The sequence below is a fragment of the Enterobacter sp. JBIWA003 genome (assembly GCF_019968825.1).
In the GTDB taxonomy this organism is placed as follows: Bacteria; Pseudomonadota; Gammaproteobacteria; order Enterobacterales; family Enterobacteriaceae; genus Enterobacter; species Enterobacter quasiroggenkampii.
The window spans coordinates 2,741,402-2,854,163 of the sequence record NZ_CP074170.1 but is presented as its reverse complement, the minus strand read 5'-3'; the positions used below and the strand labels follow the sequence as shown (position 1 = coordinate 2,854,163).

Here is a 112,762-nt window from a genome sequence, read left to right as displayed (position 1 = left end):
TGCCGAAGGTTCGATAAAGGTTTACATCAACAACTTTCCCGCCTCTCGCACTGGCGATAAGCTGACATGCAGCGCTGAGATTAGCCAGGGATCGCGAAATGTTATTATCGGTGGAAGCAAGGTTCAGACCGATGAAATAAGTCCTGAAATACCGGAATGGGTGAACTGGACGATGCTCGCCGTTGGTGCCGGAGCCATGGCGGTGCTGGCCAGTCCGGCAATCGCACTTCTGAGTACCCTCGGTGCGATGGGCGGTGGGACTATTGGTGGCTACGCGGGTGGAATGCTGTGTGGCGAAGGTAGCGACGGTCAGAAATGGGGGATGCTGATCGGCTCGGTTATTGGCGGCGGGGCTGGCATGAAAGGCGGGGCAAGGTTTGATGCGTGGCGGGCTGGTAAATCAATGCCGCGCGTTAGTGCGGAACCTGCTACAGCTTCAGCTTCGCCAAGGATGAGCTTAAGCGAAGCCGTGGGGAAACAACGAGCCGAAAAATGGATTACTCGTGGCAGAGAATTGGCGGATAATCGAGATCCTGCTCTGTCTGCTTTACTCAGTGATGAGCAAGTAGGTGCATTGTATGGTTATACTACCGATCCAGGCTACCAAATGGTAAACCCAGCGTTACGAGGTATGAAACCAATGACTAAAGAAATGGAAGCATTTACTCAACATATAAATGATGGCTTAGACCAGCTTCCTACTTTTAGTGGCGAGACATACCGCGGGATGAACAGCCTACCTTCGCACATATTGGAAGGATATACTCCGGGCAAAACAGTTATCGATCCCGCCTTTCTTAGTACTGATGTTAATCGAGGCTTCAGCGGTCCTATCCAAATGCGTATTGAAGGTTTTTCCGGTAGGAAAATTGACTTCCTTTCAGAGTTCAATGCAACAGAGACTGAAGTGCTGTTTAAGCCGAATACATCGTTTGAGGTTATCAGCAGGTCAGATGAACTTGGGATAACGAATATAGAATTAAAGGAAATACCATGATCGACCTTCATTCCGAAGACTCAGTAATCAATCATTATGCTGATCGCTATCATACATACATGCCAGTTAATGTCCGTAAGGCAATAAGGAGCAACAGTATTGATAATTTGAGTTCTTCACAAGCCTGGGATGCAACTTTACCTTTAATTACGACTGAAGATGTTTCACGTGATAAAGCGCTTGGGGCGTTTGTGGGATTGGCTGTTGGGGACGCCGTCGGCACCACTCTTGAGTTTAAGAAAAGAGACAGTGAACATGTAGCAGATATGATTGGTGGCGGGCCTTTTCAATTAAAACCTGGTGAATGGACAGATGATACGTCCATGGCATTATGTCTGGCAGAGACTTATCTTTCAGAAAACAGAATGCACACCGATGTGCTTAGAAAATATCTCCTGAAATGGTATCTTGACGGAGATAATAGCAGTAATGGTCGGTGCTTCGATATCGGGAATACGACGCGGTTCGCGCTTGAACAGTATATGCGTGTCGGACCTTCCTGGTATGGTAATACAGAGAAACACACTGCTGGTAATGCTGGGGTTATTCGTCAAGCACCGGTGTCTATCTTTCGTCGAAAATCGCTGCGTGCGATTTACTTCGAATCACAGGCTCAGAGTCGAGCAACGCATGGCGCGGTAGAATCAATTAACGCATGCCAATTTCTCGGATTGGTATTGCACTATTTAATCAACGGTTATCAAAAAGAAGAAGCTTTTTCGCCTCATGTTTTCCCACTGTGCGCGCGTGTAATGATCATAAACGCGGGTGAGTATAAGCAAAAAACTCGCGACCAGATCCGTTCAAGTGGTTACGTTATTGATACGCTTGAGGCCGCGATGTGGTCCGTATGGAATACGGATAATTTCCGCGATGCCATTCTACTGGCAGCTAACCTTGCCGATGATGCTGACAGCGTTGCAGCGACGGCGGGACAAATCGCGGGGGCATTATATGGTTATTCCGGTATTCCGCAGGAGTGGAAAAACAAACTCGTACAGCACGAACGTATCGCCAAAATGGCAGGTGAACTGTTCGATAGAGCTCCAGAGGATAATTTCTTATAATTATATTAGTCATATGGCACGGGTATTGTACCGTGCCTCTTTCTTTGTCTGTCCCTAATGGTTTGTTAGTTAAAAGCGTCCCGGCGTGTCAAAAATTGGACAATACAGATTCTTCGAGAAGAGAAGATGTGGTGACCATGGTTTGTGGATAAAGAAAATTATATTGAGTTGGGTTGAATTAATGGCGTCACTGATATAGTCAATCAGCGGTTCGGGCCAATATTTCGCCTGGTAGCAAAATCTATCGCCGCGTTAAGCTGTATCTTGTTGTTATATGGTATTTGGTTTGGAAAAGGAGTGTGATGCGAAGTGAGATGACGACACGACAATGCCTGGAGAACAACATGTATAAATGTGGTACGTTATGATTCAATGGCTTTTCTTTATTCTCTTTATGATCTGGACACTAGCGCTTATCTGGAATGGAAAAGACTTATTCAGTAAAAAACAATGGCTCCTTGCTGGGTTGATGTTCGTTCTGGTGCTAGTGGCTACGGTTGTTATTGGTTTTACGTTGAAATGGCTCGCTCAGTCAATGTCATTATTCTCCGTCGCAACGGCGAAACAATATTCGATTATCTTTTCCATGTCTTTCCTGTGCGTATGGGGACTAAAAGTTACCGTTGTGCTGCTCTGCACGATCTTTTCCGGGATTACAGGAGGGCACAAAAAATACAATGCTGAAAATTATGAAGCAATATCGTCTATAACACGCGTCGTTGCGCCTTGCTTACTTATCGTTGCTAAAAGCGTAGTTTCCCTGGGTAGCGTCCTTATGTTTTCAGGTTTATGGCTTAAATAAGCACGATTTAGAAAATATCTCAACGAACACCGAGATTAGTCCATAGTGGAATAAAGATTATGCTCAACCGAATTACCGTTCAGCTCCCGGTGGAGGGGCTTCTGTTCTGGAAACTGACGGGCCGCGAGGCGATGTCCGAGTCGTTCGCGCTGACGCTGACCGTGCTCGGCACGGACGCACGCATTGACCGCAGTAAGCTGCTGGGCCAGCCGGTCACGGTGACCATCCCGACGCAGAGCCTGCTGACGTCCCGCTACATTAACGGCAAGATTACCCGCGTGGCGGTCAGCGCCGTTGAGCTGACGGGCACCCGTTATGCGGTGTACCAGCTGACGGTGGAGCCGGACCTGTGGCCGATGAAGCGCGACCGTAACCTGCGTATCTTCCAGGGCCAGACGGTGCCGCAGATTGTGAAAACGCTGCTGGGTGAGCATCAGGTCAACGTTGAGGACAAACTCACCGGCAGCTACCGGGTGTGGGACTACTGCGTGCAGTATCAGGAGTCGAGCCTGGACTTCATCAGCCGCCTGATGGAGCTGGAGGGGATTGCGTATCACTTCCGCCATGAGGCGGACAAGCACACCCTGGTGCTCACCGACGCCGCCACGCAGTACCAGCCCTTCAGCGGCTATGAGGTCATTCCGTACCACCAGACGCCGTCGGGCGGCAGTACGGACGAAGAGGGCATCAGCCAGTGGGCGCTGGAGGACAGCGTGACGCCGGGGATTTACAGCCTCGACGACTATGACTTCCGCAAGCCGAACGCATGGCTGTTTCAGGCCCAGCAGAACCCGGCGTCGCCGAAGCCGGGCAGCATCGACGTGTACGACTGGCCGGGTCGCTTTGTGGACAAGGGGCACGGGGAGTTCTATGCCCGCATCCGTCAGGAGCGCTGGCAGGTGGAGCATCAGCAGATTCAGGCCACCGCGACGGCGGCGGGGATTGCGCCCGGGCACACCTTCACCTTAACCAACGCGCCGTTCTTCAGCGACAACGGTGAGTATCTGGTGACGGCGGCGGGTTACCACCTCGAAGAGAACCGCTATGCCAGCGGCGAGGGGGAGACCATTCACCGGACCGATTTCACGGTCATTCCTGCGTCGGTGGCCTACCGTCCGGCGCAGAGCACGGCGTGGCCGCGCACCTACGGCCCGCAGACGGCGAAAGTGGTGGGGCCGAAGGGCGAGAGTATCTGGACGGACAAATACGGCCGGGTGAAGGTGAAGTTCCACTGGGACCGTCTGGCGAAGGGCGATGACACCAGCTCCTGCTGGGTGCGCGTGTCGAGCGCGTGGGCGGGCCAGGGCTACGGCGGGGTGCAGATCCCGCGCGTCGGCGATGAGGTGGTGGTGGACTTTATCAACGGCGACCCGGACCGTCCGATTATCACCGGTCGCGTGTACAACGACGCGAGCATGCCGCCGTGGGCGCTGCCGGCTGCGGCGACGCAGATGGGCTTTATGAGCCGCACGAAAGACGGTTCCGTGGACAACGCCAACGCCCTGCGGTTTGAGGATAAAGCGGGCGCAGAACAGGTATGGATCCAGGCCGAGCGTAACATGGACACCAGCGTTAAAAATGATGAAACGCACAGCGTCGGCGGCGAGCGCAGCCATTACGTGAAGAAAAATGAACTGCATCGCGTGGAAGCGAATCAGACTCAGGCCGTGAAAGGTGGCACCGAGATCCTGACGGGGAAAGGCAAGCTGGATGCGGCGGTGGAGCAGTATGTTATCGCTTCCGGGACGAAGCTGCGGCTGGTCTCAGGGGAAAGCGCCATTGAGCTGAATGCTAACGGCAAGATTAACCTCATCGGCAAAGAGTTTAACTTCTTCGTGGAAGGGGATGGGTATATCACCACGGGCGGTAAGCTGCATCTGAATACCTCGGGAACCAAGCCGGGCACGACGGCACCGGGATCGGGGCATAAGGGGGATATTGATGCGGCGGTGCAGGCGAAATTTACGGCCAAAGATGAGTAAAGCAGGTGCGGTACTTATCGCGTTACTAACGACGGGAATGGCTGGAGGAGATGCGCAGAAAAAGGATCTCTGGATGTTTATTTCCGGGATGAGTGCATCGCTTAAGACGTTATCCGTTACAACCCTTAGTAACGCGCCGTTACCGTTTAAGATGACCAGGCAAAATGAATATATCAATTTCTACAATGCCGACGATATCAAACTCGCTGATGGAACGAACATAACCGCAATTGGGTTACGTTTAAGCAAAGATAACGACGGCATGGCGCCTTTACTGAATTTTTCACCCTCCTCAGGTCAATGCATAACGCTGGATACCGTTAAAAAGCATTATCCGCAGCTGACGTTAACTGATTATCCACGAGGCCGCTCGGAGAACGAAGTGACCAGCCATACAGCCCGAAAAGATATGAATGGACAAAAGGTGAGCTTCAGTTTCACCGTGAAAAATCCTCACTGTCTGGGTTCAGTCGTCATTAGCGCAGACTAAGAAATACTGCACTCATGTCCTGGCGGTTTCTTCAGGGTGATAATTGCAATACACATTCAATAAATGACGATTAACGTGAAAAAACACACGCCGATATTTCTTTGTTCCATCCTGATGTTTACCTGTCTCGGAAGCAATGTGGTTTTGGCTCAGGTAATGCCTCCCGTTCTGACAAAACGGGATTTTTCTGTGCAGATCAAAGACCAGCCTGTCTCATTGGGCGACCGATGGTCTCCTGATAGTGCCGGTAAAATTGATGTGCCGTTGGAAGGCAACTTTGTCGGTGAGGTTCCTTTTGACGGAACGAACTATAAATTCTACCAGCATCAAAGGGCTGGGTTAGAAATATTCAGTTCCAATCTCTGGTGGGATAAAGCTGAACGAAGCGTTGATGATTATATCGTGTCGCAGATTACGCTGACTGCCGAAGACTTCGCAACGCCGCGTGGTGTCCATGTGGGTTCAACGAGAAAGGAACTGAACAGCGCATACGGTACCGGTCAGGTCGACAATGATGCGGGGGAGCAGTGGATTACCTACGAATTGGATAAAAAAGTGCTTTCTTTTGAGATAAAAGGCGGGAACGTTATAAAAATAACGATGAATTACAACAATGATTCTCAAGAATAATTTATGACCAAAAAATATCTGGCAGTCGTATTGTTCACGGCTTTATTGACAGGCGTCGTTGAAACGTCATCGGCACTTGAATTATCGCAATACAATAAGCTCGATACGGTAAGTCGCATCCTTAACGACAGTGAAGTGACAGACAATCTCAGGACGCTGTTAGGAAATCATTACCAAACCTTTATTGATAACTTTGACGTCTTCGGCGAACCGCACACCACCGCAGGTGGAGGACTGTTTGTTGAAGGCTGGCTAAAAGATCTTTATCTGGAGAACGCGTCAGCGCTGGTTATCAATCCTGACGGCAAAATCTTTGCGGCCTGGGTGGTTCCGGAGTCGGACGTAATCCATTACCAATCCTCTGATAATAGCCCGGGTATTAATGCTGATATCCAGCAATGGGCCGCCAGATTCCATACGATGCAGTTTGCAACGAACAGCCAATCGAGACCTGCGTTTGACGGGGTTTGGGCAGGCGGGGTTGGCAACGACTCGACGTTAACCCTGCAGTTAGCTGAATCAGGCAACCGTGTCACCGGGTCTTATTGCTATATCTCCCAGAGAGGGAATCGCATCGACTGCCCGGAAGAAGATGAGCGAAATCTTAGCGGTACGATCGCGGGAAACCGTGCGAACGTAGAGTTCAACTCATCGTTTGGCGGCGCAGGCGGAAGGGCTGTTCTGGAAATAAAGGGGAGTGAAATGGAATGGCGTCTGGTAACACCTCCACAAAAAGGAAATGATTATACTCCGCTGCGTTATACGTTACGTAAAACCGCTTCGGTTCATCACGCTGAAACCAGAAAACTGGACACCGAAAAGTTCACTATCTCTCTGATAAACAAGTGCGGGCGTTTCGAGGGTGAATGTGACCAGATGGTTTATCTCGGCGTGCGCAAAAGCGATAACAGTACGATCTCCTTAAAGGGAAAAACGTTACACGACTCCGCAGGTAAAATAATCGGCTCAACGTACAAGAATGGCGAGATCGTTTACACCGTGACGTATGCGCCTGTGAAATTGGTTGTCAGTAAAGGCAGCCATGTTTTAGTCGAACAATCAGGTCAATGGCGTAAATAATAAAACAGCCAGCCAAAGGGCCAACATGGATTGGCCTTCTTGTTTCTCTCAATATTAATCATCCCGAGTTCACTTATGAAATACACCCTCCAGGAAGGTTCATTTTCCCTTTTTCCTGCTGCCTGGCAGGATAACAGCATGAACATCATTCGCGATGACGAAAGCGGGCTGTCCGTGGTGGTCAGCCGCGGCGTGATTCCCGATGGCAGCGACTACGAACAAGAGTTTCACCGCCAGTGGGATGTGTTGCGTCCTCAGATGGGTGAGATCGCCCAGAGCGAATTCCGGAACGTAAACGCCGGGCCTGACGGCAAAATCACCGGGCTGGAAGTTGAGACCACCTTTGACCGTAACGGGCAACGCCTGTGGCAAAAACAGCTGGCCGTGCAGACGCCGGGCAAACCGGTATTGATGATTTTTACCCTCTCGGCATTAAGAGCCTTTACCGAAGAGGACGAGGTGCGCTGGAGCGCGCTTAAGCAGAGTCTGACGCTAAACGACAACCGGAATGTGTAAGGCATGAGCGATAACAACGCGGCCCGTAAGGGCGACGAGATTATTCACTCCAGCATTTTTGCTGACATCACCAGCATCGTAGCGGAAGGTGCCGCCTACGCGGTGATCGGCGCGGCGGTGGGCGCAGCAGCAACCGTAGCGGCGCCATTGCTGGGGGCCGGGGCGGCCGCAGCGGGCGTGGCGGCGATTGGATCCAGCTCTGTGTTAAGCGGGATTATCGGTGGCGTGCTGGCGAACGTGGCGGGGATCACCGACGACATCAGCAACGCCGCGGAAGGGTTAGGCAATGCGCTTTTCCCGCCGTCGCCTGCGGGTAAAATTACCACCGGTTCGAACAACGTACTGACCAACGCAATCCCCGCCGCCCGCGCGGCAGGGACGTTGACGCCCGCCGATACACCGTCCCCTGAGCCGCAGTCACCGGGCAGCTTTGCCGATTACGCGGGCATGTTGCTTTCCGCCGCCGGACAGTTCGGCAGCGAAATGTGGCAGCCGAGCGTGGCCTCTGCCGCCGCGGGGACCTCGCCGCTGGAAGAGGACAAGGTGGCGTGTGAAAAGCACTCCGGGCCGCAGTATCTGGCGGAAGGCTCTAAAAGCGTCTTTATCAACGGGCAGCCCGCGGTGCGTGCGAAAGATCGCACCACCTGCGAAGGCACCGTTTCCGACGACGTCTCCCCGAACGTGATCATCGGCGGGGACACGCTCACGGTCCGCGATATCAAAAGCGGTAAAACGCCGGGTCTGGCGCTGGGGATGATTGCGCTCTCCCTGCTGCGCGGGCGTCCGGGCAAGATCCTGAAAAACATGCCCTGCGCGCTGGCCGCGGCCGGCGGCGGGATGCTGGCGGATATGGCGGTCAACGCCGTGTTTGGCTCCTCGCACCCGGTCCACGCCGCCACTGGCGTGAAGGTGCTGAACGACGACGATGAGCTCGACTTCTCGCTGCCGGGGCGCTTCCCGCTTCGCTGGCAGCGCAGCTACAACAGCCTGACCACCCGCGAAGGGCTGTTTGGTCTGGGCTGGGCAACGACCTTTGACAGCTATCTGGCGCTGGAAGATAACCATGCGACCTGGTTCGATGAAACCGGGCGCGAGCTGAGCTTTGAACTGCCGCCTGTCGACCGCGCGTTTTACAGCATCAGCGAAGGCATCATTATCCGCCGCAATGAGAGCGGCGACGTGGCGATTGCCGACGATGACGGCGCGGTGTGGCGTCTGTATAAACCGACCCGCGGGAATCCCTCCATCCTGCGTCTGGCCTCGCTCAGCAACGAATACGGCAATGCGCTGCTGACGGCGTGGGACGAGCACGGCAGGCTGGTTGGTCTTCACGACGAGCCGCGGGCGATAGACGTCACCCTGCGCTATGAAGATGAACGATTCCCCCATCGCGTGACCGCTGCCAGCCATTTCGACGGCAACCAAACCTGGCCGCTGATGCAGTGGGGCTACGATGCGCGCGGCCAGCTGGCGAGCGCGACGGACGCCTCCGGCGTGGTGACGCGTGAATACCGTTACAACGACCACGGCCTGATGGTCTGGCACCTGATGCCGGGCGGGCTGGAGAGCGAATACCGCTGGCAAAAATTCGACCACTGGCGCGTGGTGGAAAACCGCACCAGCACCGGCGACGGCTGCCGCTTTAGCTATGATTTAGCCGCCGGGCTGACGACCGTCGAGCACTACGATGGTCAGACGCGCCGCCACTACTGGAACGCGCAAAATCTGATTGTCCGCTACGTAGACGAGCGCGGTGAAAACTGGCGCTACGAGTGGGATGATAACGAGCTTCTCACGCGTCGCATCGATCCGCTCGGCAACGCCGTCACCTTCGTCTACGACGAGATGGGCAACCGGGTGCAGGAGACCGATGCCGACGGCAATACCCGCACCACCACCTGGCTGGAGCACCGCGCGCTTCCCGCGGCCATTATCGAAGCCGACGGCAGCGCTACCCGGTTCTGGTACGACGAACATCACGGGCTGAAGCGCGTGGTGGACCCGATGGGGCAGACGACGCAACTGCGCCGGGACGAGTTTGGCCAGGTCGTGGAAGAGGTCGATGCCGCTGGCAACAGCCGCTACCAGGAGTACAACGAGGCCGGGCAGATTGTCCGTTCGACGGACTGTTCCGGGCGTATTACCCGCTATCGCTATCATCCGCTGGGCTGGCTGGTGGCTGAGACTGGTGCCGACGGTGAAGAGACGCGCTACCGCTACGACGCCGCAGGGCGTCCGGTGCAGCTCGATCGCCCGGAAGGCTGGACGGAATCGCTCAAATGGAACGAACGCGGTCTGCCGGTGAAGCATGCGGGCGCCGACGGGAAAGAAAGTGAGTTCAGATACGACGAGGCGGGGCGCTTAACCGCCACCCGTAATACGCAGGGTGAAGAAGTGCGACGCCGCTGGGACAGCCGCGGGCGTCTGATTGCCCTGGAAAACGAGAACGGCGAAGCGTATCAGTTCCGCTGGGGGCCAGATTCGCTGCTGCTGGAAGAGGTGGGGCTCGATGGCGTAGCCTCGCAGTATCGCTATGATGCCTGCGGGCGCACGATTGCGCGCACCTTTGCCGCCGGTCATCCGGAGGCTATCACCCACGCCTTCGCCTGGAGCGCGAGCGGCCAGTTGGTCGCCCGCACCACACCGGAAGGGCAGACCCGCTACCATTACACGCCGTCCGGGCTATTAAGCCGGATTGGTCTGCATCCTGCGCTTTCACCCGACGCGTGGACCACCGAGGCAGAGCAGGAGCTTGCCTTTGAGTATGACGCGCTCGGTCGCGTCACGCGCGAAGCGGGCGAGCACGGTGAGCTGGCGTGGGAGTATGACGCGCTAGGCAACCGCACCTCCGTCACGCTGCCCGATGGTCGCGAGCTGAAGCAGTTCTACTACGGCAGCGGGCATTTGCTCAGCATTGCTCTCGATAAGCTGTCGGTCTCCGATTTTACTCGCGACGAACTCCACCGTGAGACCAGCCGCACCCAGGGGCTGTTGACCACCCGCAGCGAGTACGACCGCCTCGGCCGACTGCACCGCCGGGACGTCTTTACCGGCAATGCGCAACGCCCGTCGCCGCGCCGCTGGTCCCGCCGCTGGGATTACGACTACCGCAATAATCTGGTGCGCGAAGAGCGGGACGATAACCCGTTCAGCTGGTACCGCTGGCAGTACGACAGCGCCGGACGCCTGCTCGTTCAGGACGGCACGCTGCCGGGTCAGGAGCAGTGGCGCTGGGATGCAGCCGGTAACCCGCTGGAAGGTTCTGCTGAGAAGGTCACGCACAACCGCCTGACGCAGCTGAACGGCATTCGCTGGCGTTATGACATCCACGGCCGCACCGTGGAGAAGGATAACGGCCAGACCCGCTGGCACTACCGCTACGACGGCGAGCATCGCCTGACGGAAGTCATCAGCCAGCCGCGGGATCGCAACAAACCGCAGACGCAGGTCAGCTTCCGCTACGATCCGCTCGGTCGCCGCATCAGCAAAACGCGCCGCCAGATGCTGGGCGGACAGCCAACCGGCAAGCCGGTCACCACCCGGTTTGTCTGGGAAGGGTTCCGACTGCTGCAGGAAGTGCACGGGGATGTGCCGCTGACCTACGTTTACAGCGATCAGAACAGTTACGACCCGCTGGCGCGTATTGACGGCGTTGATGCTCCGGAGATTTTCTGGTTCCACTGCCAGCCCAACGGCACGCCGGAGCGGATGACGGATATCGAAGGGCAGGTGCGCTGGGAAGGGGTAAACAGCGCCTGGGGCAAGCTGCTGCGGGAAAGCGAGACGCAGATATCAGGATATTCTCAGAACCTGCGCATGCAGGGGCAATACCTGGACCGTGAGACAGGGCTGCACTACAATCTGTTCCGGTATTATGACCCGGACTGCGGGCGGTTTACACAGCAGGACCCGATAGGGCTGGCGGGGGGAATAAACCTTTACCAGTATGCGCCGAATGCGCTTACTTGGGTCGATCCTTTAGGGCTCGCGAGCACAAATAATCCTGGTGTATATGATGTTTATGGTGAGTCATATTTACCTAAAGACATGTTTAGAATGAGTGACGGAAAACACTTCCAGGAAGCGAACAGACAATTATATTATAAAATGAATAATGACCCATTATATAAAGCTGCCCTAGAGGAAAAATTCCCGGGTATATTTGAAAAGGTTTCTCCAGGTAAGCGTGGCGCGTTCCCAAGAACAGCTCCAACAGGTTCTGGTTGGGAAACAACTTGGCACCATCATGAGCGAGTTGGTGGGTTGTTACAATTGGTTGATGGGCCAGATCATAACTCAAGGCATCTGGATTATCACCCGAAAGGATATGGTGGAAGAAAAACTTGGGGTGGTGGTTCTCGATGCAGATAATTGTGAGGGTACAATGAATACATATACATCTATAGATGAATTAATAGAAAATCTTTCTCAGTTAGAGCCTGGGGAATGGATTTATGCTAATATAAACACTTGGGAAGCACGGCCAGAAGATACTCAGTTCTATTATATTCCTTGGGATTATATCCAAAGTTTGGAGGATGACGAAATATACCTTGATGAAGAGGATTTAGAAATGCCGTTAGCAGTAGAAAATTTTTCTTTGAAAGGGTGGATGTTAGTCAGTTCTTTAAACTATATTGTGAAGAACAAAAGTAGTGGAGGTCATGGGAATAAATGGTTTATCGATGAGGTGAATTATTATAGGGAAAATGACACATATAGAACATGATTTTAATAATGATGGGGCAGTTCGCTTAATTAAGCAATCAGTTCGAAACACGTTGATAAAAACCCACATTTTACGTGGGTTTTTCGTTGTCACCCTAAACCTCCTACTAGGGCGGTGGTGATTGATCCTGTAAGGATATAACCTGAAGAATACCCGTGTCGGCATATCTCATATTACTCACTTCTAATTTGTTTGATGGCAATTTTTTGCATATCGTATTAGCTGAGGGGGAAAGTCAGCCTGCTAGATATAAAGTTATATTGCTAGGGTTTGCATTAACTGACAGCAATTAACACTTTTCAGGGAAATAGCATGGTAATGCAGGTTTATTACCGTCCACTATTGCTGATAAATTACAAGACCGGGAAGTTAAATCCTTTGATGATTTTAGAGAGAACTTCTGTATAGGGGAACCTGCGCATGCAGGGGCAATACCTGGACCGTGAGACAGGGCTGCAGTACAATCTGTTCCGTTATTACGACCCGGACTGCGGGCGGTTTACGCAGCAGGACCCGATAGGGTTAAATGGCGGGTTAAATCTTTACAGCTATGCTCCTAATCCTATAGTTTGGACAGATCCTTTAGGTCTTATACCTTGTAAGGGGTTACCATCCACTCGAAGGGCTGGAGGCACAGGCAAACATTATGATCCCGTAAATGGTCAAGGGTTGTATGTGCTACACGATGCAAAGAATATTATCTCTGTAGGACGTGGGGATGCTCCAGCACGTTTGAATAGCCATGCGAATACACCGGGTAAATCACATTTGGAACAGTTGACCATATTTAATAATAATTTGACAAAGCGGAAGCTAAATTCTTGGAACAAAAGATTATGGATCTTAATGGTGTAGCTAATTCAACAAACTCTTTAACAAATCTCCTCAATAAAATCAGGTCATATAGCCCTAATAACCCAAACGCTAGCAAATATGATATTGCAGGCCATAGCAGTGATTGGGGGGGAAGTATTGAAAGATGCGTTATCAATTCTGAAAGTGAATGGCTGATGAAAGTAAAATATAAAGAGGGTGACATCTTTGTCATTCCGATGAGTAATGGGAAGTATGCGTTTTGCCAAGTTGTTTTTGCTCCAAAGCAAAAGTTTAAGCAAGCATTAGGTTTCTGTATTTTATCAATACAGGATACGGAGAGGGTTAAAGAGAACAGTTCACTAACACCCCTATCGTTTGAAAAATTTGGCAAAGAGATGAAGGTTCTGTTCACTGGCAACCAAAATATTAGTAAAGGCATTTGGAAAATTATTGGTCATGCTGATCTCACAGAAGAAAAAAAACAATTAAAAATATTTAATTATGCTGGTGGCTTATATGATGGGGAGGAGGAAATCAGGCGTTTGTCTGTTGCTGAATACCCTAATTACACAACTATGGGAGTTTCAGGCTTTGAGCTTGTCGACAATGTTCTAATAAATATTTGATCATCAGGGGAAGGGGCTTCCCCAGCTAGTTTTCATGCAACAGCAGCTCATTGAAAGCTTTAATAAATTCACAAGTTTTTATGAGTGTCTGGCCAAATAATATTGCAACAATGCATGCTGGAGAAGAATAGCCACAAGTTTGTCACGCAGATCTGGATATTAATATTCATACCTTCTCCCGTAGCGGGAGAGGACAGTCGGTCGTCTGCACTACGGTGGAAGGGCTGACCCGCTACCACTACATCCCGTCAGGTCTGCACAACAATTTGTTATGGTATTATGCATTCCAGATCAAAGGAGCAGATAAATTAAACCCAATTGATCCTTTGGATAAATCATGGAGTGATGGACGTCTAAGAGCTGAGTTTGATACTCTTCAATTATATGTAAATGGTGTTCCGCAAGTGCGAACCCCGAGAATGTTCGGCGATAGACCAAGAGCGCTACTTGAACCGTTTACTAAGACATACCCTGAATACGGTCAAGATAATGTTCAACAGCTGCATGCTAAAAATAGAGTTATTAATTTCGACAAGATTGATATTCTTCCAGAGAAACCATGATAAATTTACAATCTTATGATGAAGTATTGGATTTCTTAGAGCTGTTTTTTCAAAAAAATATTCTTGATTCTAATTATTTTCAGGATATGCAGTCTATTTTAGCTGAATGTCGCAAAGAACAAACGGTAGCTATTCGAGCTATAGACTCATGTTTTATGGAATATAGACGAAAGACTCAGGATTTTAGAGTTTCTACTATTGAGGAACAGGAAATATGGAAGCAGTTGTTCAATGTATGGCAATAAAATATTAAATCAACAACTGGCAAAGATTTTTTGTTTCCTGGTTGTAAGACGTTGGGAGGCATCATTGAAATTGTCATAGGTTAAACACCTGTCGGTGATGGATTGATTTCATCAATTACAAATAAATAGAGATATGAAAAATGAATGAGGCTATTTTTACAGGTTTTGGAATTTTCATAATTAAAAGAGAGGGTGAATATTTTATCCGATATGACAATGGAACTATTGCTATGATTGAAAAGGAATCAAAAATTACATCAGAAGAAGCATTGAAAGCACAAAAAAGTGAAAGAGATGCTTATGATGTTATTATAGCCACTCAGACTAGAGAAGGAAAAAACAAGCCTTGCTTTTCACAAAAATAATATATTCTTATAGTGTGCGGCAAGTTAATGAATTTAATATGAAACAATGCTCTTTCATTTAAATTTGAACTTTTCTAGATTTTCATATTTGAAAAAAGTCATCGTTTTATTTAGTGCGGTAACTATTATTATAGGGTTGATTTCTTTGTAAATCTAGGGTTTATAGTTATCAAGTAATTTGAGGTTTAACTATGATTGAAAATCTCAATTGTATAAAAGAAAATAACTTGCTCGAATGGATATGCGGTGAAAGAATCTTACTAATTAATGTGCCATTTTTAGACTGTGCAATTGTCGATTCAATACGTGAATTAATATTTGTATTGAGTAAACCAAAGCTATTACCAACCGCTTTAACCATCTTCAATGCTCAGGGCGAAAAATTATTTTGGACTGCTCCTCCTGAAGGTGCAACTTTCTATTACTTAACATTAAATTTGTCAAAGGAAGTGGTCGTTGTCTGTAGCTATACAGCAAAACAAAATGGTTGGCATGATTGGTTTTATTCCTATGATATGAAGCGTAACGAGTTGTCTCGATCAGGCCCTGCTTATTGAGTTCTAATGTGTACCAAAAAAAACATAACGATACCCAGTGGCAAAAGCAGGAGTGCATAAGCATTCCAACAAACGACTAAAAAAAGCTGAGAGGCAAAAGATGACCACGGTTTACATTGTTATCTTGACCTATATAAAACCACTCGAAGAAATCGACGAAGCGATACCTGCTCATGTGGAGTGGCTTAAAAAGGGGTACGCAGAGGGGATTTTCCTGACATCCGGTAGACGGATCCCAAGAAATGGTGGGGTCATTCTCGCGAAATGTGAGAGCCTTGCCTCTCTTGAAGAGCGCTTACGCGAGGATCCTTTTCAGAGGTTAAAGCTTGCGACTGTTGAGATCATTCCATTTGAACCCAGCATGAAAACAGAACTCCTGGAAAATGTGTTTTAACCCCGGAATAAAAAAATCCACGCCAAAGCGTGGATTTTTTTCATTCAAAACCAATCAAACGTTAAACAGGAAGTTCATCACATCGCCATCTTTAACGATGTAATCTTTCCCTTCCGCACGCATCTTGCCTGCTTCTTTCGCGCCTTGCTCACCCTTGTAGGTGATGAAGTCTTCAAACGCGATAGTCTGCGCACGAATAAAGCCTTTCTCGAAGTCGGTGTGGATCTTACCGGCCGCCTGAGGCGCAGTCGCACCCACTGGGATGGTCCACGCACGCACTTCCTTCACGCCAGCGGTGAAGTAGGTCTGCAGGTTCAGCAGCTCATAGCCTGCGCGGATCACACGGTTCAGGCCCGGCTCTTCCAGACCCAGCTCGGCCATGAACTCTTCACGGTCGGCGTCGTCCAGCTCGGCGATGTCGGATTCAACGGCCGCGCAAACCGCCACAACCACAGAACCTTCCGCCGCGGCGATTTCACGCACTTTGTCCAGGTACGGGTTGTTCTCGAAACCGTCTTCGTTAACGTTGGCGATGTACATGGTTGGCTTCAGGGTCAGGAAGCTCAGGTATTTGATCGCCGCTTTGTCTTCGTCAGTCAGGTTTTTCAGCGCGCGCAGCATGCCGGCGTTTTCCAGCTGTGGCAGGCATTTTTCCAGCGCAGCCAGTTCCGCTTTCGCGTCCTTGTCGCCGCCTTTAGCTTTCTTCTGCACGCGGTGAATCGCGCGTTCGCAGGTGTCGAGGTCAGAGAGCGCCAGCTCGGTGTTGATAACGTCGATGTCGTCAGCCGGATCCACTTTGTTGTTAACGTGGATGATGTTGTCGTTCTCGAAGCAGCGCACAACGTGGCCGATCGCTTCGGTTTCACGGATGTTGGTCAGGAACTGGTTACCCAGACCTTCGCCTTTGGATGCGCCTTTTACCAGGCCCGCGATGTCCACGAATTCCATGGTGGTTGGCAGAATGCGCTGCGGCTTAACGATTTCCGCGAGCTGGTCCAGACGCGGATCAGGCATTGGCACAACGCCGGTGTTAGGTTCGATGGTACAGAACGGGAAGTTCGCCGCTTCGATACCCGCTTTGGTAAGCGCGTTAAACAGGGTGGATTTGCCCACGTTTGGCAGACCGACGATACCGCATTTGAATCCCATTTCTAAATCACCTTAATATCTTGATAATCAATCCGTTAACGATAACCGATTGATGAAAAGTAAATAACTACGCCTATTATACACGTAACCCGCATGACGCGCGGTAAAAAAGCCGTATCGGGCGGATTATTGCGCTTTGAAAGCATGTAAGCGGTTTGTCGCTTTGGTTAAGCCGTCTTTCAGCCAGATTTCCGTGCAGCGTGCCGCTTCGTCTACCGCCTCGTCAATCAGTTTCTGCTCAGAAACCGGTGGCTTACCGAGCACGAAACCGACAACTTTGTTTTTATCGCCCGGATGGCCGATTCCCACGCGCAAACGGTGGAAATTCGGGTTATTGCCCAGCTTGCTGATGATGTCTTTTAGGCCGTTGTGGCCGCCGTGCCCGCCGCCCAGCTTGAATTTTGCCACGCCTGGGGGAAGATCCAGCTCATCGTGGGCGACCAGAATTTCATCCGGATTAATGCGATAAAACGTTGCCATCGCCGCTACGGCTTTACCGCTCAGGTTCATAAAGGTGGTAGGCACCAGTAAGCGAACGTCCGCGCCAGCAAGGTTGATACGTGAGGTATACCCGAAGAATTTAGGTTCTTCACGCAGGGGAGCACGTAACCGCTCGGCCAGCAGATCGACGTACCATGCCCCGGCATTGTGGCGGGTGGCCGCATATTCTGCGCCCGGGTTGGCGAGGCCGACAATCAGTTTAATCGTCACGATTCAATTCCTAATGGGTTCCAGATCTGGCGCGTAGTTTACTGTCTGGCGCGCCGCTTGACAAAATTCTGCGATCGTCGCAGCGAAATAAGAATAATTACTTATCTGAACAATTAGAATTTCAAGCTGTTCAACGTGTTATTTGTAAACTTTTGTTTGGGAGTTATCTGTAATTGTGATCATTCACGCAACTCATAAAAGGGGCGTTGTCTATACTTTACACACAAGGATTAGGGGCTTTTCCCCTGACAACCCAAAGTTCCGGAGGTGACACATGAAACGCAAAAACGCTTCGTTACTCGGTAACGTGCTCATGGGGTTGGGGCTGTTCGTGATGGTAGCCGGCGTGGGTTATTCAATTTTAAACCAGTTGCCGCAGCTTGATCTCCCGCAATACTTTGCGCATGGTGCGATATTGAGCATCTTCATTGGTGCAGTGTTGTGGCTGGCGGGAGCACGCGTGAGCGGCCATGAGGAAGTGTGTGACAAATACTGGTGGGTGCGCCACTACGACAAACGTTGTCGTCGCGATCAGCATAAGCACAGCTGACGCTACGTTAAAGAATACCGAAACGGCTCCTCAGGGAGTCGTTTTTTTTGCATCAAGGGTTGACCCTCACGTAACGTAAGGCTCCAGAGTAGCGGCACTGGCAAAGTAAAAGGAGCAGTTATGTTGATTCAGGTGGGTGAGCTGGCGAAACGGGCCGGGATCACCGTACGCACATTGCATCACTATGAGCAAACAGGGTTGTTGCTGCCTTCTGCCAGAAGAGCGGCAGGTTACCGGCTCTACAACCTGGCGGATGTTCAGCGTCTGCACATGATCCAGGCGCTGGCAAAAGCGGGGCTGGAACTTGCTGAAATCAGGGATTTCCTGGAACAGGAGTCGCTGTCGTTAACCGAGTTACTCGATGCGCAAATCACGCTGCTGGATAAACAGCTGCGCAGCATACATACGCTGCGCGACCGGCTGGTCGAACTGCGCACCGGGCTGCTCAACGATGCGACGCTGGATCTGGAATCCTGGCTACAGACTCTGGAGTTAATGAATATGTACGATCGCTGGTTTAGCAAAGAAGAGTTACAGCAGCTGCCGTTTGCGGTGCAGAAGGATGCGCTGACGGCTATCTGGTCAGGGCTTGTTGCGGAAGCAAACACGCTGTTGAAACAGCACATACCCGTCACGGACCCGCGGGCGATGGACCTGGCGACGCGCTGGATGGAACGCCTGGAGCAGGACACGGCGGGCAAGCCGGAGTTTCTCACCCGGCTGAATGAGATGCACAGCGTGGAGCCACAGATGCAGGTGCAGACCGGCATCACGCCGGAAATGACCGATTACATTACGCGGGCGTTCGCCGAGTCGAAGCTGATTATCTGGGAAAAATATCTTTCCGCCGAGGAGATGGCCTTTACCCGGAAGCACTACTTTGACCGCATGATGGAGTGGCCGCCGCTGGTGGCAAAACTGCATCACGCGCAGCGGGAGAATATCGATCCTGCCTCGGAGGAGGCGCAAAAGCTGGCTGAAAACTGGCTGGCGTTATTCCAGTCGTACGCGGGCACCCGTCCGGAGACCCAGCAAAAGTTTCGCACGGCCATGCAGCAGGAGCCGCATCTGATGAAGGGAACATGGATGACGCCTGCCGTGCTTGGGTGGCTTCAGCAGGCGATTGGGGTGATGATGCAGAGACGTTCCTCTGCATCAGGCAATTCACAGATCCGCTAAAGCGGCTTCACGGTTAGGATAAAAGGCAAGGCGGCCAGGGATCGGCTGCACGCCCGCGCGCGCCATGGTGCGCAGGGGCTGGAATTCGAGGTTACTCACCCGCAGCTCGCAGCCTTCCGGCAGACGTTTCACAAAGCGCTGGAAGGCGTCCAGTCCGCCCGCATCCAGCACCGGCACGGCATCCCATTTCAGCACCACAATCCGCTTGCCCGCGATGCGGGATTCCAGATCGCTGAACAGACCTTCCGCCGCGGCGAAGAACAGCGGGCCAATCACGCGCAGAACCAGCACATCGTCAGGCACCTCTACGTTGACCGGGGAGAGGCGCGTCATCTGCGCGATACGGCGCATAAACAGCAGGGACGCCAGCACGATCCCGACGCTGATGGCGATGACCATATCGAACAGCACGGTCAGCGACATACAGATCAGCATCACAATGATGTCGTCTTTCGGCGCACGACGCAGCAGGTTTACCACCTTGTGCGCCTCACTCATGTTCCAGGCCACCATCAGCAGCAGGGCGGCCATGGCGGAAAGCGGTAGCCAGGAGAGCAGCGGGGCGAGGATCAGCAGGGCGAGGATCACCAGTACGGAATGGATAACTGCCGAAACGGGTGACGTTGCCCCCGCACGCACGTTGGCCGCGGAACGGGCGATGGCTGCCGTTGCGGTAATACCGCCAAAGAACGGCGCGACGAGGTTCCCCAGTCCCTGACCGACCAGTTCGCTGTTAGCTTTGTGCTTGGTGCCGGTCATCCCGTCCAGAACGACGGCGCAGAGCAGGGATTCAATCGCCCCCAGCATCGCCATCGAGAACGCGGCGGGAAGCAGGGCGCGCAGGGAGTCCCAGCTTAAGGTAAAGCTGGAGCCGGGCATATCCCACGGCAGCACCAGCTGCGGCAACAGTTGCGGAATGCCGCTGCCCTGTGAACCGTCCGCCAGAACATAGTGGAACTGTGAGCCGATAGTCGCGACATGACCACCGAACATATTGACGATAGCCATCACCGCGCAGCCCAGCAGCAGCGCGGGCAGATGGCCCGGCAGTCGAATGCCCAGACGAGGCCAGACGATCAGCGTGCCCAGCGTCACCATCCCGATGGCGGCGTCGCCGAGGTTCGCAGTCGGTAGCGCCATAAACAGCGCGCCCACTTTTTGCAGATAGTGTTCAGGGACGTGAGCCATTTGCAGGCCGAGGAAATCCTTGATCTGCATGGTTCCGATGGTGATCCCAATCCCCGAGGTGAACCCCAGCGTCACGGAAAGGGGGATGTACTCAATCAGCCGCCCAAAACGGGCCAGACCAAACAGAATCAAAAAGACCCCGGACATCAGGGTGGCGACCAGCAGGCCTGCCAGACCAAACTGCTGTGAAACCGGGTAGAGGATCACCACAAAGGCGGCAGTCGGGCCGGAGACGCTGAAGCGCGAGCCGCCGGTCAGAGCGATGACGATCCCGGCCACGGCTGAGGTGTACAGGCCGTACTGCGGCGCAACGCCGCTGCCAATCGCCAGCGCCATCGCCAGCGGGATGGCAATAATGCCGACGGTGATCCCGGCAATCAGGTCACGCACAAAGCGTGAGGAGGTGTACTTCTCTTTCCAGCAGGCGTCGATGAGGGCGCGAAAGGGCAGAACATGTGAGGAGGCTACGTTTTTCACAATTATCTATCATCCGTATGCGCATCATCTGTCATATGAATGGCAGGTGAAGGAGGCATTAATCATACAAATAAAACCCAGAGACAAAAAAACCCGCCGCAGCGGGTTTTTTGGCCGTGCTCGATCAGTGTTCGAACATTGCAGAGATGGATTCTTCGTTGCTGATACGACGAATCGCTTCGGCCAGCATCCCGGACAGGGTCAGGGTACGCACGTTTGGCAGTGCCTTGATCTCGTCGCTCAGTGGGATGGTATCGCATACCACAACTTCGTCAATCACGGAGTTGCGCAGGTTGTTTACGGCATTGCCGGAGAAGATCGGGTGGGTCGCGTAAGCGAATACGCGCTTGGCACCACGCTCTTTCAGCGCTTCAGCCGCTTTACACAGCGTACCGCCGGTATCGATCATGTCGTCAACCAGCACGCAGTCGCGGCCAGCCACGTCACCGATGATGTGCATCACCTGAGAAACGTTAGCGCGCGGACGACGTTTGTCGATGATCGCCATGTCGGTATCGTTCAGCAGCTTAGCGATAGCACGGGCACGTACCACGCCGCCGATGTCCGGAGAAACCACGATTGGGTTATCCAGGTTCAGCTGCAGCATGTCTTCCAGCAGGATTGGGCTGCCGAATACGTTATCAACCGGGACGTCGAAGAAGCCCTGGATCTGCTCTGCGTGCAGGTCAACGGTCAGTACGCGGTCAACGCCAACGCTGGACAGGAAGTCAGCGACAACTTTCGCGGTAATTGGCACACGCGCGGAACGGACGCGACGGTCCTGGCGGGCATAGCCGAAGTAAGGGATTACAGCAGTGATACGGCCTGCGGAAGCGCGACGCAGGGCGTCGACCATAACAACCAGTTCCATCAGGTTGTCGTTCGTTGGAGCACAGGTGGACTGGATGATGAAAATATCACCACCGCGTACATTTTCGTTGATTTGTACGCTGACTTCGCCGTCGCTAAAGCGACCTACGGCGGCGTCGCCGAGGGAAGTGTACAGGCGGTTGGCAATACGTTGTGCTAGTTCCGGGGTGGCGTTACCAGCAAAAAGCTTCATATCAGGCACGAGAAGAACCTCAGGCATGCGTCCAGTGGTGGATAGCGTTCGCCGTAAACTGTGCGGGCCAGGCAAAGGCTATCCAGGCGGTGTATTAAAGAGCGCGATGCAACGTCTGGAACAGGGTGACGTTGTCACCGAAACTCAGTCTGCGCCAGAATGGCCTGCTGTAGGGGGGAAATGTTCATCCCACGCGCTACAAAACCATGCAGCCAAACCGGCGCTTGCTCAAGCACCTGACGAGCGGCGGATTCGGTGTCAAATTCAGCAAAGACACAGGCCCCTGTACCAGTCAGGCGCGACGGCGCGTATTCTAACAGCCAGGAAAGCACCGCATCAACCTCGCGAAAACGTTTTCTTGCGATATCCTCGCAATCGTTGCTGAATTCACAATTTAATAACGTTTCTATTGACCGAATCGGAGTATTTCTTTTCAGGTCAGGATCTTTAAAGATGACCGGGGTCGGAATGCTCACGCCGGGGTGAGCAACCAGATACCATTTTTCCGGCGGGTTGACCGGGGAGAGGATTTCCCCCACGCCCTCGGCAAAGGCCGCATGACCGCGAACAAACACCGGAACATCCGCGCCCAGCGTTAAGCCCAGGGCGGCCAGTTCGTCCTGCGACAGCCCGCAGCCCCAGAGGTGGTTCAGGGCAACCAGCACCGTGGCGGCGTTAGATGAGCCGCCGCCCAGACCGCCGCCCATCGGCAGACGTTTCTCGATACGAATATCCGCACCGCTTCCCGCAGGTAGACGACCTGATTCCGCAGCGGCGTTCATCAGCAGACGCGCGGCGCGCACAATCAGGTTGTCCTCATGCGCCACGCCGTCGACCGGCGTCAGGAGGCAAATCTGCCCGTCCTGACGCAGTTCAATGGAGATCGTGTCGCCATAGTCAATAAACTGAAACAGCGTCTGCAGGGTGTGATAGCCGTCAGCGCGCTGGCCGGTAATGTATAAAAACAGATTCAGTTTTGCCGGAGAGGGCCAGTGGGTCATCATTTAACGATCCAGTTGTCCATTTTCAGCTTGATGCGCTGGCTGCCCTGGGTCAGTTCCATATTCGATGGCAGCGACGGTTTACTCTTGCTGTCATAGTCGCTGTACACCACTTTCCAGGTCTTGCCGTTCTGGGTGTAGTTCACCTGGCTCAGACGATATTGATCATCCAGGGTATAGTCGGTGGCGTCACCCGGCAGGCCGAGGATCCACTGGCGCAGGCTGTTGAGCGGGATAGGCATTCCGGTCAGCTTGCCAATCATCTCTTCGGCATCGGTTGCGGTGTAGTGCTGGCCTTTGTTATCGGTGATCTGCGCTTCGCCCGGTTTCGCGATAAGCTCCAGCTCGGTGCTGCCCAGCGGGTTCAGCAGCAGCAGGCGATAGTTGTCCTGACCCGTTTGTTGCCAGAAGAAGCGTGCATACACTTTTTGCTCATCCGAAAGATAAGCAAACGCGCCGCGGGTCTGGTACTGGTTCAAATTACGGACGTCCTGCTGGTGCTGACGCCACTGTGGCGAGTCAGGGCTTTTGCCCGGGCCTTTTGGTTGAGTGACGGTACAGGCGGTCAGAACCAGTGCCGCCAGGGGCAGCAGGCGAATCAGTCGGGTCATAATGAGGACAAATCCTTGAGATACGTTGCAGTTATAACTGTTAATGCTAGCGTCGAAGGAGGCTACCGTCTACGTTCAAATTATCTCAAAGCGTTGTGTAACCTATTACTCCGAAAGGGGGCTGTCTCTTTTATTGATCTCGCGCATCCTGTATGATGCGTTCTGCTAACCTTATTAACGCTGGTACTACTCCCGCTCAACATGACCCTATTAGCACTCGGCATCAACCACAAAACGGCCCCGGTTTCGCTGCGAGAACGCGTAACGTTTTCGCCAGATACGCTCGACCTGGCGCTGGACAGCCTGCTTGCACAGCCTATGGTGCAGGGTGGCGTGGTGCTCTCGACGTGCAACCGTACCGAGCTCTATTTAAGCGTGGAAGAGCAGGATAACCTGCACGAAGCGCTGATCCGCTGGTTATGCGACTACCACAATCTCAATGAAGACGAGCTGCGCAACAGCCTGTACTGGCATCAGGACAACGATGCCGTCAGCCATCTGATGCGCGTGGCCAGCGGGCTGGATTCGCTGGTGCTCGGCGAACCGCAAATTCTGGGTCAGGTGAAAAAAGCCTTTGCGGATTCGCAAAAAGGGCATCTGAAGGCCAGCGAGCTGGAGCGCATGTTCCAGAAGTCATTCTCCGTGGCGAAGCGTGTGCGAACCGAAACCGACATTGGTGCCAGTGCGGTTTCCGTTGCTTTCGCGGCCTGCACCCTTGCGCGCCAAATCTTTGAATCCCTCTCTACCGTTACCGTGATGCTGGTGGGCGCGGGCGAAACCATCGAACTTGTGGCGCGCCATCTGCGCGAGCATAAAGTGAAAAAGATGATTATCGCTAACCGCACCCGCGAACGCGCGCAGGTGCTGGCGGATGAAGTGGGCGCAGAGGTGGTTGCCCTGAGCGACATCGATGAACGTCTGAAAGAGGCGGACATTATTATCAGCTCGACTGCCAGTCCGCTGCCGATTATCGGCAAAGGGATGGTGGAGCGCGCGCTGAAGTCCCGTCGTAATCAGCCGATGCTGCTGGTGGATATTGCCGTCCCGCGCGATGTTGAGCCGGAAGTGGGCAAGCTGCCTAACGCCTACCTCTACAGCGTGGATGACCTGCAAAGCATCATTTCGCACAACCTCGCCCAGCGTAAAGCGGCGGCGGTGCAGGCGGAAACCATTGTTGAGCAGGAAACCAGTGAGTTTATGGCCTGGCTGCGCGCGCAAAGCGTCAGCGAGACCATCCGCGAGTATCGCGGACAGGCGGAGCAGGTGCGTGACGACCTGACAGCCAAAGCGTTAGCGGCCCTGGAGCAGGGCGGCGACGCACATGCAATTATGCAGGATCTGGCGTGGAAACTGACCAACCGCCTGATCCATGCGCCAACCAAATCTCTTCAGCAGGCTGCCCGTGACGGGGATGATGAACGCCTGACTATTCTGCGCAACAGCCTCGGGCTGGAATAGCGCCCTATACCCATTTTCTAAGACAAGGTGCACTTACGCCTATGAAGCCTTCTATCGTCGCTAAACTGGAAGCTCTGCACGAGCGCCATGAAGAAGTCCAGGCGCTGCTCGGCGATGCCGGGACCATTGCGGACCAGGAGCGTTTTCGCGCGCTCTCACGTGAATACGCGCAGTTAAGTGATGTTTCTAAATGCTTTACCGGCTGGCGACAGGTTCAGGAAGATATTGAAACCGCGCAGATGATGCTCGACGATCCTGAAATGCGCGAGATGGCGCAGGAAGAGTTGCAGGATGCGAAAGCGCGTTCTGAGGAGATGGAGCAGCAGCTTCAGGTGCTTCTGCTGCCAAAAGATCCGGACGACGAGCGTAACGCGTTCGTGGAAGTCCGCGCCGGGACCGGCGGTGACGAAGCGGCACTGTTTGCCGGGGATCTGTTCCGCATGTACAGCCGCTACGCCGAGTCGCGTCGCTGGCGCGTGGAGATCATGAGCGCCAACGAAGGCGAACACGGTGGCTACAAAGAGGTTATCGCCAAGATCAGCGGCGACGGCGTATACGGTCGTCTCAAGTTTGAATCCGGCGGTCACCGCGTGCAGCGCGTTCCGGCCACCGAATCTCAGGGCCGAATCCACACCTCCGCCTGTACGGTGGCGGTGATGCCGGAGCTGCCGGAAGCGGAGCTGCCGGACATCAACCCGGCGGACCTGCGTATTGATACCTTCCGCTCCTCCGGGGCGGGTGGTCAGCACGTTAACACCACCGACTCCGCCATCCGTATTACCCACCTGCCAACCGGTATCGTGGTGGAGTGTCAGGACGAACGTTCCCAGCATAAAAACAAGGCCAAAGCGCTGTCCGTGCTGGGTGCGCGCATCCACGCGGCCGAAATGGCGAAACGCCAGCAGGCGGAAGCGTCAACGCGTCGTAACCTGCTGGGGAGCGGCGATCGCAGCGACCGTAACCGTACCTACAATTTCCCGCAGGGGCGCGTGACCGACCACCGCATCAACCTGACGCTGTATCGTCTGGATGAAGTGATGGAAGGCAAGCTGGATATGCTGAATGAGCCTATCGTGCAGGAATACCAGGCCGACCAGCTGGCGGCACTGTCCGAGCAGGAATAATGGATTTTCAGCGCTGGTTACGTGAGGCTGCCGCTGAGCTTTCCGAAAGCGAAAGCCCGAAACGCGATGCCGAAATTTTGCTTGAGCATGTGACGGGCAAAGCCCGCACGTACCTGCTGGCCTTCGGTGAAACCGAACTGACCGCTGAGCAGGAAGCACGGCTCGCCACGCTGCTTGCCCGCCGTAAGCACGGCGAGCCGGTGGCGCACCTTGTCGGTGAGCGCGAGTTCTGGTCGTTACCGCTTTACGTCTCGGCGGCGACGCTGATCCCGCGTCCCGATACCGAGTGTCTGGTCGAACAGGCGCTGGCGCGTTTACCGGCGGCGGCCTGCCGCATTCTCGATCTCGGTACGGGCACCGGGGCCATCGCGCTGGCGCTCGCCAGTGAAAGACCCGACTGCGCGGTGACGGCGGTGGATGTGATGCCCGACGCGGTGGCGCTGGCGCAGCGCAACATGGAACGTCTTGGCCTGACCAACGTAACGGTGCTGCAAAGCAGCTGGTTTAGCGCGCTGGAGAACCAGACGTTCGGCATCATTGTCAGTAACCCGCCCTATATTGACGAACATGACCCGCACCTTGCGCAGGGTGATGTGCGCTTCGAACCGCTGACGGCGCTGGTCGCCGCCAGGGAAGGTTTAGCCGACCTTGATCACATTGTGACAATGTCACGACAACATTTACTTTCCGGCGGCTGGCTTCTTGTGGAGCATGGCTGGACGCAGGGAGAAAGCGTGCGGGCATTGTTTACCCAGGCGGGTTACGCCGACGTCAAAACCTGCCGCGACTACGGCGGCAATGAACGCCTGACGCTGGGGCAGTGGCTATGAGTTCAGGCTATCTGCCATTTACTGATAAAGGCGTAAGGCTGACTGAAAGGCGGTTTGGCGTTATCATCTACATCGTTTTGAGTTTTATCTCGTCCGGGCGTCGCTGTGCGCTCGGTCGTTACTGGGGTAAGTCATGAGGTCCTTAGCCGATTTCGAATTTAATAAAGTGCCGCTTTGCGATGGCATGATCCTGATTTCTGAGATGATTCGCGACGATTTTACGTCGCAGTTTGTCTACGATGAGCTGGAGAATCTGGTCAGCCTGGCGCGTGAAGAGATTAATCAGGCGCGGCCGCAAGACTGGCAATTAGAGAAGCTGCTTGAGCTTTTCTACGGCGAATGGGGTTTCTGCGACACGCGGGGCGTGTATCGCCTGTCTGACGCATTATGGCTGGACCAGGTCTTAAAAAATCGTCAGGGCAGCGCCGTTGCGCTGGGCTCTATTTTACTGTGGGTCGCGCACCGCCTGGATATTCCGCTGGTGCCGGTCATTTTCCCGACGCAGATGATCCTGCGTGCGGAGTGGCTGGACGGTGAGATGTGGCTCATTAATCCCTTCAACGGCGACACGCTGGATGAACATACGCTGGACGTGTGGCTGAAAGGCAACATCAGCCCGGTGGCTGAGCTCTTCAACGAAGATCTCGACGAGGCGGATAACGCAGAAGTGATCCGCAAGCTGCTCGATACGCTGAAGTCAGCGTTAATGGAAGAGCGTCAGATGGAGCTGGCCCTGCGCGCCAGCGAAGTGCTGCTGCAGTTTAATCCGGAAGACCCGTACGAAATTCGCGACCGCGGGCTGATCTATGCCCAGCTCGACTGCGAACACGTGGCGCTAAACGATCTGAGCTATTTCGTTGAGCAGTGTCCGGAAGACCCCATTAGCGAAATGATTCGTGCGCAGATCAACGCGATCTCGCACAAGCAAATTACACTGCATTAATCTTAATTCCGATTCACACCTGAATAAGGCGATCCTATGAAACAAAAAGTGGTTAGCATTGGTGATATCAAGGTAGCAAACGACCTGCCTTTCGTGCTGTTTGGCGGCATGAACGTGCTGGAATCTCGCGACCTCGCCATGCGTATCTGCGAGCACTACGTGACCGTGACCCAGAAGCTGGGCATCCCGTACGTGTTTAAAGCCTCTTTTGACAAAGCCAACCGCTCCTCCATCAACTCTTACCGTGGCCCGGGCCTGGAAGAGGGGATGAAGATTTTCCAGGAGCTGAAGCAGACCTTTGGCGTGAAAGTGATCACCGACGTGCATGAAGCCTCTCAGGCGCAGCCGGTGGCAGACGTGGTTGACGTGATTCAGCTCCCGGCATTCCTGGCTCGCCAGACCGACCTGGTTGCCGCGATGGCGAAAACCGGTGCCGTGATCAACGTGAAAAAACCACAGTTCGTGAGCCCGGGTCAGATGGGCAACATCGTCGATAAGTTTATCGAAGGTGGTAACGATCAGGTGATCCTGTGCGACCGTGGCGCTAACTTCGGTTACGACAACCTGGTGGTGGACATGCTGGGCTTCAGCGTGATGAAAAATGTCTCCGGCCAGTCTCCGGTAATTTTCGACGTGACCCACGCGCTGCAGTGCCGCGACCCGTTTGGCGCCGCGTCCGGTGGCCGTCGTGCTCAGGTGACCGAACTGGCGCGTGCCGGTATGGCAACCGGTCTGGCAGGTCTGTTCATTGAAGCGCACCCGGATCCGGATAACGCAAAATGCGACGGCCCATCCGCGCTGCCGCTGGATAAGCTGGAGCCGTTCCTGAAACAGATCAAGGCGATTGACGATCTGGTGAAGAGCTTCGACGAGCTGGATACCAGCAAATAATAAAAAACCCGCTTCGGCGGGTTTTTTTATGGGGCATTTTGCCGGGTGACGCTGCGCTTACCCGGCCTACGACCCATAGGCCCTGCAAGCGAAGCGCCGCCGGGCAAACAGACTACGCAAAAATCGTCATCAAATAAGCCACAAACAGCGCCATATGCGCAGCCCCGTTAAGCACGTTGGTGCGCCCGGTTGAGAACGAAATCTGGCACAGCAGCAACGAGGCTACCATCACAATCATCTCCGGCGCGCCCAGCGCAAACTGCAACTCGTTACCGGTCATAAAGGCAATCAGCGTCACCACCGGCACGGTGAGTGAAATGGTCGCCAGCACGGAGCCGAAGAACAGGTTCATTGCGCGCTGTACCTGATTGTTTAAGACGGCTTTCAGCGCGCCCAGCCCTTCAGGAGACAGGATCAGCAGTGCCACCAGGAAGCCGGTAAAGGCTACCGGCGCGTTCAGCTCGGTTAACAATGTTTCCAGCGGGTTGGCGTTCATCTTGGTGACGGCAATCACCGCAATCAGATGCACGATCAGCCAAACCGTATGCCACGCGCTGCTGTGGGCCGACGGCTTACCGTGGTGCGGGTCATCATCGTCGCTGTCGTCTTCATGCTCATACACAAACAGGCTCTGGTGCGTTTTGGTCTGAATCAACAGGAACACGCCGTACATGGCTGCGGAAATCAGCGCGACCAGCAGCGCCTGACCGGTGGAGAAGTTTGCACCCGGCAGCGCCATCGGGAAGACCAGCACGATAATCGCCAGCGGGAAGAGGGCAATTAGATACTGTTTAATGCCGAACAAGTTCATATACTGGGTCGCAAATTTACGCCCGCCCAGCAGCAGAGAGAAGCCCACCAGGCCGCCCGTCACAATCATAATGATCGAGTAAAGCGTGTCGCGCATAAGCGTCGGTGCGGCATCGCCGGTCGCCATGAGCGCGGAAATCAGGCTGACTTCGAGAATAACGACGGAAAGGCTGAGAATTAACGATCCGTAGGGCTCGCCCAGACGGTGGGCCAGTACGTCCGCATGGCGAACGACGCTAAAGGCGCTGGTTAAAATACCGACCAGGGCAAGAATATTGATACCAACCACCACTGGCAGTGACTGACTGCTTCCCCAGAAGAGCAGCACAGCCAGTGCCAGAACCGGGAAAATGAGAGACGTCTCCTTGTGGCGGGTCTTTACCGCCTCGTGTGTTGCTGTCATGTGCTTCTCCATCAATGCAGGTGCTTGTAATTATAGATAGATTTTTGAGGGCATTAAATTAACAGATCTCTGTTAAATACCCTTAACTTTTTACTTAATTTTACCCTTTGTCATAAATTTAATGCCTGACTCCTGTAATTGACGGTTTTCACATAATATTTATTAAATAACAATTAATTAAATATAATGTTAATCCATAAATTTAGACCGGGTGGCACGCTGGCATATCGTCGTCCACACTTATCTCTTTAAGCAAAAGAGAGGTGAGTGATGCCATATAAAACGAAACGCGAATTACCCGATAACGTGCAAAACGTGCTGCCCGCTCATGCGCAGGAAATCTACAAAGAGGCGTTTAACAGTGCCTGGGATCAGTACAAAGATAAGGACGATCGCCGGGATGATGCCAGCCGTGAAGAGACGGCACACAAAGTCGCCTGGGCCGCCGTAAAACATGAATATGAAAAAGGAGACGACGATAAATGGCACAAAAAGAAATAGCCGTGAAATAATTCGCTGCCTTCATTTTGACTTTTCAGGCGGTTGAACTGCCGTTGTATTGCAACTGGTCCGCTAATTGCTTATCGTTATTTAACTGCTGGCAAAATGACCAGCACATAATGCCGGGAAGGCGAATTACAGATGTCGCAAGGAAGCATGCAGTGGCGGAGGTGGAAAGTGTTAACGCGTGATTTCTTAATGAAGGCAGATTGTAAGACGGCATTTGGTGCTATTGAGGAATCGCTTCTCTGGTCAGCTGAACAGCGTGCGGCGTCACTTGCTGCCACGCTTGCCTGCCGCCCGGATGATGGCCCGGTATGGATTTTTGGCTACGGCTCCCTGATGTGGAACCCGGCTCTGGAATTTGTCGAATCGGCAACGGGAACGCTGCCTGGCTGGCACCGCGCATTTTGCCTGCGTCTGACGGCCGGACGCGGCAGCGCGTGCCAACCCGGACGTATGCTTGCACTGAAAGAGGGCGGGCGCACCACGGGCGTGGCGTATCGCCTCCCGGATGCCACGCTGGAAGAGGAGCTTACGCTGCTCTGGAAGCGTGAGATGATCACCGGCTGCTATATGCCGAGCTGGTGCAAGCTGGAGCTGGACGACGGTCGCACCGTCAATGCGCTGGTGTTTATCATGGACCCGCGCCATCCGCTGTATGAAGCGGACACCCGCACGCAGGTCATTGCCCCGTTGATTGCTGCCGCCAGCGGACCGCTGGGAACTAACGCGCAGTATCTCTTCTCCCTCGATCAGGAGTTGACCCGCCTCGGCATGCAGGACGATTGTCTGAATGAGCTGGTGGCGAAGGTGAAGGCACTGCTGGAAGGGAACCCGCTCAACGGCACGCTGCGACCGGGTTTTGCCTGAAAATACGCCCGGATTGCCGGGCGTTTGACGTTATGCTGCTACGTAACTGACAGAATGCTCCAGTGACTGGCTGTGGCTGTCGATCAGCACATCCCACGTGCCGGTATATGGCACGGTAAGCCAGGCCTTATCGTCCTGCACGGTCAGAATATCCGCCTGGGATTGTTTTTGTGCTTTCGCACTCATGAGATGAATACGACAGCGCTCTGAGCAACGCACCACAACCGTATCCCCGCCAAACAGCTTCAAACTTGTTTTTACCTGTGCCATTTTTTACCCCGTAGTCTTAAACAACGCTCTCCCTGCTGCCATATCCGAGCGTGATGTTGTTCACAATTCACTCATGGCATAACACCAAAGGGGAGGGGGTGGGATGCTGATTTTGATCAAAAAATGGCATAACGATTAAACAAAAATGACAAAATTCCTCAGAATTTCCGCTGGCGCGCGTTTTACCCGCTAAACGCGCGCCGCGAGAAAATTAAATGCGGAAATGGCCGGCGGTTTCAGCAAGGTCGCCCGCCTGGCTCTGCAGGGCGCCCGCAGCGGCGGCGGATTGCACCACCAGCTCGGCGTTCTGCTGGACCATGCGGTCGAGATGGGTCACCGCGTGGTTGATCTCGTGAATGCCTTTCATCTGCTCGCTGGTGGCGATGGATATTTCGCGCATGATGCCGGAGACGCTGCCGATGCTGGAGCGGATCTCGTCCATGCTTTCCCCGGCCAGATGCACGTAGCGGGAGCCGGTGGCCACGCTGTCGGTGGTGGAATCGATCAGCGATTTGATCTCTTTCGCCGCCTGGGCGCTACGGCTCGCCAGGTTACGCACTTCGCCTGCTACCACGGCAAACCCGCGCCCCTGCTCCCCGGCACGGGCCGCCTCGACGGAGGCATTCAGCGCCAGAATGTTGGTCTGGAACGCGATACCGTCAATCACGCTGGTGATGTCGCCAATTTTAGCCGACGCGACTTCGATGGACTGCATGGTGCTGATCGCCTGGGATACCACTTCGCCGCCGCGCGCAGCGGCCGCAGAGGCCTTGCTCGCCTGGTCATTCGCTTCTGCCGCCGACTCGTTCGACTGGGTCACGGAGGCGGTGATCTGCTCCACGGCGCTGGCCGTCTCGCGCAGGCTGGATGCTGCCTGCTCGGTACGTCCGGAGAGATCCTGGTTACCCGCCGCAATCTCCTGGGCGGCATTTTTCACCGACTCGCTGGCATCGCGGAGCTGCACCATCACCACCGACAGCTTATCGCTGAAGGCGTTAAAGGCCTGGGCAATCTGCGCCACCTCGTCCTCGCCGCTGTCCGGCAGACGCTGCGACAGATCGTTAGTCCCGTTGGCAATGTTGTGCATCGCGTCGCGAATGTCAGACAGGCGCTTCAGCAGACGGGCAATCAGGAGATGAACAATGGCCGCGCTCAGCAGCGCCAGGATCACCAGCGAAATCGCCGATGCCTTAAGCAGGGAACGCATACCGGAGGTGGCGTCACCGTTGTCGAGGGCGACGACCAGCAGCCAGTTTGTACCCGGCACGGCTGTCGCCACGAAGGTTTTTTCGACGTCGTTAAGCGTACCGTCGACAAGGTTACCGCTTTTCAGCGCAGTAAAATCGATGCCTTTGATGGTCTCAGCAAACGGTTTAAGCGTCAGCGCCGGATCGTTAGCCGCTATCACGCTGCCGTCACTGTTCAGAAGCAAGCCGCTGCTGGACGGAGTTGGATGGATCCCGCGCACATTCGCCACCACGCTGTCCATGGCCACATCGCCCGCCACCACCGCTTTCAGGGCGCCATTCTCTTTCACCGGCACGGCGAAAGTCACCACCAGTTTACCGGTACCCGCATCAACGTAAGGCGCGGTGACGACCGGGCCATCCGTGCTGACCACCTGCTGATACCACGGGCGAATGGTCGGGTCATAATCCGCCGGGACACCCGCGGGCTCAGAGAATTTCGCCGTTTTGCTGGCGTAGCCCACATAAACGTTGGTGAATCCACCCGCCTGCGCAAGCTGTTTAAACACCGGAACCGGATCGTCACTCAGCGCAACGGTCTGGGCAGAGGCAATCACCGTCATCTTGCTTTTGACCCAGTCGGCGATCGCCATGTTATGGCTGGCGCTGGTGCTGGTCAGGATATCGCGTTGTGACTGCTGGTTATCCTGGCGTGTGACCTGGAAGTTAATAACGGTATTGAGGAGAAGGGCGACGACCAGACAGCCTGCCGTCGCCGCGATGATGCGTGCACGAATCGATCTGAACATAAGTGAAATACCTGCTGTGTTGTTTCCATGCCTATCGGCAACCCCGCAGGTAAACTTGATGCTGAAACCGCGTCCATAAGAAAATAATATTTTTACGGGTTTATTATTAAAAAGTTAATACTTTATCCGCGGACAACGTCCACTCGGCCAGCTCAACCAGCGTACCAATTTCTACGCCATCAATCAGCGGCAGCCCGGTGATACCGCGCCCGTCGGTGCAGGTTTTGCACAGCTTCACCGGCACGTTTTGCGCGGTCAGGATCTCCAGCATCTGCTGAATGTTATAGCCCTCGGCCGGTTTTTGTCCCTTCAGCCCGGCGGTGACCGCGTCCGACATTAAAAAGAGGCGTAACGCGAGGTCACTCTCTTTTTCGCGCAGCGCAATGGCCAGGCGCAGGCTGTTAAAAAGCGATTCACTCCCGTAGGCCGCACCGTTGGCGACGATCACAATCTTCTGCATGTTGACTCCTGTTCTTATAAAGGCACGAATAATATAAGGTTTACCGAGTTTACGCTGCCTGCAGCCGTCAATAAACTTCAGGATATTCCTGAAATTTCCCGTAAGGCTGCAATTCTTTCTTAATAGCGTTAAGGTAAGAGCGTCTTTTACAAAACTCAGGCGCAAATCCCGACGTTGATGGCTGTATCGTCTCGCATTCGTTCTCTGCTATTACTCTCCCTTCTGTCGGCCGGAGCCGTTCACGGTGCGCCGAATTCCTTTATGCATCAGGCCCAGAACCCCTTTGATAATAATGGGGATAGTCTGCCCGATCTCGGCATGGCGGCGCCCACCGGCGAAGGGGAAAAACACCTGGCCGAAATGGCGAAAGCCTTTGGTGAAGCCAGCATGACCGACAACGGGCTGACGACCGGCGAGCAGGCGCGTCAGTTTGCCTTTGGTCAGGTGCGCGACGCGGTAAGCGGGGAAGTGAACCAGCAGATTGAGTCCTGGCTGTCGCCCTGGGGAAACGCCAGCGTGAACCTGCTGGTGGATAACGACGGCAAATTTAACGGCAGCAGCGGGAGCTGGTTTATCCCGTGGAATGATACTAACCGCTACCTGAGCTGGAGCCAGCTTGGCCTGACGCAGCAGACGGATGGCCTGGTCAGCAATGCCGGAATTGGTCAGCGCTGGGTCGCCGGGAAGTGGCTGCTGGGCTACAACACCTTTTACGATAATCTTCTGGATGAAAACCTGCAGCGTGCCGGGCTGGGGGCGGAAGCGTGGGGGGAAAATCTGCGCCTGTCAGCGAACTATTATCAGCCCTTTGCCGGATGGCGTGCGCGATCTGACGTTCAGGAGCAGCGCATGGCGCGGGGATATGACGTGACCGCTAAAGCCTGGCTGCCGTGGTTCCATCATCTGAATACCAGCGTCAGCTTTGAGCAATATTTTGGCGATAACGTCGACCTGTTCAACAGCGGCACCGGCTACCACAACCCGGTTGCGGTCAATCTGGGGCTTAACTATACCCCCGTTCCGCTGGTGACGTTGACCGCCGGGCACAAGCAGGGCGAAAGCGGCGCGAGCCAGAATAACCTCGGACTGAAGCTCAACTATCGCTTTGGCGTGCCGCTGGCTAAGCAGCTTTCCGCCGATGAGGTCGCCGCCACGCGCTCCCTGCGCGGCAGCCGCTACGACTCACCTGAGCGCACCAGCCTGCCGGTGATGGAGTTCCGCCAGCGTAAAACGCTATCCGTCTGGCTGGCCACGCCGCCGTGGGATCTGAAAGGGGGTGAGACCGTGATGCTGAAGCTGCAGGTTCGCAGCACGCACGGCATCCGTCAGATCCACTGGCAGGGCGATACGCAGGCACTGAGCCTGACGTCGCCGGCGAAAAGCAACAGCAGCGACGGCTGGAGCGTGATTATCCCTGCCTGGGATGATCGGGAAGGGGCGACAAACCGCTGGCACCTGTCGGCGGTGGTAGAAGATGAGAAAGGCCAGCGCGTCTCGTCCAATGAGATCACGCTGGCCGTGGTGCAGCCGCTGGTCGCACTGCCTGACGACGATCCGCGCTGGAAGCTGCTGCCGGAGGAGTAGTCCTTAGAAGATGCGTTCCTGATGCACCCACACGGCGGCTTCAACGCGAGATTTTAACTTCATTTTCTTCAGCATATGCTTCACGTGCACTTTGACCGTGCTTTCGGTGATATCCAGACGGCGGGCGATCATTTTGTTCGGCAGCCCTTGGGCAATCAGTTTGAGAATGTCGCGCTCGCGCGGCGTGAGCTGGCTGACGTCACGGTCAGAGGTGGCGCGGTTAGCGCGCAGGCTGGCGGCCAGCACCGGCGTTAAGGCTTCGCTGAGCACCATCTCGCCCGCCGCCGCCTGCTGCAGCGCCTTAAGCAGATCTTCCGGCTCCATGTCTTTCAGCAGATAGCCATCCGCACCACGCTTCAGCGCCGTGACCACGTCCTCCTCATGGTTAGACACGCTAAAGACGACGATGCGGCCGGAAAGCGATTTTTCCCGCAGCTTGTCGAGGGTCTCCAGACCGTTCATGCCCGGCATATTCAGATCGAGCAGGATCAGATCGGGATCGAGGGATTCGGCAAGCTCAATGCCCTGTTCACCGTTACTGGCTTCGCCCACCACGGTGATATCGGGTGCCATGCTGACCAGCTGTTTCACGCCAGTACGCAGCATCGGATGGTCGTCGATCAACAGGATGGATGCCGGTTCCTGATTAGTCATGGGTTTCTCCTTGAGCAGTTGTGAGCGGTTTCTCGGGAATAAAGGTGACGACAACTTCCGTGCCGCCCGTTTCTCTCCGGCGAACCTGGCAATCACCGCGCAGGCTTTGAGCGCGGTCTCGCATAATGATTAAACCATAGTGGTTAGTGCGTTCGGCATTTTCCGGCACGCCGCGGCCGTTATCGTGAACCGTCAGTTTCACCTGATTGTCGTGCTGGCTGACGGTGACCGTGACCGCCGTTGCTTCAGCGTGTTTAAGCACGTTGCTCAGCGCTTCGCGGGCGATCTGCAGTAGATGGATGGCCTGATGGGAGGGGACAAACCGCGGCGGCAGCTGATAATCCAGCTTCACCGGGAACCCCAGCCGGGCGCTAAATTCGTGACAGCTTGATTCCAGCGCCGGGCGCAGGCCCGGCTCGGTCAGCTGCAGGCGGAAGGTGGTCAGCAGCTCGCGCAGCTGCACCCAGGAGGTGTTTAGCTCGTTGCGGATCTGGCTGAGCAGCTGCTTGTTGCTTTCGGGCATCTCCGCATCCTGCATCTGCAGGCAGCTCACCTGCATTTTCATACAGGAGAGCGACTGGGCGATGGAGTCGTGCAGCTCACGGGCGATGGTCGCGCGCTCTTCCATGACGATAATCTGCTGCTGTTTTTCCTGATGCCTGTCGAGCGCCAGCGTGGCCGTCAGCTGTTCAACCAGCGTATCCACCAGCTGCTGCTGGTCGTGGCTCAGGTGGCGTCCGGTTGGCAGGGTGGCCAGCAGAATGCCGTACTGGGTGTGGCTGTCCGTCAGGCGCCACTTCAGGGTCGTGCCGCCGGAGGTCAGCGGCGGCAGGCCGCGAGGGCAAAGATGGCAGCCTTTGTCATCGCAGGACATATCGGACTGACAGGTAAATTCCTGGTGGTTCTCTTCGTCTTCCACATCGTAGACCCGCAGCTCCAGGTCGCGAAGCAGGGTCAGATTTTGCAGGCCGTTCAGCACCGGCGAAAGACGTTCACACAACGGCACCTGCATGTGCAGCCGACGGTTGGCCTGCCAGAGGAAGGAGAGGATCTCGTTTTTCTGCTCCAGCCCGGCCGTTTTTTCCTGAACACGCTGTTCCAGCACCGCGTAGCTCTCGGAGAGCTCTGCCGACATGGTATTGAGAGCCTGGCCGAGCATGGCCATCTCATTGCGCCCGCTGATGTGCGTGCGCTGGGTAAAATCGCGCGCGGTCACCGCGCGGGCCATTGCCAGCAGCTGTTTCCAGGGATTCAACAGCCGCGCGCGGAGCCACACGATGGTGAAGATCAGCAGCAGGCCCATAAACAACGCCATGGCCCGGTGTACCATCACCACCCGGTCGATGCGTAATTCGGTCGTCTGGTCAAAAGCGGAGACCAGCGCGTCAATGCGGGAGACAAACCCCGCCACGTCCTGGGCAACGGCTTCTGTACTGCGCGCCTGTTTCAGGCCGGGCTGCAGTTGGGTGTGCCAGTACCCCTGAAGGGCTTTCAACTGGGACTGCTGGCCTGCGCGGATAGCGGCGTTTTCCAGCTCGGGGCTGAACGCCGTGCGCTCCATTTCATCGATTAAAGGCCGATCGTCCTGCGTCAGGGGAACCGCCGCCAGCAGGCGATAACTCTGCATGCGTAGTGAGCCTGCCTCGTTGATGGCATGCGCATTACCCTGTACCCCTTGTACCAGCCAGCCGGAGATCGCCATGCCGGTCACGCCAATGGCGGTGGACAGCAACACAATCAGGGCGAGCTGATTCACGAGCGTTAGCGGAGATAAGCATCTTTTTAACATTGAGTGGGCGTGCTCCTGACGTGGCCTGCTTGCAGGAATGGCGCTATTCTGGTGCATACCCTGGAGTATACCCATACCAATAAAGGATTACCCCTAAATTGCCAACGGAGTAGGGGGCAAGAGGTGGGCGTTACAGGGAATCGTCAGTGCCGTGAAAAACCACGTCTTTTTTACCGAATTAGCCTACTCACTAAGGATAACACCTTTTTTTGTGCCGCAAATCCTCCCACTTTTCCTTTGATTTATATCAACTTACCGCCGCCCTAAAACCCTAATGTTTGCAGCATCATTCGAGAATCAGAGGTGTCTATGAGTCACTCATCCGTTCCCGAAAGGGAAAATGGTGCCGTTATTACTGACTGGCGTCCAGAGGATCCGGCGTTCTGGCAACAGCGCGGCCATCGTGTAGCAAGCCGAAATCTGTGGATTTCCGTGCCGTGTTTGTTATTAGCGTTTTGCGTATGGATGTTGTTTAGCGCGGTGGCAGTAAACCTGCCTAAAGTCGGCTTTACGTTCACGACCGATCAGCTGTTTATGCTGACCGCGCTGCCGTCGCTGTCAGGCGCGTTGCTGCGCGTCCCTTACGCGTTTATGGTGCCGGTCTTTGGCGGCCGTCGCTGGACGGCATTCAGTACGGGCATCATGATTATCCCCTGCGTGTGGCTGGGCTTCGCGGTGCAGGATACCTCCACGCCGTTCAGCGTGTTCGTGATTATCTCCCTGCTGTGCGGCTTTGCCGGGGCGAACTTCGCCTCCAGTATGGCCAACATCAGCTTCTTCTTCCCGAAAGCGAAGCAGGGCGGCGCGCTGGGGATTAACGGCGGTCTGGGCAATATGGGCGTGAGCGTGATGCAGCTGATCGCTCCCCTGGCGATCTCGGTCTCGATTTTTGCAGCCTTTGGCGGCGCTGGCGTTGAGCAGGCGGACGGTTCTTCCCTCTATCTGCAAAACGCAGCCTGGATCTGGGTGCCGTTCCTCGTGGTCTTCACCCTCGCAGCCTGGTTCTTTATGAATGACCTGTCCGCGTCGAAGGCGTCGCTGAGCGAACAGCTGCCGGTGCTGAAGCGTGGACACCTCTGGGTGATGGCGCTGCTGTATCTGGCGACCTTCGGTTCGTTTATCGGCTTCTCGGCGGGCTTCGCGATGCTGTCGAAAACGCAATTCCCGGACGTGCAGATCCTGCAATTCGCCTTCTTCGGCCCATTTATTGGCGCCCTTGCTCGCTCGCTGGGTGGCATGGTGTCTGACCGTCTGGGCGGTACCCGGGTGACGCTGGTTAACTTCGTCGTGATGGCGGTCTTCTGTGCGTTGCTGTTCCTCACGCTGCCGGCCGACGGACAGGGCGGTAACTTCATCGCCTTCTTCGGCGTGTTTATGGTGCTGTTCCTGACGGCCGGGCTGGGGAGCGCGTCCACCTTCCAGATGATCTCCGTGATCTTCCGTAAGCTGACCATGGACCGCGTAAAAGCGCAGGGCGGAAGCGAAGAACAGGCCATGCGCGAAGCGGCGACGGATACGGCTGCGGCGCTGGGCTTTATCTCCGCCATCGGCGCGATTGGCGGCTTCTTTATCCCGAAAGCGTTCGGTATCTCTCTGGACCTGACCGGCTCTCCGGCCGGTGCCATGAAAGTCTTCCTCGTCTTCTATATCGCCTGCGTCGTGATTACGTGGCTGGTATATGGCCGTAATACCAAGAAAAATAAGTAAGTATGATTATCCGTTTACGCGGCCTTCGGGCCGCGTTTTTTTTGGCGTCAAAATAGTTACAACATACTGGTTGCCATGCAGAGGAAATCCGCAGGCAGCACTGTGATCGCCATCGCTTTACAGGGCGCTCTACCCCTTAATACCTGCGAGGTTGAATTTTGCCTGGCGGTTTGTACGATAAATTAAAAATAACGATATATTTCATATGGATATGAAATTTTAAATGATACCGCTTTGGTGGTATTCGGTGTAACCCCTCGCCTGAAAGTCCCTCGTCGTCTTGATCGTTATCAATTCTCCCCCTCTTTCAGGGCGTTACCTTCGCTGCAAATCAGCAATGTCGATTTAGAGAGCCACAGGCTCCACACAGGAGATACCCGATGAGCAAATTTTTGGACCGGTTTCGCTACTTCAAGCAGAAGGGCGAAACGTTTGCCGATGGGCACGGCCAGGTTCTGGATACCAACCGGGACTGGGAAGACGGTTACCGCCAGCGCTGGCAACATGACAAAGTCGTCCGTTCGACCCACGGCGTGAACTGCACCGGCTCATGTAGCTGGAAGATTTTCGTTAAGAACGGTCTGGTGACCTGGGAAATGCAGCAGACCGACTACCCGCGCACCCGCCCGGATATGCCGAACCACGAACCGCGCGGCTGCCCGCGTGGCGCCAGCTACTCCTGGTATCTCTACAGCGCGAACCGTCTGAAATACCCCCTGATGCGCAAGCGCCTGATGAAAATGTGGCGTGAAGCGAAAGTGCAACACAGCGATCCGGTGGATGCCTGGGCCTCTATCATTGAAGACGCGGATAAAGCGAAAAGCTTCAAGCAGGCTCGCGGCCGCGGCGGCTTTGTACGTTCCTCCTGGAAAGAGGTGAACGAGCTGATTGCCGCCTCCAACGTCTACACCGTGAAAACCTACGGTCCTGACCGCGTGGCGGGCTTCTCGCCGATCCCGGCGATGTCGATGGTCTCTTATGCCTCCGGCGCGCGCTATCTCTCCTTAATCGGCGGTACCTGCCTGAGCTTCTACGACTGGTACTGCGACCTGCCGCCGGCGTCTCCGCAGACCTGGGGCGAGCAGACCGACGTGCCGGAATCCGCGGACTGGTACAACTCCAGCTTCATCATTGCCTGGGGCTCTAACGTGCCGCAGACCCGTACGCCGGACGCGCACTTCTTTACCGAAGTCCGTTACAAAGGTACCAAAACCGTGGCGGTGACCCCAGACTACGCCGAAATCGCCAAGCTGTGCGATCTGTGGCTGGCACCGAAACAGGGTACCGATGCGGCGATGGCGATGGCAATGGGCCACGTCATGCTGCGCGAGTTCCATCTGGATAAACCAAGCCAGTACTTCACCGACTACGTCCGTCGCTACACCGACATGCCGATGCTGGTGATGCTGGAAGAGCGTGACGGGTACTACGCAGCAGGCCGTACGCTGCGCGCCGCCGATCTGGTGGACGCGCTGGGCCAGGAAAATAACCCAGAGTGGAAAACCGTTGCCTATAACAGCAACGGCGAGCTGGTGGCGCCAAACGGCTCTATCGGCTTCCGCTGGGGCGAGAAGGGCAAGTGGAACCTTGAGCAGCGTAACGGCACGACCGGTGAAGAGACGGAGCTGCGCCTGAGCATGCTGGGTAGCCAGGACGAGATCGCCGAGGTGGGCTTCCCGTACTTCGGCGGTGAAGGTTCCGAGCACTTCAACAAGGTTGAACTGAAAAACGTACTGATGCACAAGCTGCCGGTGAAACGCCTGCAGCTGGCCGACGGGACTACCGCGCTGGTCACCACCGTCTATGACCTGACTATGGCGAACTACGGCCTGGAACGCGGTCTGGGTGATGAAAACTGCGCAACCGGCTATGACGACGTGAAGGCTTATACCCCGGCATGGGCGGAGCAGATCACAGGCGTTCCACGCGCGCAGATCGTGCGTATCGCCCGCGAGTTCGCGGAAAATGCCGACAAAACCCATGGTCGCTCAATGATCATCGTCGGTGCGGGTCTGAACCACTGGTATCACCTCGATATGAACTACCGTGGCCTGATCAACATGCTGATCTTCTGCGGCTGCGTCGGTCAGAGCGGCGGCGGCTGGGCGCACTATGTGGGCCAGGAAAAACTGCGTCCGCAGACCGGCTGGCAGCCGCTGGCGTTTGCCCTCGACTGGCAGCGTCCGGCACGCCACATGAACAGCACCTCTTACTTCTATAACCACTCCAGCCAGTGGCGCTACGAGACGGTCACCGCGCAGGAGCTGCTGTCGCCGATGGCGGATAAATCCCGCTACAGCGGCCATCTGATTGACTTCAACGTGCGCGCCGAGCGTATGGGCTGGCTGCCGTCTGCGCCGCAGCTGGGCACTAACCCGCTGCGCATTGCGGAAGCGGCGAAGAAAGCGGGCATGTCACCGGTGGATTACACCGTGAAATCGCTGAAGGATGGCTCAATCCGCTTCGCGGCGGAACAGCCGGAGAACGGTAAAAACCACCCGCGTAATCTGTTCATCTGGCGCTCCAACCTGCTGGGCTCGTCCGGTAAAGGCCACGAGTACATGCTGAAATACCTGCTTGGTACTGAAAACGGTATCCAGGGGAAAGATCTCGGCAAGCAGGGCGGCGTGAAGCCGGAAGAGGTGGAGTGGAAAGACAACGGTCTCGACGGCAAGCTGGATCTGGTGGTCACCCTCGACTTCCGCCTGTCCAGCACCTGCCTGTACTCCGACATCGTGCTGCCAACCGCCACCTGGTACGAAAAAGACGATATGAATACCTCGGATATGCATCCGTTTATTCATCCGCTGTCTGCGGCCGTTGACCCGGCGTGGGAATCGAAAAGCGACTGGGAGATCTACAAAGACATCGCGAAGACATTCTCCGAAGTCTGCGTGGGGCACCTCGGCAAAGAGACCGACGTGGTGACGCTGCCCATCCAGCACGACTCCGCCGCCGAACTGGCGCAGCCGCTGGACGTTAAGGACTGGAAAAAAGGCGAATGCGACCTGATCCCGGGCGTAACCGCACCGCACATCATTCCGGTTGAACGTGACTACCCGGCAACGTACGAGCGCTTTACCTCTATCGGCCCGCTGATGGAGAAAATCGGTAACGGCGGGAAAGGGATCGCCTGGAACACCCAGAGCGAAATGGACCTGCTGCGCAAGCTCAACTACACCAAAGCGGACGGTCCGGCGAAAGGCCAGCCAATGCTCAACACAGCGATTGATGCCGCAGAGATGATCCTGACCCTGGCGCCGGAAACCAACGGCCACGTGGCGGTGAAGGCCTGGGCGGCGCTAAGCGAGTTCACCGGTCGTGACCATACGCATCTGGCGACGAATAAAGAGGAAGAGAAAATCCGCTTCCGCGATATTCAGGCCCAGCCGCGCAAGATTATCTCCAGCCCGACCTGGTCAGGTCTGGAAGACGAGCATGTGTCCTATAACGCGGGCTACACCAACGTTCACGAGCTGATCCCATGGCGCACCCTGTCCGGCCGCCAGTCGCTGTATCAGGATCACCAGTGGATGCGCGACTTCGGTGAAAGCCTGCTGGTGTACCGTCCGCCAATCGACACCCGCTCCGTGAAAGCGGTGATGGGCGCGAAATCGAACGGTAACCCGGAGAAGGCGCTGAACTTCCTGACGCCGCACCAGAAGTGGGGGATCCACTCCACCTACAGCGACAACCTGCTGATGCTGACCCTGTCGCGCGGCGGTCCGATTGTCTGGATGAGCGAAACGGATGCCAAAGATCTGGGTATTGAAGATAACGACTGGATCGAAGTGTTCAACAGCAACGGTGCCCTGACGGCGCGTGCTGTGGTGAGCCAGCGCGTACCGGCCGGGATGACCATGATGTACCACGCGCAGGAACGTATCGTTAACCTGCCGGGGTCAGAGATCACCGAGCAGCGCGGCGGGATCCACAACTCCGTGACCCGCATTACGCCGAAGCCGACCCACATGATCGGTGGCTATGCGCAGCTGGCCTACGGCTTTAACTACTACGGCACCGTAGGATCGAACCGCGATGAGTTCGTGGTGGTACGTAAGATGAAGAATATTAACTGGTTAGACGGCGAAGGTAATGACCAGGTACAGGAGAGCGTAAAATGAAAATTCGTTCACAAGTCGGCATGGTGCTGAATCTGGATAAATGCATCGGCTGCCATACCTGCTCAGTCACCTGTAAAAACGTCTGGACCAGCCGTGAAGGTATGGAATACGCCTGGTTCAACAACGTGGAAAGCAAGCCGGGCACCGGCTTCCCGACCGACTGGGAAAACCAGGAGAAGTGGAAGGGCGGCTGGATCCGCAAAATCAACGGCAAGCTGCAGCCGCGCATGGGTAACCGTGCGATGTTGCTGGGAAAAATCTTCGCTAACCCGCATCTGCCGGGCATCGATGATTACTACGAGCCGTTTGATTACGACTACCAGAACCTGCACAACGCGCCGGAAGGCAAACACCAGCCGATCGCCCGTCCTCGCTCGCTGATCACTGGTCAGCGCATGGATAAAATTACCAGCGGTCCAAACTGGGAAGAGATTCTGGGCGGCGAGTTCGAGAAACGCGCCAAAGACCAGAACTTCGAGAACATGCAAAAGGCGATGTACGGCCAGTTCGAAAACACCTTCATGATGTATCTGCCGCGCCTGTGTGAGCACTGCCTTAACCCGGCGTGCGTGGCGACCTGCCCAAGCGGCGCCATCTACAAGCGTGAAGAAGATGGCATCGTGCTGATCGACCAGGACAAGTGCCGCGGCTGGCGTATGTGCATCACCGGCTGCCCGTACAAAAAGATCTACTTCAACTGGAAGAGCGGCAAGTCTGAGAAGTGCATCTTCTGCTACCCGCGTATCGAAGCCGGTATGCCGACCGTCTGTTCCGAAAGCTGCGTAGGCCGTATTCGCTACCTCGGCGTGCTGCTGTACGACGCGGACGCGATTGAAAACGCAGCGAGCACCGAGAACGAGAAAGATCTGTATCAGCGTCAGCTGGACGTGTTCCTCGATCCGAACGATCCGAAGGTCATTGAGCAGGCGCTGAAGGACGGCATTCCGCAGAGCGTGATTGACGCCGCGCAGCAGTCGCCGGTGTACAAGATGGCGATGGACTGGAAGCTGGCCCTGCCGCTGCATCCGGAATACCGCACGCTGCCGATGGTCTGGTACGTGCCGCCGCTGTCGCCGATTCAGTCTGCCGCTGATGCGGGCGAGCTGGGCAGTAACGGCATTCTGCCGGACGTGGAGAGCCTGCGCATTCCGGTGCAGTACCTGGCAAACCTGCTGACCGCAGGGGATACCCAACCGGTCCTGCTGGCGCTGAAACGTATGCTGGCGATGCGCCACTTCAAGCGTGCCGAAACCGTGGACGGCGTAACCGATACCCGCGCGCTGGAAGAGGTTGGTCTGACCGAGGCGCAGGCGCAGGAGATGTACCGCTATCTGGCGATTGCCAACTACGAAGACCGTTTCGTGGTGCCGAGCAGCCACCGTGAGCTGGCCCGCGAAGCCTTCCCGGAGAAAAATGGCTGTGGCTTTAGCTTTGGCGATGGTTGCCACGGGTCAGACAGCAAATTCAACCTGTTCAACAGCCGCCGCATTGACGCCATGGATGTGACCAGTAAAACGGAGCCGCACTCATGATTGAACTTATCATTGTTTCTCGACTGCTTGAGTACCCGGATGCGGCGCTAGCGCAGCATCAGCAGGAACTCTTTGATGCACTCGCGTCTTCAGAAAACCTGGATAAAGAGGATGCCCAGAAGCTTGGCGTTTTCCTCCGCGACCTGTTAGCGCGCGACCTTCTGGACGCGCAGGCGGACTACAGCCAGCTGTTTGACCGTGGACGTGCAACGTCCCTGCTGTTGTTTGAACACGTCCACGGTGAATCCCGCGACCGCGGTCAGGCGATGGTGGATCTGATGGCCCAGTACGAACAGCACGGCCTGCAGCTCGACAGCCGCGAGCTGCCGGACCATCTGCCGCTCTATCTGGAGTATCTGGCGCAGTTGCCGAAAGAGGAGGCGCTGGGTGGTCTGCAGGACATCGCGCCGATCCTGGCGCTGCTCGGCGCGCGCCTTCAGCAGCGTGAGAGCCGCTATGCGGTGCTGTTCGATCTGCTGGTGAAGCTGGCCAACGCCGCGGTCGACAGTGAAAAAGTGGCGGAGAAAATCGCCGATGAAGCCCGTGACGATACGCCACAGGCGCTGGATGCGGTATGGGAAGAAGAGCAGGTGAAATTCTTCGCTGACCAGAACTGCGGGGAATCTGAAATCTCAGCGCATCAGCGTCGTTTTGCCGGTGCCGTGGCCCCGCAATATTTGAATATCTCTAACGGAGGACGGCACTAATGCACTTCCTGAATATGTTCTTCTTTGACATTTACCCGTATATCGCGGGCACCGTGTTCCTGGTGGGAAGCTGGCTGCGTTATGACTACGGCCAGTACACCTGGCGTGCCGCCTCCAGCCAGATGCTGGATCGCAAAGGGATGCATGTGGGCTCTAACCTGTTCCACATCGGTATTCTGGGCATTTTTGCCGGTCACTTCCTCGGGATGCTGACGCCGCACTGGATGTATGAAGCGTGGCTACCGATTGAGGTGAAGCAGAAGATGGCGATGATCGCCGGCGGTGCCTGCGGGGTGATGACCTTAGTCGGTGGTCTGCTGCTGCTGAAACGTCGTCTGTTCAGCCCACGCGTGCGTGCTACCACGACCGCTGCGGACATCCTGATCCTCTCCCTGCTGATGGTGCAGTGCGCGCTGGGTCTGTTGACCATTCCTTTCTCGGCGCAGCATATGGACGGCAGTGAAATGATGAAGCTGGTGGGCTGGGCGCAGTCCGTAGTGACCTTCCACGGCGGAGCGTCTGCGCACCTGGACGGCGTAGCGTTTATCTTCCGTGTTCACCTGGTGCTGGGGATGACGCTGTTTGTGCTGTTCCCGTTCTCCCGCCTGGTGCATATCTGGAGCGCGCCGGTGGAGTACCTGACGCGCAAATACCAGATAGTACGCGCCCGTCGCTAATTTGCCGTTTTGATACCAACCCCGCACTCGCGGGGTTTTTTTTCGCCCCAGCCCAGGTTGTTACCCGCGGCAGCAAACAGGATAAGCGCGCCACCCGCCAGCTGCGTCAGGTTCAGCGCGTGTCCGAACGCCAGATTATCAACCACAATTGCTACCACCGGATAGATAAACGACAGGGAGCCGGTAATGGGCGTCGGCAGCTTCTGAATCGCGCTGTAGAGCAGCTGGTACATAATGCCGGTATGGACAATGCCCAGCGTGAGCAGGATCGGCCAGGGGAAATCACCGGAAAATGACGGCAGGCTGGCAAACGGCAAAAGCATCACGACGCCTGTCAGCACCTGGATAAAGGCAATATGCTGCGGTGCGATGGACTTCAGCTTGCGGGCAATCATGGCCGTTAGTGCGTAGAAGAAGGCCGCGGCCATGGCCAGACCGATTCCGGCGAGCCATTCACCGCCATGTGCGCCGGCCAGCTCGCTGGACAGCAGTATCACCACGCCGCCAAAGGCGAGTAACAGCCAGCCCCATTTCACCAGGCTGACGCGTTCCCCTAAAAACATCCCCATCAAGACCAGCATAAACGGCTGGGTGTTATAGACCACGGTCGAAAGGCCAATCGAGATCCGCTCATAGGCTGCGAAGAGCAGCAGCCAGTTCACCACGAGCGCCACGCCGCCGAGAATAGCCAGCAGCAGCGTGGTGCGGGTGAGGGGACTAAAGGGCTTTTGACTGACCCGGATAAAAATAAAAAGCGCCATAGCCCCGATAAGACAGCGCCAGAACACCACTTCCGTCACCGGCAGACCGGAGAGCAAAACAAACGCGCCGATAGAGCCGGAAATTAACATCGCCAGGCTCATTTGCCAGACGCCTTTATGTAAATCACGCATCATCCACCTCCTGATTAATGACGCTATTGTCGAAAATCGCTGTCGGGTTTTACAGGGGTGATATAAGGTTGAAAAGGTAAATGACTTTTTAAAATTAGGTGAAAAGAATGGAATGCCTTATCGATGATATCGACCGACAAATTTTAGCCTGTCTGGTTGAGGATGCGCGCATGTCGTTGAAGGTGCTCAGCGGACGCATCGGTCTGACGTCCCCCAGCACGGCAGAACGCCTGAAGAGGCTGGAAGAGCGCGGTGTGATCCAGGGTTATGGTGCGCGGGTGAATCTGGCGGCGCTGGGGTATACGCTGCAGGCGCTGGTACGGGTTCGCCCCTTACCGGGTCTGTTGCATAAGGTGGATAAGTACATTCAGGCGATGCCGGAGTGTATTGAGAGCGACAAAGTGACCGGGGAAGATTGCTTTGTGATTAGGCTGGTGGTGCGATCGATAGAGCAACTGGATGCGCTGCTGGACGGTCTGGCAGAGCATGCTCAGTGTAATACGTCGATTGTGAAGAGTTCGCCGGTCAGGCGTCGTTTGCCGCCAATGTAGCCATTTTTCGCCGGGTGACGGCTGCGCCTTACCCGGCCTACAAAGGCGGACTTGGTTTTTTTATGTTGGGGAAGTGATGGTGGTGGGGGAAGGATTCGAACCTTCGAAGTCGATGACGGCAGATTTACAGTCTGCTCCCTTTGGCCGCTCGGGAACCCCACCAGGGGTAATTCAAATTTTGAGGTCGTGCTGAGAGATGGTGGTGGGGGAAGGATTCGAACCTTCGAAGTCGATGACGGCAGATTTACAGTCTGCTCCCTTTGGCCGCTCGGGAACCCCACCACGGGGTAATGCTTTTTACTAGCCTGCTTCCTGCTGGAAGCGGGGCGCATCATATCAAATGAGACGCCCCTGTAAAGCATTCCTTTAGGGAAACGAAGTTGTTTGCCTGCTTTTTATCCGTAAAGGCGCAAAGCTAATCAATTCATTTTCCGAAAGATTAAAGAATGATGGTTCTGTTACCGTAAACGAAGACTCGCTGAGCCAGCACCTGATACAGCGCGCGGCTTAACACATTCTTCTCAACGTCACGACCTGCGCGCATCATGTCCTCAGCGGTGTAGGTGTGATCCACATGAATCACGTCCTGCATGATGATGGGACCTTCGTCCAGGTTGTCATTCACGTAATGGGCTGTCGCGCCGATGATCTTCACGCCGCGCTCGTAGGCCTGGTGGTATGGACGCGCGCCAATAAAGGCCGGCAGGAACGAGTGGTGGATGTTGATGATCTTGTTCGGGAAACGCGCCACGAAAGATGGCGTTAACACGCGCATGTATTTCGCCAGCACCACATAGTCCGGGTTATGCGCTTCAATGGCCTGCGCCATCAGATCGTCGTGCTCTTCGCGGGTATGGCCTTCATGGCTGACCAGCTCGAACGGAATATCAAAGCGCTCGACCAACGTACGCAGCGTCTCGTGGTTGCCAATCACGGCAGCAATTTCAACGTCCAGACCGCCGTAGTTGGCCTTCATCAGCAGGTCACCCAGGCAGTGTGCTTCTTTGGTCACCAGGATCACGATGCGGCGTCGGCCCGCAGGGGTCAGCTCGCGTACGGAACCTTCCGGAAGCGCGCTGTCCAGATCGGCCAGCAGCGTGGTGTCGTTGAAAATACCTTCCAGTTCGGTACGCATGAAGAAGCGGCCGGTACGGTGGTCAACGAACTCGTTGTTCTGCACGATATTCAGTTCATGTTTGTAGCAAATGTTGGTAATTCGTGCGATCAGCCCTTTTTGATCGGGACAGATGGTGCGCAGAACTTTACGTTGTAATGATTGCATCGCCGGGAAATCCTGTTTGTATTTGCGAAGTCTGGGTTGTCAGGCATTACTGCCCGCAACACTTTTTAAATTTTTTACCTGAACCACACGGGCAGGGATCGTTACGACCAAACTGTGGGCGCGTTCCGTCAATATAATACCATTGCCCGCTTTCCTTTAAGAACCGGGAACGCTCGATAATGGCACCCGGTTTATTATTCTCGGTAAAACGGGCAACAAAACTGACGTAACCTTCATCCACATGACTGCCTGGAGAGGATTCATAGACGGTGAGGCCGAGCCACTGCGTGTTCGCAAACCCGGCTTCGATGTCCTGTTTGAAATCGGCTGCGCGGCAGGATGGATGCCAGGTTTTAATCAGATAGTCTGCGTCTTTGATCACAAAAGCAGTGTACCGTGAACGCATAAGGTGTGACGGGTCTGGTGCAACCTGATCGCCAGAAAGATATCGCTGGCAACATAGGCTATACTCCAGAGCGCTACCACAAGGGCAGAGTTGAGACACGATTCTCTTCCTGGAACAAAATATAAAGGCGTAAAACGCTTCGGGTAGCACTATGTTAACTGAGGCGTTGCGTTGACGCTATGTCAGGAATCCAGGGGAAGTAAAACAGGACTAATGAGAAAGGTTAAAATTGGGCTGGCGCTGGGTTCAGGTGCCGCCCGGGGATGGTCGCACATCGGCGTGATTAATGCCTTGAATCAGATGGGCATTACTGTCGATATTGTTGCAGGGTGTTCAATTGGATCGCTTGTCGGCTCCGCTTACGCGTGCGGGAAACTTCCGGAGCTCGAGACATGGGTGCGCTCCTTCAGCTACTGGGACGTGCTGCGTCTGATGGACCTCTCCTGGCAGCGTGGTGGACTGCTGCGCGGCGAACGCGTCTTTAACCAGTTCCGCCAGGTCATGCCTCTCGAAGACTTCACTGATTGTCAGATGCCTTTCGGCGCCGTCGCGACAAACCTCAGCACAGGACGCGAGCTCTGGCTCACCGAAGGCGATATCCATCTTGCCGTCCGTGCCTCCTGCAGTATGCCGGGACTCATGGCGCCTGTCCCACACAACGGTTACTGGCTTGTCGATGGTGGCGTCGTTAACCCGGTTCCCATCTCTCTGACGCGTGCTATGGGGGCGGACATTGTGATTGCCGTCGACTTGCAGCACGATGCCCACCTGATGCAACAGGATCTCATGCCGGTCAATCTCCAGAGCGAAGATGCTGAGGGCGAGAAACTGGCCTGGCATGAACGCCTGCGCGGAAGAATCGGGCGTCTGGCCGCGCGTCGTTCGGTTGCCGCGCCGACGGCGATAGAAATCATGACCACGTCAATTCAGGTTCTCGAGAACCGCCTTAAACGTAACCGTATGGCAGGCGATCCTCCGGATATTCTTATTCAGCCGTACTGTCCGCAAATCTCTACCCTTGATTTCCATCGGGCTGAGGCCGCCATCGCAGCGGGCTCGTTAGCCGTCGAAAAGAAAATGGACGAATTGTTGCCTTTTGTGCAGACCGCACGTTAAGCACCTTTTTTTGACTACTTCAGCAAAATCTGACAGGCGATAGTGCCGATCGCATGCCACTATTTAGTTACTGTCAGCCAGGGGAGGAACCATGACGCAGCCATTGGCCGGAAAACACATTTTGATTGTTGAAGACGAGCCCGTTTTCCGATCGCTACTGGATTCGTGGTTATCCTCGCTAGGCGCAATGACGTCACTGGCTGAAGATGGCATCGACGCCCTGGAAAAAATGATCAGCATTACGCCCGATTTGATGATTTGCGACATTGCGATGCCGCGCATGAATGGACTAAAGCTGGTTGAACATCTGCGTAACGAAGGCAATCAGACGCCGATTCTGGTGATCTCTGCCACCGAGAACATGGCGGACATCGCAAAAGCATTACGTCTTGGGGTACAGGATATCCTGCTTAAGCCGGTCAAAGATTTGCATCGGCTGCGAGAAACGGTCCTGGCGTGCCTTTATCCGAATATGTTTAATTCCCGGGTAGAGGAAGAGGAGCGTCTTTTCCAGGACTGGGACGCGCTGGTGAGTAATCCGCCTGCCGCGGCGAAACTGTTGCAAGAACTCCAGCCACCCGTCCAGCAAACAATTTCACACTGTCGCGTAAATTATCGGCAGCTGGTGGCCGCTGACCAGCCAGGACTGGTGCTGGATATTGCGCCACTGTCAGATTCCGACCTTGCGTTTTATTCTCTGGATGTCACCCGGGCGGGGGATAACGGTGTATTAGCGGCGTTACTTCTTCGTGCGCTATTTAATGGTTTGTTGCAGGAACAGTTATCCCATCAGGGACAACGGTTGCCTGAGTTAGGCAGTTTACTCAAACAGGTAAACCAGCTTTTTCGTCAGGCCAATCTGCCTGGACAGTTCCCGCTATTGGTTGGCTATTACCATAGCGGTTTAAAAAATCTGATCCTCGTTTCAGCCGGTCTCAATGCATCACTGAATACCGGTGAACACCATATTCAGGTGAGTAACGGTGTACCGCTTGGGACGTTGGGAACGGCGTATCTTAATCAAATTAGCCACCGCTGTTCCTCGTGGCAGTGCCAAATTTGGGGTGCCGGGGGACGGTTACGCTTAATGTTGTCCACGGAATAAGCAATTGGATCGTCATTTTAAGATTGCTTTACCTGTGTTTTACGGGGAGTGCTACTATCGCTGCCCGGTTTCATGCGTATTTATCCTAATTGATCGGCAACGCGTTCTTTTCAGACCCGGACTGCGGGGCGAGACTGATATACTCAACGCGTTATTTATTGCATAAAAGTTCAAAACTTGAACAGCTCAGGAGAATTTGAATGGCTGCCCTAAATTCGAAAGTCAGAAAGGCCGTTATCCCGGTAGCGGGATTGGGGACCAGGATGTTACCAGCAACTAAGGCGATTCCTAAAGAGATGCTGCCTCTGGTTGATAAGCCATTAATCCAGTATGTCGTGAATGAATGTATCGCAGCCGGCATCACTGAAATTGTGCTGGTTACGCATTCATCTAAAAACTCTATCGAAAACCATTTCGATACAAGCTTTGAACTTGAAGCCATGCTGGAAAAGCGTGTTAAGCGTCAGCTGTTAGAAGAAGTTCAGTCTATTTGCCCTCCACACGTCACCATTATGCAGGTTCGTCAGGGGCTGGCTAAAGGTCTGGGCCACGCTGTTATGTGCGCGCACCCTGTCGTGGGTGATGAGCCTGTAGCGGTAATTCTGCCTGACGTTATTCTGGATGAATACGAATCCGATCTTTCTCAGGATAACCTGGCAGAAATGATCAAACGTTTCGACGAAACCGGCAGCAGCCAGATTATGGTTGAGCCCGTTGAAGATGTAACGGCATACGGTGTTGTTGACTGCAAAGGCGTTAACCTGGAGCCGGGTGAGAGTGTGCCAATGGTGGGCGTCGTAGAGAAGCCTAAAGCCGATGTCGCGCCTTCAAACCTTGCTGTTGTAGGTCGCTATGTCCTGAGTGCTGAAATCTGGCCTCTGCTGGCTAAAACGCCTCCAGGAGCGGGTGATGAGATCCAGCTGACGGATGCCATCGATATGCTGATCGAGAAAGAGACCGTTGAGGCCTACCATATGAAAGGTAAGAGCCATGACTGCGGTAATAAGCTCGGTTATATGCAGGCGTTTGTTGAATATGGTATCCGTCACAATACCCTTGGCGAAGAATTTAAAACCTGGCTCAAAGAGAGCGTAGGTATTAAGAAATAAGCCACGGTTGTAAATGTTCGAAACCGGTGAGGCGTTGCCCACCGGTTTTTTTATGCCCATAACACTCCCGAAAACCTGTCTGAAAGTACAGTCGATGAAATTGCTAAATAATGCTTTATGACAGAGTGTAAGAGGATGTTTGTGACAAATTTAGGTTAAAAAAAATCCCGCAATATGCGGGATTTTTCTGAATGAGGCTCGATTAATCCTTGATCAGGAAGTCGTCCAGCTGTTTACCCTGCTCATCCATCGCTTTCTTGATAACAGCAGGAGTACGACCCTGGCCAGTCCAGGTTTTAGTTTCGCCGTTCTCATCAACGTAGCTATATTTAGCAGGACGGGCAGCACGCTTAGCTTTAGTACCGGTTTTAGCGGCAGCCATGCTGTTCAGCAATTCATTTGGATCGATACCATCAGCAATCAGCATTTCACGATATTGCTGCAGTTTACGAGTACGTTCTTCGATTTCAGCCGCAGCAGCGCTTTCTTCTTCGCGACGTTCATTAACTACAACTTCTAATTTTTCCAGCATTTCTTCAAGCGTTTCGAGGGTGCATTCTCTTGCCTGCGCACGAAGAGTACGGATGTTGTTCAGAATTTTAAGTGCTTCGCTCATTGTAGTAATCTCAAACTTATAATGGGGGGTGGTTTGTTGACCTAATAATAGAGCCATAAATTCAGATGTGCAATAGCCAGGAATGTAAGGAATTCAAAAAATACTAAATAATGCCGCTATTATTAATTACGCTAACTTAAATTCCACCACCCAGCTGTCTCGGTTGTTATCACCGGAACCTGCTTAACCCGGTCGATTGCGTCTTTTTTTTGTGACATTTCCCGCAGGAATTATAGTTGCGGCGGAGAAATATCAGCCTTTTGTATTAGTTCTCACCCCTGGTGTTAAGCCTGAAATAGTTAATAAATAGTGAATTTTAAAGGGCCGGGATTCCACTATAAAAAGAAGTGTTATGTTTGGCTTAACTTATAACATATTGGCGTGGCTGAATGGGTTTACTTCATGTTTTAACGGGTTATTTTCATAAACAGAAGGTACTGAACGCGGCACTGAACCGCATCCTCTGTGCGCTGCATCGCTGATGACCGGACAAAATATGGTACAATGACTCATCGGGAATATTACACATTGATTAGGGTTTTACGGCCAATGGCACAACTTTATTTCTACTATTCGGCAATGAATGCCGGGAAATCCACCGCGCTGCTGCAATCCTCGTACAATTACCAGGAACGCGGGATGCGTACCGTTGTTTATACGGCTGAAATTGACGATCGCTTTGGCGCAGGGAAGGTGAGCTCCAGAATAGGGCTCTCGTCGCCTGCCAGGCTGTTTAACCCGAAAACCGATCTGTTTGAAGACATTCGTGCAGAACATGCGGCACAGCCCATTCACTGCGTACTGGTCGATGAGAGCCAGTTTCTGACGCGTGAACAGGTCCATGCCCTGTCAGAGGTAGTCGATGAGCTTGATATCCCCGTGCTCTGTTACGGCCTGCGTACGGATTTCCGCGGGGAGCTTTTTGAAGGGAGCCAGTATTTGCTCGCCTGGTCGGATAAACTTGTCGAACTGAAAACGATCTGCTTCTGCGGTCGTAAAGCGAGTATGGTGCTTCGTCTCGACCAGTCCGGGAAACCTTATGCAGATGGCGAGCAGGTGGTGATAGGCGGCAATGAACGCTATGTTTCGGTCTGCCGTAAGCATTATAAAGAAGCGTTGTCTGTAGGCTCGCTGACGGCGATTCAGCACGACAACAGAAAATAACTCAATCTTATTATTCAGACATAAAAAAACCCGCCATTAAGGCGGGTTTTTCATCTGCGGCTGTCAATTAAGCGCTTTTCTTCGCTTTCTTGTCAGCTTTGATGACTGGGGCTTCTGTTTTCACAGCGGCAACGTCACCTTCTTTGAACTCACGACCGTAGTAGGTATCCAGCAGAATCTGTTTCAGCTCGGAGATCAGTGGGTAGCGCGGGTTAGCACCAGTACACTGGTCATCGAATGCATCTTCAGACAGCTTGTCTACGTGAGCGAGGAAGTCAGCTTCCTGTACGCCCGCTTCACGGATTGATTTAGGAATACCCAGTTCAGCCTTCAGGCTTTCCAGCCATGCGAGCAGTTTCTCAATCTTCGCAGCAGTGCGGTCGCCCGGTGCGCTCAGACCAAGGTGGTCAGCGATTTCAGCATAGCGACGATGGGCTTGTGGACGGTCGTACTGGCTGAAAGCTGTCTGCTTGGTTGGGTTGTCGTTAGCGTTATAACGGATAACGTTGCTGATCAACAGGGCGTTCGCCAGACCGTGAGGAATGTGGAACTGTGAGCCCAGTTTGTGCGCCATTGAGTGGCAAACACCCAGGAAGGCGTTGGCAAACGCGATACCGGCGATGGTTGCTGCACTGTGGACACGTTCACGTGCTACAGGGTTTTTAGAGCCTTCGTTGTAAGACGCTGGCAGGTTTTCCTTCAGCAGTTTCAGAGCCTGCAGGGCCTGACCGTCTGAGAACTCGGACGCCAGCACAGAAACGTAAGCTTCCAGGGCGTGAGTCACCGCATCCAGACCACCGAACGCACACAGTGACTTCGGCATCTCCATGACCAGGTTCGCATCAACGATAGCCATGTCTGGCGTCAGCGCATAGTCAGCCAGTGGGTATTTCTGACCTGTTGCATCGTCGGTTACTACCGCGAATGGCGTAACTTCTGAACCGGTACCGGAAGTGGTGGTGACCGCGATCATTTTCGCTTTTACGCCCATTTTCGGGAACTTGTAGATACGTTTACGGATGTCCATAAAGCGCAGCGCCAGTTCTTCGAAGTGCGTTTCTGGATGCTCGTACATAACCCACATGATTTTCGCGGCGTCCATTGGGGAACCACCACCCAGTGCGATAATCACATCTGGTTTGAAGGAGTTAGCCAGTTCAGCACCTTTACGTACAACGCTCAGAGTTGGGTCAGCTTCAACTTCGAAGAATACTTCAGTTTCGACGCCAGCCGCTTTCAGCACGGAGGTGATCTGGTCAGCGTAGCCGTTGTTGAACAGGAAACGGTCAGTCACGATGAGCGCACGTTTGTGGCCATCAGTAATCACTTCATCCAGCGCGATTGGCAGAGAGCCACGGCGGAAGTAGATAGATTTCGGAAGTTTGTGCCACAACATGTTTTCAGCTCGCTTAGCAACGGTTTTCTTGTTGATCAGGTGTTTTGGACCAACGTTTTCAGAGATGGAGTTACCACCCCAGGAACCACAACCCAGAGTCAGGGAAGGTGCGAGTTTAAAGTTGTACAGGTCACCGATACCACCCTGAGAAGCAGGGGTGTTGATCAGGATACGTGCAGTTTTCATCATCTGACCGAAGTGAGCAACACGCTCTGGCTGGTTGTCCTGGTCAGTGTACAGACAAGAGGTGTGACCGATACCGCCCATGGCAACCAGCTTTTCTGCTTTCTCAACCGCGTCTTCGAAATCTTTCGCACGGTACATGGCAAGCGTAGGAGACAGTTTTTCGTGAGCAAACGGCTCGCTTTCGTCAACAACTTTCACTTCACCGATCAGGATTTTGGTTGTTGCCGGAACGGTAAAGCCTGCGAGTTCAGCAATTTTGTAGGCTGGCTGACCCACGATAGCGGCGTTCAGCGCGCCATTTTTCAGGATGATGTCCTGAACCGCTTTCAGCTCTTTGCCCTGCAGCAGATAGCCGCCGTGGCTGGCGAAACGTTCGCGAACCGCGTCATATACGGAATCCACGACCACAACAGACTGTTCAGATGCACAGATCACGCCGTTATCGAAGGTTTTAGACATCAGCACAGACGCGACAGCACGTTTGATATCAGCGGTTTCATCGATAACAACAGGGGTGTTACCCGCGCCCACGCCGATAGCAGGTTTACCGGAGCTGTATGCGGCTTTAACCATGCCTGGACCACCGGTCGCCAGAATCAGGTTAATGTCCGGGTGATGCATCAGGGCGTTGGAGAGCTCAACAGAAGGTTGGTCGATCCAGCCGATCAGGTCTTTTGGTGCACCCGCAGCGATAGCCGCTTGCAGGACGATATCTGCAGCTTTGTTAGTCGCGTCTTTCGCACGTGGGTGTGGAGAGAAGATGATTGCGTTACGGGTCTTCAGGCTAATCAGTGATTTGAAGATTGCAGTAGACGTTGGGTTAGTGGTCGGAACAATACCGCAGATGATGCCGATAGGTTCAGCGATGGTGATGGTACCGAAGGTGTCGTCTTCGGACAGCACGCCACAGGTTTTCTCATCTTTATAGGCGTTGTAGATATACTCGGAAGCGAAGTGGTTTTTAATCACTTTATCTTCCACGATACCCATGCCGGATTCGGCAACGGCCATTTTAGCGAGAGGGATTCGAGCATCTGCAGCAGCCAGTGCGGCCGCGCGGAAGATTTTATCAACCTGTTCTTGGGTGAAATTGGCATATTCACGCTGGGCTTTTTTAACGCGCTCGACGAGGGCGTTCAGTTCAGCGATATTAGTAACAGCCATAATGCTCTCCTGATAATGTTTAAACTCTTTTAGTAAACCAGCGCTCGATACGTCACACAGTATAGACAGAGCCGATACGACTTGCGTAACACAAAGTAAAACAAAGAGTTACTTTCTGCGTCAGCACACTAATTTACTAAAAGAGCCTTACCTTAGCATCATCCCTTTTTGTCAGGTGACCTCCCTGGGGGTGTAACCAAGATTACTCACTTCTGAGTACGAAAATCATGATCTGTGTCAATTTTCCCCCAAGCTGATACCTTTCAGCAGGGTTATTTTGTGCTGATTTTTCCAGTGTTAAATAATTACGTAAGTATTGGAAGTGGCGCTATCATTGATTATACATATGTTTAACATCCTGAAATGATAACGTTTTGGTACAGATTTCAAGTGAAGTATGCTGATAAAAAGGGTATCTTCAGCGCGATTTCTCACGACAAATTGTCAGTCCAGGGCATGTGTATAAGCGGAGCAAAACGTGATCCAAACGCTCTTTGATTTTCCAACGTATTTTAAATTTTTTATTGGTTTGTTTGCCCTGGTCAACCCGGTGGGGATCATTCCTGTCTTCATTAGTATGACGAGTTACCAGACAGCGGCGGCCAGGAATAAAACCAACCTCACCGCTAACCTGTCGGTAGCGATCATATTGTTGACCTCTCTTTTTCTCGGCGACACGATTCTTCAGCTGTTCGGGATTTCCATTGATTCTTTCCGTATTGCCGGCGGGATCCTGGTGGTGACCATCGCCATGTCCATGATCAGCGGTAAGCTGGGCGAGGATAAGCAGAATAAACAAGAGAAGTCAGAAACCGCTATTCGCGAAAGCATTGGCGTAGTGCCGCTGGCCTTACCGCTGATGGCCGGTCCGGGTGCCATCAGTTCAACTATCGTCTGGGGGACGCGTTACCATAGCCTGATGCACCTGATTGGCTTTTCAGTGGCTATTGCCATTTTTGCGCTCTGCTGTTGGGGTGTGTTCCGCATGGCACCCTGGCTGGTACGCTTGCTGGGTCAAACGGGCATCAACGTCATTACGCGTATCATGGGCCTGTTGCTGATGGCGTTAGGGATCGAATTCATCGTCACGGGTATTAAAAGCATTTTCCCCGGTTTATTGCATTAATACTTCATATGAAAGGACGGAGCGACGGCTCCGTTTTTTTACGTGATTATCAGCAAATCATATAACTAAAGTTGAAATGCTCACATATCATAATAAATTCTACTAATAATGTTCATTGCTTGTATTTCAATAGGTTATTAATTCCGCCTCAACCCGCCTGCACAGAAAATCTTCGATCGCTCTGTTATTTTACTCACATGATACTCTTGGGCTTGCTGAGAGATAACCGAAATGATATTAGTAATTTCAACATTCCCCTAGACGAATGTGCTAAATAATAACCAGTTGTTAAATTTTTGTACAAAGTCACTCGATGATAGCGCAGCGACGCGCTTGTAGAGAAAATTTTCTCTATCCTGTTGAATGTCATGTTGTTTTACTGATGTTCGATGTCTGGCAGGGCTGCCCTCAACGATACGGTACTCACCGTAAAAGAGAATTGCTTAACAAATTTGCAAAATGTATTGGCGCACGTTTACGCCATTTGATACTTTCCGGCCTAATATTTTGCAGCATAAAACAATCAGATGAGAATTATTTTCATATAGTTCTCTTCTCAGATATCCAGCGCAGGCCTCAAACAGGGGAGGCCTGTAAAGAATCGACGCAAGACGGCCATACGAGCGGTCAGTAATAAAAAAGTCGGTGATAGCAAGCAGTAAAAGAAGAACCTGACAGCAGCAAAAAAAACTCCTGCGCTGTACAGGCCCCAACAGGGGATTACACAGCTGGCGAAGGCCAGTCATTATAATGAGTGGAGTACCAACACAATGTCCATCATCACAAAAAAAAATCTGGTAGCGGCGGGGATTTTAACTGCGCTAATCGCGGGAAACGCTGCAATGGCTGCGGACGTTCCTGCAGGTGTTCAGCTGGCGGAGAAGCAGACGCTGGTGCGTAACAACGGTGCGGAAGTTCAGTCTCTCGACCCGCACAAAATTGAAGGTGTTCCTGAGTCTAACGTCAACCGCGACCTGTTCGAAGGTCTGCTGGTAACGGACGTAGACGGCCACCCGGCACCGGGCGTGGCAGAAAAATGGGAAAACAAAGATTTCAAAGTCTGGACCTTCCATCTGCGTAAAGATGCGAAATGGTCCGACGGTACGCCGGTGACGGCTGAAGATTTCGTTTATAGCTGGCAGCGTCTGGCGAATCCAACGACCGCCTCTCCGTATGCGAGCTACCTGCAATATGGCCATATTGCCAATATTGATGACATCATCGCGGGCAAAAAACCGATCACCGATCTGGGCGTTAAGGCGATCGATGCCAATACCTTCGAAGTCACGTTGAGCGAACCTGTTCCGTACTTCTATAAGCTGCTGGTTCACCCGTCCGTCTCCCCGGTACCAAAATCCGCCGTGGAAAAATTTGGTGAAAAATGGACCCAGCCTGCCAATATCGTGACCAACGGTGCCTACAAGCTGAAAGACTGGGTGGTCAACGAGCGTATGGTACTTGAGCGTAACCCGCAATACTGGGACAACGCGAAAACCGTGATTAATCAGGTTACCTACCTGCCAATTTCGTCCGAAGTGACTGACGTTAACCGCTACCGCAGCGGCGAAATCGACATGACCTATAACAACATGCCGATTGAACTGTTCCAGAAACTGAAGAAAGAGATCCCTAAAGAAGTTCACGTCGACCCGTACCTGTGCACTTACTACTATGAAATCAACAACCAGAAAGCACCGTTCACCGACGTACGCGTTCGTACTGCGCTGAAGCTGGCACTGGATCGCGATATCATCGTGAACAAAGTGAAAAACCAGGGCGATCTGCCGGCATACAGCTATACCCCTCCATACACCGATGGCGCAAAACTGACCGAGCCAGACTGGTTCAAACAGACGCAGGAACAGCGTAACGCAGAAGCGAAGAAACTGCTGGCCGAAGCGGGCTATACCGCCGATAAGCCGCTGACCTTCAGCCTGCTGTACAACACCTCCGATCTGCACAAAAAACTGGCTATCGCCGTTGCCTCGATCTGGAAAAAGAACCTGGGCGCGAACGTGAAGCTGGAGAATCAGGAGTGGAAGACCTTCCTCGACAGCCGTCATCAGGGCACCTTTGACGTGGCGCGTGCTGGCTGGTGTGCGGACTATAACGAACCGACCTCCTTCCTGAACACCATGCTGAGTGACAGCTCAAACAACACCGCGCACTATAAGAGCCCGGCGTTTGACAAGCTGATCGCCGACACGCTGAAAACCACTGACGAAGCACAGCGTACTGAACTGTACTCTAAAGCTGAGCAGCAGCTGGATAAAGGTTCCGCGATCGTTCCGGTTTACTACTACGTTAACGCCCGTCTGGTGAAACCGTGGGTAGGTGGATATACCGGTAAAGACCCGATGGATAATATCTACGTTAAAAACTTGTATATTATCAAGCATTAATGGCAATGAGTGGGGCGGGCGTGCTCGCCCCACGGTGTCTAACCAACGTCACATTATATAGGCACACGCCAGAAGGTACGGGCAATGTTGAAATTTATCCTACGTCGCTGTCTGGAAGCGATTCCAACGCTATTTATTCTCATCACGATTTCCTTCTTCATGATGCGCCTTGCGCCGGGAAGTCCATTTACCGGTGAGCGTACGTTGCCGCCAGAAGTTATGGCGAATATCGAAGCGAAATACCACTTAAACGATCCTATCTCCACCCAGTACTTCAACTACCTGAAGCAGCTGGCGCACGGTGATTTTGGACCGTCATTTAAATATAAAGACTATTCCGTTAACGACCTGGTGGCGTCCAGCTTCCCGGTGTCGGCGAAATTGGGTGCTGCGGCATTCATTCTGGCGATCGTTTTCGGGGTCACCGCTGGCGTCATCGCCGCGCTCAGACAAAATACCAAATGGGATTATGCCGTAATGGGGGTGGCGATGACCGGGGTAGTCATACCCAGCTTCGTTGTCGCGCCATTACTGGTGATGATATTTGCCATTACGCTGAAGTGGCTGCCTGGCGGCGGCTGGAACGGCGGGGCACTCAAGTTCATGATTTTGCCGATGGTGGCATTATCTCTGGCGTACATCGCCAGTATCGCGCGTATCACCCGTGGTTCAATGATCGAAGTGCTGCACTCGAACTTCATTCGTACCGCGCGCGCGAAAGGGCTGCCGATGCGTCGGATTATCTTCCGCCACGCGCTTAAACCGGCGCTGTTGCCCGTGCTCTCCTACATGGGCCCGGCATTCGTCGGGATCATCACCGGCTCGATGGTTATCGAAACCATTTACGGCCTGCCGGGCATTGGTCAGCTGTTTGTTAATGGCGCGCTCAACCGCGACTATTCGCTGGTACTGAGCCTGACCATTCTCGTCGGTGCGCTGACCATTCTCTTTAACGCAATCGTCGATGTTCTGTACGCCGTCATCGACCCGAAAATCCGTTACTAACTGGAGCACGCCATGATGTTGAGTAAGAAAAACAGCGAGGCGCTGGAAAACTTCAGTGAAAAACTGGAAGTGGAAGGTCGTAGCCTCTGGCAGGACGCGCGCCGTCGCTTTATGCACAACCGCGCGGCGGTGGCGAGTCTGGTAGTTCTGGTGATCATCGCGCTGTTTGTTACCCTGGCGCCGATGCTGTCGCAATTTACCTATTTCGACACCGACTGGGGCATGATGTCCAGCGCGCCGGATATGGAGTCTGGCCACTATTTCGGCACGGACTCTTCCGGACGCGATCTGCTGGTGCGTGTCGCTATCGGTGGGCGTATCTCGCTGATGGTCGGGATTGCTGCCGCGCTGGTGGCGGTGATCGTGGGGACGCTCTACGGCTCACTGTCCGGCTATCTTGGCGGTAAAGTGGACTCGGTGATGATGCGTCTGCTGGAAATCCTGAACTCCTTCCCGTTTATGTTCTTCGTCATCCTGCTGGTGACCTTCTTCGGTCAGAATATCCTGTTGATCTTCGTGGCCATCGGGATGGTGTCATGGCTGGATATGGCGCGTATTGTTCGCGGCCAGACGCTGAGTCTCAAACGCAAAGAGTTTATCGAAGCCGCGCAGGTCGGCGGTGTCTCTACCGGGAATATCGTGGTTCGCCATATCGTTCCTAACGTGCTGGGCGTGGTGGTGGTCTATGCCTCACTGCTGGTGCCAAGCATGATCCTGTTTGAATCCTTCCTGAGCTTCCTCGGTCTGGGTACGCAAGAGCCGCTGAGCAGCTGGGGCGCGCTGCTGAGTGACGGTGCAAACTCAATGGAAGTGTCACCGTGGCTGCTGTTATACCCGGCGGGTTTCCTGGTCGTTACCCTGTTTTGTTTTAACTTTATCGGCGATGGCCTGCGTGATGCCCTCGACCCGAAAGACCGTTAAGGAGCGCCGTCATGACAATGATTGAAACGGCAACCGCGCCACAGGCGCAGCAGCGGAGCGACCTTCTGCTGGACGTAAAAGATCTTCGCGTCACCTTTAAGACCCCGGACGGGGATGTGACCGCCGTGAACGATCTCAACTTCAACCTGCGCGCGGGCGAAACGCTCGGCATCGTGGGTGAATCCGGATCCGGGAAGTCCCAGACCGCCTTTGCGCTAATGGGCCTGCTGGCCGCTAACGGTGTGATTGGCGGTTCCGCGAAATTCAATGGTCGTGAAATCCTCAACCTGCCGGAGCACGAGCTGAACAAGCTGCGCGCCGAGCAGATCTCGATGATTTTCCAGGATCCGATGACCTCGCTGAACCCGTATATGCGCGTCGGTGAGCAGCTGATGGAAGTCCTGATGCTGCATAAAGGTCTGGGCAAAGCCGAAGCCTTTGAAGAGTCGGTCAAAATGCTCGATGCGGTGAAAATGCCGGAAGCGCGCAAGCGCATGCGAATGTTCCCGCACGAGTTCTCTGGCGGTATGCGTCAGCGCGTGATGATTGCGATGGCGCTGCTGTGCCGGCCAAAATTGCTGATTGCCGACGAACCGACCACCGCGCTGGACGTTACCGTTCAGGCACAAATCATGACCCTGCTGAACGAGCTGAAGCGTGAGTTCAACACGGCGATTATCATGATCACCCACGACCTGGGCGTGGTGGCGGGCATCTGTGACAAAGTGCTGGTGATGTATGCCGGCCGTACCATGGAATACGGCAAAGCGCGTGACGTATTCTATCAGCCAGCGCATCCTTACTCGATTGGCCTGCTGAACGCGGTACCGCGTCTCGATGCGGAAGGGGAATCCTTGCTCACCATTCCGGGCAACCCGCCAAACCTGCTGCGCCTGCCGAAAGGCTGTCCGTTCCAGCCGCGCTGCCCGCACGCGATGGAAATCTGCAACAGCGCACCGCCGCTGGAAGAGTTTGCACCAGGCCGCCTGCGCGCCTGCTTTAAGCCGCAGGAGGAGCTGGTATGAACGCATTAGATGAAAAACGCAACGTGCTGCTCGAGATTGCTGACCTTAAGGTGCATTTCGACATCAAAGACGGCAAACAGTGGTTCTGGCAGCCGTCGAAGACCCTGAAAGCGGTGGACGGCGTCACGCTGCGCCTGTATGAGGGGGAGACCCTGGGCGTGGTGGGCGAGTCCGGCTGCGGTAAATCGACCTTTGCGCGCGCCATTATCGGTCTGGTGAAAGCCACCGACGGCAAAGTGGCCTGGCTGGGTAAAGATCTGCTGGGCATGAAACCCGACGAGTGGCGCGACGTGCGCAGCGATATCCAGATGATTTTCCAGGATCCGCTGGCGTCGTTAAACCCGCGTATGACCATCGGTGAGATTATTGCCGAGCCGCTGCGGACCTATCATCCGAAGATGTCCCGTCAGGAAGTTCGCGATCGCGTTAAGGCGATGATGCTGAAAGTCGGGCTGTTGCCTAACCTCATCAACCGCTATCCTCACGAGTTCTCCGGTGGTCAGTGTCAGCGTATTGGTATTGCGCGCGCCCTGATCCTCGAACCGAAGCTGATTATCTGTGATGAGCCGGTTTCCGCGCTTGACGTCTCCATTCAGGCGCAGGTGGTTAACCTGCTGCAGAAGCTGCAGCGCGAAATGGGGCTGTCGCTGATCTTCATCGCGCATGACCTGGCCGTGGTGAAACACATCTCTGACCGCGTGCTGGTGATGTATCTGGGGCACGCCGTGGAGCTGGGCACCTATGACGAGGTGTACCACAATCCGCTGCACCCGTACACCAAAGCGCTGATGTCGGCAGTGCCGATCCCCGATCCCGATCTGGAAAAGAATAAGACCATCCAGCTTCTGGAAGGGGAATTGCCTTCACCGATTAACCCGCCGTCGGGCTGTGTCTTCCGCACGCGCTGCCCAATGGCCGGGCCGGAATGTGCGAAAACGCGACCGGTTCTGGAAGGCAGTTTCCGACATGCGGTTTCCTGCCTGAAAGTAGACCCGTTATAATCGCAAGGGCTGACATGATGTCAGCCCTTATATTTTGCGAGGTCACTGTGTCGCGTTTATTCACGTCAGCCCGTCGGCGGCTTTATCATGTTTTATTCGATCCTGAAACGGTATCCGGGCGACGCTTCGAAGGTCTTTGTGGTTTATTTGCGCTCCTCAGCGTGGTGGTCATCTTTATTGAGTCAGGCGCCGGGACGCAATACCACCTGACGTTTGACGAATGGCATGTCTTTGTCTGGCTTGAGCTGGCGATAACCCTTGTTTTTACCGCTGAATATCTGCTCAGAGTAATTGCCTGGCCCAACCCGGCCCGATATGTTTTCAGCTTCTGGGGATTTATTGATTTAGCTACCATTCTGCCGCTCTACGTCATGTGGCTGTGGCCGGAAATCAGCCTGAGCTATGTCTTTGCCTGGCGAGCGATGCGCGTTATTCGCGTATTACGTATTCTGAAATTACTGCGCTTTATGCCCTCACTGCGCGTGTTCTGGAGCGCAATCGTCAGCGCCCGTCATCAGCTTATTCTCTTCTACTCGTTTATTGCCATCGTCATGATCGTTTTTGGCGCGCTGATGTATCTGATAGAGGGGCCGAAATATGGTTTCACGACGCTCAATGCGTCCGTTTATTGGGCGATAGTGACCGTGACGACCGTCGGGTACGGTGATATAACGCCCCATACGCCGCTGGGCCGCATTGTGGCCTCAGTGCTGATTTTGATTGGCTATTCGGTCATTGCCATTCCGACCGGGCTTATTACCACGCACATGAGCAGCGCATTTCAGAGCCGCAAGCAGCAGCGCAAATGTCCGGCATGTCACCAGGGTGAACATGACCTTAACGCGCGGTTTTGTAACCGCTGCGGAAGTGCGTTGCCGGAGTAAATAAAAAAGGCTGCAATCGCAGCCTTTTTTATTATTCGCGCCAGAGAATATGGCACAGCTTGTGGTCTTTCTCTCGACAGAGCAGGACGCGGGCGAAAATATCGTTAATCTCGCCACCGTCTTCATCGGCCAGTCCGATGACCACTTCGGCAAAGAAGTCAGGATTCAGATCGAAATCCACATGCTCAGCCCAGTCTTCTGAAGGGTCGAACAGTTCGGCACCGCCGCGCTCTTCGAACTGCAGATTAAAGAGGATCACGTCTGCGGGATCGAGGTTATCAACCGCCAGTTCGAGAAAAATGTCATAGGCCTGCTCGAGCGTTTCGTCTTCGGTCAGGCGATTGTTCAGATCCATTTCCATGATGACTACCTGTTTAACATCGTTGGGCACGTTTTACAGCAACGGACTAAAGAAGTAAAACAGTCGTTCGGCAATTCTCTGCCACAGCGGACGTTTTACCCACAGTCTGGCATCCAGCAGCCGCGAGCGGGAGATATAATCATCCTGCACCGCCGCGAGATCGCCGCCAAAGCCGGCATCATCAATAACCAGCGTGATTTCAAAGTTGAGCCACAGGCTGCGCATATCCAGGTTCACTGTCCCCACCAGGCTTAACTCGCCGTCGACAAGCACGCTTTTGGTGTGGAGCAATCCGCCTTCGAACTGGTAGATCTTCACCCCTGCAGCCAGCAGTTCGCTAAAGAATGCCCGGCTGGCCCAGCCCACCAGAAGGGAGTCATTTTTGCGCGGCAAAATAATGCTCACATCGACGCCGCGCTGCGCCGCGGTACAGATCGCGTGCAGGAGATCATCGCTGGGAACAAAGTAGGGCGTCGTCATGATCAGGTATTCACGCGCCGAGTACGTCGCCGTCAGCAGCGCCTGATGGATCAAATCCTCCGGGAAGCCCGGCCCGGAAGCAATGGTATGAATGGTGTGACCGCTGGCCTCTTCAAACGGCATAATATTGCCGTCCGGCGGTGGCGGCAGAATGCGTTTGCCGGTTTCTATCTCCCAGTCGCAGGAGTAAACGATGCCCATCGAGGTGGCAATCGGCCCCTCCATTCGCGCCATCAAATCCACCCACTGGCCCACGCCCGAGTCCTGCTTGAAGAAGCGCGGATCAACCATGTTCATGCTGCCGGTATAGGCAATATAGTTATCGATCATGATCATTTTGCGATGCTGACGGAGATCCATCCGGCGCAGAAACACGCGCATCAGGTTAACCTTCAGCGCTTCAACCACTTCGATACCGGCATTGCGCATCATGCCCGCCCATGGACTGCGGAAAAATGCCACGCTGCCTGCGGAGTCAAGCATCAGACGGCAGTGAATGCCGCGTCGCGCCGCGGCCATCAGCGATTCAGCGACCTGGTCAGCCATCCCGCCAGGCTGCCAGATATAAAAAACCATCTCGATATTATGACGCGCCAGCTGGATATCGCGGATTAATGCCTGCATGACGTCGTCGGACGAGGTCAGCAGCTGGAGCTGATTGCCTTTAACACCACCAATCCCCTGACGGCGCTCGCACAGCTTAAACAGTGACGAGGCGACGCTGCTGTTCTCCTCGGCAAAGATATGCTTGCAGGCCTTAAGATCGTTTAGCCACTTTGCGGTTGAGGGCCACATGGCGCGGGCACGCTCGGCGCGGCGTTTGCCGAGATGAAGCTCACCGAAAGAGAGATAGGCAATAATTCCCACCAGCGGCAGGATGTAGATGATCAGAAGCCAGGCCATGGCAGAGGGTACGGCTCTGCGCTTCATCAGGATGCGTAACGTCACACCCGCGATTAACAGCCAGTATCCTAAAATGACCAGCCAACTCACCACGGTGTAGAAGGTTGTCATAGGTAAAAAAATCCTTTTGAAAGCGTATTGTTATGAGTGTACGCATCAGGATTCATCTGGCAAATAAAAACGCCAGGTAAAAGCGCTGGTTTGCTGCCCGCATGGGTTTATAATGTCGTCTCTGTTAGAGAAAGAGTTGTAGACATGAAGCGCAGTAGAACAGAAGTAGGGCGCTGGCGCATGTTGCGACAGGTGAGTCGTCGCAAGGCTCGTTGGCTGGAAGCACAATCCCGCCGCAATATGCGTATTCACGCCATCAGAAAATGTGGAATGACCCGGCATCGCAACGCGTTGCTGTTCGCAGTCCAGGATATCTGAGTACCATGAGGGCACCGTAATGGTGCCCAATGATTTTATAGAGTCTGATTTTTAGGAGTAGCGTATTTGCAGCGCTACTCCTGCTGTATTGAGCAAAAGGAGGGAGAAGAAGTGTTTGCGGAGTTTGGCGTACTGAATTTCTGGACGTATGTTGTTGGCGCGTTTTTTATCGTGCTCGTACCGGGGCCGAATACCCTGTTTGTGCTTAAAACCGGAATTGGACACGGCGTTAAAAAAGGGTACCTTGCCGCGTCGGGTGTATTTATCGGCGATGCGGTACTGATGTTTCTGGCCTGGGCGGGCGTCGCGGCATTAATCCAGACCACGCCGGTACTGTTTAATATCGTGCGCTATCTCGGCGCCTTCTATCTGCTGTGGCTGGGCGGCAAAATGCTCTGGTCGGTCATTACCCGGCAGAATCACGCTCAGGAAAGCGGCACCGAGCCTGCCAGCACGATCATGAAACGTTCGCTGGTGCTGAGCCTGACGAATCCAAAAGCGATTCTGTTCTACGTATCGTTCTTTGTTCAGTTCATCGACGTGAATGCGCAGAACACTGGTACCTCTTTCCTTATCCTCGCGACGACGCTTGAGTTGATAAGCTTCATGTACATGAGCTTCCTGATCTTCTCCGGTGCGTTTGTCACGCGCTATCTCAAAACGAAAAAGAAACTGGCAAAGCTGGGGAACGGGCTGATAGGGCTGCTGTTTGTCGGGTTTGCGGCGAGGTTAGCGTCGCTGCATTGATTGATGAAAGGCTCCGGAGGGAGCCTTTTTAATGTCTGGCGTAACTTGAAAGCCGCGCCAGACAAGGCTTCACGTTTTACTACTAGCAGTCAAAAGCCATAAAAAGCGGCTAGGGTGTGGACACATTGTGGACACTCTGACCACCATTAGCACCTTTCAACGGGTTAAGCGAAATCGCATCCTGCAGGTACTGAGGAGCGAAGTGCGCATAGACCATTGTCTGCGCAATTTTCGTATGACCTAAGATCCTCTGCAGTGTGATGATGTTGCCCCCGTTAATCATAAAGTGCGTCGCGAAAGAGTGTCGTAGCGCATGTGTTGCTTGTCCGGCCGGTAAATCGGGCTTAACCTCTTTGAGGGTTCGCCTGAAGTCAGCATAACTGGCCTCAGGAAACAGAAAACCTCGTGTTTTGCCGACTACGTAAGCCGCAACGTCATCAGAGATCGGGACCGTGCGCGGTGTGTTGGTTTTCGTCTTAACGAAAGACACCCGGTTATGAATCACATTCTCCGCCTTCAATCGCGCAGCTTCTCCCCATCTTGCTCCGGTACTCAAACACAAAACCGCAATTTTACGATTATCACCTGAGAGCGCAGCAAGTAAGGCGTCAATTTCCTCAAGAGTGAGATAGCCCGTTTCGGCTGTCTGCTCTTTCAGTTTTTTGAATCCCCTGAATGGATGCTCACCGTTATACAGTTCTGACTCAATCAGGGTTGTGAACATCCCACCTAGCGTGATCAGGTCGCGGTTGATGGTAGTTGGCTTAATACCTTCACCCCGACGTTGAGCACAATATTGCGTTATCAGGCTCTTGGTGATCTGGAAAGCGCACGGGTTTCCGGTCATCGTTTCGAAACGCTCAATTTTCCTGAGATACGATTGACCGTGCTCCTCATGTTTACCTTTCAGCTTCCACCATAACTCTTTCAGTTCCGACAATTGGCGTTTGTCCGTTGGTTTTGAAAGCCATTCCTTTGAGTGATGGTTATATTGAGTATGCTTTTCAAAAGCCATCGCCTCGCTTTTCTTGTCGAACTTCCGACGGATGCGTTTTCCGTTACGCCCGGTCGGTCTAATGTCCACTTCATATCGACCATCATCGAGCTTTTTAACAGACATAAAGCCTCCCGATGATGTTACTGCGTACTTCAATTTCCTGATTTAAATAGCAAAAACTCACTGTGCATTTACTGCACAAATAAGCGCCATAAATAGTTAGCCAGTTTTCTGGTCTGAGTGGGATGACGTTGTTGTCTGCTGCCCAAAGTGCGCGAGAGCCGGTGCAATCTGCCCAGCTTCAGGTGATATCGTCTCTGTCATGAACCACATAGTGTATTTTTTGAACTGAGGATGATTCAAAATCTTCATCACCGCCTGTATGCCCATATCTTTTACACCCTTCTCGTAACTCGAAAGAGAGCTGTATGGAACGCCTGTTAAGTCACTGAATTCTTTCCTATTCATACGTTCTGACTCACGCATGATCGCTAGCTTTTCATTTACGGGTATCATCGTAATTAACACTCCACTATTGATAGAAAAACGATAACGGAGTAATCTTCTATTCGTTATCGCAAACTAATGGCTCCAATATGGCAATTAATAGCCATTAGGAGCAATTAAAACACTAACGAGGAATACTCACAAATGAATAGGGTCATTGATAGTGTGAGCGACGCCGTTCCATACCAGGAATTCGCGCGCCTTATTGGTAAAACACCTGCAGCCGTTAAAGGCATGATTGAAAAGGGGAAGCTTCCTGTAGTCGAGATGACTGATCCGCAGTCAACGAGTGGGCGCGCAGGGGAATATTGGGTTTATCTGCCTGCTTGGAACAAGGGTATGAAGATGGCATATGACAGCCGCCCGAAGGAAATTCGTGATGGTTGGCTGATGTGGCTCGGATTAGGGGAGCCAGTATGAATAGTGAACCTCGCTGTATTGCACAGTTGCTTCGAAGAGAAAGTCCTAAACCTACCAACTTCACTATCACTCACGGTCGTGGACGTAAGGGCATCATCATCCGAACCCGAAAGCCGGGCGTTATCGAGAAGCTTCGTCGCCTGGTCAAAAAGAGAGGACTGTGGTTATGACGGTAATGACACTGGACGTGATCCAGAACCAACCAACAGCGCTTCGCGGTCTGGTCTGCAAGTATTTGGCTCAGCCTCGCTGGCAGGATACCTGTGATTTTTACAATCAGATGATGGAGCGGGAGCGTCTTACGGTTTGTTTCCACGCTCAATTAAAACAGCGTCACTCGGTCATGCGCTTAGAGGAAATGACCGAAGCAGATCGTGAGCGTCTTGTTTGTGCGCTTGATGAATTGAGAAATGCATTTGCCCGGCACCGCCAGATTGGCTCGTCAAAAGCAACTTTCATCAGTCGCCTGACCGTTAGCCAAAGGCGCTCATTGTTTCTTCATGCGGGACTGACAGAACAGGAATTTATGATGCCGCACTGGCGTTTGAATGAAGAGGGCTGTTATTGGCGCGACAAACTTTTCCGCGCGCTGCGAGAGCTGTTTAGCCTTTTTGAGTACGCACCAACCATTTTAACCTCGGTAAAACCTGAGCAGTATTTACATTAATTAATCTGGATTCGTTTTATTACGCGCCTTACTGCGTGGGGACTCCTTTTGTCCGGAGATAAACAAATGCAAAAACGAAATACAGCTCCAGGTGGCATGTTTTCCGCTCTTCTGGAGCAGGCAGTAAACGAAGCACAGCGCGACCTGGCGACACGATTCTCATCTCGATTTGACGGGCTTATCGCGCATATCAGCAAGTCTGAGCTCAATCGTACCGAGATTATCGAGTTATTAGGTCAAGAGTCGGCAAATTTGCACAACTCAATATTCGATTGAGCAGGCTAACCACTTTTAAAAGGAAGCCAGAATGAGCATACGCATCGAGATTAATAACCAATACGTCATCACCAGTGACCGCTATCAATTCATTTTGCAGGAGAAGAAGACCGCAACATCCGGGAAGAACAAAGGCAAAGATTGGCTGGACGTTGTGGGTTACTACCCAACTATCCCTAAGCTTATCTCAGGCCTGATATTGCATGATCTTTTGACCAGCGATCTTATTGGCTTCTCAGATTTGGAAGCTCGAATGGAACGCTTAGGGAAGCAATGCCTGGCGGCCTTTAAATAAAATGTCCATCGAATCTCGGGGGCGTGTTGCCCCCTCGCCACCACCACCATTTATGAAGGGCACCAGTGATTCATTCGTTGGTGCTTATCCCTGGAATAACGTCAACAAAGAGGCTATAGGCCGCGACAGACCCCTTACACGTGGCGAATACCGTCAGGTGCAAGGTGTTTTAGGTAAAGTTAATCGCCTCCCATATGTCTTAAAAACGTTGTTTAACTCGCGGTATGACTTCATCCGTCGTACAAAAAGCCCACTTCATGGTTTCTATTTCCTCAAGAATACCGTTGAGCAAAGGGTGGGGCCGCGTCTTGAGCGGGTTAATCAGTTAAATGGAATGAACGAGACTGCATCGCTTCTCTTTCTGAGCGAGCGCGAAAGCTATTCACGATTAGCGGATATGAGTGACAAAGCGCTCAAAAAATTTGCTGCTCGTATTGCTTCTCAGCTCTATGTTGCTTATGAGGAACTTAGCGACGCATGGGCAGATGCTCATGGCGGTAAAGAAACCCTTTTCACCGATGAAGCGCAGGCGCACTTATATGGTCACGTTGCCGGTGCAGCTCGTGCATTCAACATCACCCCAATGTTCTGGAAGAAATACCGCAAAGGGCAAATCACTATCCGCCAGGCATTTTCCGCTATCGCTCGTCTGATTAACGATGAATGGTGGATTAACCAGTTTAAGGCGCAGCGTATGCGCTGGCACGAGGCTTTGCTGATTGCCGCTGGTGAGGTGAATAAAGACCGCTCCCCATACGCCAGCAAAACGGCGATCCGTGATGTACATTCTCGCCGTCAGGCTAATTTCGAATACTTGAAGTCGTGTGACTTGGAAAACAAAGTCACCGGTGAGCGCATTGATCTCATCAGCAAAGTCATGGGAAGTATTTCAAACCCCGAAATCCGTCGTATGGAACTGATGAATACTATCGCAGGGATTGAACGCTATGCGGCCGGTCAGGGTGACGTCGGGATGTTTATCACTATCACCACGCCGTCGAAGTATCACCCGACACGTCAGATTGGAAAGGGCGACAAAAAGACGGTGCAGCTTAACCACGGATGGAATGACACCGCCTTTACGCCCAAAGATGGACAGCGGTATTTGTGCCGTATCTGGAGCCTGATGCGTACAGCTTTTAAGGATAACGGTCTGCAGGTCTACGGGATGCGTGTTGTTGAGCCGCATCATGACGGGACTCCGCACTGGCATATGATGCTTTTTTGCAAACCAGAGCAACGCAAACAGGTCACCGAAATCATGCGTCGTTATGCCTTAAAAGAAGATGGCGATGAAAAAGGCGCTGCAGCACAGCGCTTTGAAGCTAAGCACCTCAATCAAGGTGGCGCAGCCGGTTACATTGCAAAATACATCGCGAAGAATATCGATGGTTACGCGCTCGATGGTCAGGTCGATCACGACACCGGCAAACCTCTAACCGATACCGCAGCAGCTGTAACCGCATGGGCGTCAACATGGCGTATCCCGCAATTCAAATCAATTGGCCTGCCGACGATGGGCGCATACCGCGAACTGCGCAAACTGCCTCGCGGGGTAAGTATTGCTGATGAATTCGATGAGCGTGTCGAGGCGGCCAGAGCTGCAGCTGATGAAGGTGAATTTGACCGGTATATCGCAGCGCAGGGTGGGGCGAATGTTCCACGCGATAGCCAGACCGTCCGTGTGGCTCGTAACGTGACTGATGAGGTCAACGCCTACGAAGAGGATATAGAGAAAGTTGTGGGCATCTACGCCCCGCACTTGGGCTCTGAGCTGGTGCGTGTTACCCGGACAGCCGAATGGCGCATTGTTCCAAAGCTTTTGGCCGTTGAGCCTTTGACTTTAAAAAGCGGCATTGCCGCGCCTCGGAGTCCTGTCAATAACTGTGGAAAGCTCACCGGCTGTGGCGATCCAGTTATGACACCGACACCGTCTGAGCAAGCCGCAGCGGTGTTAAATCTGATTGAGCGCGGGGTTATCGGCTGGAATGAGCCGGACGTCGTGAAGGTGCTTAACGGGGCGTTAAAAGCTGGCGCACCGCGCAAACATCGGCAGCAAAGAAGCAATGCGCCGCTCAAAACCAGCGAGCAAGCGCCATCAGCCAGGATGACAAAGCCCGAAAGGGATCGCATCGCAAAAATTCGTTTCGACTTAGCACAGGAAGGCATTACCCCGGAACGGTGGCAGCTAGACGCGCTGGCGCGTGGGGCAACGGTGATTTATGGCGGTAAGAAATTCAAATATTCGGTTGCTGATGACTGGTCTGGATTTGAAACATAAAGCGATATCTATTTGCAATTGTGGTTATTCTTATTTTTCATATTTTTTAATGCTTTAATGTCAATAAAATATAAAACAATTAATCAAGCGAAGCGGATAACTTGTTATGATGCGTGCATTGGTTAGTTAGTGAGATATATCGCCACCAATTGGGCCTTAATTGCCCGTGGAAAGCTTCGGCTTTCTAAAATTTACCCCGCGCAACGCCTCTGTGCGCCTGAGCGGCTCGTGAGAGTCACCACTGGTCCAGATGGTATCGCGTATGGGTATTCGGACCCCTTGGGCGACCAAGGGTCCGTGGAGCAGGGGGCTAGTGCTGTTCAATCTCATCCTTATGAGGGCGAACCATGGTGCTGGAGCAGACATACGTTTGCACACCGTGGGCATAAGGAAAATTTCATGCATAATGATAAAGTAACCAACGAACAGCAGGCGCAGAGCAAGTCAAACCGTAAAAAGTGGGCTGGTTATGCGTGGGAAGCTTTCAAATGGGGTGTTCGACTGTTTGATGTTATCACACGCGTAGTAGACTACTTGGAGGGGGGTGATTTGTAATGCGTCCTCCCTAGTTTCAATAGCGTGGAGTTGCCTAATGTTACATAAAGCCCTTCGTTTGATAAGGCAATACCATAAAGAATCCTTAGTTGAGTTATCTGCATCTTTAGGTATTCCAAAAGACAAAATAGTCGACATTGAAAGTGGGGCGTGGTCGCCGTCGATTGATGTTTTACAGCGATATGCATCCCATTTCGACATGCCCATATCCTCTCTAGTATTCTTTTCAGAATCGTTAGGCACGCAAGGCCGTCTGTCTAAGCGGTTGCGTTTGAATTTGGCTGAAAAAGTTCTTGATATCCTAGATTGGGTAAATAATAGAAATGCAAAAACCGAAAAAGCTTAAAATATCTACTAAAAATAAATCTTACGGTATGATGGATTCGCCATTTTACAAACTCAAAAGCAAACGGAAACTTGCGGAGCTACTTTGTGTTAGTCTCAGTGATTTGTCGGCCCTGAAAAAAGATGAAGGCAATTATTGTATTTTTGAGCAATTATCCAAAAAAGGTAAGTTGCGTAAAATACAAAAACCTTTAGATAAGTTAGATATAGTTCATACACGAATTGCAAGCTTATTATCGCGCATTGCTCTGCCTAGCTATTTACATTCAGGTAAGAAAGGTTGCTCTAATGTGACGAATGCAAAAGCGCATCTGAATAATGATAAGATGATGACGACGGATATTAAATCCTTTTTCCCATCAACAACAAGGGTGATGGTATTTTCCTTTTTCTACTCGGTGATGAAGACTTCATCTGACGTCGCAGATTTTCTATCTCATATATGCACTTGCCATGGCCAGTTGCCAACTGGAAGTCGAATCAGCATGCCCTTGGCATATTTTGCAAACTCCAGAATGTTTGATGAAATTTATCAGCTTTGCCAGAAATTAACGGTCAAAATGACTGTGTATGTGGATGACCTTACTTTCTCTGGTGCTAACGTAAATAGATTGTTTTGTGCAGTGATTGGCAAGATTATTAATAAGCACGGTCATGCAGTACATCCAACTAAAACCAAAATGTACGGTAAGGAAAAACCAAAGTTGGTAACGGGAGTGATTGTGCTAGGCGATTCTTTAAAAGTTAGGAATGAACAGCATCGATTGATGGCTAGAGATATTGAATGTTGGAAAATGATTAAAGATATGGAAAAAGCGAAAGAAACTTCGTTTGCAAAAACACTATTTGGTCGTCTGCATTCAATGGGTGTCATTGACCAGCGCTACAAATCGAAAGTCCTGACTTTAAAAGTTAACACTGCAAATTAGGTGTCGACATAGTGCTTGTGCTTTCTTCAAACTGATAGGGTACAGATGCAGTAAATATTTCTTCACCTTAACTTCTTCACCAGTGAAGTATTGTCACAAGTGATGAAGGTATGGGGCTATCTTAATCAGCACAGTTAATACCATTTTTTTATTCTTTATCCCGCAATTTGCAAGTGTTAGATGCGCATGCAATGGGTGCATGATTTTGCATGCGGCAGATCCACCTTTTATCATTGTGCACCGCCAGCGTTAACGTGGGTTTAAGGCGATATGCACCTGCATAAAAAGCGCCCCCTTAAGCGCGCAGGCGAGGCGGGGATAGCACTGCGCGCCGGACGTGGTGACAGGATTTATTTTACGCGTCTGTGCGCGTCGTGGTGGTGCGCTGTTGGATGTGGTCGGCTAATGAGGTGTTGGCGCGGTTGCGTCGCGTGTGCACCGTCTGACATGCTTTGAGGGGATGCCGCCCGAAGGCGGCATTTTGGGCGGGAGTTAGTCGGTCTCGATGCTGTAATCCTTAAAGCGGATCACCTCCATCCCGAGCCAGTCGTTTATCTCTTTGAAACGCTCCTGCAGCGGCGTCAGCTCGTTACGCACAAATACCCGCGCCACCTTCTCGATATCGCCCATTGAGCCGATATTCTCGGGCTTGCCGCCCATGAGCTGGAACGGCACGCGGTGCGCATCGAGCAGGTCAGCGGCGCTCACCTTCTTGATGTTAAAAAAATCATCCTTCGTGGCGACTTCACTCAGCGGCACGATCTTAATGCCGTCCGGTTTCCCGTTCGGGGCATAGAAAAACAGGTTTTTAAAATTCCCGAGCCCTTTCGAGTCGCGCATCGCGGAGCGCAGCGCCTCAACGTCGGTGCTGCTTTGCGCCGCGTCGGTCACGTACATGATGTAACCCGCGTGCGCGCCGTTCTGGTAATACTTGCGACGAAACAGCGTGGCGGATTCATTCAGCCAGGCGGAATTGAGCGCGCTCAGGTATTCCGGCATCCCGTAGAGCTCCTGATTGATATCGGGCTCAAGCAGGTGAAACACCGAACCGGGGGCGAACTGGTGCGGGTGCGTATAGTCCGACACGTACCAGTAAACGCCATCCTCGACACCACGGCGGGTGTATTTGGCCGGGGAGGTTTCCAGTTTAAAGAGCTGGCCGGTCACGCTCATGCGCTTTTCGAGATAGCCGTTTGCAAAGACCAGATAATCGAGCACAAGGCGGCTGAAGTCCTGACGGGACAACAACGGGTGCGGGATAAAGGTGCTGGTCAGAATGTTGCGCTTGACGTAAATCGGGGAGCTGTGGTGTACGGCGGCGCGCAGACTTTTTGCCAGTCCAGAGAAGTTAACCGGCGGCTCGTACCATTTGCCATTATTGATGCACTCGACATAGTCGAGGATGTCGCGGCGATCCAGAACGGGTGACGGCTCACCAAAGGTGAACGCCTCCATTTTCTGCGGCGCGCTGGCGGTCATGCTGGTCTGTTTTGGCTGTTTGTTTTGGCGTTTTTTCATCTTAGTTAATATCCAGAATTGAACTTGATTGCATACCGCTACCGGCGGAAAGCGGCTCGTTTAACAGGGCGTGCATGGTCGCCCACGCGATATCCGCGTGGCTGGCTTCCTCGCTGCGGCTGGCTTCATAGGTCGCACTGCGGCCGCTGCTGGTCATGGTTTTGCGGATAGCCATAAATGACTGCGTGATGTCGGTCGCACCGGCGTCATATTCCAGACATCCGCGCCTGATGGTGTCTTTTGCTTTCAGCACCATTGCGGTTTTCATTTCCGGCGTGTAGCGGATGGCGCGCGCCGCCGGGAAGAATGAGCGCACGAGCTGGTACACACCCTGGCCGATGCCGGTCGCATCGATGCCGATATAGTCGACGGTGTATTTCTCGGTCAGCGCCCGGATGGCCTCGGCCTGTGCGGCAAAGTCCATGCCTTTCCACTGATGACGCTCAAGGATGCGGAACTTGCCACCGGCAACCAGCGGCGGAGCCAGTACCGCGCACCCGGCGCTGTCGCCGGTGTGTGACGGGTCATAGCCAATCCAGACAGGACGCCAGTTAAACGGACGGTCGGCGAACGGCTCGAAGTCCTCCCATTCTTCCATCGCATCGACCATGCAGCGCTGCAGCTCCTCGAACGGGAATACCGACGCTTTATCGTCGACGAACTCGCACATAAACAGGTTACGGAAGTCATCCGCGCTGTTTTCCTGCTTAAGCTGGTCGAGGTTAAACAGGGTGCAGCCACCGGCCAGCGCGTCCTCAATGGTGACAATCTGCCGCCACTGACCGTCCCCGCACAGCACGCCACCGGCAAGCGCCTGATGACTGATATCGATGTCGACACGTTCGTCGCGGTTGCTGCGGCCACGGTTAAACAGCTCGCCAGACCAGAACGGATACGCGCCGTGCGCCAGCGTCGACGGCGTCGAAAAATAGGTGGTGCGCAGGTGCGAATGCGAGGCCATGCCCGAGGCGACTTTGCGCAGCTTCTGAAAATTGGGGATCCAGAAAATTTCGTCGACGTAAAGGTCGCCGTTGTGGCTCTGCGCGGTGTTGGAATTAGTCCCGAGAAAAATCAGCTCAGCACCATTGTTGCCGATGACGATCGGGTCGCCTGACAGGTCGACGTCAACCAGACGGGCAAAGGCGATGATGTACTTACGGAACACGTAAGCCTGCGTTTTACTGGCCGACAAAAATATCTGGTTTTGCCCGGTCTTAAGCGCACGCAGAAGTGACTCGCGCGCAAAGTAGAACGTCGCGCCAATCTGGCGGGATTTCAGGATGTGGCGGATACGGTGCTCTAATCCCGCTTTATGCCAGCGGAGCTGATAGTCAAACGACTGATCGAAGAAAATCTCTTCCAGTTTTTCTATGGCCTCCTCGCTGAAATAGTTTCGTTTCGGCTTTTTGCGATCCCCTTTGTTACGGCTGGCGATATTGGGATTTAAATCCACCTCGTTTCCGGTCTGGCCGTAGCGGTTAACGCGCGCGAGCCGCTCCATCTGACGCGACAGAAAATCCGCGACTTTGAAGTCATGCGCGGTCAGGTCTGGCTTTGCGTAGAGCTGGATAAGCCGCGCTTCTAACGTCGATTCAACGCGGTTAATCGGCGCGGTTTCTTCCCATCCGTCGCGCTGTTTCCAGCTCTGCACGGTCGGGCGCTTGAGCTGCAGCATGTCGCAGATTTGCGGCACGGCGAACCCCTGCCAGTACAACAGCCGCGCCTGTCGTCGCGGGTCATTTAACAGAGAAAGGTCAGTTGAAATGGTCATGCTTGCCTCGTTTTTGGTATGACGTGGCAAGGCTAAGGAAATGGGGAACTATTCGCGCTAAGTGACTGTTGTGTCAGATCTAATCAGATCGTAAGCGGTGGCTGATACGGGTCAGAGTCGGGAAACTAAACCCGACCCGAAAACCCAACATCAGGACACCTGAACAATGGCAAAGAAAGTTTCTAAATGGTTTCGCATCGGCGTCGAGGGTGACACCTGCGATGGCCGCGTCATCAGCGGCGATGACATTCAGGATATGGCCGACACGTTCGACCCCCGCGTCTACGGCTGCCGCATTAACCTCGAACATATCCGGGGGCTGATGCCTGACAGTCCGTTTAAACGCTATGGCGATGTAACCGAGCTTAAGGCGGAGATTATCAGTGATGACTCTGTCCTCAACGGCAAAAAGGCGCTGTTTGCCAAAATTGCCCCGCTTGACGAGCTGGTCAGCATGGTGCGTGCCGGGCAGAAGGTTTACACCTCCATGGAGATCCGCCCGAACTTCTCGAACAGCGGCAAGTGCTACCTCATCGGGCTGGCCGTCACCGATGACCCGGCAAGCCTCGGCACGGAATACCTCGAATTCTGCAGCCGCGCCGCGCAGAACCCGCTCGCCGGTAAAAAAGACCAGCCGGACGACGTTTTCTCTGTGGCCTCGCTGGCTGCGCTGGAGTTTGAGGACGTTCCCGACACCATGTTCAACAACCTGACCGATAAGGTTAAAGCCATTTTTGGCCGTAAGCAGGCCAGCGATGACGCCCGTTTCGCCGATGTGCATGAGGCGGTGACCACCGTTACCGAGCAGGTACAAACCAATCTCAACGCCTCCGACCAGCGCGTCACCGAGCTGGAGACCGCTTTTGCGCTGCTTAAGCAGGACGTGACCAGCAAAGTCGATGAAAACGCGCAGGCGTTTACCTCCCTGAAAAGCTCCCTCGATAACACCGAAAGCCAGAGCCAGCCGCGCCGCGAGCTTTCAAAAGGCGGTACGGGCGACGAGCTGCTGACCAACTGCTGATAACGCGCCGGGCGCGTTGCCCGGCCTGAACCCTTTTACCCGAACAGGAAAAACCATGCGTAAAGATACCCGTTTCAAATTTAATGCCTACCTGTCCCGCGTCGCGGAGCTGAACGGTATTTCCACCGATGACGTGGCGAAGAAATTCACCGTCGAGCCGTCGGTCACGCAAACCCTGATGACCACCCTGCAGATGTCATCCGCGTTTCTGACCAAAATCAACATCGTGCCGGTTGACGAACTGAAGGGCGAAAAAGTCGGCGTCGGCGTTAACGGTACGATTGCGAGCACCGCCGACACCGCCGGTGATGATGAGCGTAAGACCGCTGACTTTACCGCGCTGGAGTCCAATAAATACGAGTGCGACCAGATTAACTTTGACTTCCATATCCGCTACAAACAGCTCGACCTGTGGGCGCGATTCCAGGACTTCCAGACCCGTATCCGTGACGCCATCATCAAACGTCAGTCCCTCGATTTCATCATGGCCGGTTTCAACGGCATCGAGCGCGCGGCGACCTCCGACCGTAAAAAAAATCCACTGCTGCAGGACGTGGCGATCGGCTGGCTGCAGAAGTACCGCAATGAAGCGCCCGCGCGCGTGATGTCAAAAATCACCGACGAAGAAGGTACGGTGATTTCTGAAGTGATCCGCGTGGGTAAAAACGGCGACTATGCGAACCTCGACGCGCTGGTCATGGATGCCACCGGCAACCTGATTGACGAGATTTATCAGGATGACCCGGAGCTCGTCGTCATCACCGGCCGTAAGCTGATGGCGGATAAATATTTCCCGATCGTCAACAAAGAGCAGGCAAACACCGAGTCGCTGGCCGCTGACATCATCATCAGCCAGAAGCGAATCGGCAACCTGCCAGCCGTGCGCGTGCCTTACTTCCCGGCAGATGCGCTGATGGTGACGCGTCTCGACAACCTGTCTGTCTACTTCATGGATGACGCGCACCGTCGCAGCATCATCGAAAACCCGAAAAAAGACCGCATCGAAAACTACGAGTCAATGAATGTTGACTACGTGGTCGAGGCTTACGCCGCCGGTTGCCTGATTGAAAACATCAAGCTCGGTGACTTCACCGCACCTGCAGCACCGGAAAGCGGAGAGTAAGCCATGACGAGTCCCGCAGCGCGTCACATGATGCGGGTCTCGGCCTCTGAAACAGCGCAGCGGGCTGCCGTCCCGCTGCGCAATGCAACTGCCTATGAGCAGATGCTCGTTAAGCTGGCCGCAGACAACCGCACGCTCAAACAAATCAGCTCCAAAGAGCGCAAAGCCGCGAAAAAGCGCGAGCTGCTGCCGTTCTACCTGCCGTGGGTCGCTGGCGTCCTCGCAAACGGTAAAGGCGCACAGGATGACATCATCATGACGGTGATGCTCTGGCGTCTCGATGCTGACGATATCGCCGGGGCGCTGGAAATCGCCCGTTACGCCATGACCTACGGCCTCACCATGCCGGTCGGTCGCCGTCCGACGCCGTGCCTGCTGGCCGAAGAAGTGGCACTGACCGCGCAGCGCCTGCTGACGGCAAAACAGCCGGTCAATCTGGCGAACCTGCTCGACACCATCGCGCTGACTGAGCGCGCGGATATGCCCGACATCGTGCGCGCGAAGCTGCACAAAATCACCGGCTACGTGCTGCGTGATGCGGAGCAACTGCCCGAGGCGCTGGCGCACCTGCAGCGTGCGATCCAGTTAGAAAGCACTATCGGGGTGAAAAAGGATATTGAGCAGCTAGAGCGCCAGCTCAGGCCAAAACCCGAACCAGCACCGAAAACCAAAACGACTCAACCGCGCACGCGAAAAACTGCCGCTAAACCGGCGGCACGGCGCGGGCGTCCACCAAAGGCGGCAAAAGCCGCAGGTTAACCGAGCGCTCCCCGAGCCGGGCGGCACGCCGGTCAATGCGGGTATTTATTGCCCTGACTGCGACCGGCGTCCACCGCCCACCCATTACCCGAGGTTGTCATGACGACGCTGATTATTGAGCCAAAAAAAGAGCCGCAGGATGTGCCGGGCGTGAGCGAGCCGGTAATCAAAAACACCCCGTTTTTTCCTGACGTTGATCCGAAGCGCGTGCGCGAGGAAATGCGTTTAGAGCAGACCGTTTCCCCCGTTCGCCTGCGCCGGGCGATGAAGACCGCGATCGCGGAGACTAACGCGGAGCTGAGCGATTGGCGCGAAAGTCAGCTCGATGCCGGTTACGCCACGCTGGCGGATGTCCCGACCGACAAACTCGACGGCGAAAGTGTGCGCGTTTTCCACTACTTCAACGCCGTGTGCTCGATGACGACGGCCACGCTTTATGAGCGTTTTCGCGGCGTTGATGCGACCGCCAAAGGCGACAAAAAGGCCGACAGCATCGACAGCACTATCGATGAGATGTGGCGGGATATGCGCTGGTCTGTCGCGCGCATCCAGGACAAAGCGCGCTGCATTGTGGGGCAAATCTGATGAAAGCGTATGCGCTGCAGGGCGACACCCTCGACGCGATTTGCGCCCGGCACTACGGGCGCACCGAGGGCGTGGTCGAAACCGTCTTAGAGGCTAATCCCGGCCTGTCCGAGCTCGGCGTTATCCTGCCGCACGGCACGGCAATTGAGCTGCCCGAGACCGAGAGCGCAGCCAGAACCGAAACGGTGAATCTATGGGACTGAGTATGGAAAAAATCACCACGTTTATCGCCTACTGGCTGGCCGTGGGGCTGGCGTATGTCGGGGCAATGTCCCCCGAAAAGATGGCGCTTTACGTGGGCGGCGGATGCGCCATTTTTACCGCGCTGACGAACTACTGGTTTAAGCGCAAGACGTACCTCTATCTGACATCGCTCGGACTCGATAAAGGGGCTATTCGTGAAATCAATCGTTAAAAAATGCAGTGTGGCCGCCGTGCTGGCGCTGGCAGCACTGATGCCTGACTTTCGTCTGCTTAACACCTCGCCCGAGGGACTGGCGCTGATTGCCGACCTCGAAGGCTGTCGCCTGACGCCTTACCAGTGCAGCGCGGGAGTGTGGACGTCGGGCATCGGCCACACTGCAGGCGTCGTGCCGAAAGGGGATATCACCGAACGTCAGGCGGCAGCGAATCTTGTCGCGGATGTGCTGAACGTCGAGAAGCGTCTCGCAGTCTGCGTGCCGGTGGAAATGCCGCAGCACATTTATGACGCGCTGGTCAGCTTCTCATTCAACGTGGGAACCGGTGCGGCCTGCCGGTCGACGATGGTCGCCTATATAAAGCGTCATCAATGGTGGCAGGTGTGCGACCAGCTCCCCCGCTGGGTTTACGTGAATGGCGAAATTAACAAAGGGCTGGAAAATCGTCGCGCGCGTGAACGTGCCTACTGCCTCAGGGGGATTCAATGAAAGTGATGTTGTTTTTACTGGCCGCGCTGATGGCGGCTGTGCTCTGGCAGCGTCATGAAAACGGCAACCTGATGCGCTCGTTTGAACGGGCAAACAGGGTCGCTACCGAACAAAAAACCGCGATCGGAATGCTGAAAAATCAGCTTTCCGTTTCGCAGGGCATTGCCAGGCAAAATGAAACCGCGCAGGTCAGTTTACGCGGCGAACTGCTGGCCGCTGGTGCGATGGCCGTGCGGCGTGAAGAAACCATTACGAGGCTAATAAATGAGAATGAAACCTTACGCCGCTGGTACAGCGCTGAGCTGCCTGATGTTGTGCGTCGGCTGCACACCCGCGCCGCCTGTGCCTCAGCCGGTCATTGTTTACAGCGCCTGCCCGAGGGTGAGCTATTGCCCGATGCCGGGAAGCGACCCGGCCACTAATGGCGACCTGAGCGCCGATATTCGCAGGCTTGAGCACGCGCTCGCCGCCTGCGCGCTGCAGGTTGAAACCGTCAAAGACTGTCAGGATAAACTCGATGAAGAAAGCACGCAGCCTGCGCGAAGCGCTGATTAAAGCCGTTCCGCAGCTTGAAACAAACCCCGAAATGATGCGCATCTTTGCCGATGAGGGGAATATCGATGCGCGTCTCGCGGCCTCGCTGTCGCATGAGAAAATTTATACCCTGAATGTGATCGTGTGTGACTTTGTGGGCGACCCTGACCTGATTTTCGTGCCGGTGGCCGCATGGCTCAGGGAAAACCAGCCGGATATCTGCACGCTCGATGACGGTCGCAAAAAGGGCTACCGTTTCCAGATGGATTTGAACGACGGGGACAGCGTCGATATCAGTATCAGCCTGCAGCTCACCGAGCGCACTATCATCAAAGAGGAAAACGGCGCGCTGCACGTGAGCTATGCCCCTGAGCCGCCGCTGCCGGAGCCCGTAACCCCACCAAAAGAGCTCTATCTTGACGGGGAGCTGGCGAGTAAATGGGATGAGTGAATTTAAGCCCTTTGACGATCGACTTAACGGTCTGATTGCTGCCCTGTCACCGGCAGCGCGCCGGAAGCTGGCCGGGGAGATAGCAAAGGAGCTGCGCAAGTCGCAACAGCAACGCATCAAACTGCAAAAAGCCCCGGACGGCTCACCCTATAAGTCGCGAAAGCGACAACGCCTCAGGGCTAAGACCGGGCGGATTAAACGGGCGATGTTCCTGAAGCTACGCACAAGCCGGTACATGAAAGCCACTGGCCGTGAAAACAGCGCGGTGGTGGAGTTCACCGGCAAAGTGCAGCGTATTGCGCAGATTCACCAGTACGGGCTAAAAGACCGCCCTAACCTGCACAGCCCTGAAGTGCAATATCCACAGCGCCAGTTATTAGGGTTTAGCGAGAATAGCAAGCAAGTGGTTGAAAAATTGATTATAAATCACTTTGGTAATAGGTAATAAAAGCCCCTAGCGGTGAGGGGCTTATGATTGCCCGAATGCTAGCTTGCATTGATTGCTTCTGTCATTTTTAATATTTCCTCATGGTATTTAGTGTGTTCAGGATTTTTGGGATTTACTTTCTCTATAAAAGGTAACCATCGACCTTGAATGTCACAAATTCTGCCTAAGGAAGTTATGTTTATTTTATACTGACTAGGAATGGACTTTGCTTGAAATACATACAGCTCGCTTTCGTTTGCATGCGATTTTTTTAAGTAATAGCAGGCGGAGAGAATGCTTTCCTTGTCGTTATCGCTTGTGTTTGTTCCAAAGATGATGCCTTTAATATGTTGTTTTGATATTTTTATGCTTCTGAGTGGTGGGGCTAACTCATCATAGACTGGTAGGTGTAATCGCAATTCTTTTTCATACTTCCAGTCAGTGTATTTTACTCTTCCGATATCATTTTCATTGTATTTTGGTAGGTCTGCCAATAAGATTTCGCGGCAATCGTAAAAATCATCCTGCTCACTAAAAGAGAAAGTGGGGATTAGTTTCCTGAAACCATTTGCTCTGACGGGTTTGTTCTTGTACGCTACCTCAAGGAGTTCAGCTTTGCTGAATCTTGACATGCCTAATGAATAACTTGATGAAGATATTTTTGTAGCTGAAGGGAATATTTCTATATTGCTTTCTAATTTAACATTCCTATCGTTTGTTTCATAAATAATTGCAAAACCCTTTTCTGCATTACCATAGTGCCCCCACATTGTTAGAATGCTGGCGCTTTTTGAAAAGGAGGTAATGTAAAGCTTATCATTTAATTCAGTATCTAACTCATTTTGAGTGTATGAATTGAGTGCTTTTATTACTTCACGCGCATCAGCGAAATCTAATTCCGTGATGGCCTTTCTGCTGATTTCATATGAAATTCTATTTATTGTGTCCTCGTAATTAAGTGATAGTGATTTTTTCTTATTTAAAAGGGCTGTGTGAATGTCTTTTTTGAAAGAGGTTAAAGCCATTGCTATGTGAGACTTTGGCTTTGCATTCAATTGAACGCGGATGCTAAGAATGATTTCGTCGATAAATCTTGTCCATACCTCGCGGTCGGCGTTAAATATGAATTGTGGTTTGCATTCATGTATGTCATTTAATTCTTTAGGTGAAGCAAAAAAAACCTCCCCATGACGAAGCATGGAAAGGTTAAGGTTGTCGACCCGCAGGTATTTATAAAAATACATCTCAATTCCTTATGTGTGAGCCATTCCTATAGATTAAATAGAACTTTTTTTTACTTTTCAAATTTTAATGCGGTCTCCATCAAAGATTTTCAAAGCATAAGACGCACTAAGTATCGGGCATGTTGTTGTATCCCCCACAAAACACCGTTCCATTGCCGCAGGCCTCGCCCGGCGGCATCCTTTCCCCATGAATAATCTAAATTCTCTGCAGGAAATCGCACGCGCGATTCGCAACCTTATCCGCACCGGCATCGTGACCGACGTCGACCACGACGAGGGGCTTTGTCGTGTCCAGACCGGCGGCATGGAAACCACCTGGCTGAACTGGCTTACCAGTCGAGCCGGTCGATCGCGCGTATGGTGGGCTCCCTCGGTCGGTGAGCAGGTGTTATTGCTGGCCATCGGTGGCGAGCTCGATACGGCCTTTGTGCTGCCCGGTATTTTCTCAGATGACAATCCCGCGCCGTCTGCCTCCCCTGATGCGCTTCATGTTTCCTTTCCTGACGGAGCGGTTATTGAGTACGAGCCCGAAAGCGGTGCGCTCACCGTGTCAGGCATCAAAACCGCTGACGTCACCGCGTCGGATTCCATTACGGCCACCGTGCCGCTGGTGCTGGTGAAAGCGGAAACCCGCATCACGCTCGATACGCCGGAGGTGGTGTGTACCAACAAGCTGACGACCGGCACGCTCGAAGTGCAGAAAGGCGGCACCATGCGCGGGAACATCGTGCACACCGGCGGGACACTGAAATCAAACGGCGTGCAGGTGGATAACCACGACCACGGCGGCGTCGAACGGGGCGGAAGCTGGACGGAGGGCATCAAATGACGGTGCGTTATCTGGGAATGAACGGACAGACCGGCCTCAGTATCTCTGAGGTTGAGCATATCCGCCAAAGCGTGCGCGACATTCTGGTCACGCCGGTTGGCTCGCGCGTCATGCGCCGTGAATACGGCTCGCTCCTGTCGCAGATGATTGACCAGCCGCAGACCCCGGCGCTGCGCCTGCAGATTATGGCCGCGTGCTATTCCGCGATCCAGAAGTGGGAGCCACGCGTAGACCTCTCGACCATTACCTTTGAACGGTCGGAGACCGACGGCGGGCTGTATGTCGACATCACCGGCACCCGCTCAACCGGCGGCCAGCCATTTTCCATCACCATTCCACTGAGCTAATCACTATGGCAACCGTTGACCTGAATCAGTTACCCGTTCCCGATGTGGTGGAAGAACTGGACTATGAAACCATTCTTGCCGAACGCATTGCGACGCTAATTTCGCTTTATCCCGAAAATCAGCAGGAGGCTATCGCCCGGACGCTGGCACTTGAGTCAGAGCCGATTGTGAAGCTGCTGCAGGAAAACGCCTACCGTGAAGTTATCTGGCGTCAGCGTGTGAATGAAGCCGCGCAGGCGGTAACGCTGGCCTATTCAACCGGTCGCGACCTCGACGTCGTGGCCGGAAACAATAATACCGAACGCCTGACCATTACCCCGGCGGATGACACCACCATCCCACCGACGCCTGCCGTTATGGAGTCCGACACCGACCTCCGTCTGCGTACTCAACAGGCTTTTGAAGGATTAAGCGTGGCAGGTCCGGTTGGCGCTTATGAGTATCACGGCCGCAGCGCCGACGGGCGGGTCGCTGACGTCTCGGTCGAAAGCCCGTCGCCCGCCTGCGTGACGATTACAGTTTTATCGCGCGAGGGTGACGGCACCGCGAGCCCTGAGTTACTGGCAATTGTTGATAAGGCGCTGAATGCCGAAGATGTGCGCCCGGTGGCCGACCGGGTAACCGTCCAGTCAGCTGAAATTGTGCCGTACCAGATTGACGCGACGCTCTACGTTTACCCCGGTCCCGAATCTGAGCCCATCAGGCAGGCATCAGAGCAGAAGCTGCAGAGCTATATCAGCGCGCAGCACCGCCTCGGGCGTGATATCCGCCTGTCAGCCATTTATGCGGTGCTGCATGTTGAGGGGGTGCAGCGTGTCGAGCTGGCATCACCGCAGGCCGACATTGTGCTGAGTAAGTCGCAGGCGTCGAACTGTACCGAGTACCAGATAACTATCGGGGGCTCGGATGAGTGACCGGCTGTTACCCGTTGGCTCGTCGCCGCTGGAGGTCGCCGCCGCTGCCGCGCTCGCTGACATTCAGCGCGTGCCGGTACCGTTGCGCACCCTGTGGAACTGGCGCACCTGCCCGGTAAACCTGCTGCCGTATCTGGCGTGGGCGCTGTCGGTCGACCGATGGGATGAGAAGTGGCCGGAGGCGACAAAGCGCAGCGTCTGCGCGTCGTCGTTTTTCGTCCATCAGCACAAAGGCACCATCAGCGCATTGCGTCGGGTGGTCGAGCCGCTCGGCTTTCTGATTGAGGTGCGCGAGTGGTGGCAGCTCAACGAGGAGCCTGGCACTTTCCGCCTCGTTGTCGGCGTACTCGACAGCGGCATCACTGACGAAATGTATCAGGAGCTCGAGCGCCTGATTGAAGATGCCAAACCGGCAAGCCGTCACCTGACGGGGCTGGCTATCAGCCTGAGCGCGACCGGCGAGATTTATGTCGGCGCAGGATGTTACGACGGTGACGCGCTGACCGTTTACCCCTACACCCCCGAGGAAGTTGTCGTCGGCGGCGAATATTACCCGGCCTCGGCCATCCATTTGATTGATAACCTGAGAGTGAACGCATGACCGCAAAATATTTTGCCATTCTGACCAATCAGGGCGCGGCGCGGCTGGCGAACGCGGCGGCACTCGGTACCAAACTCAACCTGACGCAGATGGCCGTCGGTGATGCGAATGGTACGCTGCCGACCCCTGACCCGTCGCAGACAAAGCTCATTAACCAGAAGCGCATCGCGCCGCTGAACCTGCTAAACGTTGACCCGGCCAATACCAGCCAGATTATCGCGGAACAGATTATTCCCGAGAATGAGGGCGGTTTCTGGATACGCGAGATTGGTCTCTACGACGATGAGGGGATTCTGATTGCCGTGGCAAACTGCCCGGAGACCTACAAACCGCAACTGCAGGAGGGGAGCGGCCGCACGCAGACCATTCGCATGATTCTGATTGTGTCGAGCACGTCGGCCATCACCCTGAAAATTGACCCGTCGGTGGTGCTGGCAACGCGGCAGTATGTCGACGACAAAGTTATCGAGGTGAAAGCCTATGCCGATAGTCTGCTGGCAGCACACCTCGCCGCTGCTAACCCGCACCCGCAGTACCTGCTAATTGCAGATATTGCGAAATATACGCCAGTAGGTGTGCCACTTCCTTTCCCGTCAGTAACGCCGCCGACAGGCTGGCTGAAATGCAACGGTGCGGCATTTGATAAGGCGAAATATCCGTGGCTGGCTGCAGTGTTTCCTTCGGGTTATTTGCCTGATTTACGTGGTGAGTTTATTCGCGGATGGGATGACGGACGCGGGGTTGATTCGGGGCGTGCGCTACTGAGTGCGCAGGCGGGAATGCTGGAAAAACACCGACACACCATTGTTTCGAATGAAAGTTATGACGATACGGTTGAATGGGATATTGGGGTGATTACTAAATCGACCTATGTGCAGGGGCGAGGGATTGACGCGGCAACGCCCGGAACTTTGATTGCTTCACCGACGTTGCATACAAAAGGCCGAGTTGGTAATACCGGCGGCGCTGAAACACGACCGCGCAGTATCGCATTTAACTACATCGTGAGGGCGGCATAATGGCGAAAGCAACACTGAACAAAAACGGCATTGCCACAAAAGCTGGGGATATGACTGTTTATAACTACGACGGTGAAACACGAGAATTCCTGTCAACTTCCACCGAGTTTCTGGCGGTGGGTGTGGGGATTCCTGCCAACTCGTGCACTGATGCGCCGGTCGATGAAAAAGAAGGTTTTGCCATTTGCCGCACGGCCAGCTTTGATGGGTGGGATTATGTTATCGACCACCGGGGCGAGATCGTGTTTGACACCGAAACCGGCCAGCCTGTCGAGATTAACAGGCTTGGTGATTATCCTGATAATGTGACCACCATCGAACCGCTGACGCTTTATGACCGCTGGGATGGTAACGGATGGGTCACGGATGAGGGCGCGCAGAAAAACAGCCAGGTTAAGGAGGCAGAACAGAAAAAATCCGCGCTGCTGAATAAGGCACAAAGCACTATCAGCCTGTGGCAGACTGAGCTGCAGCTCGGCATCATCAGCGACGATGACAAGGCCAGCCTGATTGTGTGGATGAAATACATTCAAGCACTGAACGCGATCGACACCTCTGCGGCGCCGGATATCGAGTGGCCGGAAAGACCAGAATAAACGAAGCCCTCCACCCGGAGGGCTTTTTTGTATGTTGTGTTATCCCTACACCAACGGCATAGCATCGCGCCTGCGCGACGCACAACAGAAAATAGTCGCACCCCTTAACCACGGAGTTAAACAGATGGGCGACTATCATCACGGCGTCGAGGTCATCGAGATTAACGATGGCACTCGCACCATTTCCACCGTCTCGACGGCCATCATCGGCATGGTCTGCACGGCCAGCGATGCTGACGACAAGACGTTTCCCCTTAATGAGCCGGTGCTGATTACCAGCGTGCAAACGGCTATCGGTAAAGCAGGTAGAAAAGGCACGCTGTCAAAATCCCTGCAGGCCATCGCCGACCAGTGCAAGCCGGTCATTGTGGTGGTGCGCGTTCCCGAAGGTATCGAATACCCAGAAGACCCGGAAGCGGCGCAGAAAGAGACCATTTCCAACATCATCGGCACGACCGACGAAAACGGCAAATACACCGGGCTGAAAGCGCTGTTAACGGCGAAAACCGTCACCGGCGTTAAGCCGCGCATTCTCGGCGTGCCGGGGCTGGATACGCAGGAAGTGGCGACCGCGCTAGCGTCGACCTGCCAGAGCCTGCGTGCGTTCGGCTATGTGAGTGCGTGGGGCTGCAAGACCATTTCCGACGCCATCAAGTACCGTGAGAACTTCAGCCAGCGCGAGCTGATGGTCATTCACCCTGATTTTCTGGCATGGGACACCACTGCGAACGAAACCGATATTGCATGGGCGACCGCCCGCGCGCTCGGCCTGCGCGCCAAAATCGACCAGACAATCGGCTGGCACAAAACGCTGTCCAACGTCGGCGTGAATGGCGTCACCGGCGTCAGCGCCTCGGTCTCATGGGATTTGCAGGAGCAGGCCACCGACGCCAACCTGCTTAATCAGGCCGGAGTGACAACGCTCATCCGCAACGACGGCTTCAAATTCTGGGGTAACCGCACCTGCTCGGACGATCCGTTATTCGTTTTTGAAAACTACACCCGCACGGCGCAGGTGCTGGCCGACACGATGGCGGAGGCGCACGCGTGGGCGATGGATAAGCCCGTTTCCGCAACGCTCATCCGCGACATTGTCGCCGGTATCAATGCCAAATTCCGCGAGCTGAAAAACAACGGCTACATCGTTGACGGCTCCTGCTGGTACGACCCGGAGTCAAACACCGTGGAAACCCTGAAAGCCGGGAAGCTGTATATCGATTACGACTACACCCCCGTCCCGCCGCTGGAAAACCTGACCCTGCGCCAGCGCATCACCGATACCTATCTGGCAGACCTGTCAGACTCGATCAACAGCTAAGGAGCTCAGAGCATGGCGTTACCACGCAAACTGAAATACCTGAATATGTTTAACGACGGTCTCAGCTACATGGGCGTCGTTGAATCCGTCACCCTGCCAAAGCTGACCCGCAAGCTTGAGAAATATCGCGGCGGCGGGATGCCGGGCTCGGTGTCGATTGACCTCGGCCTCGACGACGACGCGCTGTCGCTTGAGTGGACGCTGGGCGGCCTGCCTGACGTTGAGCTGTGGGCACAGTACGCGTCACCGGGTGCCGACAGCGTGCCGCTGCGCTTCACCGGCTCTTTCCAGCGCGATGATACCGGCGCTATTTCCGCCGTTGAAGTGGTCATGCGTGGCCGTCACAAGGAGTACGACGGCGGCGAGAACAAGCAGGGCGAAAGCGGCACGACCAAAATCGCGACCGAGTGCTCGTACTACCAGCTCACGATCGACGGCAAAGAGGTCATCGAGATTGACGTCGTCAACATGGTGATGAAAGTCGACGGCGTCGACCGTCTCGCTGAGCACCGCCGGGCGATTGGCCTGTAACCCGTTAACCGGTCAGCCAGGCTGGCCGGTCACTTACTCACATTCAAAGAGAGCAACATCATGGAAAACATCAACGAAACCGCCACCACCGAAACCGAAAACCCAAACATTGTGATCCTCGATAATCCCATCATGCGCGGTGAGCAAAAAATCGAACAGGTCACCGTGTCCAAACCCAACGCCGGTACTCTGCGCGGCGTGAGTCTGGCCTCGCTGGCAAACTCTGACGTCGATGCTCTGATTAAGGTGCTGCCGCGTATGACGTACCCGGCGCTGACCGAGCCCGAGGTCATGCGTCTGGAAGCGTCAGACCTGATTTTATTCGCCGGTAAGGTGGTCGGTTTTTTGTCGCCATCTTCGGCTCGCTGACCTTCCCGGATAACTTTTCGGTCGATGACCTGATGGCGGATATCGCGGTGATATTTCACTGGCCGCCATCAGAGCTGAATTCCCTGAGCGTGACCGAGCTCATCACATGGCGCGAAAAGGCGCTGCAGCGAAGCGGACACCACCATGAGCAATAACGTCAGACTTGAGGTACTGCTGAACGCAGTAGACCGGGCAAGCCGACCGCTTAAAGCTATCCAGACTGCCAGCAAGACCCTTGCTGGCGATATCCGCACTTCACAAAATAGCCTGCGCGATCTGAATGCGCAGGCTGGCCGAATTGACGGATTCAGGAAAGCGAGCGCACAGCTTGCCGTGACCGGCCAGTCGCTTAACAAGGCCAAACAGGAAGCCGCCGCGCTGGCCGTTCAGTTTAAAAATACGCAGAACCCTACAACCGCGCAGGCGCGCGCGATGGAGGCGGCAAAGAAATCCGCTGCTGACCTGCAGCTCAAATACAACAGCCTCAGGCAGTCGGTACAGCGCCAGCGTACCGAGCTCGCGCAGGCCGGTATTAATACCCGCACCCTGTCGGCGGATGAGCGCCGCCTGAAAACCAGCATCAGTGAAACGACCGCGCAGCTAAACCGGCAGCGCGAGGCACTGGCGCGGGTCAGTCAACAGCAGGCGCGACTGAGTCGCGTTAAAGAGCGTTATCAGGCCGGTAAATCCCTTGCCGGAGGCGCTGCTGCGGCAGGCGCGGCGGGCGTCGGTATTGCCACGGCGGGAACGATGGCCGGAGTGAAGTTACTCACGCCCGGTTATGAGTTTGCACAGAAAAACTCTGAGCTGCAGGCCGTGCTCGGCGTTGATAAACAGTCACCCGAAATGGAGGCGCTGCGCAAACAGGCGCGCCAGCTCGGGGATAATACCGCTGCGTCTGCAGATGATGCGGCGAGCGCGCAGATTATCATTGCGAAAAGCGGCGGGGATGCCGCAGCGATTCAGGCGGCGACGCCGGTCACGCTGAATATGGCGCTGTCTAACCGGCGCTCGATGGAAGAAAACGCCGCGCTGCTGACGGGGATGAAATCCGCGTTTCAGATGTCTAACGACCAGATAGCACATATCGGCGACGTGCTGTCGATGACGATGAACAAAACGGCCGCTGACTTTGACGGGCTGAGCGACGCCCTGACGTATGCTGCGCCGGTGGCAAAAAATGCCGGGGTCAGTATTGAGCAGACCGCCGCAATGGTCGGCGCGCTCCATGATGCCAAAATCACCGGCTCGATGGCGGGGACGGGCAGCCGTGCCGTCCTGAGTCGCCTGCAGGCTCCGACCGGTAAGGCATACGAGGCTATTAAAGAGCTCGGCGTTAAAACGTCAGACAGCAAGGGCAACACGCGTCCGATATTCGCCATTCTGAAAGAAATGCAGCGCAGTTTTGAGAAAAACAATCTCGGGACAAGCCAGAAAGGCGAGTACATGAAAACCATCTTTGGTGAGGAAGCCAGCTCGGCGGCGGCGGTACTGATGACCGCTGCCTCAAGCGGCAAACTCGACCAGCTCACGGCGGCGTTTAAAGCCTCGGAAGGGAAAACCGCTGAGCTGGTTAAAATCATGCAGGACAACCTCGGCGGCGACTTCAAAGAATTCCAGTCAGCCTATGAGGCCGTCGGTACTGACCTGTTTGACCAGCAGGAGGGCTCACTGCGTAAGCTCACCCAGACCGCCACGAAATATGTGTTAAAGCTCGACGGCTGGATCCAGAAAAATCAGGGACTGGCGCAGACCATCGGCATCATCGCAGGCGGTGCAATGGCAATAATTGGCATCGTCGGGGCAATTGGTCTCGTTGCCTGGCCGGTTATTACCGGCATTAATATGTTAATAGCCGGTGCATCGCTGCTCGGAACGATTTTCTCGGTGGTGGGTGGTGCCATTATGGCTGTGCTCGGGGCGCTTACCTGGCCGATAGTGGCTATTGGCGTTGCCATCGTCGCCGGTGCGCTGCTTATCCGCAAATACTGGGAGCCAATCAGCGCGTTTTTCTCGGGTGTAATGGAGGGGCTAAAGCAGGCTTTTGCCCCTGTAACGGAATTATTCGAACCGTTAAAGCCGGTTTTTGACTGGCTGGGTGACAAACTTAAAGCGGCGTGGCAGTGGTTCAAAGACCTGATTGCACCGGTTAAATCGACGCAGGAGACGCTCGACAGCTGCAAAAATGCGGGTGTGATGTTCGGTAAGATGCTGGCTGAAGCGCTGATGTTACCGCTCAAAAGCTTTAATACATTGCGCACCGGCGTTAACTGGCTGCTGGAAAAGCTCGGGGTTATCAATAAAGAATCAAGCGACCTTGACCAGAAGGCCGCTAAAGCCAGTACCGCCACTGGCTCGCAAAATGGGTCTTATATTCCGGCAACCTCAGCATATGGCGGTTATCAGGCATATCAGCCGGTAACGGCACCCACGGGTAAGACTTACGTCGACCAGAGCAAGCCAGAATATAACATCAACCTGAATGGTGGCATCGCGCCGGGCAGCGACCTTGACCGGCAACTCCGCGAGGCCGTCGATAAATTCGACCGTGAAAACCGTGCGCGTCAGCGCTCAAGTATGCGCCATGACTGAGGGGGATAAAGCATGTTAATGGTTTTAGGTTTGTTTGTGTTTGAGCGCCGTACGCTGCCCTATCAGTCCATGCAGTATTCGAAGGATTACCGCTGGGCGTCAAACGACCGTATCGGCAAGCCACCGGCCTACCAGTATCTCGGGGAAGGGGAAACCACGCGCACGCTGTCGGGCGTGCTCTATCCCGAAATTACCGGCGGACGTTTGTCACTGACCGCCATCGAGCTGATGGCAGACGAGGGGCGCGCGTGGCCGCTGATTGACGGAACGGGCATGATCCACGGCATGTATGTCATCGACAAAGTGACGCACACGCACACCGAGTTATTCAGCGACGGAGCGGCGAGAAAAATCGAGTTTAGCCTTTCTCTTAAGCGGGTCGATAGATCGCTGGCGGCCATTTATGGCGACCTGAAAACGCAGGCCGACAATCTGGTCACGTCTGCTGGTGACTGGCTGGGAGGGCTGGCAGGATGATTACAGGAATGGATATTCAGGCCGGGGCGAAGATTGCCCCGGCGTTTATGCTCAAGCTGGATAACGATGATATCACGCAGGATTTTACTGACCGTCTTATCAGTCTGACCATGACCGACAATCGCGGATTCGAGGCCGACCAGCTCGATATCGAGCTTGATGACACTGACGGCCAGATAGCAATGCCACCGCGCGGCGCAACGTTGACGTTGTGGTTAGGCTGGCAGGGTTCCGCGCTGATTAAAAAAGGGACGTTCACGGTCGACGAAATCGAGCACAGGGGCGCGCCTGATACGCTCACCATCCGGGGGCGCAGCGCCGATTTTCGCGGCACGCTGAACTCTCGCCGGGAACAGTCATGGCACGACACCACGCTCGGGCAAATTGTGGAGGCGATTGCGGCACGGAATAAGCTGACGGCCAGCGTGGCCGACAGGCTGAAAGCCGTCGCAGTGCCTCACATTGACCAGTCGCAGGAATCCGACGCAGTGTTTCTGTCCCGCCTGGCTGACCGGAACGGGGCGGCGGTTTCGGTAAAAGCGGGAAAACTGTTATTCCTGAAAGCGGGGAGCGGTAAGACGGCCAGCGGAAAGCCCATTCCTCAGATGACGCTTGAGCGCGGGGACGGCGATCGTCATCAGTTTGCCATTGCTGACCGGGAAGCCTACACCGGCGTGACGGCAAAATGGCTGCACACCAAAGACCCGAAGCCGCAAAAGCAAAAGGTGAAGCTCAAGCGTAAGCCCAAAGAGAAGCACCTCCGCGCGCTGCAGCACCCGAAAGCGACCAACGCCCCGGCAAAGACTAAAACCAAAAAAGAGCAGGAAGCGCGCGAGGGTGAGTACATGGCCGGTGAGGCTGACAACGTGCTGGAGCTGACGACCATTTATGCGACTAAGGCGCAGGCCATGCGCGCCGCGCAGGCGAAGTGGGACAAACTGCAGCGCGGCGTTGTGGAGTTTTCAATCTCGCTGGCGATCGGCCGGGCAGATTTATTTCCTGAAACGCCAATTGCCGTGAAAGGGTTTAAGCGCGTTATAGACGAGCAGGCGTGGATAGTCAGCCGGGTGGTGCATAATCTCAACGGGAGCGGCTACACGACGGGCTTAGAGCTTGAGGTTAAGGTGTCGGATGTGGAGTACGAAAGCGAAGAGTTAACGCAGTGATTTGTTTTTATGTATTTGTTATGTAAGGATAAATTGAGTAAAATTAGCGCATCGGAAAATAAATGAGGTGCTCGCCATGTTTCACTGTCCAAAATGCCATTTCGCCGCTCACGCCCGCACAAGTCGCTATTTTACTGACACGACCAAAGAGCGGTATCACCAGTGCACAAACATCAACTGCAGCGCGACGTTTGTTACCACCGAAACGGTCGAGCGCTTTATCGTATCACCGGGGGTTGTAGTGCCAGCGGCACCGCATCCGACAACGTCAGGCCAGCAACAGATCCACTGGATGTGACCAAAAGATAGCCCCGTCTATACGGGGATATCTATTTTTTGTAGTTGATAAAACATCATTAATTGCTAATAATCTCATTGCAAATAACTTATTGATACAAACAATGCTTTATTGAAATGAGTATGAATAATATGTAAATATCTTTTCACTATTGCCTTCCTGTATTCAAAAGGTTTTTTACTGAAATTATTTGCTTGATTCCGATTGGAAAATTTATTGTCACACATGTCGGTTTCTTGAGTTCACTTTTTGACTCTAGCCAATGGATAAAAATGAAAAATATTAAAGTAAGTACGCTTAATGAGTTGGAAGCGTTGATAGACGAATTTGGTCAAGACGTACTGTTTAGAGGGCAACTTACTCACTATGGTGAACCTGGAGAGCCATCCATTATCGCTTCATTTGATCGGCAGGATTGTATTCCAACAGAAACAATCAAATGGTCCCGTTATGCGAGCAAGGTTCTTGAGGTGCTAATTGGTGAGCATGTCAATGACATAGGTTATGTTCAGGCCCTTTTGCAACATTATGGATGGAGATCATTTTATGTTGACTGCTCTTCTAGTCCTGCTGTAAGTGCATGGTTTGCTAGCCATAAGTATACCGAATCACCCAGCATCGACATGTGTGAAGATTGTGATGAAAACTTTCTATGGGAAAGAAAAAAATACGTTAGCTATGTCTATGAAGAGGGTGAAGGTCACCTTTATGTGATTGATAAATCGATTGCTAATGAGGTGGGGCTCATAGATCTTGCCACTTTAACAATTAAGGGGTCAGTTCCTCGAACTGAAGCGCAAAAGGCGTGGCTCTTGGGACCTACGATGGGAAAGGCCGTTCCAAAAAATTGCTTCATTGCTCAAATAACAGCAAGTAGAGCTATTTTTCGTGATTATGCAGCCTTACATGGTTTAACGAAAACTGATTCTCTTTTCCCGCCTGTGTCAAAAGACCCCATTCTCAAAGCACTTTTAGATTTGCCATGGAGAGAAATAGAGTCGCTACGTGATCCGGAGTTCCCTGTGCCTGTATTTAAACGCTCGCTTGAAATACCTGAGTATCAGGATAGTTTTAAAAAAATTGCGTCACCAGATACAGCATTTTACCAAGGCGGTAAAATTAGTGAAATTTTCATGTCGATTGATACGGTCAAAGGTGAATTGACAGGGGGAAAGGTTGTTTCAGCTCCGGGGATAATTATTTTTGGAACTGCACCAGCCGAAACCCCAATGAGATTTCCTAAAATCGAAAAAATGATTGAAGGTAAAACTTACCTTGCATTCGAAATCGATGAAATTATTAAGCATCCCGGCATGGGCCATAACGTCGTATACCAAAAAGGAATAGGTATAATCAATCATGCGCAGGATCTTTTTGAGGTTTGTGAGTTGGTGGTCATGCATCCTGGATTAGAGATGACAAACGCTGGTTTATGCCCTGGATGGTATTACCGCAGACAACCTTCTGGCTTATGGGAGCGTGAGCATAACGCTAATGAATGTGACTGCAAAAACGACAGTATCCATCAACGACATATTTCAGCTCTTATTATAGCTGAGCATGAACTTCGTTAACTCTAGCGAAAACGATTTTATTAATGGATTTCTATTCACTAAGGACCGAAATTTGCTCATCAAGAGTAAGCCCCGCTATTGCAGGGCTTCTTGTAACGATGTGGTCAATCTGTGGACATGACGTGAAATAAATCCTTTTATTTCATTGTGTTGAGGCGCTTAAAAAAGCTCCTGCGGGAGCCTTTTTAATTCTGTTTGACAATCCCTCACCATTTAGTTGTATAGTGCAACTAAATAGTGAGGACATAACATGCACAGCGAAACCCCGGTAGTCAGTGTTATTCGACGTTCCTCGCGCCTGATGGTGCGAGAGTTAGGTTTTATGGGGTCTACCCTGGCCTCAACGAATTACTCGCCTTCGGCCGTCCATACTCTGGTCGAAATTGCTCTACGTAAGGAGATGACGGCGAGCCAGCTGGTGCAACTGCTGGGCCTGGAAAAGTCCAGCGTCAGCCGGATGCTGGCTCGCCTGATTGCAGCAGGCGAACTCGAGGAAGTCATTTCTGTTGAGGATGCGAGAGCAAAGAGCCTCAGGCTGACCGCGAAAGGTCACGAGACGGTCAGCAAAATTAATGCCTTCAGCAATGAGCGGGTGGTCACAGCAATAAAGCGTCTTGCTCCTGCCCAGCAGCAGACCATCTCTGAGGGGCTTTCCCTTTATGCCAACGCGCTGCTGGCATGCCGCGAGGCGGGCAACGATATGCAGCCCGACGAGCTGAGGATAGTGCAGGGGTACATCCCCGGCATGATTGGCCGTATCGCGGAAATGCATGGCAGCTATTATTCGCGGGAGCATAACTTTGGTCGCTTCTTCGAGGCTAAAGTGGCTTCAGGGCTGGCCGAGTTCAGTGAAAGACTGGAGAAGCCCTGTAACCAGATTTGGCTGGCAGTGCTCAACGATAAAATTGTCGGCTCGGTGGCAATCGATGGCGAGGATCTGGCGCCGGGTGAAGCCCATCTTCGCTGGTTTATTCTTGATGATGGCTGCCGGGGACACGGCGTGGGGAAAAAACTGCTGAATGAAGCGATGCGGTTCTGCGACAGTGGCGGTTTTTCTGCCGTGCACCTCTGGACATTCAATAAGCTGACCGCCGCCCGGCGTCTGTACGAGTCGTTTGGGTTTACGCTGGTAAAAGAGTGGGAAGGCGACCAGTGGGGGAGCCTGATTACAGAGCAGCAGTTTACCCGGTACAGAGGCGCGTAATCGCCGCCATAAAAAAGGCTCCTTTCGGAGCCGCTTTGGTATCAGAACACTTTCTTGTACGGTCTGACCGTCACTTTTGCATACACACCCGCTGCAACGTACGGGTCTGCGTCAGCCCAGGCCTGAGCGGCTTCCTGGGATTCAAATTCAGCAATAACCGTGGAGCCGGCGAAACCGGCAGCACCCGGATCGTTGCTGTCTACTGCGGGCATGGGGCCAGCGGTCAGTAATCGGCCTTCATCCTGAAGCAACTGCAAACGTGCCAGATGCGCAGGGCGCACAGACTGACGTTTTTCGAGCGAATCAGCAACATCTTCAGAGTAAATCACGTAAAACACGGCGAAGCTCCTTAACCGGTAAAAGTGTCAGTTACGTTATGTGAAAGGGCAAACGACTGCAATGTAAAATAAAAACAATGTTAATACCCTGATCTGAATGCGCCTTTTTTGGCCTCTCAGGCGCTAAAGTTGCGCCAGAACAAAGTGTCTTATTGAATATGATTGCTATTTGCATTTAAAATCAGGGTTCGGTTTTTTAACGTTGATGAATATGACTTCGATGACCCTTGATTTACCTCGCCGCTTTCCCTGGCCGACGCTGCTTTCTGTCGTGATTCACGGTGCCGTTGTGGCGGGGCTGCTGTATACCTCGGTTCATCAGGTTATTGAAATGCCCGCGCCCGCGCAGCCGATTTCCGTGACGATGGTATCGCCAGCGGATCTTGAACCGCCGCAGGTTGCCCCTCCGCCGCCACAGCCGGTGGCTGAAACGGAGCCAGAACCCGAACCCGTTCCGGAGCCACCGAAGGAAGCCCCGGTGGTGATTCACAAACCTGAACCGAAGCCAAAACCTAAGCCGAAGCCAAAGCCGGTGAAGAAGGTTGAGGAGCGTCCGAAACGCGAGGAACGTCCGGTTGAACCGCGCGCGACCCAGCCGGTCGAAAATGCAGCGGCTTCACGTCCGGTGATGAACAATACGGCAACGACGTCAAAGCCAACGGTTACCGCGCCAGCGGGCCCGCGAGCCGTAAGCCGCAATCAGCCTCAGTATCCGGCGCGAGCTCAGGCCTTGCGTATTGAAGGCCGCGTACGGGTGAAGTTTGATGTCACTGCGGATGGCCGCGTGGATAACGTGGAAATCTTATCTGCGCAACCTTCTAATATGTTTGAGCGCGAAGTGAAATCTGCCATGCGCAGATGGCGCTATGAGCCAGGCAAGCCGGGTAGCGGATTGATCGTCAATATTGTTTTCCGCCTGAACGGCGGGGCGCAGATGGAATAAAAAAAGCCTCCGAAAGGAGGCTTTTTTTTTGCCTGTCGATCAGGCCTGTGGAAGTTGACGAGGTTTACCCTCGCTGTCCACGGCGACATAAATAAACAGCGCTTCAGTGGCCTTATAACGTTGCCCAATCGGCTCAGAAGAGACTTTCTTCACCCAGACTTCGATGTTGATGGAAATGGAGGTATTACCGCGTTTCACGCAGCGCGCGTAGCAGCAAACCACATCACCCACCGCAACCGGGCGCAGGAAGGTCATGCCGTCCACTCTCACGGTGACCACGCGCCCGTGGGCAATCTCTTTTGCCAGAATTGCGCCGCCCATATCCATCTGCGACATCAGCCAGCCGCCAAAAATATCGCCATTGGCATTGGTGTCAGCGGGCATTGCCAGTGTGCGTAAAACCAGTTCGCCCTGAGGGGCGTTAGTTGTTGTCATTGTTTTAACTCGTAACGGAAGACTTCAGGCGGGATGCTACTATGATTCGCGTGCGGAGAGAATAGACCAGAACGCCCGTCGTTGACGTTCTGGTCAGTCAGTAATCAGTGGTTGTCGTCCTGCGGCATATGACGATAGATGTATACACCGCTTAACAGCGTGAAGATAAGCGTCAGCGCAGTCAGGCCAAAGACCTTAAAGTTGACCCAGATATCCTGCGGCAGCCAGAAGGCGATATAGATATTAGCGAGACCGCAGAGAATAAAGAAGATTGCCCAGGCAGTATTCAGACGCGACCAGACTACCTGCGGCAGCGTGAGTTCTTTACCTAACATGCTCTGGATAAGGGGCTTTTTCATGAACCATTGGCTGAACAGTAATGCTGCTGCAAACAATGCATAAATAACAGTCACCTTCCACTTAATAAATTCAACATCATGCAAGGCAATGGTCAATCCACCGAACACCGCCACTAGGATGAACGTAATAAGCGCCATTTTTTCGACTTTGCGATAGCGAATCCAGCTATAGATCAGCACAACGGCGGTCACAACGATTAATGCTTTTGTTGCAGCAAAAATGTCGTACAACTTATAGACAGCGAAAAACACCGCGAGCGGTAAAAAATCAAGAAACTGCTTCATTCTGTGATTCCATCTTCTAGGCGGGGCGGGAGACAGCGATGCCCCCCGCCTCGGGATTACTGACGAATTAACATATACAGGCGGAACAGATAGACGAGCAGTACCGCTGAAATGAGATTGCTCAGCGTATTCGCCACCACTGCGCCAACATTAGGCGTTAAAACCGCAAAATTCGGCGCAAACAATAACAGCAGCGTTTTGGCCAGCAGCCAGCCGATCACGGCGGGCGCCACCAGACGCATATTAGCCCATGCCAGTCTGATGCTGTTGCGCATCGCGGTAAAAATACCCATCTTATCCTGCACGACCATCACTGGGGCAAATGAGAGCACGATAGCCAGTAATACCCCCGGCACCACGACCAGCATAATCCCCATCTGCACCAGCAGGGTGGTCAAAAAGATCAGGATAAACAGCTTAGGTAAGACCGGCGCGCTGGCACCAATCGCCCGTAAGGCGCTGACCCGGTGACCCGCCGATACCAGCTGAATCATCAGCAAAACGCCGCCCGCCAGAACCGCATTACCAATCAGGCCTGAGAACGTGGACGCGGCAGAAGCGCGCAGCAGAATTTGCTGCTGCTCCGGCGTCATGTTTTGCACCAGCTCAAACAACCCCACGCTACCCGCAAGATGGTCGCCCTGGCTCAGGCTGGCAATCTGTTCTTCACTCGGTGAGAACGCATGACCCAGCACCACCGTGATAAAGGCGCAAAGCAACGCGATCAGTAAAAAGGTAATGAACTGATTGCGGAAAAAGTTTCCCGTGTCACGGTAGACAGACTTCGCCGTGATAGACATGCACTCTCCTTGAGTATTGCAGGTGTTAATTAGCCGGCAATTGTACACCGGATGCACCTGCTGTGGCAGCATCAAGGCTTGTATGGAAAAGCATATCTTTGTAAAGCGGCGGTAATCCAACGCGGGCGCGGGCGCGGTTACAGGCTTCGTTGACCTGCCCATCTTCCCCCGACATGGCAAATTCCCGGCACGGGCTGGGGCGATCCTCATAGATGGAACAGCGGGTCGCGACCCCAGGCTCACCCTGTAGCGCCACACAGCGGGCCTGCTTTTGGTTCGTGCCGCTCATGCAGCGCAGAAAGGGTGTTAACGGCTCGGTAAGATGAACCGGAACGGTACCGCCGCCATCGCTGGCTTCGGCCCAGTAGAAAGAGACTCGAAAATACGCACAACAGGCTCCGCACGTCATGCACGGGTTAATATCACTCATGGCACACCTGCAAAAGAAGAACGCATCAAATCAACTTGTGAGAGCGATAAATTATCCAGCCGCCAGAGGAAGAGCAAGAGGGGGAAAAGGGAAAATTTTGTAACCGTGAAATGCCAAAAATTGACATGGAAACAACTTATTGGTTTTGGATGCGTAACAAAAAATTAATCCAGATCAATGAATGTTAAGTTACTGGTTTTAATGTGATCTGTGGCAGATCACTTATTACCCTTTTGTGAGTATATTCTCATCCGCGATTAAAACCACAACGATGGAGCGGATATGAAAAAATTAGCGGTGGCAGCCCTTGTATTAAGCAGTCTCTCTGGCGGCGCGTATGCGCATGAAGCAGGCGAATTCTTTATTCGTGCTGGTTCGGCTACGGTTCGCCCAACTGAAGGATCGGATAACGTGCTGGGAATGGGCGGTTTTAACGTCAGTAATAACACCCAGTTAGGTTTAACCTTTACCTGGATGGCGACGGATAACGTGGGCGTTGAGCTTCTGGCCGCAACGCCGTTCCGTCATCGCGTCGGTTTAGGACCAACCGGTGATATCGCCACGGTTCACCATTTACCGCCAACGCTGATGGCGCAATGGTACTTTGGCGACTCAAGCAGCAAGGTGCGTCCTTATATTGGCGCCGGTGTGAACTACACCACCTTCTTTGATGAGAAATTCAACGATACCGGTAAAGAGGCGGGTCTGACGGACCTCAGCCTGAAAGATTCGTGGGGCATGGCGGGACAGGTCGGTCTGGATTACCTGATTAACCGCGACTGGCTGATCAACGCCTCGGTCTGGTATATGGATATTGATACGGACGTACGCTTCAAGGCGGGCGGCCAGCAGCAAAGTATCAATACTCGCCTGGATCCGTGGGTGTTTATGTTCTCTGCGGGTTATCGTTTCTGATCCCCTGTCAAACTGGCCACAGGGTGGCCAGTTTGCTTTGTTCACATCAAAACGACGGATAAACCGGCCGCTCATCAAGCTTTACGCAGTGCCTCAGGATCGTTTCCCCATCATATAAATAGCTGAAAGCGTCGCTGGACAGGGAATGGAAGAGAATATCGCCGTTGGCAAACGGGATAATTTCGGTATCACCCGCACGTTTGTGTCCCGCGCCGGTTTCAAAATGACCGCGCCACCGTTCCTGAGTGTGGTCATAGACGTGCAGAATAACCTCGACAAGTCCTCGTTGCGGACAATTCAGGCGCAGGAAGGTAGAAGAGAAATTCAGGGACAGCGCATGGAAGGGAATCAATAAGGCGAAAACCAGTAAAGCTCGTAAATACATCAAACCGCGAAAACCTCCTTCAAAAGGGAAATGAGATTTTACTTAAGTCAAAAATCACGTTTTTGCCGTGGATCAAGATGTCTTATAATTCAATACGATAAAGGCCCCTGACGAGGCCCTTAACGATCATTTTTGAATCAGATAGCGAATGGTTGGGCCATCCTGCTGGATATCCAGCACCGTATAACCGTGGTTTTTCGCATCCAGCGGTATGTTGTTGATGGACTGCGGGCAGTCGCTGACCACCTCCAGAATTTCACCTTTCTTAAGCTGCGGCAGCGCTTCAAGCGTAGCCACCGCCGGATATGGACAGGGCTCGCCAACCATATCCAGACGATAATCAGGCACAATCTCTTTCATGCTGCATTCTCCTGCGTTTCTGTTTTAACGCTCGCACGGCGGAAGAAACGTCTCTCCTGTGCGACGACCAGTAAAAAAGCGACCAACAGCAGGGCGTAGGTGACGAACAGGCCGCCGAGAGGCCCGAAGGTATTCAGCAGGTTGACCTTGTCCCAGTTGGTGGCCAGGACGGGAGACACGTCATCCCAGTAGTACGCCAGGATTGTCGAGCCAATCACATTTTCCAGACCCACCCACCAGTAGTGCACCTGGCCTTCGACGGCGCGATACATCCAGCCGGTTTCACACCCGCCAGCCAGCACGATCCCGAAGCCGAACAGCAGGCCGCCAATGACCGCGTTAGGACCGGCCCACATGATTTTTGGTTCGACGCCCAGTTGAACATAGCTGAAGATGCCGATGGCGCTGACCGCCATCCCGGCGATAATCGCCTTCGCCATCATCGTGCGCCCGGTGATCCACATATCGCGAAACGCGGAGGTGAAGCAGATCTGCGCGCGTTCAATGAGCAGACCAAAACCCACACCGAACAGCATCGCCAGACCGAGCTTAGGCTGGTTCATGGCGGTGCAGAGCGCCCATGCCACCATGGCGAAAAAGACCAGCATTCCGAGGCGAAAACGGCGGCGGGCCTGAGAGGGCTTCTGGGTTAACGGAGACGCTGCGCTGACTTTTGTCATTTTCACTGGAATACGAAACAGCTGCAGCAGGGTGAATTGTGCGCCAAAGTAAGAGCCGATGGCCGTGGCGACGGCAAAGAACCAGGCGTGAAGCGAAAACTGCGGGATCCCGGTAAAGAAGGCGGCAAGGTTACACCCCATCGCCAGACGCGCGCCGAATCCGGCAATCATGCCGCCGACAACCGCCTGCACAATGCGGATCCGGCTTTTGGGCATACGCAACTTAACGTTGTTTGCCCACAGCGCGGCAGCGAAGCAACCGCCGAACATGCCGATGATCATCATCCCGTCAATACGGGTGAGCGGCGTACCGTCGAGGTGGATGAGCTTAAAGTATCCCCACTCTTCGGCGTGCACGCCTGCGAGCTGCAGCAGCTGTCCACCCCAGCGGGTAAACTCGCCGGTCACGGCCCAGAAGGTACCGGTAATGCCAAAATAATAAGTAGAGAGAATGCCTGCCGCGATAACGGCCGGAACGGGTGACCAGAACTTAACCAGGTAAGCCTGTTTGAAGGATTGCCATGACATGAATAAGCCTCTGAACTCAGAAGGATTAAAGATAAAAAAGAGTCCAGATCATACGCTTACATGACGGTTTGAAAAGCCATTCACACCGAAAATATCGAAAGGATCAATTTTAACGTCATCCTTTGTTGATGGCGGGGAATAAAGGCTAACCGTCTGGCAGGGATGCCAGACGGTGGAGGGGGTCAGGCTTTACGCGTCGCCGCCTTCATGGCGGTTACAAACGCCTTCAGCTCGGTCAGCATCTGCTCGGGCTTGTCCACGTTCTTCTCGATGATCTTCACAATCGCAGAGCCGGAAATAGCACCCGCAGCCTTCGCGTCAATCGCCGCGGTGACTTGATCCGGAGAGGAGATCCCGAAGCCCTGCAGCGGCGGTGCGGCATGGTACTCGGCCAGCTTTTCCACCAGATGGTGCAGCGGCAATGCGGCTTTATTCTCGGCACCGGTCACGCCTGCGCGGGAGAGCAGGTAGGTGTAACCGCGCCCGTAAGAGGCAATCTGGCGCAGCAGCTCATCGTCCGCGTTTGGCGGGCAGATGAAAATCGGGGCGACATTGTGACGCATCGCAGCCTGGCGGAACGGCGCGGACTCTTCAACCGGCACGTCGGCGACCAGAACGGAGTCGACGCCCACGCGTGCGCACTCGGCGTAAAACTCATCGATACCGCGGTTGAACACCAGGTTGGCGTACATCAGCAGGCCAATCGGGATAGTGGGGTGCTTCTGACGGATCGCCGCCAGCATTTCGAAGCACTGGGTCGGCGTGACGCCTGAGGCAAACGCGCGCAGCGTCGCATTCTGGATGGTCGGGCCATCCGCCAGCGGGTCAGAGAACGGGATCCCCAGCTCCAGCGCATCGGCACCGGCTTCAATCAGGGTGTCGATGATCTTCAACGACTGTTCAGGGCCCGGATCGCCCAGGGTGACGAAGGGAACGAACGCGCCTTCCTGGCGGGATTTCAGTTCTGCAAATACGTTATCGTAGCGTTCCATCAGATTTCCCCTCGTGCTTTCAGAATATCGTGAACGGTGAAGATATCTTTGTCACCGCGTCCGGAAAGGTTGACCACCAGCAGCTGCTCTTTTTCCGGATTGTCTTTCATCATTTTCAGCGCATGGGCCAGAGCGTGTGAAGACTCCAGCGCCGGGATGATCCCTTCGCTGCGGCACAGCGTTTTGAACGCTTCCAGCGCTTCGTCATCGGTAATGGAGACATAGTCCGCACGACCGGTGCTGTTCAGATAGGCGTGCTGCGGACCGACGGACGGGAAGTCGAGGCCGGCAGAGATAGAGTAAGACTCTTCAATCTGGCCTTCATCGGTCTGCATCATCGGGGATTTCATACCGAAGTAGATCCCCACGCGGCCATGCTTCAGCGGCGCGCCGTGTTCACCCGATTCAATGCCGTGACCCGCAGGCTCGACGCCAATCAGACCCACGCTGGTGTCGTCGATAAAGTCTGCGAACATACCGATGGCGTTAGATCCGCCGCCGACGCAGGCGATGACCGCATCCGGCAGACGACCCTCTTTTTCGAGGATCTGCGCTTTGGTCTCTTCCCCGATCATGCGCTGGAACTCACGCACGATGGTCGGGAACGGGTGCGGGCCCGCCGCGGTACCGAGCATATAGTGCGCGGTTTCGTAGCTGCCAGACCAGTCGCGCAGCGCTTCGTTACAGGCATCCTTCAGCGTCGCGGAGCCGCTGTGCACCGGGATCACTTCCGCACCCATCAGACGCATACGGAAAACGTTTGGAGACTGACGCTCAACGTCTTTCGCCCCCATATAGATGTGGCATTTCAGACCGAGCAGGGCGCTGGCGAGCGCCGAGGCCACGCCATGCTGGCCTGCGCCGGTTTCGGCGATGATTTCGGTTTTGCCCATACGCTTCGCAAGCAGCGCCTGACCCAGCACCTGGTTAGTCTTGTGTGCGCCGCCGTGCAGCAGGTCTTCACGCTTAAGATACAGCGTGGTTTTCGTGCCTTCCGTCAGATTGCGGCATTTGGTCAGGGCCGTTGGGCGGCCTGCATAGTTTTTCAGCAGGTCGGTAAATTCGGCCTGAAACGCCGGATCCTTCTGCGCGCTGACAAACGCTTCTTCCAGCTGGCGCAGCGCGGGCATCAGGATTTGCGGGACGTACATCCCGCCGAACTCACCAAAATACGGGTTAAGTAATGTCGTCATCTTCTCTTCCTTAATATGCACGCAGAGTTTTAAAAACCGAGGCCAGTTTGCTGGCATCTTTAATACCCGGCTGGGACTCTACGCCTGAATTGAAATCGAGGCCTGCGCAGCCGGTTTTCGCGGCTTCTACACAATTGTCCGGGCTTAAACCGCCCGCCAGCAGGACGTTGTCCAGCTTTTCGCCGTTCAGCAGAGACCAGTCAAAACGCTGGCCGGTTCCGCCCTGGCCGTTATCGAGGACGTATTTATCCACGTGGTTCAGGTTACGCGGGGGCAATGTATCGTCAACGCGTTGCGCTTTCCAGATCTGTACCTGCGGTGCCAGCGTAGCGCGCAGGGCATCGATGTAGGCCTGATCTTCATCGCCGTGAAGCTGCACCGCGCTCAGGGATAACGCGTCGGCTTTTTCAACCACTTCTGCGATATCTGCATTGCGGAACACGCCAACATAGCTGAGTGGTGCCGCGGCGATGACCTTACGCGCCTGCTCTTCGCTGACCGCGCGAGGGGAGGAATCCACAAAAATCAGCCCGCCATAAATCGCTCCGGCTTCATACGCGGCCTGGGCGTCCTGTTCGCGGGTTAAGCCGCAGACTTTGTTTTCGCCCAGCAGCACGCGACGTACTGCCGCATTGAGATCGTCATGTTCCATCATGGCGGAGCCAATCAGGAAACCGTTGGCGAAGTGGCTCAGCTCGCGCACCTGGGCGTAGCTGTTAATGCCGGATTCACTGATCACCGTGACGCCAGATCCCAGACGCGGCGCCAGCTGACGCGTGCGGTTCAGGTCAATGGACAGGTCACGCAGATCGCGGTTATTAATGCCTACCACTTTGGCTTCCAGCGCAATCGCGCGCTCCAGCTCCTCTTCATTACTCACTTCGGTCAGCACGCCCATTTTCAGGCTGTGCGCGACGGCAGAGAGCTGGCGATACTGCTCGTCGTCAAGCACCGAGAGCATCAGCAGGCAGGCGTCAGCCTGGTAAAAGCGCGCCAGCCAGATCTGATACGGATCAATGATAAAGTCTTTGCACAGGATCGGCTGCGGCGCGATGCCGCTGACGATCGGCAGAAAATCGAAACTGCCCTGAAAATATTTCTCATCCGTCAGCACGGAGATAGCGGACGCATGATGCTTATAAATGCCGGCAATACGCGCCGGGTCGAAATCGTCACGGATAACGCCTTTAGACGGAGATGCTTTTTTGCACTCAAGAATAAACGCGGTGCGCGCACCCTGCAGGGCGTCATAGAAACGACGGCTGCTCGGGACGACGTCATTCTGAAAACTGGCAAGCGGCTGCTGTTGCTTGCGGGCTTCCACCCAGATGGCCTTATCGGCAACGATTTTCGCTAAAACGGTCTGCATTCTTTACCCTCTTGCCGCAAGTGCGGTAACGCGATCGTAAGCTGCACCGGAGCGCAGTACATCCAGAACTTTTTGAACGTTGGCCTTCAGGTCTTCCTCGCCGTGCAAACGCATCAGCATGGCGACGTTGGCAGCAACGGCGGCCTCATGGGCAACCTCTCCCTTACCTTGTAATAAGCGCGTCAGAATGTCACGGTTTTCTTCCGGCGTACCGCCGGCCAGCGCTTCCTGGTGATACGGGGTTAAACCAAAGTCAGCGGCTTCCAGCTGGTAGCTCAGGATTTCACCGTCGCGCAGTTCGGCTACCAGCGTCGGCGCATGCAGTGACACTTCATCCATTCCGCCGCTGTGCACCACGGCGGCACGCTGGTAACCCAGCACGCGCAGCGTCTCTGCAATCGGCAGGACCAGTTCCGGACTGTAGACACCGATCAGCGCCAGCGGTGGATGGGCTGGGTTGATCAGGGGGCCGAGCACGTTAAACAGCGTGCGGGTTTTAAGCTGCTGACGAACCGGCATTGCGTGGCGGAAACCGGTGTGATACTTCGGCGCAAACAGGAAGCAGACGCCGAGGTCATCCAGCGCTTCACGGGAACGTTCGGCGTTCATATCGAGATTAATGCCGAATGCCGCGAGCAAATCAGACGAGCCCGACCGGCTGGACACGCTGCGGTTACCGTGTTTCGCCACTTTCAGGCCACACGCTGCGGCCACAAAGGCGCTGGCGGTTGAAATATTGATACTGTTGCTGCCGTCACCGCCGGTGCCGACGATATCGGCAAACGGATAGTCCGGACGCGGGAACGGGGCGGCATTTTCCAGCAGGGCCGTGGCGGCACCGGCGATCTCCTGCGGGCTTTCACCGCGGACCTTCATGCTCACCAGTGCGGCCGCCAGCTGTTCCGGCTTCAGCTCACCGCGAACCACGGCGGAGAAGAGCTGGTGGCTCTCCTGCTGGCTCAGGGTTTGCGCCTGATACAGTTTTTCCAGAATCGGCTGCAGGGTGTTGGTCTGCTCCAGCTTCTGTAACGCCCAGTCGAGTGTCTGCTCCAGCAGGCGGGCACCGTGGGAGGTCAGGATGGATTCCGGATGGAACTGCATCCCGCAGACGCGATCCGCGTCGTGACGTACCGCCATCACCATCCCTTCAAACGAGGCGTTGATCGTCAGCCCGGCGGGAATGTTGCTGCCGACCAGCGAGTGGTAGCGCGCGACCGGGAGCGGATTCGGCAGCCCGGCAAACATCGCCTGGCCGTCATGTTCAATGCTGGACGCTTTACCGTGGAGGATTTCACCTGCCTGGCCAACGTAGCCGCCATAGGCTTCAACAATCGCCTGATGACCGAGGCAGATGCCGATAATCGGCAGCTTGCCGCGCATGCGGGTCAGCAGCTCCGGCATACAGCCCGCTTCGCTCGGTGCGCCTGGCCCCGGAGAGAGCATCAGCACCGGGTTTTGCATGGTGGCCAGACGGTCAATCAGGGTCTGCGCCGGTACGTGGTTGCGATAGATAACAACGTTATGGCCATTCGCACGCAGCTGATCTGCCAGGTTATAGGTAAAGGAGTCGATATTATCGAGCAGCAGAATGTCAGCCATCAGAAAATCTCCTGTGCGTGGTGTGCGGTAGCAATGGCGCGAAGGACCGCACGGGCTTTACTGCGCGTTTCGTCAGCTTCAGACTGCGGAACAGAATCAAGAACAATCCCGGCACCCGCCTGGACGGTGGCAATACCGTCTTCAACATAGGCGGAGCGGATCACGATGCAGGTATCGAGGTCACCATGGGCGGTGAAGTAACCCACCGCGCCACCGTAGCTGCCGCGACGACGCCCTTCGGCGGCGGCAATCAGCTGCATAGCGCGCACTTTCGGCGCACCGCTCAGGGTGCCCATGTTCATGCAGGCGC

120 protein-coding genes, 2 tRNA genes and 1 pseudogene (2 of these 123 cut by a window edge) are annotated in these 112,762 nt (G+C 54.0%); 85 read left to right on the top strand and 38 right to left on the bottom strand.

Annotated elements, in window-relative coordinates:
- From KGP25_RS13760 to KGP25_RS13680, 17 genes are all read left to right on the top strand, one after another.
- On the top strand, nt 1-997 hold the 3' portion of the coding sequence (locus KGP25_RS13760; protein WP_223539130.1) for a PAAR domain-containing protein. It extends 338 nt beyond the left edge of the window; only the last 997 of its 1,335 coding nucleotides appear in the window; the start codon falls outside the window, past its left edge; its stop codon occupies nt 995-997.
- Nucleotides 994-2,064: an ADP-ribosylarginine hydrolase Tri1 gene (gene tri1 / locus KGP25_RS13755; protein ID WP_223539129.1), complete on the top strand. Its 1,071-nt coding sequence runs from the start codon at nt 994-996 to the stop codon at nt 2,062-2,064. The genes KGP25_RS13760 and tri1 overlap by 4 nt, the downstream gene beginning before the upstream one ends.
- Nucleotides 2,065-2,428: 364 nt before the next feature.
- Complete coding sequence (locus KGP25_RS13750) at nt 2,429-2,866, top strand: hypothetical protein (RefSeq protein ID WP_223539128.1); 438 nt, start codon at nt 2,429-2,431, stop codon at nt 2,864-2,866.
- Between the two features lie 59 nt (nt 2,867-2,925).
- Nucleotides 2,926-4,848 carry a type VI secretion system tip protein TssI/VgrG gene (gene tssI / locus KGP25_RS13745; RefSeq protein ID WP_223539127.1) on the top strand — a complete coding sequence of 641 codons (1,923 nt, stop codon included), beginning with the start codon at nt 2,926-2,928 and terminating at the stop codon, nt 4,846-4,848.
- Nucleotides 4,841-5,338: a hypothetical protein gene (locus KGP25_RS13740; RefSeq protein WP_223539126.1), complete on the top strand. Its 498-nt coding sequence runs from the start codon at nt 4,841-4,843 to the stop codon at nt 5,336-5,338. The genes tssI and KGP25_RS13740 overlap by 8 nt, the downstream gene beginning before the upstream one ends.
- A gap of 75 nt (nt 5,339-5,413) precedes the next feature.
- Entirely contained in the window at nt 5,414-5,968 is a 555-nt protein-coding gene (locus KGP25_RS13735; protein WP_223539125.1) for a hypothetical protein, read from the top strand.
- Nucleotides 5,969-5,971: 3 nt separating this feature from the next.
- Nucleotides 5,972-7,048: a hypothetical protein gene (locus KGP25_RS13730; RefSeq protein ID WP_223539124.1), complete on the top strand. Its 1,077-nt coding sequence runs from the start codon at nt 5,972-5,974 to the stop codon at nt 7,046-7,048.
- 75 nt (nt 7,049-7,123) lie between these two features.
- Complete coding sequence (locus tag KGP25_RS13725; RefSeq protein WP_045908993.1) at nt 7,124-7,564, top strand: DcrB-related protein; 441 nt, start codon at nt 7,124-7,126, stop codon at nt 7,562-7,564.
- Nucleotides 7,565-7,567: 3 nt separating this feature from the next.
- The gene (locus KGP25_RS13720; RefSeq protein WP_223539123.1) at nt 7,568-11,935 is read left to right on the top strand and encodes an RHS repeat-associated core domain-containing protein; all 4,368 of its coding nucleotides are present in this window, start codon (nt 7,568-7,570) and stop codon (nt 11,933-11,935) included.
- Entirely contained in the window at nt 11,892-12,293 is a 402-nt protein-coding gene (locus tag KGP25_RS13715; protein WP_223539122.1) for a hypothetical protein, read from the top strand. The genes KGP25_RS13720 and KGP25_RS13715 overlap by 44 nt, the downstream gene beginning before the upstream one ends.
- Before the next feature lie 420 nt (nt 12,294-12,713).
- Complete coding sequence (locus KGP25_RS13710) at nt 12,714-13,148, top strand: RHS repeat-associated core domain-containing protein (RefSeq protein ID WP_223539121.1); 435 nt, start codon at nt 12,714-12,716, stop codon at nt 13,146-13,148.
- The gene (locus KGP25_RS13705; protein WP_223539120.1) at nt 13,115-13,735 is read left to right on the top strand and encodes an immunity 26/phosphotriesterase HocA family protein; all 621 of its coding nucleotides are present in this window, start codon (nt 13,115-13,117) and stop codon (nt 13,733-13,735) included. The genes KGP25_RS13710 and KGP25_RS13705 overlap by 34 nt, the downstream gene beginning before the upstream one ends.
- A gap of 215 nt (nt 13,736-13,950) precedes the next feature.
- Entirely contained in the window at nt 13,951-14,298 is a 348-nt protein-coding gene (locus KGP25_RS13700) for a hypothetical protein (protein ID WP_223539119.1), read from the top strand.
- Nucleotides 14,295-14,543 (top strand): hypothetical protein, encoded by a 249-nt coding sequence (locus KGP25_RS13695; RefSeq protein WP_223539118.1) that lies wholly within the window; start codon nt 14,295-14,297, stop codon nt 14,541-14,543. Before KGP25_RS13700 ends, KGP25_RS13695 begins: the two co-directional genes overlap by 4 nt.
- 140 nt (nt 14,544-14,683) lie before the next feature.
- Complete coding sequence (locus KGP25_RS13690) at nt 14,684-14,908, top strand: hypothetical protein (RefSeq protein WP_223539117.1); 225 nt, start codon at nt 14,684-14,686, stop codon at nt 14,906-14,908.
- Between the two features lie 191 nt (nt 14,909-15,099).
- Nucleotides 15,100-15,465: a hypothetical protein gene (locus tag KGP25_RS13685; RefSeq protein WP_223539116.1), complete on the top strand. Its 366-nt coding sequence runs from the start codon at nt 15,100-15,102 to the stop codon at nt 15,463-15,465.
- A gap of 100 nt (nt 15,466-15,565) precedes the next feature.
- A complete protein-coding gene (locus KGP25_RS13680; RefSeq protein ID WP_223540565.1) occupies nt 15,566-15,859 on the top strand; it encodes a YciI family protein in 294 nt (97 codons plus the stop codon).
- A gap of 54 nt (nt 15,860-15,913) precedes the next feature.
- Here the strand turns inward: KGP25_RS13680 and ychF are convergent, their stop codons facing one another.
- Nucleotides 15,914-17,008 (bottom strand): redox-regulated ATPase YchF, encoded by a 1,095-nt coding sequence (ychF, locus tag KGP25_RS13675; protein ID WP_003856650.1) that lies wholly within the window; start codon nt 17,006-17,008, stop codon nt 15,914-15,916.
- Between the two features lie 126 nt (nt 17,009-17,134).
- Complete coding sequence (gene pth, locus KGP25_RS13670) at nt 17,135-17,719, bottom strand: aminoacyl-tRNA hydrolase (protein ID WP_023336005.1); 585 nt, start codon at nt 17,717-17,719, stop codon at nt 17,135-17,137.
- A 274-nt stretch (nt 17,720-17,993) separates the two neighbouring features.
- On the opposite strand from pth, the gene ychH reads away from it, so the two are divergent.
- Both ychH and KGP25_RS13660 read left to right on the top strand, forming a co-directional pair.
- Nucleotides 17,994-18,269, top strand: coding sequence for a stress-induced protein YchH (gene ychH / locus KGP25_RS13665; protein ID WP_024907062.1), 276 nt, complete (start codon nt 17,994-17,996; stop codon nt 18,267-18,269).
- Nucleotides 18,270-18,389: 120 nt separating this feature from the next.
- The gene (locus tag KGP25_RS13660; RefSeq protein ID WP_223539115.1) at nt 18,390-19,448 is read left to right on the top strand and encodes a MerR family transcriptional regulator; all 1,059 of its coding nucleotides are present in this window, start codon (nt 18,390-18,392) and stop codon (nt 19,446-19,448) included.
- On the opposite strand, the gene dauA is transcribed toward KGP25_RS13660, so the two are convergent.
- The 4 genes from dauA to lolB all read right to left on the bottom strand — a co-directional run bounded on the left by dauA (nt 19,434) and on the right by lolB (nt 23,788).
- Entirely contained in the window at nt 19,434-21,113 is a 1,680-nt protein-coding gene (gene dauA / locus KGP25_RS13655; protein ID WP_063621908.1) for a C4-dicarboxylic acid transporter DauA, read from the bottom strand. The genes KGP25_RS13660 and dauA overlap by 15 nt on opposite strands.
- Nucleotides 21,114-21,237: 124 nt before the next feature.
- Nucleotides 21,238-22,185 carry a ribose-phosphate diphosphokinase gene (gene prs / locus KGP25_RS13650; protein ID WP_003856663.1) on the bottom strand — a complete coding sequence of 316 codons (948 nt, stop codon included), beginning with the start codon at nt 22,183-22,185 and terminating at the stop codon, nt 21,238-21,240.
- Between the two features lie 125 nt (nt 22,186-22,310).
- Nucleotides 22,311-23,180, bottom strand: coding sequence for a 4-(cytidine 5'-diphospho)-2-C-methyl-D-erythritol kinase (gene ispE, locus KGP25_RS13645; RefSeq protein ID WP_167211156.1), 870 nt, complete (start codon nt 23,178-23,180; stop codon nt 22,311-22,313).
- Nucleotides 23,177-23,788, bottom strand: coding sequence for a lipoprotein insertase outer membrane protein LolB (gene lolB, locus KGP25_RS13640; protein ID WP_063621904.1), 612 nt, complete (start codon nt 23,786-23,788; stop codon nt 23,177-23,179). Before lolB ends, ispE begins: the two co-directional genes overlap by 4 nt.
- 201 nt (nt 23,789-23,989) lie before the next feature.
- On the opposite strand from lolB, the gene hemA reads away from it, so the two are divergent.
- The 6 genes and pseudogenes from hemA (at nt 23,990) to kdsA (ending at nt 29,034) form a co-directional block, all read left to right on the top strand.
- Entirely contained in the window at nt 23,990-25,246 is a 1,257-nt protein-coding gene (gene hemA / locus KGP25_RS13635) for a glutamyl-tRNA reductase (RefSeq protein ID WP_024907067.1), read from the top strand.
- A gap of 41 nt (nt 25,247-25,287) precedes the next feature.
- Nucleotides 25,288-26,370, top strand: coding sequence for a peptide chain release factor 1 (gene prfA / locus KGP25_RS13630; protein ID WP_223539114.1), 1,083 nt, complete (start codon nt 25,288-25,290; stop codon nt 26,368-26,370).
- Nucleotides 26,370-27,200 (top strand): peptide chain release factor N(5)-glutamine methyltransferase, encoded by an 831-nt coding sequence (gene prmC / locus KGP25_RS13625; RefSeq protein ID WP_223539113.1) that lies wholly within the window; start codon nt 26,370-26,372, stop codon nt 27,198-27,200. The genes prfA and prmC overlap by 1 nt, the downstream gene beginning before the upstream one ends.
- Nucleotides 27,182-27,304, top strand: a pseudogene (locus KGP25_RS13620) (siroheme synthase); the annotation flags it as partial. The gene prmC and the pseudogene KGP25_RS13620, both read left to right, overlap by 19 nt.
- Nucleotides 27,305-27,333: 29 nt before the next feature.
- Nucleotides 27,334-28,143, top strand: coding sequence for an invasion regulator SirB1 (sirB1, locus tag KGP25_RS13615; protein ID WP_024907069.1), 810 nt, complete (start codon nt 27,334-27,336; stop codon nt 28,141-28,143).
- A 36-nt stretch (nt 28,144-28,179) separates the two neighbouring features.
- Nucleotides 28,180-29,034, top strand: a complete 855-nt coding sequence (gene kdsA / locus KGP25_RS13610) for a 3-deoxy-8-phosphooctulonate synthase (RefSeq protein WP_023312123.1) — start codon at nt 28,180-28,182, stop codon at nt 29,032-29,034.
- 112 nt (nt 29,035-29,146) lie between these two features.
- On the opposite strand, the gene chaA is transcribed toward kdsA, so the two are convergent.
- Nucleotides 29,147-30,247: a sodium-potassium/proton antiporter ChaA gene (chaA, locus tag KGP25_RS13605; RefSeq protein ID WP_008499517.1), complete on the bottom strand. Its 1,101-nt coding sequence runs from the start codon at nt 30,245-30,247 to the stop codon at nt 29,147-29,149.
- Between the two features lie 270 nt (nt 30,248-30,517).
- Here chaA and chaB point away from each other — a divergent pair, with 270 nt between their 5' ends.
- Nucleotides 30,518-30,748: a putative cation transport regulator ChaB gene (gene chaB, locus KGP25_RS13600; protein ID WP_223539112.1), complete on the top strand. Its 231-nt coding sequence runs from the start codon at nt 30,518-30,520 to the stop codon at nt 30,746-30,748.
- A gap of 177 nt (nt 30,749-30,925) precedes the next feature.
- Entirely contained in the window at nt 30,926-31,621 is a 696-nt protein-coding gene (locus KGP25_RS13595) for a gamma-glutamylcyclotransferase (protein WP_023618421.1), read from the top strand.
- Nucleotides 31,622-31,651: 30 nt separating this feature from the next.
- Here the strand turns inward: KGP25_RS13595 and KGP25_RS13590 are convergent, their stop codons facing one another.
- From KGP25_RS13590 to KGP25_RS13580, 3 genes are all read right to left on the bottom strand, one after another.
- Nucleotides 31,652-31,891: a DUF1883 domain-containing protein gene (locus KGP25_RS13590; RefSeq protein WP_223539111.1), complete on the bottom strand. Its 240-nt coding sequence runs from the start codon at nt 31,889-31,891 to the stop codon at nt 31,652-31,654.
- Nucleotides 31,892-32,102: 211 nt separating this feature from the next.
- Nucleotides 32,103-33,887, bottom strand: coding sequence for a methyl-accepting chemotaxis protein (locus KGP25_RS13585; RefSeq protein ID WP_223539110.1), 1,785 nt, complete (start codon nt 33,885-33,887; stop codon nt 32,103-32,105).
- Nucleotides 33,888-33,993: 106 nt separating this feature from the next.
- Nucleotides 33,994-34,347: a DsrE/DsrF/TusD sulfur relay family protein gene (locus KGP25_RS13580; RefSeq protein ID WP_008499522.1), complete on the bottom strand. Its 354-nt coding sequence runs from the start codon at nt 34,345-34,347 to the stop codon at nt 33,994-33,996.
- A gap of 177 nt (nt 34,348-34,524) precedes the next feature.
- Between KGP25_RS13580 and KGP25_RS13575 the strand changes: the two genes are divergently transcribed.
- Nucleotides 34,525-35,931 (top strand): YchO/YchP family invasin, encoded by a 1,407-nt coding sequence (locus KGP25_RS13575; protein ID WP_223539109.1) that lies wholly within the window; start codon nt 34,525-34,527, stop codon nt 35,929-35,931.
- Nucleotides 35,932-35,934: 3 nt separating this feature from the next.
- Here KGP25_RS13575 and narL read toward each other — a convergent pair whose 3' ends face one another.
- Together narL and narX are read right to left on the bottom strand one after the other, a co-directional pair.
- Entirely contained in the window at nt 35,935-36,585 is a 651-nt protein-coding gene (gene narL / locus KGP25_RS13570) for a two-component system response regulator NarL (RefSeq protein ID WP_008499531.1), read from the bottom strand.
- Nucleotides 36,578-38,374, bottom strand: coding sequence for a nitrate/nitrite two-component system sensor histidine kinase NarX (gene narX / locus KGP25_RS13565; protein WP_223539108.1), 1,797 nt, complete (start codon nt 38,372-38,374; stop codon nt 36,578-36,580). Before narX ends, narL begins: the two co-directional genes overlap by 8 nt.
- A 309-nt stretch (nt 38,375-38,683) precedes the next feature.
- Between narX and KGP25_RS13560 the strand changes: the two genes are divergently transcribed.
- The 5 genes from KGP25_RS13560 to narI all read left to right on the top strand — a co-directional run bounded on the left by KGP25_RS13560 (nt 38,684) and on the right by narI (nt 47,121).
- A complete protein-coding gene (locus KGP25_RS13560) occupies nt 38,684-40,081 on the top strand; it encodes a NarK family nitrate/nitrite MFS transporter (protein WP_223539107.1) in 1,398 nt (465 codons plus the stop codon).
- A 380-nt stretch (nt 40,082-40,461) separates the two neighbouring features.
- The gene (locus KGP25_RS13555; RefSeq protein ID WP_223539106.1) at nt 40,462-44,205 is read left to right on the top strand and encodes a nitrate reductase subunit alpha; all 3,744 of its coding nucleotides are present in this window, start codon (nt 40,462-40,464) and stop codon (nt 44,203-44,205) included.
- Nucleotides 44,202-45,737 (top strand): nitrate reductase subunit beta, encoded by a 1,536-nt coding sequence (gene narH, locus KGP25_RS13550; protein ID WP_063621892.1) that lies wholly within the window; start codon nt 44,202-44,204, stop codon nt 45,735-45,737. The genes KGP25_RS13555 and narH overlap by 4 nt, the downstream gene beginning before the upstream one ends.
- Nucleotides 45,734-46,444 (top strand): nitrate reductase molybdenum cofactor assembly chaperone, encoded by a 711-nt coding sequence (narJ, locus tag KGP25_RS13545; protein WP_223539105.1) that lies wholly within the window; start codon nt 45,734-45,736, stop codon nt 46,442-46,444. The genes narH and narJ overlap by 4 nt, the downstream gene beginning before the upstream one ends.
- Nucleotides 46,444-47,121, top strand: coding sequence for a respiratory nitrate reductase subunit gamma (gene narI, locus KGP25_RS13540; protein WP_023312107.1), 678 nt, complete (start codon nt 46,444-46,446; stop codon nt 47,119-47,121). The genes narJ and narI overlap by 1 nt, the downstream gene beginning before the upstream one ends.
- On the opposite strand, the gene KGP25_RS13535 is transcribed toward narI, so the two are convergent.
- Nucleotides 47,118-48,014, bottom strand: coding sequence for a DMT family transporter (locus KGP25_RS13535; protein ID WP_223539104.1), 897 nt, complete (start codon nt 48,012-48,014; stop codon nt 47,118-47,120). The two genes, narI and KGP25_RS13535, sit on opposite strands and share 4 nt — an antisense overlap.
- Before the next feature lie 107 nt (nt 48,015-48,121).
- On the opposite strand from KGP25_RS13535, the gene KGP25_RS13530 reads away from it, so the two are divergent.
- Nucleotides 48,122-48,565, top strand: a complete 444-nt coding sequence (locus KGP25_RS13530; protein ID WP_021240337.1) for an Lrp/AsnC family transcriptional regulator — start codon at nt 48,122-48,124, stop codon at nt 48,563-48,565.
- Nucleotides 48,566-48,642: 77 nt separating this feature from the next.
- Here the strand turns inward: KGP25_RS13530 and KGP25_RS13525 are convergent.
- From KGP25_RS13525 to KGP25_RS13510, 4 genes are all read right to left on the bottom strand, one after another.
- Nucleotides 48,643-48,727: transfer RNA gene (locus tag KGP25_RS13525), tRNA-Tyr, on the bottom strand.
- Nucleotides 48,728-48,762: 35 nt separating this feature from the next.
- A tRNA-Tyr gene (locus KGP25_RS13520) sits at nt 48,763-48,847 on the bottom strand.
- A gap of 157 nt (nt 48,848-49,004) precedes the next feature.
- Nucleotides 49,005-49,847, bottom strand: coding sequence for a formyltetrahydrofolate deformylase (gene purU, locus KGP25_RS13515; protein ID WP_023312104.1), 843 nt, complete (start codon nt 49,845-49,847; stop codon nt 49,005-49,007).
- Between the two features lie 46 nt (nt 49,848-49,893).
- Nucleotides 49,894-50,352 (bottom strand): YchJ family protein, encoded by a 459-nt coding sequence (locus KGP25_RS13510; protein ID WP_045908969.1) that lies wholly within the window; start codon nt 50,350-50,352, stop codon nt 49,894-49,896.
- A gap of 114 nt (nt 50,353-50,466) precedes the next feature.
- On the opposite strand from KGP25_RS13510, the gene rssA reads away from it, so the two are divergent.
- The 3 genes from rssA (at nt 50,467) to galU (ending at nt 53,583) form a co-directional block, all read left to right on the top strand.
- On the top strand, nt 50,467-51,369 hold the full coding sequence (rssA, locus tag KGP25_RS13505) for a patatin-like phospholipase RssA (RefSeq protein WP_045908968.1): 903 nt from the start codon (nt 50,467-50,469) through the stop codon (nt 51,367-51,369).
- Between the two features lie 91 nt (nt 51,370-51,460).
- Nucleotides 51,461-52,474: a two-component system response regulator RssB gene (gene rssB, locus KGP25_RS13500; RefSeq protein ID WP_032647605.1), complete on the top strand. Its 1,014-nt coding sequence runs from the start codon at nt 51,461-51,463 to the stop codon at nt 52,472-52,474.
- Between the two features lie 200 nt (nt 52,475-52,674).
- Nucleotides 52,675-53,583: a UTP--glucose-1-phosphate uridylyltransferase GalU gene (gene galU, locus KGP25_RS13495; protein ID WP_008502780.1), complete on the top strand. Its 909-nt coding sequence runs from the start codon at nt 52,675-52,677 to the stop codon at nt 53,581-53,583.
- A gap of 202 nt (nt 53,584-53,785) precedes the next feature.
- On the opposite strand, the gene hns is transcribed toward galU, so the two are convergent.
- The gene (gene hns, locus KGP25_RS13490) at nt 53,786-54,199 is read right to left on the bottom strand and encodes a histone-like nucleoid-structuring protein H-NS (RefSeq protein ID WP_008502781.1); all 414 of its coding nucleotides are present in this window, start codon (nt 54,197-54,199) and stop codon (nt 53,786-53,788) included.
- Between the two features lie 549 nt (nt 54,200-54,748).
- Here hns and tdk point away from each other — a divergent pair.
- Nucleotides 54,749-55,363 carry a thymidine kinase gene (tdk, locus tag KGP25_RS13485; protein ID WP_021240332.1) on the top strand — a complete coding sequence of 205 codons (615 nt, stop codon included), beginning with the start codon at nt 54,749-54,751 and terminating at the stop codon, nt 55,361-55,363.
- Nucleotides 55,364-55,430: 67 nt separating this feature from the next.
- Here tdk and adhE read toward each other — a convergent pair whose 3' ends face one another.
- On the bottom strand, nt 55,431-58,109 hold the full coding sequence (gene adhE, locus KGP25_RS13480; protein WP_223539103.1) for a bifunctional acetaldehyde-CoA/alcohol dehydrogenase: 2,679 nt from the start codon (nt 58,107-58,109) through the stop codon (nt 55,431-55,433).
- 478 nt (nt 58,110-58,587) lie between these two features.
- Here adhE and KGP25_RS13475 point away from each other — a divergent pair, with 478 nt between their 5' ends.
- From KGP25_RS13475 to KGP25_RS13445, 7 genes are all read left to right on the top strand, one after another.
- Nucleotides 58,588-59,235 carry a YchE family NAAT transporter gene (locus KGP25_RS13475; RefSeq protein ID WP_008502784.1) on the top strand — a complete coding sequence of 216 codons (648 nt, stop codon included), beginning with the start codon at nt 58,588-58,590 and terminating at the stop codon, nt 59,233-59,235.
- 770 nt (nt 59,236-60,005) lie between these two features.
- Complete coding sequence (oppA, locus tag KGP25_RS13470) at nt 60,006-61,637, top strand: oligopeptide ABC transporter substrate-binding protein OppA (protein WP_223539102.1); 1,632 nt, start codon at nt 60,006-60,008, stop codon at nt 61,635-61,637.
- 84 nt (nt 61,638-61,721) lie between these two features.
- Nucleotides 61,722-62,642, top strand: a complete 921-nt coding sequence (gene oppB, locus KGP25_RS13465; protein ID WP_008502786.1) for an oligopeptide ABC transporter permease OppB — start codon at nt 61,722-61,724, stop codon at nt 62,640-62,642.
- 12 nt (nt 62,643-62,654) lie between these two features.
- Nucleotides 62,655-63,563: an oligopeptide ABC transporter permease OppC gene (gene oppC, locus KGP25_RS13460; RefSeq protein ID WP_008502787.1), complete on the top strand. Its 909-nt coding sequence runs from the start codon at nt 62,655-62,657 to the stop codon at nt 63,561-63,563.
- An 11-nt stretch (nt 63,564-63,574) separates the two neighbouring features.
- Nucleotides 63,575-64,588, top strand: coding sequence for an ABC transporter ATP-binding protein (locus tag KGP25_RS13455; RefSeq protein ID WP_024907097.1), 1,014 nt, complete (start codon nt 63,575-63,577; stop codon nt 64,586-64,588).
- Nucleotides 64,585-65,589, top strand: a complete 1,005-nt coding sequence (oppF, locus tag KGP25_RS13450; protein WP_008502789.1) for a murein tripeptide/oligopeptide ABC transporter ATP-binding protein OppF — start codon at nt 64,585-64,587, stop codon at nt 65,587-65,589. The genes KGP25_RS13455 and oppF overlap by 4 nt, the downstream gene beginning before the upstream one ends.
- 14 nt (nt 65,590-65,603) lie before the next feature.
- A complete protein-coding gene (locus KGP25_RS13445) occupies nt 65,604-66,473 on the top strand; it encodes an ion transporter (protein ID WP_048223634.1) in 870 nt (289 codons plus the stop codon).
- A 31-nt stretch (nt 66,474-66,504) separates the two neighbouring features.
- Here the strand turns inward: KGP25_RS13445 and KGP25_RS13440 are convergent, their stop codons facing one another.
- Complete coding sequence (locus KGP25_RS13440; RefSeq protein ID WP_006810881.1) at nt 66,505-66,834, bottom strand: HI1450 family dsDNA-mimic protein; 330 nt, start codon at nt 66,832-66,834, stop codon at nt 66,505-66,507.
- 33 nt (nt 66,835-66,867) lie between these two features.
- Nucleotides 66,868-68,328, bottom strand: a complete 1,461-nt coding sequence (cls, locus tag KGP25_RS13435; RefSeq protein WP_223539101.1) for a cardiolipin synthase — start codon at nt 68,326-68,328, stop codon at nt 66,868-66,870.
- A 144-nt stretch (nt 68,329-68,472) separates the two neighbouring features.
- On the opposite strand from cls, the gene KGP25_RS13430 reads away from it, so the two are divergent.
- Nucleotides 68,473-68,646: a YciY family protein gene (locus KGP25_RS13430; RefSeq protein WP_021240326.1), complete on the top strand. Its 174-nt coding sequence runs from the start codon at nt 68,473-68,475 to the stop codon at nt 68,644-68,646.
- 111 nt (nt 68,647-68,757) lie between these two features.
- The gene (gene leuE / locus KGP25_RS13425) at nt 68,758-69,393 is read left to right on the top strand and encodes a leucine efflux protein LeuE (RefSeq protein ID WP_223540564.1); all 636 of its coding nucleotides are present in this window, start codon (nt 68,758-68,760) and stop codon (nt 69,391-69,393) included.
- A 109-nt stretch (nt 69,394-69,502) separates the two neighbouring features.
- Here the strand turns inward: leuE and KGP25_RS13420 are convergent, their stop codons facing one another.
- On the bottom strand, nt 69,503-70,513 hold the full coding sequence (locus tag KGP25_RS13420; protein WP_032666330.1) for a tyrosine-type recombinase/integrase: 1,011 nt from the start codon (nt 70,511-70,513) through the stop codon (nt 69,503-69,505).
- A gap of 96 nt (nt 70,514-70,609) precedes the next feature.
- A complete protein-coding gene (locus tag KGP25_RS13415) occupies nt 70,610-70,906 on the bottom strand; it encodes a helix-turn-helix transcriptional regulator (RefSeq protein WP_032658822.1) in 297 nt (98 codons plus the stop codon).
- A 135-nt stretch (nt 70,907-71,041) separates the two neighbouring features.
- Between KGP25_RS13415 and KGP25_RS13410 the strand changes: the two genes are divergently transcribed.
- The 8 genes from KGP25_RS13410 (at nt 71,042) to KGP25_RS13375 (ending at nt 76,665) form a co-directional block, all read left to right on the top strand.
- Complete coding sequence (locus KGP25_RS13410; RefSeq protein ID WP_032658818.1) at nt 71,042-71,317, top strand: regulatory phage cox family protein; 276 nt, start codon at nt 71,042-71,044, stop codon at nt 71,315-71,317.
- Between the two features lie 166 nt (nt 71,318-71,483).
- On the top strand, nt 71,484-71,984 hold the full coding sequence (locus KGP25_RS13405; protein WP_223539100.1) for a replication protein B: 501 nt from the start codon (nt 71,484-71,486) through the stop codon (nt 71,982-71,984).
- Nucleotides 71,985-72,050: 66 nt separating this feature from the next.
- The gene (locus KGP25_RS13400) at nt 72,051-72,260 is read left to right on the top strand and encodes a DUF2732 family protein (protein WP_223539099.1); all 210 of its coding nucleotides are present in this window, start codon (nt 72,051-72,053) and stop codon (nt 72,258-72,260) included.
- Between the two features lie 31 nt (nt 72,261-72,291).
- A complete protein-coding gene (locus tag KGP25_RS13395) occupies nt 72,292-72,555 on the top strand; it encodes a DUF5405 family protein (protein WP_223539098.1) in 264 nt (87 codons plus the stop codon).
- A gap of 1 nt (nt 72,556) precedes the next feature.
- The gene (locus KGP25_RS13390) at nt 72,557-74,836 is read left to right on the top strand and encodes a replication endonuclease (RefSeq protein WP_223539097.1); all 2,280 of its coding nucleotides are present in this window, start codon (nt 72,557-72,559) and stop codon (nt 74,834-74,836) included.
- A gap of 399 nt (nt 74,837-75,235) precedes the next feature.
- Complete coding sequence (locus KGP25_RS13385) at nt 75,236-75,391, top strand: hypothetical protein (RefSeq protein ID WP_165824011.1); 156 nt, start codon at nt 75,236-75,238, stop codon at nt 75,389-75,391.
- A 37-nt stretch (nt 75,392-75,428) separates the two neighbouring features.
- Nucleotides 75,429-75,737 (top strand): helix-turn-helix transcriptional regulator, encoded by a 309-nt coding sequence (locus KGP25_RS13380; RefSeq protein WP_196366253.1) that lies wholly within the window; start codon nt 75,429-75,431, stop codon nt 75,735-75,737.
- The gene (locus KGP25_RS13375) at nt 75,715-76,665 is read left to right on the top strand and encodes a reverse transcriptase family protein (RefSeq protein ID WP_196366252.1); all 951 of its coding nucleotides are present in this window, start codon (nt 75,715-75,717) and stop codon (nt 76,663-76,665) included. The genes KGP25_RS13380 and KGP25_RS13375 overlap by 23 nt, the downstream gene beginning before the upstream one ends.
- Nucleotides 76,666-77,157: 492 nt before the next feature.
- On the opposite strand, the gene KGP25_RS13370 is transcribed toward KGP25_RS13375, so the two are convergent.
- Together KGP25_RS13370 and KGP25_RS13365 are read right to left on the bottom strand one after the other, a co-directional pair.
- The gene (locus KGP25_RS13370) at nt 77,158-78,183 is read right to left on the bottom strand and encodes a phage portal protein (protein WP_199557582.1); all 1,026 of its coding nucleotides are present in this window, start codon (nt 78,181-78,183) and stop codon (nt 77,158-77,160) included.
- 1 nt (nt 78,184) lies between these two features.
- Nucleotides 78,185-79,954 carry a terminase ATPase subunit family protein gene (locus tag KGP25_RS13365; protein WP_223539096.1) on the bottom strand — a complete coding sequence of 590 codons (1,770 nt, stop codon included), beginning with the start codon at nt 79,952-79,954 and terminating at the stop codon, nt 78,185-78,187.
- Nucleotides 79,955-80,120: 166 nt separating this feature from the next.
- Here KGP25_RS13365 and KGP25_RS13360 point away from each other — a divergent pair, with 166 nt between their 5' ends.
- From KGP25_RS13360 to KGP25_RS13310, 11 genes are all read left to right on the top strand, one after another.
- On the top strand, nt 80,121-80,975 hold the full coding sequence (locus KGP25_RS13360) for a GPO family capsid scaffolding protein (RefSeq protein WP_223539095.1): 855 nt from the start codon (nt 80,121-80,123) through the stop codon (nt 80,973-80,975).
- 55 nt (nt 80,976-81,030) lie between these two features.
- Nucleotides 81,031-82,098, top strand: a complete 1,068-nt coding sequence (locus tag KGP25_RS13355; RefSeq protein WP_117580355.1) for a phage major capsid protein, P2 family — start codon at nt 81,031-81,033, stop codon at nt 82,096-82,098.
- Nucleotides 82,099-82,101: 3 nt separating this feature from the next.
- On the top strand, nt 82,102-82,857 hold the full coding sequence (locus KGP25_RS13350) for a terminase endonuclease subunit (protein ID WP_223539094.1): 756 nt from the start codon (nt 82,102-82,104) through the stop codon (nt 82,855-82,857).
- 99 nt (nt 82,858-82,956) lie between these two features.
- A complete protein-coding gene (locus tag KGP25_RS13345) occupies nt 82,957-83,442 on the top strand; it encodes a head completion/stabilization protein (RefSeq protein WP_223539093.1) in 486 nt (161 codons plus the stop codon).
- Complete coding sequence (locus KGP25_RS13340) at nt 83,442-83,645, top strand: tail protein X (protein ID WP_223539092.1); 204 nt, start codon at nt 83,442-83,444, stop codon at nt 83,643-83,645. The genes KGP25_RS13345 and KGP25_RS13340 overlap by 1 nt, the downstream gene beginning before the upstream one ends.
- Nucleotides 83,636-83,857 (top strand): hypothetical protein, encoded by a 222-nt coding sequence (locus tag KGP25_RS13335; RefSeq protein ID WP_001354073.1) that lies wholly within the window; start codon nt 83,636-83,638, stop codon nt 83,855-83,857. Before KGP25_RS13340 ends, KGP25_RS13335 begins: the two co-directional genes overlap by 10 nt.
- Nucleotides 83,841-84,350, top strand: a complete 510-nt coding sequence (locus KGP25_RS13330) for a lysozyme (RefSeq protein ID WP_223539091.1) — start codon at nt 83,841-83,843, stop codon at nt 84,348-84,350. The genes KGP25_RS13335 and KGP25_RS13330 overlap by 17 nt, the downstream gene beginning before the upstream one ends.
- Nucleotides 84,347-84,772 (top strand): Rz-like lysis system protein LysB, encoded by a 426-nt coding sequence (lysB, locus tag KGP25_RS13325; RefSeq protein WP_223539090.1) that lies wholly within the window; start codon nt 84,347-84,349, stop codon nt 84,770-84,772. Before KGP25_RS13330 ends, lysB begins: the two co-directional genes overlap by 4 nt.
- Nucleotides 84,660-84,905, top strand: a complete 246-nt coding sequence (gene lysC / locus KGP25_RS13320) for an Rz1-like lysis system protein LysC (protein ID WP_245405055.1) — start codon at nt 84,660-84,662, stop codon at nt 84,903-84,905. The genes lysB and lysC overlap by 113 nt, the downstream gene beginning before the upstream one ends.
- Complete coding sequence (locus tag KGP25_RS13315) at nt 84,868-85,335, top strand: phage tail protein (protein WP_045352362.1); 468 nt, start codon at nt 84,868-84,870, stop codon at nt 85,333-85,335. The genes lysC and KGP25_RS13315 overlap by 38 nt, the downstream gene beginning before the upstream one ends.
- A complete protein-coding gene (locus KGP25_RS13310; protein ID WP_223539089.1) occupies nt 85,328-85,780 on the top strand; it encodes a phage virion morphogenesis protein in 453 nt (150 codons plus the stop codon). The genes KGP25_RS13315 and KGP25_RS13310 overlap by 8 nt, the downstream gene beginning before the upstream one ends.
- A 41-nt stretch (nt 85,781-85,821) precedes the next feature.
- Here KGP25_RS13310 and KGP25_RS13305 read toward each other — a convergent pair whose 3' ends face one another.
- A complete protein-coding gene (locus tag KGP25_RS13305) occupies nt 85,822-87,006 on the bottom strand; it encodes a DUF2971 domain-containing protein (protein WP_223539088.1) in 1,185 nt (394 codons plus the stop codon).
- Between the two features lie 187 nt (nt 87,007-87,193).
- Here KGP25_RS13305 and KGP25_RS13300 point away from each other — a divergent pair, with 187 nt between their 5' ends.
- From KGP25_RS13300 to KGP25_RS13225, 16 genes are all read left to right on the top strand, one after another.
- Nucleotides 87,194-87,835 (top strand): phage baseplate assembly protein V, encoded by a 642-nt coding sequence (locus tag KGP25_RS13300; protein ID WP_223539087.1) that lies wholly within the window; start codon nt 87,194-87,196, stop codon nt 87,833-87,835.
- Nucleotides 87,832-88,182, top strand: coding sequence for a GPW/gp25 family protein (locus KGP25_RS13295; RefSeq protein WP_223539086.1), 351 nt, complete (start codon nt 87,832-87,834; stop codon nt 88,180-88,182). Before KGP25_RS13300 ends, KGP25_RS13295 begins: the two co-directional genes overlap by 4 nt.
- Nucleotides 88,183-88,187: 5 nt before the next feature.
- A complete protein-coding gene (locus KGP25_RS13290; RefSeq protein ID WP_223539085.1) occupies nt 88,188-89,096 on the top strand; it encodes a baseplate assembly protein in 909 nt (302 codons plus the stop codon).
- Nucleotides 89,089-89,697 carry a phage tail protein I gene (locus KGP25_RS13285; protein WP_223539084.1) on the top strand — a complete coding sequence of 203 codons (609 nt, stop codon included), beginning with the start codon at nt 89,089-89,091 and terminating at the stop codon, nt 89,695-89,697. Before KGP25_RS13290 ends, KGP25_RS13285 begins: the two co-directional genes overlap by 8 nt.
- Nucleotides 89,694-90,716, top strand: coding sequence for a phage tail protein (locus tag KGP25_RS13280; protein ID WP_223539083.1), 1,023 nt, complete (start codon nt 89,694-89,696; stop codon nt 90,714-90,716). The genes KGP25_RS13285 and KGP25_RS13280 overlap by 4 nt, the downstream gene beginning before the upstream one ends.
- Nucleotides 90,716-91,312, top strand: coding sequence for a tail fiber assembly protein (locus tag KGP25_RS13275; RefSeq protein ID WP_223539082.1), 597 nt, complete (start codon nt 90,716-90,718; stop codon nt 91,310-91,312). The genes KGP25_RS13280 and KGP25_RS13275 overlap by 1 nt, the downstream gene beginning before the upstream one ends.
- A gap of 124 nt (nt 91,313-91,436) precedes the next feature.
- On the top strand, nt 91,437-92,630 hold the full coding sequence (locus tag KGP25_RS13270) for a phage tail sheath protein (RefSeq protein WP_223540562.1): 1,194 nt from the start codon (nt 91,437-91,439) through the stop codon (nt 92,628-92,630).
- 12 nt (nt 92,631-92,642) lie between these two features.
- Nucleotides 92,643-93,161, top strand: a complete 519-nt coding sequence (locus KGP25_RS13265) for a phage major tail tube protein (RefSeq protein WP_023333115.1) — start codon at nt 92,643-92,645, stop codon at nt 93,159-93,161.
- Between the two features lie 60 nt (nt 93,162-93,221).
- Nucleotides 93,222-93,530: a phage tail assembly protein gene (locus KGP25_RS13260; protein WP_059290894.1), complete on the top strand. Its 309-nt coding sequence runs from the start codon at nt 93,222-93,224 to the stop codon at nt 93,528-93,530.
- Nucleotides 93,527-93,685 carry a GpE family phage tail protein gene (locus tag KGP25_RS13255; protein WP_314742033.1) on the top strand — a complete coding sequence of 53 codons (159 nt, stop codon included), beginning with the start codon at nt 93,527-93,529 and terminating at the stop codon, nt 93,683-93,685. The genes KGP25_RS13260 and KGP25_RS13255 overlap by 4 nt, the downstream gene beginning before the upstream one ends.
- Nucleotides 93,675-96,122 (top strand): phage tail tape measure protein, encoded by a 2,448-nt coding sequence (locus tag KGP25_RS13250; RefSeq protein WP_223539081.1) that lies wholly within the window; start codon nt 93,675-93,677, stop codon nt 96,120-96,122. Before KGP25_RS13255 ends, KGP25_RS13250 begins: the two co-directional genes overlap by 11 nt.
- Before the next feature lie 12 nt (nt 96,123-96,134).
- Complete coding sequence (locus KGP25_RS13245) at nt 96,135-96,599, top strand: phage tail protein (protein ID WP_223539080.1); 465 nt, start codon at nt 96,135-96,137, stop codon at nt 96,597-96,599.
- Nucleotides 96,596-97,765: a phage late control D family protein gene (locus KGP25_RS13240; protein WP_223539079.1), complete on the top strand. Its 1,170-nt coding sequence runs from the start codon at nt 96,596-96,598 to the stop codon at nt 97,763-97,765. The genes KGP25_RS13245 and KGP25_RS13240 overlap by 4 nt, the downstream gene beginning before the upstream one ends.
- A 76-nt stretch (nt 97,766-97,841) precedes the next feature.
- The gene (locus KGP25_RS13235; RefSeq protein WP_048975131.1) at nt 97,842-98,063 is read left to right on the top strand and encodes a DNA-binding transcriptional regulator; all 222 of its coding nucleotides are present in this window, start codon (nt 97,842-97,844) and stop codon (nt 98,061-98,063) included.
- A 272-nt stretch (nt 98,064-98,335) separates the two neighbouring features.
- Nucleotides 98,336-99,637: an FRG domain-containing protein gene (locus tag KGP25_RS13230; RefSeq protein ID WP_038419782.1), complete on the top strand. Its 1,302-nt coding sequence runs from the start codon at nt 98,336-98,338 to the stop codon at nt 99,635-99,637.
- Between the two features lie 250 nt (nt 99,638-99,887).
- Nucleotides 99,888-100,841, top strand: a complete 954-nt coding sequence (locus tag KGP25_RS13225) for a helix-turn-helix domain-containing GNAT family N-acetyltransferase (protein ID WP_223539078.1) — start codon at nt 99,888-99,890, stop codon at nt 100,839-100,841.
- A gap of 41 nt (nt 100,842-100,882) precedes the next feature.
- Here KGP25_RS13225 and KGP25_RS13220 read toward each other — a convergent pair whose 3' ends face one another.
- Complete coding sequence (locus tag KGP25_RS13220) at nt 100,883-101,179, bottom strand: YciI family protein (RefSeq protein WP_023327637.1); 297 nt, start codon at nt 101,177-101,179, stop codon at nt 100,883-100,885.
- A gap of 220 nt (nt 101,180-101,399) precedes the next feature.
- Here KGP25_RS13220 and tonB point away from each other — a divergent pair, with 220 nt between their 5' ends.
- The gene (tonB, locus tag KGP25_RS13215) at nt 101,400-102,122 is read left to right on the top strand and encodes a TonB system transport protein TonB (RefSeq protein WP_223540561.1); all 723 of its coding nucleotides are present in this window, start codon (nt 101,400-101,402) and stop codon (nt 102,120-102,122) included.
- Nucleotides 102,123-102,161: 39 nt separating this feature from the next.
- Here the strand turns inward: tonB and yciA are convergent, their stop codons facing one another.
- The 4 genes from yciA to KGP25_RS13195 all read right to left on the bottom strand — a co-directional run bounded on the left by yciA (nt 102,162) and on the right by KGP25_RS13195 (nt 104,431).
- Nucleotides 102,162-102,557 (bottom strand): acyl-CoA thioester hydrolase YciA, encoded by a 396-nt coding sequence (gene yciA, locus KGP25_RS13210; protein WP_008502796.1) that lies wholly within the window; start codon nt 102,555-102,557, stop codon nt 102,162-102,164.
- Nucleotides 102,558-102,661: 104 nt separating this feature from the next.
- Complete coding sequence (locus KGP25_RS13205) at nt 102,662-103,201, bottom strand: septation protein A (protein WP_028018783.1); 540 nt, start codon at nt 103,199-103,201, stop codon at nt 102,662-102,664.
- A gap of 56 nt (nt 103,202-103,257) precedes the next feature.
- On the bottom strand, nt 103,258-104,001 hold the full coding sequence (locus KGP25_RS13200) for a YciC family protein (RefSeq protein WP_045908900.1): 744 nt from the start codon (nt 103,999-104,001) through the stop codon (nt 103,258-103,260).
- A gap of 25 nt (nt 104,002-104,026) precedes the next feature.
- Nucleotides 104,027-104,431, bottom strand: coding sequence for a YkgJ family cysteine cluster protein (locus KGP25_RS13195; protein WP_032674935.1), 405 nt, complete (start codon nt 104,429-104,431; stop codon nt 104,027-104,029).
- A 282-nt stretch (nt 104,432-104,713) separates the two neighbouring features.
- Here KGP25_RS13195 and ompW point away from each other — a divergent pair, with 282 nt between their 5' ends.
- Both ompW and KGP25_RS13185 read left to right on the top strand, forming a co-directional pair.
- Nucleotides 104,714-105,346 carry an outer membrane protein OmpW gene (ompW, locus tag KGP25_RS13190; RefSeq protein ID WP_032674934.1) on the top strand — a complete coding sequence of 211 codons (633 nt, stop codon included), beginning with the start codon at nt 104,714-104,716 and terminating at the stop codon, nt 105,344-105,346.
- 145 nt (nt 105,347-105,491) lie between these two features.
- Nucleotides 105,492-105,701: a hypothetical protein gene (locus KGP25_RS13185; protein ID WP_223539077.1), complete on the top strand. Its 210-nt coding sequence runs from the start codon at nt 105,492-105,494 to the stop codon at nt 105,699-105,701.
- Nucleotides 105,702-105,857: 156 nt separating this feature from the next.
- Here KGP25_RS13185 and yedF read toward each other — a convergent pair whose 3' ends face one another.
- The 7 genes from yedF to KGP25_RS13150 all read right to left on the bottom strand — a co-directional run.
- A complete protein-coding gene (yedF, locus tag KGP25_RS13180) occupies nt 105,858-106,091 on the bottom strand; it encodes a sulfurtransferase-like selenium metabolism protein YedF (RefSeq protein WP_003856774.1) in 234 nt (77 codons plus the stop codon).
- Nucleotides 106,088-107,299, bottom strand: a complete 1,212-nt coding sequence (gene yedE, locus KGP25_RS13175; RefSeq protein WP_223539076.1) for a selenium metabolism membrane protein YedE/FdhT — start codon at nt 107,297-107,299, stop codon at nt 106,088-106,090. Before yedE ends, yedF begins: the two co-directional genes overlap by 4 nt.
- Nucleotides 107,300-107,481: 182 nt before the next feature.
- Nucleotides 107,482-108,291, bottom strand: coding sequence for a tryptophan synthase subunit alpha (gene trpA, locus KGP25_RS13170; RefSeq protein ID WP_223539075.1), 810 nt, complete (start codon nt 108,289-108,291; stop codon nt 107,482-107,484).
- On the bottom strand, nt 108,291-109,484 hold the full coding sequence (gene trpB / locus KGP25_RS13165; RefSeq protein WP_223539074.1) for a tryptophan synthase subunit beta: 1,194 nt from the start codon (nt 109,482-109,484) through the stop codon (nt 108,291-108,293). Before trpB ends, trpA begins: the two co-directional genes overlap by 1 nt.
- 10 nt (nt 109,485-109,494) lie before the next feature.
- A complete protein-coding gene (gene trpCF, locus KGP25_RS13160) occupies nt 109,495-110,853 on the bottom strand; it encodes a bifunctional indole-3-glycerol-phosphate synthase TrpC/phosphoribosylanthranilate isomerase TrpF (RefSeq protein WP_063621874.1) in 1,359 nt (452 codons plus the stop codon).
- 3 nt (nt 110,854-110,856) lie between these two features.
- Nucleotides 110,857-112,452, bottom strand: a complete 1,596-nt coding sequence (gene trpD / locus KGP25_RS13155; RefSeq protein ID WP_008502806.1) for a bifunctional anthranilate synthase glutamate amidotransferase component TrpG/anthranilate phosphoribosyltransferase TrpD — start codon at nt 112,450-112,452, stop codon at nt 110,857-110,859.
- Nucleotides 112,452-112,762, bottom strand: the end of a protein-coding gene (locus KGP25_RS13150) for an anthranilate synthase component 1 (protein ID WP_223539073.1). 1,252 nt of this gene lie beyond the right edge of the window; only the last 311 of its 1,563 coding nucleotides appear in the window; its start codon lies beyond the right edge, outside the window; the stop codon is at nt 112,452-112,454. Before KGP25_RS13150 ends, trpD begins: the two co-directional genes overlap by 1 nt.

Coding starts and splice junctions, on each gene's coding strand:
- tri1 (WP_223539129.1), top strand. CDS start 994: ATGATCGACCTTCATTCCGAAGACTCAGTAATCAATCATTATGCTGAT.
- KGP25_RS13750 (WP_223539128.1), top strand. CDS start 2,429: ATGATTCAATGGCTTTTCTTTATTCTCTTTATGATCTGGACACTAGCG.
- tssI (WP_223539127.1), top strand. CDS start 2,926: ATGCTCAACCGAATTACCGTTCAGCTCCCGGTGGAGGGGCTTCTGTTC.
- KGP25_RS13740 (WP_223539126.1), top strand. CDS start 4,841: ATGAGTAAAGCAGGTGCGGTACTTATCGCGTTACTAACGACGGGAATG.
- KGP25_RS13730 (WP_223539124.1), top strand. CDS start 5,972: ATGACCAAAAAATATCTGGCAGTCGTATTGTTCACGGCTTTATTGACA.
- KGP25_RS13725 (WP_045908993.1), top strand. CDS start 7,124: ATGAAATACACCCTCCAGGAAGGTTCATTTTCCCTTTTTCCTGCTGCC.
- KGP25_RS13720 (WP_223539123.1), top strand. CDS start 7,568: ATGAGCGATAACAACGCGGCCCGTAAGGGCGACGAGATTATTCACTCC.
- KGP25_RS13715 (WP_223539122.1), top strand. CDS start 11,892: ATGGTGGAAGAAAAACTTGGGGTGGTGGTTCTCGATGCAGATAATTGT.
- KGP25_RS13710 (WP_223539121.1), top strand. CDS start 12,714: ATGCAGGGGCAATACCTGGACCGTGAGACAGGGCTGCAGTACAATCTG.
- KGP25_RS13695 (WP_223539118.1), top strand. CDS start 14,295: ATGATAAATTTACAATCTTATGATGAAGTATTGGATTTCTTAGAGCTG.
- KGP25_RS13690 (WP_223539117.1), top strand. CDS start 14,684: ATGAATGAGGCTATTTTTACAGGTTTTGGAATTTTCATAATTAAAAGA.
- KGP25_RS13685 (WP_223539116.1), top strand. CDS start 15,100: ATGATTGAAAATCTCAATTGTATAAAAGAAAATAACTTGCTCGAATGG.
- KGP25_RS13680 (WP_223540565.1), top strand. CDS start 15,566: ATGACCACGGTTTACATTGTTATCTTGACCTATATAAAACCACTCGAA.
- ychF (WP_003856650.1), bottom strand. CDS start 17,008: ATGGGATTCAAATGCGGTATCGTCGGTCTGCCAAACGTGGGCAAATCC.
- ychH (WP_024907062.1), top strand. CDS start 17,994: ATGAAACGCAAAAACGCTTCGTTACTCGGTAACGTGCTCATGGGGTTG.
- KGP25_RS13660 (WP_223539115.1), top strand. CDS start 18,390: ATGTTGATTCAGGTGGGTGAGCTGGCGAAACGGGCCGGGATCACCGTA.
- ispE (WP_167211156.1), bottom strand. CDS start 23,180: ATGATGACCCACTGGCCCTCTCCGGCAAAACTGAATCTGTTTTTATAC.
- lolB (WP_063621904.1), bottom strand. CDS start 23,788: ATGACCCGACTGATTCGCCTGCTGCCCCTGGCGGCACTGGTTCTGACC.
- hemA (WP_024907067.1), top strand. CDS start 23,990: ATGACCCTATTAGCACTCGGCATCAACCACAAAACGGCCCCGGTTTCG.
- prfA (WP_223539114.1), top strand. CDS start 25,288: ATGAAGCCTTCTATCGTCGCTAAACTGGAAGCTCTGCACGAGCGCCAT.
- prmC (WP_223539113.1), top strand. CDS start 26,370: ATGGATTTTCAGCGCTGGTTACGTGAGGCTGCCGCTGAGCTTTCCGAA.
- sirB1 (WP_024907069.1), top strand. CDS start 27,334: ATGAGGTCCTTAGCCGATTTCGAATTTAATAAAGTGCCGCTTTGCGAT.
- kdsA (WP_023312123.1), top strand. CDS start 28,180: ATGAAACAAAAAGTGGTTAGCATTGGTGATATCAAGGTAGCAAACGAC.
- chaA (WP_008499517.1), bottom strand. CDS start 30,247: ATGACAGCAACACACGAGGCGGTAAAGACCCGCCACAAGGAGACGTCT.
- chaB (WP_223539112.1), top strand. CDS start 30,518: ATGCCATATAAAACGAAACGCGAATTACCCGATAACGTGCAAAACGTG.
- KGP25_RS13590 (WP_223539111.1), bottom strand. CDS start 31,891: ATGGCACAGGTAAAAACAAGTTTGAAGCTGTTTGGCGGGGATACGGTT.
- KGP25_RS13585 (WP_223539110.1), bottom strand. CDS start 33,887: ATGTTCAGATCGATTCGTGCACGCATCATCGCGGCGACGGCAGGCTGT.
- KGP25_RS13580 (WP_008499522.1), bottom strand. CDS start 34,347: ATGCAGAAGATTGTGATCGTCGCCAACGGTGCGGCCTACGGGAGTGAA.
- KGP25_RS13575 (WP_223539109.1), top strand. CDS start 34,525: ATGGCTGTATCGTCTCGCATTCGTTCTCTGCTATTACTCTCCCTTCTG.
- narL (WP_008499531.1), bottom strand. CDS start 36,585: ATGACTAATCAGGAACCGGCATCCATCCTGTTGATCGACGACCATCCG.
- narX (WP_223539108.1), bottom strand. CDS start 38,374: ATGTTAAAAAGATGCTTATCTCCGCTAACGCTCGTGAATCAGCTCGCC.
- KGP25_RS13560 (WP_223539107.1), top strand. CDS start 38,684: ATGAGTCACTCATCCGTTCCCGAAAGGGAAAATGGTGCCGTTATTACT.
- KGP25_RS13555 (WP_223539106.1), top strand. CDS start 40,462: ATGAGCAAATTTTTGGACCGGTTTCGCTACTTCAAGCAGAAGGGCGAA.
- narH (WP_063621892.1), top strand. CDS start 44,202: ATGAAAATTCGTTCACAAGTCGGCATGGTGCTGAATCTGGATAAATGC.
- narJ (WP_223539105.1), top strand. CDS start 45,734: ATGATTGAACTTATCATTGTTTCTCGACTGCTTGAGTACCCGGATGCG.
- narI (WP_023312107.1), top strand. CDS start 46,444: ATGCACTTCCTGAATATGTTCTTCTTTGACATTTACCCGTATATCGCG.
- KGP25_RS13535 (WP_223539104.1), bottom strand. CDS start 48,014: ATGCGTGATTTACATAAAGGCGTCTGGCAAATGAGCCTGGCGATGTTA.
- KGP25_RS13530 (WP_021240337.1), top strand. CDS start 48,122: ATGGAATGCCTTATCGATGATATCGACCGACAAATTTTAGCCTGTCTG.
- purU (WP_023312104.1), bottom strand. CDS start 49,847: ATGCAATCATTACAACGTAAAGTTCTGCGCACCATCTGTCCCGATCAA.
- rssA (WP_045908968.1), top strand. CDS start 50,467: ATGAGAAAGGTTAAAATTGGGCTGGCGCTGGGTTCAGGTGCCGCCCGG.
- rssB (WP_032647605.1), top strand. CDS start 51,461: ATGACGCAGCCATTGGCCGGAAAACACATTTTGATTGTTGAAGACGAG.
- galU (WP_008502780.1), top strand. CDS start 52,675: ATGGCTGCCCTAAATTCGAAAGTCAGAAAGGCCGTTATCCCGGTAGCG.
- hns (WP_008502781.1), bottom strand. CDS start 54,199: ATGAGCGAAGCACTTAAAATTCTGAACAACATCCGTACTCTTCGTGCG.
- tdk (WP_021240332.1), top strand. CDS start 54,749: ATGGCACAACTTTATTTCTACTATTCGGCAATGAATGCCGGGAAATCC.
- adhE (WP_223539103.1), bottom strand. CDS start 58,109: ATGGCTGTTACTAATATCGCTGAACTGAACGCCCTCGTCGAGCGCGTT.
- oppA (WP_223539102.1), top strand. CDS start 60,006: ATGTCCATCATCACAAAAAAAAATCTGGTAGCGGCGGGGATTTTAACT.
- oppB (WP_008502786.1), top strand. CDS start 61,722: ATGTTGAAATTTATCCTACGTCGCTGTCTGGAAGCGATTCCAACGCTA.
- oppC (WP_008502787.1), top strand. CDS start 62,655: ATGATGTTGAGTAAGAAAAACAGCGAGGCGCTGGAAAACTTCAGTGAA.
- KGP25_RS13455 (WP_024907097.1), top strand. CDS start 63,575: ATGACAATGATTGAAACGGCAACCGCGCCACAGGCGCAGCAGCGGAGC.
- oppF (WP_008502789.1), top strand. CDS start 64,585: ATGAACGCATTAGATGAAAAACGCAACGTGCTGCTCGAGATTGCTGAC.
- KGP25_RS13445 (WP_048223634.1), top strand. CDS start 65,604: ATGATGTCAGCCCTTATATTTTGCGAGGTCACTGTGTCGCGTTTATTC.
- KGP25_RS13440 (WP_006810881.1), bottom strand. CDS start 66,834: ATGGAAATGGATCTGAACAATCGCCTGACCGAAGACGAAACGCTCGAG.
- cls (WP_223539101.1), bottom strand. CDS start 68,328: ATGACAACCTTCTACACCGTGGTGAGTTGGCTGGTCATTTTAGGATAC.
- KGP25_RS13430 (WP_021240326.1), top strand. CDS start 68,473: ATGAAGCGCAGTAGAACAGAAGTAGGGCGCTGGCGCATGTTGCGACAG.
- KGP25_RS13420 (WP_032666330.1), bottom strand. CDS start 70,513: ATGTCTGTTAAAAAGCTCGATGATGGTCGATATGAAGTGGACATTAGA.
- KGP25_RS13415 (WP_032658822.1), bottom strand. CDS start 70,906: ATGATACCCGTAAATGAAAAGCTAGCGATCATGCGTGAGTCAGAACGT.
- KGP25_RS13410 (WP_032658818.1), top strand. CDS start 71,042: ATGAATAGGGTCATTGATAGTGTGAGCGACGCCGTTCCATACCAGGAA.
- KGP25_RS13405 (WP_223539100.1), top strand. CDS start 71,484: ATGACGGTAATGACACTGGACGTGATCCAGAACCAACCAACAGCGCTT.
- KGP25_RS13400 (WP_223539099.1), top strand. CDS start 72,051: ATGCAAAAACGAAATACAGCTCCAGGTGGCATGTTTTCCGCTCTTCTG.
- KGP25_RS13395 (WP_223539098.1), top strand. CDS start 72,292: ATGAGCATACGCATCGAGATTAATAACCAATACGTCATCACCAGTGAC.
- KGP25_RS13390 (WP_223539097.1), top strand. CDS start 72,557: ATGTCCATCGAATCTCGGGGGCGTGTTGCCCCCTCGCCACCACCACCA.
- KGP25_RS13385 (WP_165824011.1), top strand. CDS start 75,236: ATGCATAATGATAAAGTAACCAACGAACAGCAGGCGCAGAGCAAGTCA.
- KGP25_RS13380 (WP_196366253.1), top strand. CDS start 75,429: ATGTTACATAAAGCCCTTCGTTTGATAAGGCAATACCATAAAGAATCC.
- KGP25_RS13375 (WP_196366252.1), top strand. CDS start 75,715: ATGCAAAAACCGAAAAAGCTTAAAATATCTACTAAAAATAAATCTTAC.
- KGP25_RS13370 (WP_199557582.1), bottom strand. CDS start 78,183: ATGAAAAAACGCCAAAACAAACAGCCAAAACAGACCAGCATGACCGCC.
- KGP25_RS13365 (WP_223539096.1), bottom strand. CDS start 79,954: ATGACCATTTCAACTGACCTTTCTCTGTTAAATGACCCGCGACGACAG.
- KGP25_RS13360 (WP_223539095.1), top strand. CDS start 80,121: ATGGCAAAGAAAGTTTCTAAATGGTTTCGCATCGGCGTCGAGGGTGAC.
- KGP25_RS13355 (WP_117580355.1), top strand. CDS start 81,031: ATGCGTAAAGATACCCGTTTCAAATTTAATGCCTACCTGTCCCGCGTC.
- KGP25_RS13350 (WP_223539094.1), top strand. CDS start 82,102: ATGACGAGTCCCGCAGCGCGTCACATGATGCGGGTCTCGGCCTCTGAA.
- KGP25_RS13345 (WP_223539093.1), top strand. CDS start 82,957: ATGACGACGCTGATTATTGAGCCAAAAAAAGAGCCGCAGGATGTGCCG.
- KGP25_RS13340 (WP_223539092.1), top strand. CDS start 83,442: ATGAAAGCGTATGCGCTGCAGGGCGACACCCTCGACGCGATTTGCGCC.
- KGP25_RS13335 (WP_001354073.1), top strand. CDS start 83,636: ATGGGACTGAGTATGGAAAAAATCACCACGTTTATCGCCTACTGGCTG.
- lysB (WP_223539090.1), top strand. CDS start 84,347: ATGAAAGTGATGTTGTTTTTACTGGCCGCGCTGATGGCGGCTGTGCTC.
- lysC (WP_245405055.1), top strand. CDS start 84,660: ATGTTGTGCGTCGGCTGCACACCCGCGCCGCCTGTGCCTCAGCCGGTC.
- KGP25_RS13315 (WP_045352362.1), top strand. CDS start 84,868: ATGAAGAAAGCACGCAGCCTGCGCGAAGCGCTGATTAAAGCCGTTCCG.
- KGP25_RS13310 (WP_223539089.1), top strand. CDS start 85,328: ATGAGTGAATTTAAGCCCTTTGACGATCGACTTAACGGTCTGATTGCT.
- KGP25_RS13305 (WP_223539088.1), bottom strand. CDS start 87,006: ATGTATTTTTATAAATACCTGCGGGTCGACAACCTTAACCTTTCCATG.
- KGP25_RS13300 (WP_223539087.1), top strand. CDS start 87,194: ATGAATAATCTAAATTCTCTGCAGGAAATCGCACGCGCGATTCGCAAC.
- KGP25_RS13295 (WP_223539086.1), top strand. CDS start 87,832: ATGACGGTGCGTTATCTGGGAATGAACGGACAGACCGGCCTCAGTATC.
- KGP25_RS13290 (WP_223539085.1), top strand. CDS start 88,188: ATGGCAACCGTTGACCTGAATCAGTTACCCGTTCCCGATGTGGTGGAA.
- KGP25_RS13285 (WP_223539084.1), top strand. CDS start 89,089: ATGAGTGACCGGCTGTTACCCGTTGGCTCGTCGCCGCTGGAGGTCGCC.
- KGP25_RS13280 (WP_223539083.1), top strand. CDS start 89,694: ATGACCGCAAAATATTTTGCCATTCTGACCAATCAGGGCGCGGCGCGG.
- KGP25_RS13275 (WP_223539082.1), top strand. CDS start 90,716: ATGGCGAAAGCAACACTGAACAAAAACGGCATTGCCACAAAAGCTGGG.
- KGP25_RS13270 (WP_223540562.1), top strand. CDS start 91,437: ATGGGCGACTATCATCACGGCGTCGAGGTCATCGAGATTAACGATGGC.
- KGP25_RS13265 (WP_023333115.1), top strand. CDS start 92,643: ATGGCGTTACCACGCAAACTGAAATACCTGAATATGTTTAACGACGGT.
- KGP25_RS13260 (WP_059290894.1), top strand. CDS start 93,222: ATGGAAAACATCAACGAAACCGCCACCACCGAAACCGAAAACCCAAAC.
- KGP25_RS13250 (WP_223539081.1), top strand. CDS start 93,675: ATGAGCAATAACGTCAGACTTGAGGTACTGCTGAACGCAGTAGACCGG.
- KGP25_RS13245 (WP_223539080.1), top strand. CDS start 96,135: ATGTTAATGGTTTTAGGTTTGTTTGTGTTTGAGCGCCGTACGCTGCCC.
- KGP25_RS13240 (WP_223539079.1), top strand. CDS start 96,596: ATGATTACAGGAATGGATATTCAGGCCGGGGCGAAGATTGCCCCGGCG.
- KGP25_RS13235 (WP_048975131.1), top strand. CDS start 97,842: ATGTTTCACTGTCCAAAATGCCATTTCGCCGCTCACGCCCGCACAAGT.
- KGP25_RS13230 (WP_038419782.1), top strand. CDS start 98,336: ATGAAAAATATTAAAGTAAGTACGCTTAATGAGTTGGAAGCGTTGATA.
- KGP25_RS13225 (WP_223539078.1), top strand. CDS start 99,888: ATGCACAGCGAAACCCCGGTAGTCAGTGTTATTCGACGTTCCTCGCGC.
- tonB (WP_223540561.1), top strand. CDS start 101,400: ATGACCCTTGATTTACCTCGCCGCTTTCCCTGGCCGACGCTGCTTTCT.
- yciA (WP_008502796.1), bottom strand. CDS start 102,557: ATGACAACAACTAACGCCCCTCAGGGCGAACTGGTTTTACGCACACTG.
- KGP25_RS13205 (WP_028018783.1), bottom strand. CDS start 103,201: ATGAAGCAGTTTCTTGATTTTTTACCGCTCGCGGTGTTTTTCGCTGTC.
- KGP25_RS13200 (WP_045908900.1), bottom strand. CDS start 104,001: ATGTCTATCACGGCGAAGTCTGTCTACCGTGACACGGGAAACTTTTTC.
- KGP25_RS13195 (WP_032674935.1), bottom strand. CDS start 104,431: ATGAGTGATATTAACCCGTGCATGACGTGCGGAGCCTGTTGTGCGTAT.
- ompW (WP_032674934.1), top strand. CDS start 104,714: ATGAAAAAATTAGCGGTGGCAGCCCTTGTATTAAGCAGTCTCTCTGGC.
- KGP25_RS13185 (WP_223539077.1), top strand. CDS start 105,492: ATGGAAGAGAATATCGCCGTTGGCAAACGGGATAATTTCGGTATCACC.
- yedF (WP_003856774.1), bottom strand. CDS start 106,091: ATGAAAGAGATTGTGCCTGATTATCGTCTGGATATGGTTGGCGAGCCC.
- yedE (WP_223539076.1), bottom strand. CDS start 107,299: ATGTCATGGCAATCCTTCAAACAGGCTTACCTGGTTAAGTTCTGGTCA.
- trpA (WP_223539075.1), bottom strand. CDS start 108,291: ATGGAACGCTACGATAACGTATTTGCAGAACTGAAATCCCGCCAGGAA.
- trpB (WP_223539074.1), bottom strand. CDS start 109,484: ATGACGACATTACTTAACCCGTATTTTGGTGAGTTCGGCGGGATGTAC.
- trpCF (WP_063621874.1), bottom strand. CDS start 110,853: ATGCAGACCGTTTTAGCGAAAATCGTTGCCGATAAGGCCATCTGGGTG.
- trpD (WP_008502806.1), bottom strand. CDS start 112,452: ATGGCTGACATTCTGCTGCTCGATAATATCGACTCCTTTACCTATAAC.